Annotated in this window: 85 protein-coding genes and 2 pseudogenes; 39 read left to right on the top strand and 48 right to left on the bottom strand. The window is 44.6% G+C overall.

The annotated features are described in order from the left end of the window. Positions 1–441 precede the first annotated feature (441 nt). From ELS82_RS26305 to ELS82_RS13585, 10 genes are all read left to right on the top strand, one after another. Positions 442–750 carry a hypothetical protein gene (locus tag ELS82_RS26305; RefSeq protein WP_167489313.1) on the top strand — a complete coding sequence of 103 codons (309 nt, stop codon included), beginning with the start codon at positions 442–444 and terminating at the stop codon, positions 748–750. Further along, entirely contained in the window at positions 747–1100 is a 354-nt protein-coding gene (locus ELS82_RS13630; protein WP_167489311.1) for a VOC family protein, read from the top strand. Before ELS82_RS26305 ends, ELS82_RS13630 begins: the two co-directional genes overlap by 4 nt. A gap of 142 nt (positions 1101–1242) precedes the next feature. Continuing rightward, positions 1243–1776 (top strand): DUF6817 domain-containing protein, encoded by a 534-nt coding sequence (locus ELS82_RS13620; RefSeq protein WP_134835952.1) that lies wholly within the window; start codon positions 1243–1245, stop codon positions 1774–1776. 202 nt (positions 1777–1978) lie between these two features. Next, positions 1979–2317, top strand: a complete 339-nt coding sequence (locus ELS82_RS26935; protein WP_081984263.1) for a DUF6404 family protein — start codon at positions 1979–1981, stop codon at positions 2315–2317. 156 nt (positions 2318–2473) lie between these two features. Further along, a complete protein-coding gene (locus tag ELS82_RS13610) occupies positions 2474–2812 on the top strand; it encodes a GFA family protein (protein ID WP_134835951.1) in 339 nt (112 codons plus the stop codon). 143 nt (positions 2813–2955) lie between these two features. Continuing rightward, positions 2956–3360 carry a putative signal transducing protein gene (locus ELS82_RS13605; protein WP_134835950.1) on the top strand — a complete coding sequence of 135 codons (405 nt, stop codon included), beginning with the start codon at positions 2956–2958 and terminating at the stop codon, positions 3358–3360. A 146-nt stretch (positions 3361–3506) separates the two neighbouring features. After that, positions 3507–3923, top strand: coding sequence for a GNAT family N-acetyltransferase (locus ELS82_RS13600; RefSeq protein ID WP_134835949.1), 417 nt, complete (start codon positions 3507–3509; stop codon positions 3921–3923). Positions 3924–4055: 132 nt separating this feature from the next. Next, the gene (locus tag ELS82_RS13595; protein ID WP_134835948.1) at positions 4056–4448 is read left to right on the top strand and encodes a hypothetical protein; all 393 of its coding nucleotides are present in this window, start codon (positions 4056–4058) and stop codon (positions 4446–4448) included. A gap of 203 nt (positions 4449–4651) precedes the next feature. Continuing rightward, a complete protein-coding gene (locus tag ELS82_RS13590; protein WP_134835947.1) occupies positions 4652–5041 on the top strand; it encodes a hypothetical protein in 390 nt (129 codons plus the stop codon). Between the two features lie 145 nt (positions 5042–5186). Beyond that, positions 5187–5585, top strand: coding sequence for a hypothetical protein (locus tag ELS82_RS13585; RefSeq protein WP_134835946.1), 399 nt, complete (start codon positions 5187–5189; stop codon positions 5583–5585). A gap of 57 nt (positions 5586–5642) precedes the next feature. Here ELS82_RS13585 and ELS82_RS13580 read toward each other — a convergent pair whose 3' ends face one another. Then, entirely contained in the window at positions 5643–6005 is a 363-nt protein-coding gene (locus tag ELS82_RS13580; protein WP_134835945.1) for a hypothetical protein, read from the bottom strand. Beyond that, on the bottom strand, positions 6005–7849 hold the full coding sequence (locus ELS82_RS13575; protein ID WP_134835944.1) for a hypothetical protein: 1845 nt from the start codon (positions 7847–7849) through the stop codon (positions 6005–6007). Before ELS82_RS13575 ends, ELS82_RS13580 begins: the two co-directional genes overlap by 1 nt. A 583-nt stretch (positions 7850–8432) precedes the next feature. On the opposite strand from ELS82_RS13575, the gene ELS82_RS13570 reads away from it, so the two are divergent. Further along, the gene (locus ELS82_RS13570) at positions 8433–9008 is read left to right on the top strand and encodes a recombinase family protein (RefSeq protein WP_134835943.1); all 576 of its coding nucleotides are present in this window, start codon (positions 8433–8435) and stop codon (positions 9006–9008) included. Between the two features lie 591 nt (positions 9009–9599). Here the strand turns inward: ELS82_RS13570 and ELS82_RS13565 are convergent. Continuing rightward, positions 9600–9974: a hypothetical protein gene (locus ELS82_RS13565; RefSeq protein ID WP_134835942.1), complete on the bottom strand. Its 375-nt coding sequence runs from the start codon at positions 9972–9974 to the stop codon at positions 9600–9602. Positions 9975–10690: 716 nt separating this feature from the next. Here ELS82_RS13565 and rbsB point away from each other — a divergent pair. The 4 genes and pseudogenes from rbsB to ELS82_RS13545 all read left to right on the top strand — a co-directional run. Then, positions 10691–11458: pseudogene (rbsB, locus tag ELS82_RS13560) on the top strand (ribose ABC transporter substrate-binding protein RbsB); the annotation flags it as partial. Between the two features lie 143 nt (positions 11459–11601). Continuing rightward, positions 11602–12522 (top strand): ribokinase, encoded by a 921-nt coding sequence (rbsK, locus tag ELS82_RS13555; protein WP_134835941.1) that lies wholly within the window; start codon positions 11602–11604, stop codon positions 12520–12522. A 28-nt stretch (positions 12523–12550) separates the two neighbouring features. After that, positions 12551–13555 (top strand): substrate-binding domain-containing protein, encoded by a 1005-nt coding sequence (locus ELS82_RS13550; protein ID WP_134835940.1) that lies wholly within the window; start codon positions 12551–12553, stop codon positions 13553–13555. A 111-nt stretch (positions 13556–13666) separates the two neighbouring features. Continuing rightward, positions 13667–15205 carry a DUF3369 domain-containing protein gene (locus tag ELS82_RS13545; RefSeq protein ID WP_134835939.1) on the top strand — a complete coding sequence of 513 codons (1539 nt, stop codon included), beginning with the start codon at positions 13667–13669 and terminating at the stop codon, positions 15203–15205. Here the strand turns inward: ELS82_RS13545 and ELS82_RS13540 are convergent. Continuing rightward, on the bottom strand, positions 15187–17136 hold the full coding sequence (locus tag ELS82_RS13540; protein WP_134835938.1) for a sensor histidine kinase: 1950 nt from the start codon (positions 17134–17136) through the stop codon (positions 15187–15189). The genes ELS82_RS13545 and ELS82_RS13540 overlap by 19 nt on opposite strands. Before the next feature lie 122 nt (positions 17137–17258). Here ELS82_RS13540 and ELS82_RS13535 point away from each other — a divergent pair, with 122 nt between their 5' ends. Both ELS82_RS13535 and ELS82_RS13530 read left to right on the top strand, forming a co-directional pair. Beyond that, positions 17259–18224, top strand: a complete 966-nt coding sequence (locus ELS82_RS13535) for an ABC transporter substrate-binding protein (RefSeq protein ID WP_134835937.1) — start codon at positions 17259–17261, stop codon at positions 18222–18224. Between the two features lie 121 nt (positions 18225–18345). Continuing rightward, positions 18346–19329: a chemotaxis protein gene (locus tag ELS82_RS13530; protein WP_134835936.1), complete on the top strand. Its 984-nt coding sequence runs from the start codon at positions 18346–18348 to the stop codon at positions 19327–19329. A gap of 68 nt (positions 19330–19397) precedes the next feature. Here the strand turns inward: ELS82_RS13530 and ELS82_RS13525 are convergent, their stop codons facing one another. Further along, complete coding sequence (locus ELS82_RS13525) at positions 19398–21389, bottom strand: DEAD/DEAH box helicase (protein ID WP_134835935.1); 1992 nt, start codon at positions 21387–21389, stop codon at positions 19398–19400. A 443-nt stretch (positions 21390–21832) separates the two neighbouring features. Here ELS82_RS13525 and rnb point away from each other — a divergent pair, with 443 nt between their 5' ends. Beyond that, a complete protein-coding gene (gene rnb / locus ELS82_RS13520) occupies positions 21833–23836 on the top strand; it encodes an exoribonuclease II (protein ID WP_134835934.1) in 2004 nt (667 codons plus the stop codon). Between the two features lie 63 nt (positions 23837–23899). Here rnb and ELS82_RS13515 read toward each other — a convergent pair whose 3' ends face one another. Continuing rightward, a complete protein-coding gene (locus tag ELS82_RS13515) occupies positions 23900–24253 on the bottom strand; it encodes a DUF3024 domain-containing protein (RefSeq protein WP_134835933.1) in 354 nt (117 codons plus the stop codon). Positions 24254–24409: 156 nt separating this feature from the next. Between ELS82_RS13515 and ELS82_RS13510 the strand changes: the two genes are divergently transcribed. After that, a complete protein-coding gene (locus ELS82_RS13510) occupies positions 24410–25231 on the top strand; it encodes a phosphate ABC transporter substrate-binding protein (RefSeq protein ID WP_134835932.1) in 822 nt (273 codons plus the stop codon). A gap of 33 nt (positions 25232–25264) precedes the next feature. On the opposite strand, the gene ELS82_RS13505 is transcribed toward ELS82_RS13510, so the two are convergent. Genes ELS82_RS13505 through ELS82_RS26930 form a run of 3 tightly spaced genes read right to left on the bottom strand, consistent with a single transcriptional unit; the run spans position 25265 to position 27596 of the window. Beyond that, positions 25265–26092 (bottom strand): sensor histidine kinase, encoded by an 828-nt coding sequence (locus ELS82_RS13505; protein WP_134835931.1) that lies wholly within the window; start codon positions 26090–26092, stop codon positions 25265–25267. Continuing rightward, positions 26076–27347 carry an HD domain-containing phosphohydrolase gene (locus ELS82_RS13500; RefSeq protein WP_244230787.1) on the bottom strand — a complete coding sequence of 424 codons (1272 nt, stop codon included), beginning with the start codon at positions 27345–27347 and terminating at the stop codon, positions 26076–26078. The genes ELS82_RS13505 and ELS82_RS13500 overlap by 17 nt, the downstream gene beginning before the upstream one ends. A 12-nt stretch (positions 27348–27359) precedes the next feature. Further along, positions 27360–27596, bottom strand: a complete 237-nt coding sequence (locus tag ELS82_RS26930) for a hypothetical protein (protein WP_244230786.1) — start codon at positions 27594–27596, stop codon at positions 27360–27362. A gap of 191 nt (positions 27597–27787) precedes the next feature. Between ELS82_RS26930 and ELS82_RS13495 the strand changes: the two genes are divergently transcribed. Then, positions 27788–29134: an NfeD family protein gene (locus tag ELS82_RS13495; RefSeq protein ID WP_134835930.1), complete on the top strand. Its 1347-nt coding sequence runs from the start codon at positions 27788–27790 to the stop codon at positions 29132–29134. Between the two features lies 1 nt (position 29135). Then, a complete protein-coding gene (locus ELS82_RS13490; protein ID WP_134835929.1) occupies positions 29136–29930 on the top strand; it encodes a slipin family protein in 795 nt (264 codons plus the stop codon). 61 nt (positions 29931–29991) lie between these two features. Here the strand turns inward: ELS82_RS13490 and ELS82_RS13485 are convergent, their stop codons facing one another. The 3 genes from ELS82_RS13485 to ELS82_RS13475 all read right to left on the bottom strand — a co-directional run bounded on the left by ELS82_RS13485 (position 29992) and on the right by ELS82_RS13475 (position 35159). Continuing rightward, positions 29992–32202 carry an SGBP N-terminal domain-containing protein gene (locus ELS82_RS13485; protein WP_134835928.1) on the bottom strand — a complete coding sequence of 737 codons (2211 nt, stop codon included), beginning with the start codon at positions 32200–32202 and terminating at the stop codon, positions 29992–29994. An 88-nt stretch (positions 32203–32290) separates the two neighbouring features. Continuing rightward, on the bottom strand, positions 32291–33718 hold the full coding sequence (gene melB / locus ELS82_RS13480; RefSeq protein WP_134835927.1) for a melibiose:sodium transporter MelB: 1428 nt from the start codon (positions 33716–33718) through the stop codon (positions 32291–32293). Between the two features lie 82 nt (positions 33719–33800). Further along, positions 33801–35159, bottom strand: a complete 1359-nt coding sequence (locus ELS82_RS13475) for an alpha-glucosidase/alpha-galactosidase (RefSeq protein ID WP_134835926.1) — start codon at positions 35157–35159, stop codon at positions 33801–33803. A 304-nt stretch (positions 35160–35463) separates the two neighbouring features. Here ELS82_RS13475 and melR point away from each other — a divergent pair, with 304 nt between their 5' ends. Beyond that, complete coding sequence (melR, locus tag ELS82_RS13470; protein ID WP_134835925.1) at positions 35464–36480, top strand: transcriptional regulator MelR; 1017 nt, start codon at positions 35464–35466, stop codon at positions 36478–36480. A gap of 44 nt (positions 36481–36524) precedes the next feature. Here melR and malK read toward each other — a convergent pair whose 3' ends face one another. Next, the gene (gene malK, locus ELS82_RS13465; protein WP_134835924.1) at positions 36525–37643 is read right to left on the bottom strand and encodes a maltose/maltodextrin ABC transporter ATP-binding protein MalK; all 1119 of its coding nucleotides are present in this window, start codon (positions 37641–37643) and stop codon (positions 36525–36527) included. 652 nt (positions 37644–38295) lie between these two features. Between malK and malE the strand changes: the two genes are divergently transcribed. The 3 genes from malE to malG all read left to right on the top strand — a co-directional run bounded on the left by malE (position 38296) and on the right by malG (position 42029). Beyond that, a complete protein-coding gene (malE, locus tag ELS82_RS13460) occupies positions 38296–39477 on the top strand; it encodes a maltose/maltodextrin ABC transporter substrate-binding protein MalE (protein WP_134835923.1) in 1182 nt (393 codons plus the stop codon). Positions 39478–39551: 74 nt separating this feature from the next. Continuing rightward, a complete protein-coding gene (gene malF, locus ELS82_RS13455) occupies positions 39552–41126 on the top strand; it encodes a maltose ABC transporter permease MalF (RefSeq protein ID WP_134835922.1) in 1575 nt (524 codons plus the stop codon). Between the two features lie 12 nt (positions 41127–41138). Continuing rightward, positions 41139–42029 (top strand): maltose ABC transporter permease MalG, encoded by an 891-nt coding sequence (gene malG / locus ELS82_RS13450; RefSeq protein WP_134835921.1) that lies wholly within the window; start codon positions 41139–41141, stop codon positions 42027–42029. A gap of 329 nt (positions 42030–42358) precedes the next feature. Here the strand turns inward: malG and ELS82_RS13445 are convergent, their stop codons facing one another. Then, a complete protein-coding gene (locus tag ELS82_RS13445; protein WP_053440814.1) occupies positions 42359–42604 on the bottom strand; it encodes a hypothetical protein in 246 nt (81 codons plus the stop codon). A gap of 142 nt (positions 42605–42746) precedes the next feature. After that, complete coding sequence (locus tag ELS82_RS13440; RefSeq protein ID WP_053440813.1) at positions 42747–43232, bottom strand: acyl-CoA thioesterase; 486 nt, start codon at positions 43230–43232, stop codon at positions 42747–42749. Positions 43233–43529: 297 nt separating this feature from the next. Here ELS82_RS13440 and ELS82_RS13435 point away from each other — a divergent pair, with 297 nt between their 5' ends. Further along, positions 43530–45302 carry an amidohydrolase gene (locus ELS82_RS13435; RefSeq protein WP_208733173.1) on the top strand — a complete coding sequence of 591 codons (1773 nt, stop codon included), beginning with the start codon at positions 43530–43532 and terminating at the stop codon, positions 45300–45302. A 59-nt stretch (positions 45303–45361) separates the two neighbouring features. On the opposite strand, the gene ELS82_RS13430 is transcribed toward ELS82_RS13435, so the two are convergent. From ELS82_RS13430 to ELS82_RS13335, 20 genes are all read right to left on the bottom strand, one after another. Continuing rightward, positions 45362–46528, bottom strand: a complete 1167-nt coding sequence (locus ELS82_RS13430) for an alpha/beta hydrolase (RefSeq protein ID WP_134835920.1) — start codon at positions 46526–46528, stop codon at positions 45362–45364. A gap of 20 nt (positions 46529–46548) precedes the next feature. Next, positions 46549–46761 carry a hypothetical protein gene (locus ELS82_RS13425; protein WP_134835919.1) on the bottom strand — a complete coding sequence of 71 codons (213 nt, stop codon included), beginning with the start codon at positions 46759–46761 and terminating at the stop codon, positions 46549–46551. A gap of 213 nt (positions 46762–46974) precedes the next feature. Further along, positions 46975–48411: a glyceraldehyde-3-phosphate dehydrogenase gene (locus ELS82_RS13420; protein WP_134835918.1), complete on the bottom strand. Its 1437-nt coding sequence runs from the start codon at positions 48409–48411 to the stop codon at positions 46975–46977. Positions 48412–48960: 549 nt separating this feature from the next. After that, on the bottom strand, positions 48961–50385 hold the full coding sequence (locus tag ELS82_RS13415; protein ID WP_134835917.1) for a DUF4832 domain-containing protein: 1425 nt from the start codon (positions 50383–50385) through the stop codon (positions 48961–48963). Between the two features lie 12 nt (positions 50386–50397). Next, positions 50398–50796: a hypothetical protein gene (locus ELS82_RS13410; RefSeq protein ID WP_134835916.1), complete on the bottom strand. Its 399-nt coding sequence runs from the start codon at positions 50794–50796 to the stop codon at positions 50398–50400. An 18-nt stretch (positions 50797–50814) separates the two neighbouring features. Continuing rightward, positions 50815–51921, bottom strand: coding sequence for a glycosyltransferase family 4 protein (locus tag ELS82_RS13405; RefSeq protein ID WP_208733171.1), 1107 nt, complete (start codon positions 51919–51921; stop codon positions 50815–50817). Then, positions 51921–53123 (bottom strand): glycosyltransferase family 4 protein, encoded by a 1203-nt coding sequence (locus ELS82_RS13400; protein ID WP_134835914.1) that lies wholly within the window; start codon positions 53121–53123, stop codon positions 51921–51923. Before ELS82_RS13400 ends, ELS82_RS13405 begins: the two co-directional genes overlap by 1 nt. Positions 53124–53133: 10 nt before the next feature. Beyond that, positions 53134–54120, bottom strand: a complete 987-nt coding sequence (locus tag ELS82_RS13395) for a glycosyltransferase family 2 protein (RefSeq protein ID WP_134835913.1) — start codon at positions 54118–54120, stop codon at positions 53134–53136. After that, a complete protein-coding gene (locus ELS82_RS13390; RefSeq protein WP_134835912.1) occupies positions 54117–55496 on the bottom strand; it encodes a capsular biosynthesis protein in 1380 nt (459 codons plus the stop codon). Before ELS82_RS13390 ends, ELS82_RS13395 begins: the two co-directional genes overlap by 4 nt. Then, positions 55493–56704 (bottom strand): lipopolysaccharide biosynthesis protein, encoded by a 1212-nt coding sequence (locus ELS82_RS13385; RefSeq protein ID WP_134835911.1) that lies wholly within the window; start codon positions 56702–56704, stop codon positions 55493–55495. The genes ELS82_RS13390 and ELS82_RS13385 overlap by 4 nt, the downstream gene beginning before the upstream one ends. Beyond that, positions 56701–58860 carry a GumC family protein gene (locus ELS82_RS13380; protein ID WP_134835910.1) on the bottom strand — a complete coding sequence of 720 codons (2160 nt, stop codon included), beginning with the start codon at positions 58858–58860 and terminating at the stop codon, positions 56701–56703. Before ELS82_RS13380 ends, ELS82_RS13385 begins: the two co-directional genes overlap by 4 nt. Positions 58861–58872: 12 nt before the next feature. Then, on the bottom strand, positions 58873–59442 hold the full coding sequence (locus ELS82_RS13375) for a polysaccharide biosynthesis/export family protein (protein ID WP_134835909.1): 570 nt from the start codon (positions 59440–59442) through the stop codon (positions 58873–58875). Between the two features lie 2 nt (positions 59443–59444). Further along, positions 59445–60746: an outer membrane beta-barrel protein gene (locus ELS82_RS13370; protein WP_134835908.1), complete on the bottom strand. Its 1302-nt coding sequence runs from the start codon at positions 60744–60746 to the stop codon at positions 59445–59447. Then, positions 60730–62145, bottom strand: coding sequence for an undecaprenyl-phosphate glucose phosphotransferase (locus ELS82_RS13365; RefSeq protein ID WP_134835907.1), 1416 nt, complete (start codon positions 62143–62145; stop codon positions 60730–60732). Before ELS82_RS13365 ends, ELS82_RS13370 begins: the two co-directional genes overlap by 17 nt. 225 nt (positions 62146–62370) lie before the next feature. Then, entirely contained in the window at positions 62371–62820 is a 450-nt protein-coding gene (locus ELS82_RS13360) for a dCMP deaminase family protein (RefSeq protein ID WP_004411362.1), read from the bottom strand. 886 nt (positions 62821–63706) lie between these two features. Then, a complete protein-coding gene (locus ELS82_RS13355) occupies positions 63707–64984 on the bottom strand; it encodes a cytosine deaminase (RefSeq protein WP_134835906.1) in 1278 nt (425 codons plus the stop codon). Between the two features lie 9 nt (positions 64985–64993). Beyond that, positions 64994–66232, bottom strand: a complete 1239-nt coding sequence (gene codB / locus ELS82_RS13350) for a cytosine permease (RefSeq protein WP_134835905.1) — start codon at positions 66230–66232, stop codon at positions 64994–64996. A 786-nt stretch (positions 66233–67018) separates the two neighbouring features. Next, positions 67019–68365: a magnesium transporter gene (locus tag ELS82_RS13345; protein ID WP_134835904.1), complete on the bottom strand. Its 1347-nt coding sequence runs from the start codon at positions 68363–68365 to the stop codon at positions 67019–67021. Between the two features lie 118 nt (positions 68366–68483). Beyond that, entirely contained in the window at positions 68484–69707 is a 1224-nt protein-coding gene (locus ELS82_RS13340; protein ID WP_134835903.1) for an HlyD family secretion protein, read from the bottom strand. After that, a complete protein-coding gene (locus ELS82_RS13335; protein WP_134835902.1) occupies positions 69707–70054 on the bottom strand; it encodes an MFS transporter in 348 nt (115 codons plus the stop codon). Before ELS82_RS13335 ends, ELS82_RS13340 begins: the two co-directional genes overlap by 1 nt. 126 nt (positions 70055–70180) lie before the next feature. On the opposite strand from ELS82_RS13335, the gene ELS82_RS13330 reads away from it, so the two are divergent. Continuing rightward, the gene (locus ELS82_RS13330; RefSeq protein ID WP_134835954.1) at positions 70181–71173 is read left to right on the top strand and encodes an AraC family transcriptional regulator; all 993 of its coding nucleotides are present in this window, start codon (positions 70181–70183) and stop codon (positions 71171–71173) included. Positions 71174–71191: 18 nt separating this feature from the next. Here ELS82_RS13330 and ELS82_RS13325 read toward each other — a convergent pair whose 3' ends face one another. Continuing rightward, entirely contained in the window at positions 71192–71851 is a 660-nt protein-coding gene (locus ELS82_RS13325) for a pyridoxamine 5'-phosphate oxidase family protein (protein ID WP_134835901.1), read from the bottom strand. A gap of 161 nt (positions 71852–72012) precedes the next feature. On the opposite strand from ELS82_RS13325, the pseudogene ELS82_RS13320 reads away from it, so the two are divergent. Together ELS82_RS13320 and ELS82_RS13315 are read left to right on the top strand one after the other, a co-directional pair. After that, positions 72013–72654 (top strand): annotated as a pseudogene (locus ELS82_RS13320) (aminotransferase-like domain-containing protein); the annotation flags it as partial. A gap of 41 nt (positions 72655–72695) precedes the next feature. Next, positions 72696–73454 (top strand): class II glutamine amidotransferase, encoded by a 759-nt coding sequence (locus ELS82_RS13315; protein WP_134835900.1) that lies wholly within the window; start codon positions 72696–72698, stop codon positions 73452–73454. Here the strand turns inward: ELS82_RS13315 and yjeH are convergent. Then, a complete protein-coding gene (gene yjeH / locus ELS82_RS13310; RefSeq protein WP_134835899.1) occupies positions 73440–74699 on the bottom strand; it encodes an L-methionine/branched-chain amino acid transporter in 1260 nt (419 codons plus the stop codon). The two genes, ELS82_RS13315 and yjeH, sit on opposite strands and share 15 nt — an antisense overlap. 214 nt (positions 74700–74913) lie before the next feature. On the opposite strand from yjeH, the gene ELS82_RS13305 reads away from it, so the two are divergent. The 6 genes from ELS82_RS13305 (at position 74914) to yddG (ending at position 79437) form a co-directional block, all read left to right on the top strand. Beyond that, a complete protein-coding gene (locus ELS82_RS13305) occupies positions 74914–75366 on the top strand; it encodes an Lrp/AsnC family transcriptional regulator (protein WP_134835898.1) in 453 nt (150 codons plus the stop codon). After that, positions 75356–76276 (top strand): LysR family transcriptional regulator, encoded by a 921-nt coding sequence (locus ELS82_RS13300; RefSeq protein WP_134835897.1) that lies wholly within the window; start codon positions 75356–75358, stop codon positions 76274–76276. The genes ELS82_RS13305 and ELS82_RS13300 overlap by 11 nt, the downstream gene beginning before the upstream one ends. 116 nt (positions 76277–76392) lie before the next feature. Beyond that, complete coding sequence (locus ELS82_RS13295) at positions 76393–77007, top strand: LysE family translocator (RefSeq protein ID WP_134835896.1); 615 nt, start codon at positions 76393–76395, stop codon at positions 77005–77007. 38 nt (positions 77008–77045) lie between these two features. Further along, positions 77046–78041, top strand: a complete 996-nt coding sequence (locus tag ELS82_RS13290) for a Gfo/Idh/MocA family protein (protein WP_134835895.1) — start codon at positions 77046–77048, stop codon at positions 78039–78041. Positions 78042–78054: 13 nt separating this feature from the next. Next, the gene (locus ELS82_RS13285; RefSeq protein ID WP_134835894.1) at positions 78055–78450 is read left to right on the top strand and encodes an OsmC family protein; all 396 of its coding nucleotides are present in this window, start codon (positions 78055–78057) and stop codon (positions 78448–78450) included. A 63-nt stretch (positions 78451–78513) separates the two neighbouring features. After that, positions 78514–79437: an aromatic amino acid DMT transporter YddG gene (gene yddG, locus ELS82_RS13280; RefSeq protein WP_134835893.1), complete on the top strand. Its 924-nt coding sequence runs from the start codon at positions 78514–78516 to the stop codon at positions 79435–79437. On the opposite strand, the gene ELS82_RS13275 is transcribed toward yddG, so the two are convergent. Next, the gene (locus tag ELS82_RS13275; protein WP_244230788.1) at positions 79418–79801 is read right to left on the bottom strand and encodes a L,D-transpeptidase family protein; all 384 of its coding nucleotides are present in this window, start codon (positions 79799–79801) and stop codon (positions 79418–79420) included. The genes yddG and ELS82_RS13275 overlap by 20 nt on opposite strands. A 352-nt stretch (positions 79802–80153) precedes the next feature. Between ELS82_RS13275 and ELS82_RS13270 the strand changes: the two genes are divergently transcribed. Next, positions 80154–82274, top strand: coding sequence for a sensor domain-containing diguanylate cyclase (locus ELS82_RS13270; protein WP_134835891.1), 2121 nt, complete (start codon positions 80154–80156; stop codon positions 82272–82274). 50 nt (positions 82275–82324) lie between these two features. Here the strand turns inward: ELS82_RS13270 and ELS82_RS13265 are convergent, their stop codons facing one another. From ELS82_RS13265 to ELS82_RS13240, 6 genes are read right to left on the bottom strand one after another with little or no spacing between them, the layout of a single operon-like run. Then, complete coding sequence (locus tag ELS82_RS13265) at positions 82325–83971, bottom strand: BatD family protein (RefSeq protein ID WP_134835890.1); 1647 nt, start codon at positions 83969–83971, stop codon at positions 82325–82327. Beyond that, positions 83971–85881: a vWA domain-containing protein gene (locus ELS82_RS13260; RefSeq protein ID WP_134835889.1), complete on the bottom strand. Its 1911-nt coding sequence runs from the start codon at positions 85879–85881 to the stop codon at positions 83971–83973. The genes ELS82_RS13265 and ELS82_RS13260 overlap by 1 nt, the downstream gene beginning before the upstream one ends. Then, positions 85874–86842, bottom strand: coding sequence for a vWA domain-containing protein (locus ELS82_RS13255; protein ID WP_134835888.1), 969 nt, complete (start codon positions 86840–86842; stop codon positions 85874–85876). The genes ELS82_RS13260 and ELS82_RS13255 overlap by 8 nt, the downstream gene beginning before the upstream one ends. Continuing rightward, positions 86835–87308 (bottom strand): DUF4381 domain-containing protein, encoded by a 474-nt coding sequence (locus ELS82_RS13250; protein WP_134835887.1) that lies wholly within the window; start codon positions 87306–87308, stop codon positions 86835–86837. The genes ELS82_RS13255 and ELS82_RS13250 overlap by 8 nt, the downstream gene beginning before the upstream one ends. 2 nt (positions 87309–87310) lie before the next feature. Continuing rightward, the gene (locus ELS82_RS13245; RefSeq protein WP_134835886.1) at positions 87311–88228 is read right to left on the bottom strand and encodes a DUF58 domain-containing protein; all 918 of its coding nucleotides are present in this window, start codon (positions 88226–88228) and stop codon (positions 87311–87313) included. Between the two features lie 11 nt (positions 88229–88239). Continuing rightward, positions 88240–89196, bottom strand: a complete 957-nt coding sequence (locus ELS82_RS13240) for an AAA family ATPase (RefSeq protein ID WP_134835885.1) — start codon at positions 89194–89196, stop codon at positions 88240–88242. A 361-nt stretch (positions 89197–89557) separates the two neighbouring features. On the opposite strand from ELS82_RS13240, the gene ELS82_RS13235 reads away from it, so the two are divergent. Next, a complete protein-coding gene (locus ELS82_RS13235; protein WP_134835884.1) occupies positions 89558–91471 on the top strand; it encodes a methyl-accepting chemotaxis protein in 1914 nt (637 codons plus the stop codon). 75 nt (positions 91472–91546) lie between these two features. Beyond that, positions 91547–91747: a restriction endonuclease subunit S gene (locus ELS82_RS13230; protein WP_134835883.1), complete on the top strand. Its 201-nt coding sequence runs from the start codon at positions 91547–91549 to the stop codon at positions 91745–91747. 284 nt (positions 91748–92031) lie between these two features. Here ELS82_RS13230 and ELS82_RS13225 read toward each other — a convergent pair whose 3' ends face one another. From ELS82_RS13225 to ELS82_RS13215, 3 genes are all read right to left on the bottom strand, one after another. Further along, entirely contained in the window at positions 92032–93189 is a 1158-nt protein-coding gene (locus ELS82_RS13225; protein ID WP_134835882.1) for a GGDEF domain-containing protein, read from the bottom strand. Positions 93190–93301: 112 nt separating this feature from the next. Beyond that, positions 93302–94330: a dihydroorotase gene (pyrC, locus tag ELS82_RS13220; RefSeq protein WP_134835881.1), complete on the bottom strand. Its 1029-nt coding sequence runs from the start codon at positions 94328–94330 to the stop codon at positions 93302–93304. Between the two features lie 169 nt (positions 94331–94499). Further along, a complete protein-coding gene (locus tag ELS82_RS13215) occupies positions 94500–94658 on the bottom strand; it encodes a YqaE/Pmp3 family membrane protein (RefSeq protein ID WP_004411392.1) in 159 nt (52 codons plus the stop codon). Between the two features lie 240 nt (positions 94659–94898). On the opposite strand from ELS82_RS13215, the gene ELS82_RS13210 reads away from it, so the two are divergent. Continuing rightward, positions 94899–96716 (top strand): hybrid-cluster NAD(P)-dependent oxidoreductase, encoded by a 1818-nt coding sequence (locus tag ELS82_RS13210; protein ID WP_134835880.1) that lies wholly within the window; start codon positions 94899–94901, stop codon positions 96714–96716. A gap of 28 nt (positions 96717–96744) precedes the next feature. Here ELS82_RS13210 and ELS82_RS13205 read toward each other — a convergent pair. Then, positions 96745–96880 (bottom strand): transposase (locus ELS82_RS13205; protein ID WP_167489284.1); only part of this gene is annotated, 136 nt, incomplete at its 5' end.

Genomic DNA, 96880 nt, shown 5'->3' with positions numbered 1-96880 from the left:
GTATGTAGCGCGAGTTTGGTTACGCAACTAACAATAAATTTAAGCAGATTCGCAACGCTTGGCATTTTTGGTTTGAATCAACTTTAGTGTTTACGGCAGAATGCTTTAGGTCAGGTGGTGGCGTTGCTCACTACTTAATTTGGCGTTATGTTTACTTTAAAATCAGAGACTTAATGGTCTTGGGCTTTAGTTCTTTGTCCCTCTGGCAATTCGTCCCTAGTAGACTCAGCAAATCCGCATTGTCGGACTAAGTTCTTGAATCTCTCAGCCCGTAAAACATGCCAATGTTCGCGGGTTGCTTCATTATCAGGTCGTGGCGGTCGGCTTCTTGTTTAACTGGCTTAAAGTCGCTTTTAGGTTCTTTGCCAAGTAGCATTTCGGTTTGGCAGTTGTCTCGGCAATTTGCCATTGTTTTGTGCTTTGGTTGGAAAGACAGGGCGCTTGTTGAAAGTTCCTAGCGTTGCCTCATTGGGCAGGGAAGTGGAATTACTTGTTTTGGGTTGGTCGCCTTTGGCGGTCAAGTTGGTTCATACCTTGTGGTTTGCTTCAGAAAACTTGTTAGAAATAGAAGTTCTTTCTCAAGTAAATCATGTATTTGTGGTAAAACATAACAAACAATTCAACAGTGATTCGCAACGCTTGGCGCTCTCACTTCGGGTTGAATTTAGTGTTTACGGCGCAGTTTTTGGGTTCAGTGCTTGCGCTGCTCACACGTTAATTGGGCGTTATGTGGTTGGAGAAAAATTATGAATCCATCAGCGGTTCTTGTTCATGTCCCAGATGTAGCGAAAGGGCTTGAATGGTACAAGAAAGCTTTTCCAGAAGCCGTTCCGATTTACCATCCTGACTTTGACTTCACAGCGCTTGATATAAATGGTTTCTCACTAGAAATAGTCAAAGCAGACAAAAAGGTTGGTGCTGGTAAAAGTGGCGCAGTTGTTTACTGGTCAGTAGATAACTTATGTGTTGCCTTGGCTCATTTTGAAGAACTCGGTGCGTGCCTTTATCGTGGACCAATGGAAATTGAAGATGGTCTTTCAATGTGCCAAATTGAGGACCCATTTGGAAATTTAATAGGACTACGTGGGAAAACCACATAACAAATTGTTCAAGAGGGATTCGCAACGCGTGGCATTTTTACTATGCGTTAGTTTTAGTGTTTAAGGTGATATTCGGCGGCTTTTGTATTGCGTTGCTCACCCCTTAACAGGGCGTTATGCGACCTAAAGGGAATTGAGATTTATGGATAAATTTGGAATGCTTCAAGAACTTGGTGCGGGCGACTTTCAGCACCTCAATGGTTCATTGGAAGCGCACCTAAAAGGCACTGAAAAAGTTCTAATTAACTGGGGTAGTAGCGAGTTACTTCAAATCGCAGGTCTCTTTCATGCCGCTTATGGAACAGCGGGTTTCGATGAAAATATGGTGTCGCTAAGCCAGCGCCAAGAAATAGCACGAATAATTGGTAGTGATGAAGAAGCATTGGTTTACTTGTATTGCTCATGCGACCGAGACTATGTATTCCCCCAATTTGGCAAAGTGCTAGAAATCCAATTTAAAGACAGATTTACTGGTTCAACATTCAAACTCGACAATGCAATGGCGAAATTGTTTTGTGAGTTAACTGTTGCTAATGAATTAGAGCTTGTTTATAGCAGTGAAGAGTTCAAGCTTAAGTATGGTGCTGAACTATTTGAACTCTTCCAAGGCATGGAGAGTTACTTAAGTCCTGAGGCCAGAAAGGCGTACAAATCAGCATTGTCGAATTTCGCATAACAATAAATTTAAGAGTGATTCACAACGCTAGGCGCTTTCACTTCAAGCCAGTTTAGTGTTTATGGCACAATGGTTTAGGTAGGGCGGTTGGCGTTGTTCACACCTTAATTTGGCGTTATGGTCACTTTTGGAAATCTTGAAGTGTTTCCAAGTTAAAGAAGCACTATTTGTGTATCCTTTACCTCAAAATAGGAGGTTGGGAATGAGCTATGAGAACAAGCTTGGGCGTGCCTTTAGAGAGTTGGAAGCCGCAAATATATGGAAATGTAACTACAATCCACCGTTACATAAGTGGCTCAGAAGGGCAGGATTGAAATTACGACCGCCATTTTACGTCTCTTTCGCACGTAATCTACTGATACGATTCTTTGAGTTTTTCATCTTTTACTTTCCAATTCTCTCATTACTCAGAGTCGAGTCGACAATTTCAAACTTGTTATATGAGTCCATAATCACCAGTGTATTTTACTCGCTGGTAATGTGTTCTTACTATCGGTGGACTTTTAGGCGGTGTGAGTTTACTTGCTGGGAAAAGCTTTAGAGAAACCGTGAACATAACAATAAATTTAAGCAGATTCGCAACGCTTGGCACTTTCGGTTTGAATCGGCTTTAGTGTTTACGGCACAATGGTTTAGGTTAGGTGGTAGCGTTGCTCACTACTTAATTTGGCGTTAGGTGAATACGGGGAATTATCGAATGAAATTAAAGTGTCACTGCGGAAACGTTAGCTTGGTGTTGAGTTCGCTTCCTAAAGAAGTGGGAGAGTGTAACTGTTCTATTTGTCGTCGCTATGCTGCGGCTTGGGCGTACTTTTCTCCAGAACAAGTTCAAATCAGCATGAATGAGAAAACGGCTTTCTATTGTTGGGGTGACAAAGAAGTAGAATTTCATCGTTGCAACTCATGTGGTTGTTTAACGCATTACGTAACGACACAAAAATGTTCTGAAGATATCTTAGCTGTAAATATGAGAATGGCTGAATATGAAGTGCTTTCTGGTATCCCAGTTCGGAAGATCAATGGTGCATCGTATTAATCACCTAACAATAAATTTAAGCAGATTCGCAACGCTTGGCATTTTCGGTTTGAATCAACTTTAGTGTTTACGGCACAATGGCTTAGGTCTGGTGGTGGCGTTGCTCACTACTTAATTTGGCGTTATGCCACTGGGAGAAGTTTATGATTGTAGTAGCAAGGTTTTCTTTTCCTCATGAAGCCCATATTGCCAAAGCAAATCTAGAAAGTGCTGGTATTGAAAGCTTCATTGCAGATGAGCATACGGTGAATACACAATGGCTATATTCTAATGCTATTGGAGGTGTTCGCTTAATGGTTTCTGAAGAAGACTTAGAGGAAGCGACCGAGATTCTTACTAGTGATTTTTCTGAAAGCCTAGAAAGCTACTCTCAAGAAATAGGAGAGAAGCTAGACATTTGCCCTCACTGCGGAAGTAGTGACTTATCTGCCTATACAAAGGGCAAGCGGCCAGCGTTTCTAGTGTTCATATTGTTAGGCTTTCCTCTGTTTTTCTATAAACAGGGTTATAAGTGCAATCAGTGTGGTGAGTTCAGCGAAAAACTTTGAGTCGTGGCATAACAATAAATTTAAGCAGATTCGCAACGCTTGGCATTTTCAGTTTGAATCAGCTTTCGTGTTTACGGCACAATGGTTTAGGTGAGTGGTAGCGTTGCTCACTACTTAATTTGGCGTTATGTGATAAGGAGGTCACATTGAATATCGAATACAAAGTTAACCAGCAGATCTCAGCTGACGAGTTTATTGGTTTACTTAAGCGCTCGACGTTGGGAGAGCGTAGACCAATAGAAAATATCGAATGTATCAACGGTATGTTGGACAATAGTAATCTCATCATCACTGCTTGGGATGGTCCTAAACTGGTTGGTATTTCTCGCTCTATTACGGATTTCCATTATTGTTGTTATCTGTCCGACCTAGCGGTTGATGAATCGTACCAAAGGTCGGGAATAGGCAAGCAGTTACAAGTTCAAACTCAAGCTCAAATTCAGCCTACATGTAAACTGTTTTTAATCGCCGCACCGGCAGCCAATGACTATTATGGACAAATTGGCTACACCAAAAACGAGCGTTGTTGGGTGCTGGAGCGTGGTAGTGAAATTATCACATAACAATAAATTTAAGCAGATTCGCAACGCTTGGCACTTTCGGTTTGAATCAGCTTTAGTGTTTACGGCACAATGCTTTAGGTAGGTGGTAGCGTTGCTCACTACTTAATTTGGCGTTATACATATGGAGGTAAAATGGAAACTTTCGGAACAATTTATGCTAAAGCAATTGACGATCTGTCTTCCAAAATATTCATCCCCGTGTTCATTAGTGCTCTATTTTCAGAGCTTTCACCGTTATTGCATCCAAAGATGGGCTTCTGGGAAATTTATGTTCCGCTTTTTGTGGTCGGCATAGTGTTAGCGTCATTGGTCTTGCTGTTTCTTTCCTTTGCTGAGGTCTATGTCAGTGAGTTTCGAACTTACGTGGGAATGTTTTTTATGCCACTTGGGGCTATAGGGTTACTGCCACAGTATTTCGATGCCATATCAGTTCCGTATACACAGGTGACGGGGTTCTCGCTACTAGTGTGGTCATTTGTTTTAGCTAATCCTTTGCGGTTTGTTCAGCAACTATTGGATTATTAGCGCTAAAAATATATGTATAACAAAGCGTTTAAGACGGATTCCCAACGCTTGGCATTTTCGGTTTGATTCTACTTTAGTGTTTACGGCACAATGTTTTAGGTAGGGTGGTAGCGTTGCTCACCACTTAACGCGGCGTTAGCTGGATGTTTGTATTTGGGAGCGGTATAAATATAGTTGTACTTAATTCATCGTGAGACTATTTAATGAAATTACTTAAAGAAGATACAGATAAAAAAATTTATGAGCTTAACAATGGCAAAAAAATTGTACTGTTGGCTCAAGGTGACCTTACTATCAAAGTTGGAATCTTAGGTACCAGTGATCAGATAGGCTCGTTTGATTTTAATTTTATTGATGATGATAATGGTGGCATTTATAAATTGACTCACATGTTCCTGGATGAAATTGACGGGTATTTAGGCCAAGGCATTGGACGTCAATGTTTGCTATTTGCTAAAGAGCATACAGGTAGTGGTATTTTTTGTGGAAGGGATACTGGTGAAGAAGCTGATGATGGTAGTCACTTAACTGGTGACGGAACCGGCTTTGCTATGAAAATGCTTGAAGAAAAGATTCTCTCTGGGCAAATATGAATCCAGCTAACAAGCAATTCAAGCTGATTCGCAACACTCGGCGCTTTCACTTCAAGTCAATTTAGTGTTTAGGGCACAATGGTTTAGGTTTGGGTGGTAGCGTTGTTGACTACTTAATTTAGTGTTATGCATATTGGAGGTAATAATGTTAGCAATGATTGAAAAGTTGATTAATGAACATGGTTCGTCAACGATTTTGAAAGAAAGACTTCAGCTTATAAATGATAAATATGAAGTGTTAGAAAGTAAGCTGGCGTTAGCAGAAAAAGAAAATGAGTCTCTAAAGAAGGAACTCCAGAGGATTAGCTCTCAGCTGGAAGCTCAAGAGAAGTCAAAAGAATTCGTATCATTTAAAGGAGCTAAGTTTAAGCGTAAACCTTCGGGAAGCTTTGAGAACTCTGTTTATTGTCCTAAATGTGAAGGTGCCATGGTTGCATTGGAAAATATGTTTCCTTTCGTTTGTGGGTCTTGTGGCTCAACTGCTGGCTTTAATGGTGGGCAGCTTACAAAGGTTCTGCAAGAAGTTGCTTCAGAATATGCATAACAAGAAGGGATCCGTAGTTTACAGATCCCTAATTTCTCGTCTCTATTTGGTTAGTGATTATCGTCCACCAGCACCAATTATTCTTGCTTCAATCTCTGATAGAGACATTCCACTAGCAGGAGTTTTAACCTGTGCTGATTCATCATATAAACGTCTAACTTCTCTTTGAAGTGGATCACCACCAGACATTCTAGAACCAATCAAAGTACGAACTGTATCAGCCATATCAAACGCATCATTGACCATGTTCGTAGTCTTTTCAGTCTGCTTAAGTCTGTGCTTTCTAATAGCATCCTCTTTCAATCGTCTTTCACGATTGAGTTTATTAACCTCTGTACGATCAGGGAACATATCCAGAGTGACAGCTTGATTAGTTGGTTCTTGCTGTACCTTGTCTGGAAATTGGCTTAAATCAATCATTATCTGTGTGCTCCCATTGCTCTAGGTAGACCATTCTTATCAATGATGTAGTTAACCCCTTGGAATGAAACTTCGTCACCTACTTCATAACCTTTATCAAAGAGACTATTGATAGGAGTAGCAGCCGGAGCAGGTTGAGCATCAATTGATTGTTGGTTAGCTTCATCAATAGCCTGTTGCTGATCTTGAGGTCGAATATCAAAGTTACCATTCTTAAGACGAACAATTCCTAAGTCAGACTCAACCTGCTTCATGAGAATAGATTTCTCACGTTGATTTAGATTACGGTTAATTTCTGCTTCTGCTGCAAGTCTTCTAGTCTTGTACTCAAGCAAAGCAGTAGTTTTAATCACTGTATTCTTGAATGCTTGAGGGTTAGATCTCGATTGTTCGAAACCAGAAACAGACACTTTGAAGTCTTTAGAATCTTGGTTCGATGTACCTGCTGAACCTGCTTCTTTAATCAATTGAACGAATGAACCTGAATCTAGTTGTGTTGATGACGTTCTAACGTTTGCACGTTGTGTAGCTCTCTCATCAATCTGCTGATCTGACTGCAAACCTAACCCCTCTTGTACTGAGTCTGGTAGAGCTTTCACTACTGCATCTGCTGCACCTTCTGCCGTTTGTACATAACTAGCCAGCATATCAGATGCCCAATCACCAGACTTAGCACCATGTTGAGCTACTACACCGGAAGCTGCTTCCATTCCTACCGGATTAGCTAGAATATCCTTAAGGTGTGTAAGTTGTTCACGTACTGGCTCTGACACTTCACTAGCTTTATCAATCTTAGTTTGGTGTGCTTCCTGTTTCTCTTTTGATGCATAACCAGTCACTGGTTTAGCTTGGATCGTACTTAGGAAGTTATCAACTGATTCATTACCAGTGTTAAAGCCAGTAGTAGGAGCAAGATGTGATGTGTCTCTTTGTACTGGAGTAGTCACAGCATCAACTTGATCTAATTGCTCAGTCACACTCGGAACAGTACGTTTAGCAGGAGTGGTAGCAGTAGGAGTAACCGGAGTTCTACCAATGATTCTATTCTCATTGTCAGTAACTTGCTGCTGTTGCTGCTGTGCAGCTCGAACCAATGGATCTACCTGATTTGTCACACCACCAGTTAACTTAGCTTTAGCCTGTTGTGATTGAGTACTTCCACCAGCAATAAGAGCAGCATCTTGAGCTACATTAGGAGTAGTAGAAGTCTGTGAACTGGTCATGCCGGAACCAGATAATAAACTCTGACGGTAAGTTTCTACCTCTTCTGGAGTTCTATAAATCTTGGTTACTTTACCCGTAGCTCTATCGACTGTTTCAGAAACAGGAGAATTAGCATAATCAGTTACCAGTTTAGCTACTTCATGTTGCTGTCTGTCATTTTGCAGACCCAAGTTAAAACCATGCTGTTGCTGATTCTCTTCTAGTCCACGTTTATGCAATAGAGTAGCTGCATCTTGATCAGCTTTGACCTTAGCACCATGTTGCTCGAACCAAGCATTATTAGATCTCTCAGTCTGCATCATGTTGTCATAGTCCTGACCAATAGCGTCCATAAACTTAAGCTTAGTGTCACCACTTAGGACTGTATCACCTGCAAAAGTAGGATTAGATAGGAACTCTCTTTTCTCATCATCAGACATAGCCATGTAACGAGCTTGGTTCTCAGCTAGTGCAGCATTTTGCAGAACATCATAGTTCTGTTGGTTAATCTCATTCTGACGAGTAGCAATAGATTCAAGACCTTTTAAGGCTCTATCGAATGCATCACCTGCTTGCTGCATTCCGTACATTGAAACTCTATGTTCTGGAGCTTCTACCGCTTCCCATTTAATTTGTGACATAATATGCCTACCTTTCGATTGTTCTTTGTTTCTTTAGTTTCATAGAGACACTATCTAGTGTCTCTTGTTTTTCATAAAAGATTATACGGTCATAATGAGGTAATGAATAACAATGTGTTGACCCTTATATGGGAATTTCTACGCTATATTTTGGCAACTCTTATAGATTGTTAAATAATTTAGTAAGTTGTTGGTATTGTGTAAAAAACCTAAATTACCATCAACTACCCCCCCAAATGTTCTAAAACGTTATCACCTGTTCTAAGTACCCATCACCTATAGATCTTTATGTTTATCACTGTCTGCATTGAGCTGGTGGTCATGGTTCATTAGATAGGGAATAGGTACGCTCAAAAGTGAGATCGAGAATAAGCACACCGATGTAGCTTAGAAGTCACAGAGGAAATAAGAGGGGATAACTTAGGCTGCTATTGCTTACACAAAGGTAGTGTTTCGGTGTGTCTTATAAGCATGTCTATGTGAACTAAGATACAAATGTATCTTATAGGTCTATTGACCACCTTAAAGATGCAATGTATCTTATAGGTCTCTTATGAGACATTTCTTACTAACAGGCTATTACATGACACAATTTATCTATGGTCGTACTTCGACTACTAAACAGAACGTAGACCAACAAGCTAAGGTAATGATGGAAGCTTACCCATTAGCAGAAGTACGAACTGAGAAAGCAAGTGGTAAGGATATGGAACGTCCTGTGCTTCAATCTCTGCTATCTGAAATGGTAGAGGGGGATTCACTCATTGTTTATGACTTGTCACGTCTAGGTCGTAATGCAATTGGTGTGTGTACACTTGCTGAGGAACTTAAACAACGTGGGATCACCTTGGTTATTAAGACTCTAGGAATAGACACCAGTACACCAACTGGAACCATGGTTCTCACAACACTAGCGGCGGTAGCACAGATGGAACGTGAAATGATGTTAGAGAAACAAGCTATTGGTATTGAACGAGCTAAAGCAGAAGGAAAATTCAAAGGTAAGCAACAATCTGAAAAGACTATTGCAGCTTGTGAGAAAGCAGTACGACTAATGAATGAGAATGGTCTAGGTAAGGTAGATGCAGCTAAAGCAGCAGGTGTCAGTCGAGCAACACTTTACCGTTATCTAAATGATGTGAACCAGAAAAGAGCATGATCCAACAATCAGATATAACAAAGCCAGCATTGAGCTGGCTTTATCATTTCTTACGGTTTGCTATTGTCGGCTACTACAAGAGCAGAACCATAATACCACTACTGAGTGAATTGTCATTAGTCTATGTCCACCAGCCGAACCAATAAAGAGAATAGCTATAAGGTGGGAATCCCTCATTTAGCATCATCACACTAGCTACACACCTGAATGTGTACAAAAATCCACATTCAACATAATTCAGTCATAATGTGAAATAGCTACGGGACTATAAGAATTAAAATTCTTGTCCCTGTGCTACAACACATTATCAGAATTATATTAAATGCTCATGAAACTACGGGAACAAAGTTCCCTTTCACTAGTGGATAGCCCGAATCCATAACATCCATGTTATGGAGCTTCGAATGAACTACATTTAAATAGAAATTATCCATTGAATGAAATGGAATTAAATCACTATTAGAGAGATAGGATAATTTAAATTTAAAGACGTTCATTCTCGCCAAGGAATAGGAAACTAACGTTTCCTTATAACCAATATCCATAATAGATAATTGAATAGTTTCCTTCGGAAACTGCTGACGAGCAGCACTAGATAAACCTAACATCATTGTTAGTAGCATACTGCTGTTCACTCTTAGTCATAAGCCTAGTGTTTGCAGGGGAATGAACCTCATGACCTCTGATAGATCCAGCAGTACAGTTAAGCACATAGTTATAATTCTTAACCTTTGGATCTATCCCTAAGAGTTCACACTGCTTAATGAACCAAATAGCAAAGATACTAAAGCAATGCCATTCCTTATTAACTAAGTAACCATTGTATAGTTTGTAAGTCTTGTTATATCCCATATTGATCATGGCTTTCCATCTACCATAAATTAATGGATATTCATCGGGATCTACTTCAGTACCTATATAACCAATCCCACAGACACTAGGTTTATTAAAGTCTAACTTTCTCATAAGTAATAGCCTCATTAATTTAAATTCCCTTATAGGATATTTCATAAAATTAATTGTGAATATGCTACTTATGCTATGAAAGTTTCATTTCTATAGCTTATGTCATGTTTCAATTTTTCTAGATCTACTCTAGATGGTTCAATAAGTTATGACTTTGATTGTGTTAGCAATCCCTAATATAACCCTCAGATCCTAACCATATGATCCAACCTATAAAATGACTATTTCAACCCTTAAGGCTAACCCCATATTTAAACCATGGTTCTATAGCCTACTTTTGGTAGTGCCTAAATCGTCACTACCTAACCAAATAGGACAGCAATAAATGTTTATGTCCTAAGTAGTGAACCCTTATCAGTACTGGTTTTGAAACGTTTAAGGAGTGCAAATCTAATGACGTTTCCTAGTTATGAGGTAGTGCCAAATGTGGGATAATGACAATCCAATCTAAAGCAAATCTACCGTTGTGAAATGTGGGATTCCTGTCTATCCATGTAAGGAACTAACGTTCCTTTGAAACCATATCCAATAAGAGCACTGTTATTCGTTCCTTCGGAACGTGTTTTGGTGTGCCTAGTTAATTATTGGCAGATAGATAGAAATGCCTAGAGTAGCTACATAGAATGGAATGCTACTAACAAAGTACCTATAACACTGGTGATCTGATAACCTTAGTCACTTGCTGAAACCCCTGAAGCTATGAACAACCCTAAATATATTTTGTCACCATGAAAGATGGTGCGGAAGCGAAGGCAAAAGAGCTTGGTTACGACCTGATTGTTCTGGATTCGCAGAATGACCCTAGTAAAGAGCTATCAAACATTGAAGACCTTACTATCCGTGGTGTGAAAGCAATTCTGATCAACCCAACGGATTCAGATGCGGTTTCAAATGCGATTCGCATGGCTAACCGTTCTAACATCCCAGTGTTGACACTTGACCGTGGTGCAAGCCGTGGTGAAGTTGTGAGTCACATTGCGTCTGATAACGTAGTTGGCGGCGAGATGGCGGGTAACTACATTGTCGAAAAAGTGGGTATGAAAGCTAAGGTTATCCAGCTAGAAGGTATTGCGGGTACTTCAGCGGCGCGTGAGCGTGGTGAAGGCTTTATGAACGCTGTTAAAGGTAGCGACATGAACGTACTGGCGAGTCAACCTGCTGACTTTGACCGTACTAAAGGTCTAAACGTAATGGAAAACCTACTGGCGGCGAACCCAGATGTACAAGCGGTATTTGCTCAGAATGACGAAATGGCGCTAGGTGCTCTTCGTGCGGTTCAAGCTTCGGGTAAAGACGTGATGATTGTTGGCTTTGATGGCACAGATGATGGTATCGCAGCGGTTAACCGTGGCAAGTTATCAGCAACGATTGCACAGCAGCCGGATCTGATTGGTGCGCTAGGTATCGAAACAGCGGATAAAGTGTTGAAAGGTACAACTGTTGAGCACTACATCCCAGTTCCTCTGAAAGTCATTACTAAGTAGTAATTCTGCCTTCCTTCCCATTTTATCTGTCGTATGGGAGGGAGGGCGAATAAGCTTGCGTTCTTTAGCTCTATTTAAGAACGCAAACTTATTATTCCTGTTCAAATTGTATAAAAGGTTCACAAAGAACCGAGGATAACCGTATGAATAAGTTAGTGGTTTTAGGTAGTGTTAACGCTGACCATGTTCTTCAAGTGCCTTCTTTTCCTCGCCCAGGCGAGACGTTGCATGGTCGAAACTATCAAGTTATTCCTGGTGGTAAAGGGGCAAACCAAGCGGTGGCTGCCGCTCGCCTGAAAGCAGACACGGGCTTTATTGCTTGTGTCGGTGATGACGCGTTTGGTATTAATATTCGTGAAAACTTCAAGATGGATAACATCAACATCACGGGTGTGAAAATGCAGCCAAACTGCCCGACAGGGATTGCGATGATCCAAGTATCAGACAGCGGCGAGAACAGTATTTGTATCTCAGCAGAAGCGAACGCCAAATTAACCGCAGAAGCGATCGAGCCTGATCTTGAACGCATTCGCCAAGCAAACTACTTGCTGATGCAGCTAGAAACCCCTATGTGTGGTATTGAAAAAGCGGCGCAAGTAGCAAAAGAAGCTCGCACTAACGTTATTTTGAACCCAGCGCCAGCGCGAGAATTACCAGATTCACTGCTTGCATGTGTTGATGTGATTACGCCGAATGAGACTGAAGCGGAAGTGCTAACGGGCGTGACAGTAACCGATAACGACAGTGCTCAAGAAGCGGCGAATGCACTTCACCGCAAGGGTATTGAAATTGTGCTGATTACCTTAGGCGCTAAGGGCGTGTGGTTAAGCCAAAATGGCCGTGGTGAGCTCATTGCAGGCTTCAAAGTGGATGCGACAGACACCACAGCGGCGGGAGATACCTTTAATGGGGCATTGGTCACTGGTCTATTAGAAGATTTGCCTTTAGAATCAGCGATTAAGTTTGCTCATGCAGCTGCGGCTATCTCTGTGACTCGATTTGGTGCTCAAACATCCATTCCGACACGTGATGAAGTGAATGCATTTCTAGAACAACGAATCTAACTCAAGACCCACGTATGGAGACAATGACATGGCGACAATGAAGGATATTGCCAAACTAGCCGGAGTATCAACTTCTACGGTTAGCCATGTCATTAACAAGTCTCGATACGTCAGTGAAGAAATCTCAGAGCGCGTCAACAGCGCCGCTAGAGAGCTTAACTACCGTCCTTCCGCGCTTGCTCGCAGCCTTAAAGTGAATCGCACTAAAACCATTGGTATGTTGGTGACGACATCAACTAACCCGTTCTTTGGTGAGGTAGTTAAAGGTGTCGAGCGCAGCTGTTATCACAAAGGCTATAACCTTATTCTGTGCAATACCGAAGGGGATAACGAGCGCATGCGCGGTTCGATTGATACCCTATTGCAAAAGCGTGTCGACGGTCTGATATTGATGTGTTCCTCTCTTGAAGGTGAGCGTATCGATGTCTTTGAGCAGTACCCTGACATTCCTGTTGTGGTGATGGATTGGGGACCAATGTTGTTCACCAGTGACAAGATTCAAGATAACTCCTTACGTGGTGGTTACCTTGCGGCGAAGCACTTAATAGATTGCGGACATAAGCAGATTGGCTGTATCACTGGTCCGTTAGTTAAGCATCAAGCCCAAATGCGTTATGAAGGCTATAAACGCGCCATCAACGAAGCAGGGCTGACATTTAGCGCTGACTGGATTGTAGAAGCTGACTTTGAATGCGAAGGGGGCTATGACGCCTTTAACCGCATCTATGCTAAAGGCAAACTACCAAGCGCTATCTTTGTCTGTAACGATATGATGGCGATGGGGGTGATTAACGCCGCCCATGAAAAAGGCATCCATATTCCTCAAGACCTCTCTATTATTGGCTATGATGACATTCATATCGCCAAGTTCATGACTCCCTCGCTTACCACAATCCATCAACCCAAATATCGCCTTGGTAAGGCAGCCGTTGAAGCTTTGCTTAATAAGGTTGAAGGTGGCTCCACCGATGCTCAGGTGGTTCAGCTAGAACCGACGCTTGTCGAACGCTCAACAGTACTGACGCTTAACTAACTTACCAATAAATAGTGGCGAGTGGCTCTCAAGGGTTGAGCAGCTAATCCCATAAATGGCTAGAACTGTGCTAAACCTAAGTTAGGGCTAATATATTTATTGGATGAGCAAATGGAATTGTTCGCAGACTACAACAAGAACGAGACTGATCCTCCGACTAATCAGCACAAGCAAGCTGAACCTTGGACTGTATTGCTTGTTGATGATGATGAGCAGGTGCACCAAATCACTCGTTTAGCTTTATCAGGATTTTCCTTTGATGGTCGTCCGCTTAATCTCATTTCTGCTTTTTCTGCTCAAGAAGCCAAACAGGTTTATCATCAACATACTGGTATCGCCCTTGCACTGGTTGATGTCGTGATGGAAAGCGATCATGCAGGACTTGAATTGGTAAAATATCTGCGAGATGAGGTTAAAGATAAATTAATTCGTGTTGTTCTGCGTACTGGACAGGCGGGACAAGCGCCGGAAGATGTGGTCATTCGTGAGTATGAAATTGATGACTATAAAGAGAAGACCGAGCTCACTATCCAAAAGCTAAAAACATTGCTTTATTCGATGTTGAGATCTTATCGAGATTTATGCCTTATTGACGCGCAAAAAACAGGCTTGAAGAAAGTTATTGAGTCGTCAGCCAAAGTGCAAAACACCACCACACTCCAAACCTATGCATCGTCAGTACTTGAACAGCTTACCTCTTTACTGCAATTGGAAAAGTCTGCGTTTTACTGTGTGGTAAAACCTCGACCTGATGGTGAGCCTTCGCGTGCCCTTACCTTAGCAGCAACAGGAGACTATGTTGATTGTTACAGTGAATGTGCGATTGAGAAGTTACCTGAAGAGGTCGCGAGTCGCTGTCAAACCGTTCTAGAGGGTCGCCGCTCACAACACTTTGGCGATGCGTTCGTTTTTTACGCCCATGATGAGCAAGGCGTCGATAGCTTACTGTACGTCAACTTTCATCAAGTTTTGTCTGAGCTAGACATTCAATTGCTCGAAATCTATATGCAAAATATTGGACTTACGTTTGAGAATTTAAACTTGATGTTGGATATCCGTGAAACCTCCAAAGAGCTGGTTTATAGCCTAGCAAATGCAGTTGAGGCACGTAGCCGAGAAACTGGCGCTCATGTGCAGCGAGTTTCAATTTACAGTGAGAAGCTTGCTTTGCTTTATGGCCTTAGCCCTGAAGAAGCCAATATGATCAAACATGCTGCACCACTACACGATGTAGGTAAGGTCGCTGTGCCTGATTCCATTCTCCATAAACCAGGGAAGTTGGATGCAGACGAATGGGAAGAGATGAAAAAGCACGTTGATTATGGCGTTGAAATCCTAGACCGCTCTACGCGTCGCTTGATTGTCAAAGCGAAAGAGATCGCGGCTTTCCACCATGAAAAGTGGGACGGTAGTGGCTATCCAAACTCATTGATAGGTGAAGGTATTCCAATTAGCGGCAGGATTGCTGCTCTGGCGGATGTCTTTGATGCGCTGGGCTCTAAGCGCAGCTATAAAGAACCTTGGAGTGATGATCAGATTAGACAAGAGATCATTAGCCAAAAAGGCAAACACTTCGAACCTAAGCTGGTGGATTTACTACTGGATAATTGGGATGAGTTTACCGCGGTACGTCAGTCGTTGCCGGATTGATCGGGTAATTCTAGTGGCAGATCTTTTGGCAGTATTAATTGGAACAACACGCCACTTCCTAATTCTGACTCAAAGGCGAGATCACCTTTTAGCTTTTGCTTGACGAGGTTAAATACCAAGTTCAACCCCAATCCTGAGCCGCCTTTACCGCGTTTAGTGGTATAGAAAGGCTCAAAAATCTTCTGATGGAAGGGCATATCGATGCCCGCGCCATTGTCCCGATATTCTAAAATGATGTTGTTTTGATCTTGCTTAAAGTGAATGCTGATTTTGGCTTCGGCCACGTCGTCAAAGGCGTGGTTGATACTGTTCATGATAAGGTTTGATATTACTTGAGTGAGGACTCCCGGAAGGCTGTTCATTACTAGCGAGGCATCGCCTTCTAGAATCGGTGTCACGGGCACTTTCCGTGTTTCGGGATGAAGGCTAGCCACCAATGCCTCAAGCACTTGCTGGACATTAAATTGACTACGGCTCTCTGATACTTGGTCTACGGCGGTTTGTTTAAAGTCTTTGATGAGTTTAGCGGCTCGATTTAGGTTTTGTTCGAGCATCGTACTACTTTCTGTTAAACACTCTAGTAGCGAACGAAATTGATCCGTTGTTAATGTTTGATCTGTAAAGGCTTGATTTGCTTCGCTGACAATATCTTGAATGACGGAAGTTGCAGTGACCGCGATGCCTAAAGGGGTATTGACCTCGTGGGCGACGCCAGCGACTAAACCGCCAAGAGCAGCGAGTTTTTCCGATTCAATCAGTTGTTCTTGAGTCTTTTTGAGTTGCTGCATACTTTGCTCAAGGTCTTGAGTGCGAACCGCGACGGTTTTTTCAAGATTTTGGTTGAGCTCCTCGATCTCGATCTGAGTCAGTTTAAGCTCGGTAATGTTGATTGCGGTGCCGCGAAAACCAATAAACTCCCCTTTGTCAAAGCGAGCTTTTGCCTTAAACAGCAGGAAAACTTGCTTGTCATTGATAGTTAGGGCTTCCTCGCACATTGATATGTTGTAATGGCTTTTTAGCTTGCTACAGAGCGATTTACAGGGTGCTAATGCAGGTACCTCTTCAAGCATAGGTTTGCTATCCGTAGCGATTTTTAATGCGCTACGCATGCTATCTGAACAGTAAATTAGCGCTCCGCTCGCATCGGTCTCCCATAGCCAATCGGACGATATATGGGCGAATTCTGCTAAACGCTCTTGCTCATTTTTAATGTTCCGATACAGCTTTGTGACGTTATCGGTAATTTTATTGGTTTCGTTCGCCAGCCAGTCGAGTTCATCTTCCTTTTCGGTAATCCACTTGAAGTGCTCTAACTCTATCGGTTTAGCTGGGTGCCTAGGATTGTATTTACGTAGATACTGAGCAATTGAAAATATGCGTCGATTAATGCTTTTGTGGAACACTATTAAAATGACAAAACAGACCAGAAAGGTCTTGGCTGCATTTAAACTTAAGGTATAGATCGCTTGCCATATGAGGTAGTTGTATATCTCTTGTGCGTCGGATTGGATGTGTATCTGGCCAATCTCTTCAAAGCGAGTCGTGTTAGGGTGGTGGTAGACCAAAGGGTAATGTTTCGATATGGAGTTTGTAAGTACTGCCTTACCTGATTGAAAAGAGTAATCACCGCTTGTGATTTTTAAATAATCCACTCTGGGTAAATTCACTAAGCCATCAATTTCTTGTTGAAGCGCAATTAGGTCGAAGTCCCATAGTAGAGTCGCGATTAACGGGGCGTGGACATCGCGTATCTCCAAATGACGTTGATCTATTGAGTCAAACTGTTCTCGATAGTCCCAAGAGAGTTGCAATAAAGTCGTCAGTAACGTCACCGTACCACTTAGCAAAATCATGATCAGAATGATTCGGCGTCCAACTCTGCTGTAAAAAGGATTGTGAATACTGTCTTCAAATTGCTTCGTGCGACTCATATTGACCTACTATTAAAGGACGATGACTTTTAGTATAGCCAGTCCTTAAGAACCATGTCTGAGTAGGTAGGTCATGGAGTGGTTGACTAAATAACGGGAATTAACTCGAAGAGGGAACGATTATGCGATGGGCGATGATGTTATTGCTGTTCTCATTTCCGGTCTGGGGCGCCAAGGTATTGCTCATCGAAAGTTACCATTCAGAATTTGAATGGGATAAGAGTTATGTGCAAGGAATACAAGATACTTTGCAGCAAGGCATAGAGCTTGAAACGTATCAGATGGATACCAAGCGAGTACCACCGTCTGAATACGAAAAAATGGCGGAACTTGCGTTTGTTAAGTACATCGAGCTTAATCCAGATGTTGTTATTCTAGGGGACGACAACGCGCTTAAGTATATGTGGCCGATGATTTTCGATGACCCAATATCTGTTGTGTTCTTAGGGATTAACTCGAATCCCCGAGAGGTATTTAAGGACCATCAGGGCCAGGCAAAGGTGACCGGTGTTTTAGAGCGCCCGCTATTTGTCAAAACTATCGGTGAGCTGAAACATTTTTTATCTGATAAAGAGATGAAAGTTCGCATCATGTTTGATTCTGGGGTGACATCGAACATCGCGCGGCAATACATTGAGCGACAATATTTAATGATCAAACACAATCTTGGCGTGGAGATAGAGATCGTGTCAGCCGGAACTAAGCAAGAGTGGCAAAAAAACATTGTATCCGCTGCGGATGAAAATTTTTCAGTCATCATTGTTGGACTCTATCAGACTCTCATCGACCGTGAAGGGAACAACGTCCCTGCAGACGATGTTATTACATGGACTCATCAAAACTCAGAACTGCCTGTTTTTGCGTTTTGGGATTTCGCCGTTGCGAGTGATAAAGCAGCCGGTGGCGTGGTATTATTTGGCAACAGCCAGGGTGTGATGGCTGGGACCTTGGTCAATAGAATAGTCAATGGTGAATCGGCACGAAGCATTCCGATTCAAATAGGTAATCAGGGTAAAGCGATCTATTCAACGTCGGCAATGGAGCGGTGGAGTATGACTCCCCCGGAACATTGGAAACCGATTGATTAGAGTGATGAGTTGTTGAGTGAATCACAACATCGGGTAACTGATGCAAATGAAATTTACAAATGACCCAATAGCCGTTACAAAGGTGTATACCCCGAAAGTTTAGCGTAGGCAAAAAGAAAATATGAGTGTATCAAGTAGTACGATACTGACCGAAAGTGGCACTAATGAACTAGAAATTATCGAATTTCACCTTGTGAAGCGGATGCCTGATGGTAGTAAAAAGACCTGTTACTACGGTATCAACGTTGCGAAAGTGCGTGAGGTAATTCAAGTACCAGAAACGACGGACTACCCGAATGCTCAACCCCATATGATCGGTGTATTTTCATCACGTGACGTGTTGACACCGCTGGTTGATTTAGCGGGTTGGTTAGGTGTGCCGACCAATAGTGAGCTTGAGCGTAAGTTTGTTATTGTTACTGACTTTAACAATATGACCAATGGCTTTTTGATCGATTCGATTAGTCGTATTCACCGAATTTCTTGGAATGATGTTGAATCACCGAGTCAGTTTTTAGAGGCTGGTGAACAAGATTGTGTGGTTGCTGTGGTTCGTAAAGATGGCAATCTGATCATGATTTTAGACTTTGAGAAGATCATCGCAGATATCAACCCAGAGCTAAGCATGGAAAAATACGATGTGACGCTTGATAGAAGTGTTGACCTGAACCAGCGTATGGTCACTAAGCGTAATGCTAAAACAGTTATGGTCGTCGATGACTCTGCGTTTATCCGCTCTATGATTCAAGACACATTGAGCTCTGCGGGTTACAACATTATTGCTTGTAAAGATGGTGGAGAAGCGCACGAGAAACTGATGAATCTTATCGAGGTAGCGAAGGAAGAGAACTTGCCAGTTAGCGAGCTTATTGATGGCGTAGTAACTGACGTTGAAATGCCACGTATGGATGGTATGCACTTGGTTAAACGCCTACGTGATAGTGAGGCTTATGCCACTATGCCGATCGTGATGTTCTCTTCGTTAATGAGTGAAGATAATAGAGCAAAAGCCTTGGCTCTTGGGGCGAATGATACGATCACCAAACCAGAGATTGGCCGTATGGTCACCTTGATGGACAAGTATATCTTTAGTAATAACGCTTAGATATTACTTTGGAGCTGGCATAAAAAAAGGATACGCATTGCGTATCCTTTTTTGTTTGAGTCGGTTGATTAACCTTCGCTGCGGTTACCGCGACCATGGCCACGTTCACCACGGAAGTTACCACGGTGATCGCCACCACGGTTACGGTCAAAGCGACGCTCGCCATCACGACGGCCGCCTTCACGGTTACCATCACGACCGCCTTCACGGTTACCACGGTAGCCACCTTCGCGGTTGCCGTCACGGTTACCACGGTAGCCACCTTCACGGTTGCCATCGCGGTTACCACGGTAGCCACCTTCGCGGTTGCCGTCACGGTTACCACGGTAACCACCATCGCGACGACCACCGTCACGACGACCGCCATCGCGGCGTGGTTCGCGGAAATCGTTGAAGTCACATACTACAGCGTCAACTTGCTTCTGACGAATACGTAGTTTTTGTAGCTTGCCAGCAGTCTCAGAAGACATTGCTTTTGGTAGCTGAACGTATGTTTCGCCTTGTGCTAGTTTGATTGCACCGATTGAACCTTTTGTTAGGCCTAGTTCGTTTGCAAGTGCACCAACGATGTCTTTAACTTGAACGCCTTGCTCGCGACCCACTTGAAGCTGGTAAGTATCCCAGTCTTGAGTGTTGAAGCTACGACCGCCTTCACGACGACCATCGCGACCGTCACGGCCATTTTCACGACGATCTTTACGACGTTGCTTGTCACGCTCAATTGCTTCAATCATTGGGTCTTCGCCAATGTAGAATAGTGGGCGCTTGCCTTGCTGACGCTTAAGCAGGATAGCTGCTAGTGTCGCTGCGTCTAGCTCTAGAGATTCTTGTAGTTTTTCAACTAGCTCAGAGAACTTCTCTAGTGCTTTGTGTTCTTTTTCAGTTTCTAGTTCAGCACCAAGCTTAGCTAGACGAGCTTCTGCTACTTTGTCACGGTGCGGAAGTTGAATTTCTTCCATCGATGACTTAGTTACACGCTCGATAGTGCGAAGCATACGTAGTTGGTTTGTACGAACTAGAAGAATCGCTTTACCTTTACGTCCAGCACGACCTGTACGGCCGATACGGTGGATGTAAGACTCAACATCGAATGGGATGTCGTAGTTGAATACGTGAGTGATACGCGGAACGTCAAGACCACGAGCCACAACGTCAGTTGCAACTAGGATATCGATAACACCTTGTTTGATGTGATCAACAGTACGCTCACGTAGAGACTGAGGAATGTCACCGTGTAGTGCAGACGCTTTGAAGCCACGTGCAGATAGCCAATCAGCTAGACGCTCAGTGTCTTGACGAGTACGTACGAAGACGATTGACGCATCAGTTTCTTCAGTTTCTAGAAGACGAGACATTGCTTCGTCTTTTTCTACACCCTTAACAACCCAGAACTGCTGTTCTACTTTGTCTACCGTGTGGTTCTTACCTGCAACGTCGATCGTTTCTGGATCACGTAGGAAGCGCTCAACAATGTTCTTAAGCATTGGAGGCATAGTTGCAGAGAATAGTACACGTTGTGCAGAAGAAGGAGCGTGCTCCATGATCTCTGTTACGTCATCAACGAAGCCCATGTTCAACATTTCATCAGCTTCATCAAGCACGAATGTGTGAACTTCATCTAGGTGTAGACGGTCACGGTTGATAAGGTCTTGAACACGGCCAGGAGTACCTACAACAATGTGAGCACCGTTTTTAAGTGCACGCATTTGGTCAACGATTGACGCGCCGCCATAGATTTCAAGAACTTTAAGACCTGCGATGTTTTTACCTAGGTTCTTAACTTCTGCTGCTACCTGAATCGCAAGTTCGCGAGTTGGTGCAAGAACGATCGCTTGAGGCTTACGCTGATCAAGGTCTATTTTGTTAAGAAGAGGTAGAGAGAAAGCTGCAGTTTTACCAGTACCAGTCTGCGCTTTACCTAGTGCGTCTTTACCAGCCAATAGGTGCGGGATAGCAGCAGCCTGAATTGGAGTTGGTGAAACGAAACCCATACCGTCAAGAGCTGAAAGGATAGAGTCGTTAAGCGCTAGATCGCTGAACTGAATTACAGAATCTGTCATTGGGATCCTACTATATATAAGTCAATAAAAGGTCCCACGAGCTCTACCAATTCCAATACAAATCCAGATGAGAGCTGATTCCATTCAGATGCGGAAAAGTCGTAAATCGCATCAAGCCACTAGGGACGTAAAACACATCGAAACCGAAACGTTGAGTTAGAGGCACCGATATAAGGGGGCGGATTATTCCTGAAAAGCATAAAAAAAGCTAGAAAAAATTGAATTTCATCACAATTTTTTCCTCAATTGAGATTGTTTGTTCACATATTCGTCATCTAAAGCCATGCCTCGGATGAATTAACATCAATTCAATTAATTCGCTAACTGATTGAATTCTCCTCTGAACGATAGATTGTCATGCTGAGAAGGTAGCTAGGCTATAGGTGGGGTGATATAGTGTGCGCAATTTTCGGTGTGATACTTAATCGGTTAAAACAAGATAGATGTTTCAAGATAACCCTCTACTGGCTCAACTTAAGCAGCAAATTCAAGAAAACCTTCCTAAGAAAGAAGGCACGATCAAAGCGACTGAAAAAGGCTTTGGTTTTTTAGAAGTCGATAGTAAGACAAGTTACTTTATTCCGCCTCCGTATATGAAGAAATGTATGCATGGCGATAAAGTGAAAGCGATCATTCGTACAGAGAAAGAGCGCGAGCAAGCTGAACCAGAAGAACTGTTGGAGCAAGGTGTTAACCGTTTCATCGGTCGAGTGAAGCTGTTTAAAGGCAAGTTAAACGTTACGCCAGATCATCCACAACTTAAAAAGCTATCTTTGAAAGCAAAGACGCGTAAAGGCATTAAGAGTGATGATCTAAAAGAAGGCGACTGGGTTGTTGCTCACCTTACGCAACACCCATTAAAGGGCGATAACGGCTTCTTTGTTGAGATTAGCGAAAAGATCACAGATACCGATGATAAGATCGCACCTTGGTGGGTAACACTGGCTCAAAATGATTTACCTAACAGCGAACCAGCGGGTATCGATAACTGGGAAATCAAAGATGACGTGGATCTAGAACGTGTTGATATGACGCATGTTCCATTCGTAACCATTGATGGCGCATCAACCAAAGATATGGATGATGCTCTGTACGCTAAGAAAACCGAATCTGGTGATTTTGAGCTGACGATTGCGATTGCCGATCCAACAGCGTACATCACACCAGATAGCGAAATGGATAAAGTTGCTCGTGAACGTGGCTTCACGATTTACCTACCAGGTCGCAACATCCCTATGCTGCCTCGTGACCTAGCGGATGAGCTGTGCTCACTAATGCAAGATGAAGTGCGTCCAGCGCTTTGCTGCACGGTCACAGTAGGTAAAGATGGCGTTATCGCTGATGACATCAAGTTCTTCGCTGCGAACATTAAATCACACGCTCGCCTTGTTTATGATCATGTATCAGATTGGCTAGAAAATGGCGAATCAACGGAGTGGCAACCAAACGAAGAAATCGCGCAAATTGTTCGTGATCTTTACGACTTCTCTTTAGCGCGTGCGGATTGGCGTGAGCAGAATGCTGTGGTATTCCCGGACCGTCCAGACTACCGTTTTGAGCTGAGTGAAGATAACGATGTGATTGCGATTCATTCAGACATGCGTCGCAGTGCAAACCGCCTTGTTGAAGAGTCAATGATCACGGCAAACATTTGTGCCGGTCGTACTCTACAGTCAACGTTTAACTCAGGTGTCTTCAACACGCACCTTGGGTTTAAGCCAGAGAAAATTGCCGATGTACTGGGCTTTGTTAATCCAGAAGGTGAGTTGCCGTTCACTGCTGAATCTGTAGCAACATTGGAAGGCTTTGCTGAGCTACGTCGTTGGTTAGGCAAGCAAGAATCAAGCTACCTAGATAATCGCATTCGTAAATTCCAAGCGTACAGCGAAATTGGTAACCAGCCTCTACCACATTACGCGATGGGTCTCGATATCTACGCAACGTGGACGTCTCCGATTCGTAAATATGGCGATATGATCAACCACCGTATGCTGAAAGCACACATCTTAGGTAAAGAGCCTGTTCAAACGGCTGATGAGACAGTGGGCGAAGAGCTAGCACTGCACCGTAAACACCACAAGATTGCTGAGCGTAACGTTGGTGATTGGTTATACGCGCGTACGCTTGCTGAAGAGCCAGCGAAAGAAACCAAGTTCAACGGTGAAATCTTTGATATTAACCGTGCTGGTATGCGTGTTCGCCTAATTGAAAATGGTGCAGCGGCGTTTATTCCGGGCTCTTTGATTCTAGCTAATAAAGAGCGTCTAGAGTGCAGCGCAGACAATGGTACGGTTTCTATCGATAAAGAAGTAACTTACCGACTTGGTGACGTACTTGAAATCGTACTGACTGAAGTGAACCAAGAGAATCGCAATTTGGTGGCAAAACCAACGCAGATCTTTGAAGATGTCAAAACGGTTGAAGAAGTAGAAAAAGCGGCAGAGTAATCTCCGCTTTCTACTGAGAATAGTGATATAGAAAGGGCGCTCATTGAGCGCCTTTTTTTTAAGTTAATCCAACCAAAACATCGATTTTGGATCTTTGTCGATCTCTCGCATTATTGCGGTAAGGTCACTGCTTTGCGCTAAGAATGGATAAGGAAGCCAGCTATCCACTTCAGAGTGGTGAGGCAAGAAGAGCTGCCATAGATTCAACTCTCCATTCCATGAGACTTTCGCTACTGGGTTCATGTAGTCACAATGGGTGGAATCCAACAGAAAATGTTGCTTGATAAAAATTACGCCATTGTTCATGGATTCATAGCTCGCCTTGCCAAGTTCGGCTGGCGTGCTTTGATTGCGTTGTTTACAGATCAGCTGGGCTCGGCTTTCGAGTTGCCGCTGTAACAAACTCACTAATCCCATATTATCCTCATCCTTGCACGGTTGGCAGAATACACTTGCTTTAAGCATAGTAGGAGTAAGTTATTTGATTGTCTGTATGGGTTTTCACAAAACTGTCATCTAATCGAAATACCATAACGCACATTATTTAATACCTTTTTCGATTAGGAGAGAATTATGGTTCGCGTTGCACTAGCAACACTTTTGTCGACTTCATTGCTAGTGGCTCCCGCTTTAGCAAAGGAAGTGAATGTTTCAGGATCTACTTCGGTAGCTCGTGTAATGGATGTCTTGGCTGAACACTTTAATAGCACCCACTCTGATACGTATGTAGCGGTTCAAGGCATTGGTTCGACGGCAGGTATTACTCTGGTAAAAAAAGGTGTCGCTGACATTGGTATGAGCTCACGCTACCTCACCGACAGTGAGCAAGATGAGTCGTTGTCTGTTTCTCCTATTGCCTTTGATGGTTTAGCGGTTGTGGTTAACCAGTCAAATACCGTTAATAACGTCACTCGTGAGCAGCTGTTTGATATCTATAAAGGTAAGATCACCAACTGGAAGCAGTTAGGCGGAGCGGATCAAAAAATTGCGGTCGTAACGCGCGAGGCGTCATCGGGGTCACGTTATAGCTTCGAAAGCTTAATGGGGCTAACTAAGATTGTGAATGGCCGTCTAGTGTCGGATATCAATCCAGATAACTTGGTCGTCAACAGTAACAGCATGGTGAAAACCATTGTTAATCACAATAAACAAGCGATTGGTTTTATCTCAACGGGCTCTGTTGATCACTCAATCAAAGCGATTCAATTTGAAGGTATCAGCCCTAACAGCCAAACCATTGCTAGCGGTGAGTATGAGCTTTCTCGCCCGTTCTTAGTACTGTACGCCAAAGAAAATATCGACCAAGACTCTAAAGCGTTCTTAGGTTACCTAAAGAGCAAACAGGCGAAAGCTCTGATTGCAGAATATGGCTACACGCCAATGAACGACAAGTAATACTTGAATAAAGGCGGCAGTGAGTCGCCTTTTTCATTCTTCATTTTCAATTAAAACTGCAGGGCCGGGTATCGTAATTGTAAATGTGGTTCCTTGTCCGACTATGCTATGGCACTCGATGGTACTGTTAGCACGGGAGAGCACATTTTTCACTATGGATAATCCAAGGCCAGTACCGCCATTGTCTTTGGCCGTGCTATAGAAATCCTCAAAAATCTTGCTTAATTTCTGCTCTTCAATTCCGATGCCATTATCTTCCACGATGATGACGACTTTATCCTCTTGATAGTCGTCCATGCTAACGACAATCCTTGGTTGAGAGACGTTGTGAAACGCGTGCTTTTTGGCGTTTAAGATCAGATTCGAAATGACGTGGTAGATGAGGCCAGTATCGGTTTTAACTTCTACGTTTTGAATATTTATCATCTTAATCTCAACCCCACGCAAGTTCGGCTCTAACGCTAAGATGGTGTCTTGAATCTTATTGCCGATATTGACCTTATCAATCAAGGACTGAATGTTGTCTGTTGATAAACGTTTCAGTCTTTTGATGATATCGGCAGAGCGGTCGAGGTTACTCATCAATATATGGTTGATATTTGCGGAGGATTCAAAAAAATGGTCTAACTCACTGCGCGTGAGCTTGTTTTCTTTAACGCGGCTTTCGAGTTGTTGAATCAGCTTGAGCAGATGGCTTGCTGTAGTAATACTGTTGCCAATAGGGGTGTTGACCTCATGAGTGATCCCCGCGACCAATTGCCCGATAGACGCCTTCTTTTCTGCTTCTAATAGTTGTTGCTTAGTTGAGTGCAATAACTCTTCGAGTGTGTGAGTCGAGTCGGCATCAGTCGGGGTAGGCATTTCTTATCTCAAGGCATTGGTCGAAGATAGATAAGAACGCGTCGCAGATCTCTGGGTCAAAATGCTTGCCACGTTGTGAGCGAATATAGTCCCTTATCGATTCGGATTCCCAAGGTTCCTTGTAGCTGCGTTTGGACGCTAAGGCATCGAAGACATCTACGATTGCAGTAATTCGGCCCTCGATAGGAATTTTGTCCTCTTTGAGTTGGCGAGGGTAACCTGTACCGTCCCATTTTTCGTGATGATTACCGGCAATTACCGCTGCAATCTGCAAAATCTCTAGGTTCGACCCAGATAAAATCTCCTCGCCGATTTCGGCATGGGTTTGCATGATGGCCCACTCTTCAGAATTCAGTTTACCTGGCTTGTGTAAGATACTGTCGGGAATTGCAATTTTACCAATATCATGTAACGGGGAGGCGAGCTTGATTTTGTTGGCATATTCGTCTGGCAGCCCGATGTGCTTAGCCAGTACTTCTGAGAGAATAGCGAGGCGCTTAACATGGCTCCCAGATTCCTTAGAGCGAGTTTCCACCACTTCACCCAATCGATAAGCGATCTCTTTCTGAGTTTCGACGATGTCTCGCAGAAGGAATGTTTTGTCGTATGCTGCAATTGCACTGTTGATGAAAATGTCGATCAGCTCTCTCTGCTTTTCAATGACCTCTGCGGGTGACTCAATAAATATCAGTCCTTGGCAGTGATTGACGGAGACGGGAAGTACGTAGGTGTTATGATCAAACTCGCTGATTTGCGGGCTACCGAAGTCATACTGCTGTGTACCCAAATCGCAATATTGGGAGAGCTTATTACCGAGTGGGCGCATAGAGGTGTTTGAGGTCGCGACTATGGTCCATTCACCATCGAGAGGGGCGGCGCCAAAATGAACCGCATGGACTTCATCGAGCCTCAGCAAAGCGACCACTTGCACTAAGATTCCTTGCAGCCACTCTGCGCTAGAGTCTTCGGTCAAAATATTCGAGGTCGAGTTAATGATGCATTTGAGCCCAGCGCGCGTTTGCTCAATGGTTCGAATGTCATTGTAGGCGCGTATCGCCGAGAGCGTTGATGTGGTCAGGCGGGTAGAGTTGAGCTCAGTTTTATTTTTATAGTCGTTTATATCGTAGTTAAAAATGATCTCTTCTTCAGGTGCATCACCTGGTTGCCCTGTCCTTAAGATGATTCGACAGTTATGATCATCGTATTCGTCTCTAATCCATCTCACCAGTTCTAAGCCCGCTTGACGTGTTTCCATCACAACATCTAACTAAATCACCGCAAACGGAGTCTCTGCTTGTTCGATAAGTTGGCGTGCTTGTTTCCCCGAATAGGCGTGAGTGAACTTAAGGTCGCGTCCAAGAAACTGAAAGCTATTTAGGACAATACAGGTGATATCGTGGACATCTTGCTCATCATCCACGATTAACACTTCCCAGTGTCGGTCGGGACTTACTTCCTCGTCGGATGGTTCGTCGGCAAAACAAAAGCTATCATTCATATCCATTCAATACACTTGGTCTGATAAAGTGAAAGTGGTAGCTACTACTGTGCAATGTACTTACTAAGTTTTAGGTTACAACTTATCCAATTTCAACTGTAGGTTTTGCAGATACTATAAGTATTGTCCCTATAAATGAACGCTGTGTTGGTTGAGATAGTCTAAACTCAAATCAACAGTATCGGTGGGATAGCGCAATGTACCTGCAGAGAATAAAATCACTCCTATATGCTTTTTTTATCTTGTGGTGGCCGGCCAGTGTTGTTCAAGCAGAAGAGAATAATACGCCTAATCAAACGGTACCAGTCATTTCCATCAGCGGAGCAATTGGCCCTGCTGTGGGTGACTACGTCATCAAGCAAATCCAGTTAGCCAATCAGCAGCCAAATGTGCCTGCTTTGCTCATGACCATTGATACTCCTGGCGGGCTCGTCAGTAGTTTACGCGATATAAATCAGGCCATACTTGCCTCTAACATTCCTATTCTATGCCTTGTTCATCCGCAAGGAGCAAGAGCCGCCAGCGCTGGTACTTTTATTCTCTATGCTTGCCATATTGCTGCCATGGCTCCCGCAACAACCCTCGGTGCAGCCACACCGGTCAGCATTGGCGGTGGTGGTGCACCTAATCAGCCACAAGAAAAGCCAGAGACACCAACTGCAATGGAAAAGAAAGTGCTCAATGATTCTATTGCCTACATACGCTCTCTCGCGCAGTTAAGAGGGCGTAATGCGGAATGGGCAGAGTCTGCGGTACGTGACGCAGCGACCTTGTCTGCCAGTGAGGCGAAAGAGAAAAATGTCATCAATTTGATTGCTGAGTCGCCCGAACAACTGTTGTTATTGTTGGATGGCTTCACTATTAAAGTCGCTGATTCTCAAACCACGCTAGCCCTCTCTTCGGCTAAGTTGGAACATCGGGCACCCGATTGGCGTAATCAATTTATGTCGACCATCACCAATCCTAATATCGCCTATCTACTGCTGATTATTGGTTTTTACGGATTGCTGCTTGAGTTCTATAGCCCAGGTTTTGGTGTCGCGGGAGTGGTGGGGGCGATCTGCTTGCTTGTCGCTACTTATGCTTTTCAAATGTTGCCAGTGAACTATGTCGGGGTTGGCCTGATTGTATTAGGACTCGGTTTACTGGTGGCGGAATCCTTAGTGCCGAGCTTTGGCATTTTGGGCTTTGGTGGCGTGGTGGCTTTCGTGTTGGGCTCAATATTCTTGTTCGATAGTGATATCCCTGAACTGCGAATCTCTATGAGCCTTATCTACTCGATCGCATTTACTTCGGCGGCATTTGTAATGTTTGTTTTGCGCAGGGTACTGCAACTGAGAAAGAGCCAAGTGGTCAGTGGTATTGAAGATCTCATCGGCAGTGACGCAGTGGTTGAGAGGGCATTTGAACAGCAGGGTTATGTGCGGGTAAATGGAGAGCGCTGGGCAGCGCAAGGCAATGAACATTACTCGGCGGGGGAAGTGGTGGTCATTGAAGATATTGAGGGACTGACGCTGACAATTAAAAAACAGCAAGGAGGTTAAGATGTTGGAACAATTACTCATGAGTGGGATGCTCACGCCAGTCATCTTAGTGGGCTTGGTGTTGTTAATTGCGTTTAGCTTGTTTCACGTTTTACGTGAGTATGAACGCGGGGTGATTTTCTTCTTGGGCCGTTTTCAAATGGTCAAAGGGCCGGGGTTAATTGTCGTTATCCCTATGATTCAACAAATTGTTAAAGTCGATATGCGAACCGTGGTGATGGATGTTCCAAGCCAAGATGTGATCAGCCGTGACAACGTTTCTGTTCGCGTGAATGCGGTAATCTATTTTCGAGTGGTCGATGCGCAAAAGGCGATCATTAATGTCGAAGATTATTTAGCGGCCACTTCTCAACTCGCTCAAACCACGCTGCGTTCAGTATTAGGTCAGCATGAGTTAGATGAAATGCTGGCTAATCGTGAAATGCTCAACACAGATATTCAAACCATTTTGGATGCACGTTCTGACGGGTGGGGGATCAAAGTTTCGGATGTAGAGATTAAGCACGTCGACCTGAATGAAAGCATGATTCGGGCGATAGCCAAACAAGCGGAAGCAGAAAGGGCGAGAAGGGCGAAAGTCATTCATGCCTCGGGCGAGATGGAAGCCTCAGAAAAGCTTGTTGAGGCCGCGAGCAAGATGGCCACTCAGCCTAACGCGATGCTACTGCGTTATCTACAAACCTTGACCGAGATTGCTGGAGAGAAAAGTTCGACCATTGTCTTTCCATTACCGATGGAGTTGATGGAGGGGCTGTTTAAAAGGCACGGAACAGGGGACAAAGAGAATAAGCCATAAAGCATGATTGATAGGCTCTCGAATTGGCCGAGAGCCTATATTGGAAGTGAATTTCAAAGGATTACTTAGCAACGATTCTGTTTTGCTCTCCTTCAACAGCAATGACAACGTAGCTCACCAACTGCCCGTTGATTTCCTTTTGACTGGTTGGCATTGCATGTCCATCCACTGTCAGTGAAGCGAAATCACCATAGAACCAAGCTTCCCATTCGAGCGTTGTTTGTGAGTTGTTGGTCAACGTCGTTTGCTCTAATCCGTCATGACGAATGGTTAGTTCATGTTCACCCATCAGTATATGTTTTGCCTCTAGCCATTTGATGTCCGGAGTAAGGTGAGAAGCGGTAATAATGGTTTCTTTAGCCGCATTCGGTTTGATACCCATTAAGCCTTCAATAGTGTTAGCAATGAAGGTAAACGACAGTTCTGGATAGTCGCCGTTAGTACCTTGAGTTGGACGCTCATGGGGCTGGTCTTTAGTATCCATAATGTACTGCATCCACTTCCAAGCTTCTTCGTTGCGGTTGTACGGGAAGTAGGTTTCTGGGATGTAGGTATAAGCTTCAATGTTATTTGGCGCTTCAGGCGTAGAACCGATACCATCACCTAGATTGGCGGCGATAAAGTCGAGGTATTTATCATTACGCGCATCTGGGTTGGTGATGCGTTTCATCGGCATAAACCAACTGTTTTCCTTACCAAAGTCGTTAAGGCGTAAGCCATCTTTTTGTACGATGTTGACATAGTTGCCCAGTGGCTCGCTAGGGTCGGCGATACTCCATTCTTGATTAAAGTAATCTTTCAGTTGTTGCGCTTTCTCGCTCCAAACGGCAGCTTGGCTATATTCTTGGCGCGCTTCGAGCATCTTTGAGTAAGCTAATGTTGCTTGATACTGTGAACCGATGGCATCACCAGCTTCGATCGGGAATTCTCCACGCTCGTTGTAGGTCGCAGAGCCTTCGAAAATCCCACCGTAACCTTCGGCAATCCCATTCGGGTCTTGATCGTCATGGAGTGCGATATAGTCGGTCAGAACCTTGGTGTAGAAACGCCACAGATCCTCGTCTTCAATATAACGCTCATCTCCAGTCCACAGATATTGCTGCCACGCTTTCTCTACAAACTCGAACTGTGCTGGGACTTCGCGTACAAACCAAGAATCGTCGACATAATCAATGGTATGAGGGGTTCCATCAAAATTGACGGCCCACAGCGTGTACCATTTTCTCGACTCCGTTGAATGCTGGGCAAAGGTCTTAAACATCGAGAAGTTTTCTACTGCTAGTCCGGCTAATTGTGCGCCGCTGGCTTGGTGTAAAAAGTCACGAGAATAAAAAGCTGTGCGATCAAAGTACCCCGCCCAATAAGAAGGGATGTAGTCAGCCGTACCAGTGCCGTCGTTGTTATTCTCATCACGGTTAACCAAGTCGTGTTTTCCTGTCATCACAAAACGCTTCGTTTTATCCACCGCCCAAGCGAAAGAGTCCTCAAGCATGGCATTGGATGATGTAACTGTGATCTGTTTAGGCTGCTCTGTGGCGCTAATCGTCCACTGCTCTGGCTGATGGTCATTGGAGCTAAGCGTGATGACCATTGGCTGAGTGAGATCAAGCACATCTCCTTGGCTAATCGTAGTGCCACTGCCATTCGATACGATTAAGTTGTCGACAGTTACTTGAGTTAATTCAGTGCCAAACGGAACATCGATTTCGACTCGTTTATGGTTACGATTGATGTTGCTGGCACCGGACTGGTCTTTGACGTTGAACTGAATAATCTGATTAAAGCTGAGAGGTTTGTTTTTGTTGCTTTTGGTTAAGCTAATATTGTCGACGCTGACACCGCCTTCATTTGACCCTGTGATAGAGACTTTGAGCTGCTCGCCTTGCTCTAATGCGATGTGCTTAAGGGTGTTTTTTTTGTAGCTTTGGCTTGGTTTAACGGACTTGCTGACGAGTACTTCATCGTAAAGGTTAGTGACCGCAATCGTCGCATCATTGGCTGGACTAATGACATAGGCAGAGAGATCGTAAAAGCCAGTTTCAGGAACGGTGATGATCTGATTGATGCTGTGGGTAGTACCAGTGGCAATTCGGCCTCGATATTCTCCTTCATAAGCGGAGTCATTTTTGATGTTGGCAAACCAATAGCTCCAGCCAAGCCCTTTGTCTTCAAAGCTTGGGTTAGAGAGTAAGTTATCATGTTGTTTGGCGTGTGCCACTCCGGATATCGCAAGTGCACAAGATAGTGCGCAGGTAATTAGGTTGTGCTTCATAGTGTTCTCGTTATTGAATTTTGTAGGAATGCTAAGCAGCGTCTCGGTAATTTTTATAAAAAGCTACGGGCGAGATGCCCGTAGTTGATTAAGTTGCTTGTGCTGCGCTTGCAGGTTTTGGCTCGCTGCTCACAGGGGAGTTGCTATCGCCAATGTGTTGATACTTTTCTGTCAGATGATCTTGAATATTTTGATGGAACTGGCCGTTTAGCTTGTAGAAGCGGAAGTAAACCACTAATGCAATTGCGAAGAAGATAGCCGGTAGGCCGACCATAATGCATTGCATGCCGAACACGGTGTCAGGGCTTTGCTCGACATTCGGTACGTAGTCGACTGCTGTTAAGGCAATGCCAATGAAGAATGCAGCGAAGGCAGAGCCCGCTTTCACCACCAGAGTTTGAACAGAATAGGCGATACTTTCGCAGCGTTGACCGAGTTTGAATTCGCCGTAGTCCACCGTGTCCGCCACCATAATGACGTTCAGTACCCAGAACAGCGCGGTACCGATTTGCAGTAACACACCCGCTGTTGAAATAAGCAGAATACTTTGTTTGTCATACATGCCGACATAGATAAGTACTGCGCTGCCCAGAATCGGTAAGCTTGATGCACATGCCCACAACACGCGGCGAGAGAACATTTGTGCCAGTTTGGGGAACAGTACAAGAGTGATTAGGTTAGCAATACCAGCATAGGCCATGTAGTAAGGGAACAAGTCTTCATTGCCAACGACGTAAGTAAAGTAATAAACAGCAAAAGCAGTAATGATATTGGTAGCGAGGTTGTAAGACAGAGCCATGCAAAGGACGCTGGTCAGTTGGTCATTCTTGTAGATAAGCTTGAGTAGTGATTTCAGCGAGACGCGCTCTTCTGGTTGGCTGGTATCAAGCTGGTTGGTTGAGTAACGCTCTTTGACGTTTCTTAATGTGATGTAGGTAGAGACAACAAAGCAGGCGATAAGCAGTAATGTGAAGACTTGGAAGCCGTAGCCTTTGTCATCACCTCCGACGTAGTTAACGAACGGCATGGCGATGGCCGCCGTAACAAGCCAGGCGAGGCTCGCGAAGAATCTAGGGTAGGGAACAAGGTCTTCACGTTCACGTTTATCTAACGTTAACGTCGGGACTAAAGACCAGAAAGGGATATCCATTAAGGTGTAAGTCATTCCCCATAAGATGTAAGTGACCGCGGCGTATGCGATAAGCCAAGGGCCTTCGATATGGTGAGCGCTAAATAGCATGAAGAGGACAACAGAGTTGGCAATCGTACCAATCAGAATCCAAGGCTTAAACTTACCCCAACGACTGCGCGTGTTATTGACAATCCAGCCCATTATCGGGTCGTTCACTGCATCCCAGATACGTGCGACGAGGAAAATAGTACCGACAGTGGCGGCTGAAATGCCAACCACGTCCGTGTAGTAAAACATCAAATACATATAGACAATGGTAATCGCAAAATCTTTACCAAATGCCCCAAAGCCGTAACTCAGCTTGGTGTTCATTGAAATGCTCATGGGTGCTCCTTACGCCCCCTAATTAAGGAGGCGTATATTGTTCACGTTATATTGTTATTAGAAAGCTTGTTGTTATTTGAAATTAAGCTTGTTGATAAACCCAGTCTGGTAACCAACCTTGGTGCGCTTGGATCAAATCGTCGACCAGAGCGTAAATCTCCTCTATTCCCAACACGGCTGCCGTGTGTGGATCTAACATGGCTGCGTGGTAAATACGCTCTCGATTTTCAGTCAGGATGGCTTCTGTCAGTAGCGTTTGTACATTGATGTTGGTTTGCATCAGAGCGGCTAGATGATTAGGTAGTCGGCCCGCTTTAACCGGTTGAATGCCGTTAGCATCAACAAGACAAGCAACTTCAACACAGCACCCATGTGGAAGGTTATCGATCAGAGCTTCATTTTTGACGTTACCGTAGATAACACTCGGCGTTCCTGTCCAAATCGAGTTCATAATGGTACTGGCGTATTCGTGGGACTCTTTGACCGTGATTTGATCTGCATCCTTAAACGCTTCTAAATCTTGTTTCCAATCAGCGATTTGCTCTACGCAGCGCTTTGGATACTCATCCAACGGTACTTTATACCGTTCAATTAAATCTGGGCGATTTGGCTTAATAAAATATGGGGTGTATTCCGAGAAATGTTCAGAAGATTCAGTGACGAAATAGCCGAGCTTCTTAAACATTTCGTATCTGACTAGGTTGGTACAACGGCCATTGTGGTGCAGGCCGGGTTTAGGCGCTTGACCGCTTTCAAATGCCGCGAGGAGATCAGGATAAATATCGACATACTCGCCTTGGCCATTTTTCTTCTCTAGGGTCAGGTAGTAGGCCATATGGTTGATGCCAGCGCAGGTATAGCGTAAGTCTTGGTAGTCGAGATCAAGATCGCGAGCCAGTTCTTCGGCAGTCCCTTGAACAGAATGGCACAAACCGACTTGTTTGATATTTGGGTACTTCTCATACATCGCCCAAGTGTTCATCGCCATTGGGTTTACGTAGTTGAGCATGGTCGCATTTGGGCACACTTCACTCATATCTTCACAAACCTGCCACAGGTGAGGAATAGTGCGTAGGGAGCGCATAATGCCACCTGGTCCGAGCGTATCAGCAATGGTTTGTTCTAAGCCGTGTTTCTTACACACATCAAAATCGGTGACGGTACAAGGTTCATAGCCGCCAATTTGGAAGGCGATAACCACAAAGTCGGCATTCTTCAGGGCTTCTTTTTGCTCTAAGTGGCAACTAATGGTTCCTGTCGCGCCAGAAGATTGCATCAGCTTGCTGACCACAAGATGGGACTCTTCAAGTCGAGTTCCATCAATGTCCATTAAGGCGATATGCGCGTTTTTTAGAGCTGGCTTGTGAAACACATCGCCAAGGATGTTTTTGACAAAAATGGTTGAGCCTGCACCGATAAAAGTGATCTTAGGGCTGTTCATTGGTTGGTTCCTCATCTATCACGTATTTGCTTGGATGAGTACACATTACCTGTGTGACCAGTACCGATTCGTCTCACTTCAAAACGGCAATCTCCTATTTCCTAATATTTCTATTTGGTGTTGGAAAAATCTTAGTTTTTGGGATTCATTGATGATAAAACGGGAGGGATAGGTAACTCATTGATAAGCAAAATGATTGGGTGGAATTGGCGTTGTAATCAGTATGGATTGATATGATCAGCCTCTGCGTATTATCAGGAAAGATTTGTTACAAGTACTTTATTGGCTCGGGATGGAACAGATAATGACAAACAGCGCAACGGATACCACTTATATCGTGACTCGCAATGAGTACTCAGATGAAAACGTATTAGTCAGTCCACTCTCTTTGTATTCATCCTATGAAAAGATTGATGTAGAGATTCGAGCGCCCCATTCCATGCCGGGTTACCATTGGCATGGGCAAGTGGAGGTAAACATCCCATTTGGCGATGACGTTGAATACATAATCAACGGCTCGCCTGTGGTGATCGAAAGTGGCGCGATTGGTCTTTTTTGGGCTTCAGTGCCGCATCGTCTAACTAACCCTGGCACGAGTCATAATATGGGCATCATTAATATTCCCATTCACCAATTTATGTCTTGGCCTTTAAGTCGAGAACTCGTTAATCAAATCACCCATGGCTGTGTTCTTCAGTCAAAATCTAAGGCGTTGGTGAGTGAATTTGAGCTGGCAAGGTGGGCGAAGGAAATCAATGACAATATCGATGGCCGCCAGCAACTCGCAGTAGACGAAATTGGTTTAATGCTGCGACGAGTTTGCCTCGACGGTTGGAAACAATTGGTCGCCGCACGGGCGGATAAAACCACCAAAAAGGGCGTATCCAAACATTCTCAGTTTTACGTCAGTCAAATGCTTGAGTACATCGCGACACATCACAATATGCCGCTGACTACAAAAGCGATAGCAGAGTATGTTGGTCTGCATGCCAACTATGCGATGAACGTGTTTCAGCGCACCATGCAGATGACCATCAAGCAGTACATTACCGCGATGAGGATCAACCACGCCAGAGCGTTGCTCAGTGATACTGATAGAACCATTTTAGATATCGCACTTACCGTTGGCTTTAACTCTAGCAGTCGCTTCTACGAGACGTTTCAGACCTATATTGGTGTTACACCGTCGCAGTATCGTAAGTTGGCCAGAGAAGATCACCGCTGGAGCTTGCATGGAAGTAGCCCGCTGTATGATTTAGAAAAAGGGGCCTGTGACGGCAAGCGCCCGGTAGGGGTGACACGTCATTTTGATGAGAAATAAAAAAAGCCCCGTTGAAAGGGGCTTTTTTGTAATGGGATATCAGGTTACTCGCTATCGAGACCTGCTTCTTTAAACAGTCTACGACATGCTTTGCCGTCACTGTGGAAGAGGTGACAACGGTGAGCCGGGATGCCAACAGATAGCTTGTCACCCGCTTCAACCGCGAGCGTATCAGGTTGGCGGTAAATCATGTCTGCATCAGCGGCATCAATGTGCATGTAAACTTGAGTTTCGTTACCTAGCTTCTCAACGATGTTCACTTCACCTTCAATGGTTGCATCGCCTTCGTTCGCTGGCAGCAGGTGCTCAGGGCGAACACCAAGAGACATACGCTCACCTGCGGTAACCGTAGTACCATCCACTGGAATCCAGAAAGTCGTGCCATTGGCTAACTGAACCATTACGCGTTCTTTTTCGACAGCTTCAATGAAGACGCTCATAAAGTTCATCTTTGGCGAACCAATAAAGCCAGCCACAAAGCGGTTTTGTGGGTAGTGGTAAAGCTCAAGCGGCTTGCCCACTTGTGAAACGAAACCAGCATCTAGAACCACAATTTTATCGGCCATGGTCATCGCTTCGACCTGATCGTGGGTTACGTAGATCATGGTGCAGCCAAGTTTGCGTTGCAGCTTAGTGATCTCAGAGCGCATTTGTACACGAAGCGCTGCATCTAGGTTAGAAAGCGGCTCATCGAGTAGGAATACATTTGGTTGTGATACCAGTGTACGACCGATCGCAACACGTTGACGCTGACCACCAGACAAGGCTTTAGGCTGACGCTCTAAAAGGTGGCTTAATTGAAGAATTTCAGCGGCATGTTCGACGCGTTGATCGACCTCTTTCTTGTCAGCTTTCGCCAGTTTAAGGCCAAATGACATGTTGTCGTATAGGTTTAGGTGTGGGTATAGCGCGTACGATTGGAATACCATGCCAACCCCGCGTTTAGAAGGCTCAACATCATTCATGCGCTCATTGCCGATGTATAGCTCGCCCGAAGTAATATCTTCTAAACCTGCAATACAGCGCAATAGGGTAGACTTACCACAACCTGATGGACCGACGAAGACAACAAACTCACCTTCCTGGATATCTAAATCTACATTTTTAGAAATTAGTACGTCGCCATATGCTTTACATACATTTTTTAACGTGACACTCGCCATCTAGCTCGCCCTCGATCGATGTTATTTTACTGCCCTTCATTATATGAATTGTATTGGCGGCAATAATAGTAGGAATTTGATAAGAGATTGGATTCTACCAAACAGTAAGAAAATATGGGTGAAGAACTGTTTCAAAACCCACCAAGCCAAATTCAGGTTTGCTTTCCCCCGTGTCCATTGAGCTTCTCCCCCGAAAGAATCAGTCACCTAATTACCTACGTCGCTCAATGTCTCTGTGCAAACCCTGCGGCATTGTAACCAGTTACCTTAAAACGGGTAATACTGGAAAGGGTTCTTACCATCCACTCTTGGATAGCTGTATTTTGCTCATATAGGCGTTGCGCGACATCCTCCTAGCTAAATTATTTAAAGGGGGAGTAGTTAGGGAGGAGCAGAACGGAGGAGTAGATAGAGTAGAGAGACTCAGCTCAAAAAAAATCACGCAATCTAAGTGAAGTTAATCACATTCGGGGTCGGTTTTGTGACTCCAATCGCTAACCCGTCACGATGAGGATCACGAAAATAGTACATAATAGCTAGGGCGTAGGGAGTAGGAGGATGAGTCATTTGTCAGTTTGGCTGAAAATAAGCGATGAAATAAGGCGAAACCACCGGTTGAACCCTACAACACAAATATAAAAAGGATATGAACATGAAAAACGCCCTAAGCACAGTCGCGCTCGGAACACTTGTTGCTCTTGGCTCATTTGGTGCAAATGCTGCTATCGAAGAAGGTCAACTTACGATCTGGATTAATGGCGATAAAGGCTACAACGGACTTGCAGAAGTAGGTAAACAATTTGAAGAAGACACAGGTATTAAAGTGACAGTTGCTCACCCTGATGCGCTTCAAGACAAATTCCCACAAACAGCGGCTACGGGTGATGGTCCTGATATTGTTTTCTGGGCACACGACCGTTTCGGTGGTTACGCAGAAGCGGGTCTACTTGCTGAAGTTAACCCTTCACAAGAGCTAAAAGAAGGCATTGTTGATTTTGCTTGGGATGCAGTGAAATACAATGGTAAGACGATTGGTTACCCAATTGCGGTTGAATCTCTATCACTTATCTACAACAAAGATCTTGTTCCTAACCCACCGAAAAGCTGGGAAGAAGTTGCAGCGATGGATGCCAAGCTAAAAGCGGATGGCAAGTCTGCAATCATGTGGAACCTGAAAGAACCGTACTTCACATGGCCTCTAATGGCTGCTGACGGTGGTTATGCATTTAAATATGGCTCAGCTGGCTATGACGTAAAAGACGCTGGCATCGCAGCTGACGGCGTTAAAGACGCAATGAACTTTGTAAAAGGTTTGGTTGATAAAGGCGTAATCTCTTCAGATATGGACTACTCAGTATCTGAGTCTGCGTTTAACCAAGGTAAGACAGCGATGACGATCAACGGTCCTTGGGCATGGGGCAACATCGAGAAGTCTGGCATCAACTACGGCGTAACGACACTGCCTAAGTTTAATGGTCAATCTTCTAAGCCTTTCGTTGGCGTACTGACAGCGGGTATCAGCACAGCATCACCAAACAAAGATCTAGCGGTTGAGTTCATTGAGAACTACCTACTGACTAATGACGGCCTACGTAAAGTAAACAACGACAAGCCTCTAGGTGCGGTAGCGCTTAACTCATTCCAACGTGAGCTAGATGCGGACAAACGCATTGCAGCGACAATGGATAACGCAATGAACGGCGAAATCATGCCAAACATCCCTCAGATGAACGCTTTCTGGGGTAGCGCGAAAAATGCAATCATCAACATCGTTGATGGTCGCCAAACAGTGGATGCTGCTCTAGCTGACGCTGAAAAACAGATGACTAAATAATTTTTTCCTCACTTTTAAGGAGGGGGCAACCCCTCCTTCGTTTCTAAGTACTATCATCGTTAGCAGGTTCTTTTATGCAGTCAGTTCAAGGTACAGATGTTATGACATCTCAAACAGCGAGCTTGCCATCTAGTAAGAAAGTGTTCATTAAGTGGGGGCTGCTCGGCTCTATCGGTATTCTTAATGGTTACGCGACTATTCTAATGTATTCTCGTGGTGAGTTGGCATTTGCCCTACTTACCCTGATTTTAACCGCACTCGCATTATTCATTTTCGGTAGTAAAAAGACTTACGCCCACCGTTATATTTATCCAGGTATTGCAGGTATGATCCTGTTTATCCTGTTCCCTTTGGCGTATACCGTTGGTCTTGCCTTCACAAACTACAGTGCGAAAAACCAACTTTCTTATGAGCGCGCGCAAACCGTCTTAATGGATCGCACTTATCAAAGTGGCGACAGCTACCCGTTTACCCTTTACAAAACTGACGATGGTCACCGTTTAGCAATTAAAAAAGGCGATCAACTGTTTGCGACTCAAGCCTTTGATCTTGAATCGACCACGGCAACGGATATGGACTTGAACCAAGTAGACTCTGTTGCTGGTGATAAAGAAAAAATCAAAACCATCATCAAAAACAAAGTCGCACTGGGGGCTATTGATCTGCACTTGCCATCGGGTGAAGACATCCGTATGAGTGGCCTACGTAAATTTGCCGCAGTGGTTCCACTGTATACTTTGCAAGAAGATGGCATATCACTTCACAACAACCGTACCGGTGAACTGCTGAAGCCAAATATGGATGTGGGCTTCTATCAACCAGTTGATGACAATGGTCAGTTTACAGGGTCTACGGTTTCACCAGGTTTTATTGTCGATATCGGCACGCATAACTTTGAACGTGTGTGGAAAGATGAAGGTATCAAAGAACCGTTTGTAAGTATCTTTATTTGGACGGTGGTTTTCTCTGCTCTGACCGTGGGCTTAACGGTTGTGATTGGCTTGGTACTCGCAAGTGTCGTGCAGTGGGAAGAGCTGAAAGGTCGTGCGATCTACCGCGTACTACTGATTCTTCCTTATGCGGTTCCTGCGTTCATTTCCATTTTGATCTTTAAAGGTTTGTTCAACCAAAGCTTTGGTGAGATCAATATGGTGCTAGAGTCACTGTTTGGCATTAGCCCAGCTTGGTTCTCTGAGCCTATCCTGGCTAAAACCATGGTGCTTATCGTTAACGTTTGGCTTGGTTTCCCTTACATGATGATTCTATGTATGGGCTTACTAAAAGCGATTCCTGAAGACTTGTATGAAGCGTCAGCGATTGATGGGGCAAACTTTATAGATAATTTCCGCAAGATCACTATGCCGCTGATGATCAAACCGCTAACGCCATTATTGATTGCTGCCTTCGCATTTAACTTCAACAACTTCGTACTGATTCAGCTATTGACCCAAGGTGGTCCAAATATGATTGGGACGTCTGAGCCGGCAGGTTACACCGACCTATTGGTAAGCTACACCTACCGCATTGCGTTTGAAGGTGCTGGCGGCCAAGACTTCGGCTTGGCAAGTGCGATTGCGACACTTATCTTCCTGCTTGTTGGTGCGCTTGCGCTTATCAACCTACGTTTCACCAAGTTGTCTCAGGATTAAGGAGAGTTTCCAATGGCAATGGTACAAGGTAAATCACTTAAATACCGTGTATGGGCAACGCATATTGTGATGTGGTTGTTCCTAGCGTCAATCATCTTCCCATTATTGATGATTATCGCGATCTCATTCCGTGAGGGTAACTTCGCAACGGGCAGTATTATCCCAGACAATCCATCACTGGAGCACTGGAAGCTAGCTCTTGGCTTCTCGGTCACAAATGCGGATGGTTCGGTAACGCCACCACCGTTCCCAGTGCTTACATGGTTGTGGAACTCAGTCAAAGTGGCAGGTATCACGTCGATTTTGATTGTTGCTCTGTCGACGACTTCAGCTTATGCGTTTGCTCGTATGCGCTTCAAAGGTAAGAACACCATCCTAAAAGCGATGATGATCTTCCAGATGTTCCCTGCAGTATTGGCGTTAGTGGCACTTTATGCCCTATTTGATAAGTTGGGACAGTACATTCCATTCCTAGGTTTGAATACGCATGGCGGCTTAATTTTCTCTTACCTAGGAGGCATCGCTTTGCATGTTTGGACAATTAAAGGCTACTTTGAAACTATCGATAGTTCGTTAGAAGAAGCGGCGGCTCTGGATGGCGCAACCCCTTGGCAGGCCTTTAAATTAGTACTGTTACCCCTGTCCGTACCTATCCTAGCGGTAGTGTTCATTCTGTCATTCATCGGTGTGGTGGGTGAAGTTCCAGTGGCATCTCTACTACTTTCTGATGTAAACTCATATACATTAGCAGTAGGTATGCAGCAGTATCTATATCCTCAGAATTATCTTTGGGGTGATTTTGCAGCAGCAGCAGTTCTTTCTGCATTGCCTATTACAGTTGTATTCTTACTTGCACAGCGCTGGTTAGTCGGAGGATTGACGGCTGGTGGTGTGAAAGGCTAATAAGAACAATAAGGGCGACCTTATGGCCGCCCACATGTACTTTACTTAACACTCTTGGTTTGGCCGCCGATCAGTTAAGAAAAGTGCAGTTCTGGCGTTACGCATAGCTGGCTGTTAGCTAGATTCCTTACTATTTCACTACTAACAGTTTTTGTAACCAAAACCCGGTTTGTCCCGGGTTTTTTTATGCCTGTAGCCAGTTGTTTGAGTATAAGAAGTGAGACAAACAGCACCACTGTCTGTCTAAATTGGTGCGACACGCATACGGTTACTTATTGAAATGATGCAACCTTTTGCACTAAGTTGCGGTGCTGTGCACGTTGTCTAAGTTAAAGCTCGCGGCTAGACGGGGCGCAACCTAGGTGGCGAAGCAGAACGTAGATACTTTCTTGAGAGAGTGCGACTTTACGAAACAGATCGGCAAATACGGCGTCGCCTCCAAAGCAGGTTTGGATGTAGTGGTTGATCTCTTGATCGGCATACCCTTCGACATACATGGTTCTTACCCATTGGTACTCGACGGCTTTCAGGTTTGAGAGAGTTGATTCACTGAGGGTAGTTTCACCAAGGCTCAAGCAATATTCCTTCATTTTTATGACTTTGCCGGCGAATTTAAGCAAACGAAGATGAAAGAAAGATGACAGAGAGGTGGCTTTGCAGAATGCTGACAAAAATAGAGGGGAGGCCCCTCTATTTTGCAAGATTAATGTAGCGAAGCTATTTTAGATATTTCACATGCGCTTCCATCTCTTCGCCAATCTGTTTACGCATGTTCATTAGACGAATAGCAGAATCACGAAGCTCAATATCTTCTTGTGTTTCAGGTACCCATTCAGGGACTTCAGTAGGTTTACCATTCTCATCGACCGCAACCATAATCACAATACAGTGAGTAGTTAGGCGGTTTTTAAGCTCTTTAGGATCGCTCGCTTGAACATCAATCGCGATGTGCATTGAGCTTTTACCTGTGTAGATGACTTTGGCACTTACTTCGACCAAGTTACCCACATGGATCGGTTGCACAAATCGAATACCACCTGCATACGCGGTAATACAATATTTGCCACTCCAAGCGGCTGCATTGGCATAAGCGGCTAAATCGATCCATTTCATTACGGCGCCGCCGTGGACCTTACCGCCAAAGTTTACATCTCCGGGCTCAGCTAGAAAGCGAAGGGTTATATCTCGTTGACCATTACTCATCTGTCAATCCTTTGTTGTTATAGGTGTTATGTTTACATTTAACTAAATAACAAAGCGTTTAAGTATCTGCAACATATATTCACTCATTACTTAAATAAGCCTTTTCAGCTGGGGTCACGTTAGCCTGTTCCTAAAGTAAGTATTCTCATATTTGATACAAAGTAAGGTTGAAGAAATGTCCTACATTAATTGCATATCAATTATGGGGTAATAGTAGTTTGATTCGCCTAGCAGAGGTTATTTAAGGCGCTTTATTGGAGCAAGGCAGTTTAATGCCTGAAGACGAAGAGAGAACAAATGAAACAGTTTAAGATGAAAAAGACGTTAGTAGCGGCATCGATGATTGGCATATCGACATTACTTGCGGCGTGTGGCCAAGCTGAAAAAGTCGACCCGACTACCCAAGCTGAGCCAGCGGCAGGGACGCTTTATGTCAGTTCGACAATGATTACTATGAATGACGAACAGCCAAGAGCTGAAGCAGTGTTCGCCGATGAAAACGGTACCATTGAGTTTGTCGGCAATAAAGATAAGGCTAAGCAGTTATACCCTAATGTAGAGGTGGTCGATCTTGGTGATCGCGTTGTTATGCCGGGCTTTATTGAGCAGCATCTGCACCCGTTTTTAGGGGCGTTGACACTAAGCATGCCAGTAATTGCACCAGAAGAGTGGCAACTACCTAGTCGCACTTGGCCAGCCGTAACGGGTCATGAAGCGTACTTGAGCGCATTAAAAGCGGTTGAAGCAGAGATGCCTAATGACAATGAGGTGCTTTGGACGTGGGGCTACAATAACTTTTTCCACGGTGAGTTAAACCGAGCGATCTTAGATACCATCTCAGAGACGCGTCCAATCGCGGTTTGGCATCGCTCTGCGCACGAATTTTACGTCAACAGTGCGTTTGTAGATAAATACGGGCTGAATCAAGCGGATATCGATAAACAAGGCGAAGAAGTTAAAGCTCAATCGGATCTGGCTGGGGGTCACTTCTGGGAAGGTGGCGCACTGATTTATCTCTTACCTCGTATTTATACTGACTTGGGTAATAAGGAACGTTTTGAGTTTGGTTTGAATCAGATGGTTGAGATGCTACATCAGAAAGGTGTAACGGCTTACAATGAGCCGGGCGCATTTATCCCACCTGAAATGATCGATACTTATTTGCGAATTTTGGGCGCTGATTCGACACCGATGTACTCGTTCTTTACTCCGGAAAGTAAAACTCCGTTCTTGATGAAAGGTAAAGAGGGCGTGGTTAAAGCGGTTGAAGAAGTGACTAAGACACTGCCTGAAGAGGGTAAGGTGCGTTACTTTGATAAGCAAATAAAAATCCTATTTGATGGCGCAATCATCTCTCAGTTGATGAAAATGAAAGATGGCTACCTAGATGGTCACCATGGCGAATGGATTCAAACTCCAGAAGACGTCGAAGCGATCACTAAGGCATTCTGGGAAAAAGATTACCAAATACTAGTGCATGTAAATGGTGATAAAGGCGTTGAAGAGCTGATTGAGATTATGAAGCGTCGCCAAGCTGAGTATCCAAGAGAAGATCATCGCTTTACTATTGTTCACTTTGCTAACTCGACTGATGAGCAAGTCAAACAGTTGAAAGAGCTGGGCGCAATCATCAGTGTGAATCCATACTACGTTACCGGATTTGGTCAGCGTTTCGGCGAAGTAGGTCTTGGTGAAGAGCGAGCGCATGCTATGGTTCGCTTAGCAACGATTGAGAAAGAAGGTATCCCAGTATCACTACACTCAGATATGCCAATGGCACCATCTGATCCGCTACTTCTTGCTTGGAGCGCGGTGACTCGCCAAACCAACGAAGGCAAAGTTCTACGACCTGACTTAGCTTTATCTCTTGACGCTGCGTTACGCGGTATTACGATTGAAGCAGCTTACTCATGGGGTATGGAAGATACGCTAGGCAGTATTGAGGTAGGTAAAAAAGCCAACTTTACCATCCTTGAGCAAGACCCGTATAAAGTGGATATCAATAAACTTAAAGACATTCCGATTTACGCGACGGTGTTTGAAAGTAAGCTTTTCCCAATCGATAAATAAAACAAAAACGCCCAGCAATGCTGGGCGTTTTACTATTTGGAGTCTATAAGAGATTTGGGTTAAGAGTTCGGTTTCATGACTTTATCCATCAATGCCATGCTTTGTTGAAAGTAGGGGTTGTAGGTCAATCGAGCATGAACTTTATTGGGCTCGATGTAGCCCCAAGCTGAGAACCAAAGATCGTCTCGATTGGTGCACTGAGCCTCTGCTGCTTGGCCGTTACTGCAAATCAAGTTTGTACCATGAACACCATAGTTTGGGTTGTTTGGCGAGAACAGCAATCCCATATGCGAACCGTTAGAGATGCGTTGCTCTGGCAGTTTCATGGTGAATTGAGTTGAGCGCGCATCACTTAACTTATGTTCGCCCTGCCAGACCAGATGGCTATTTGGGTTCATCATAGTATGAGAGAAGGTATCAATCGCATATTGTGTGCTGATGACTTTGTCACCTTCGCTCAATAACATAAACACCGGTTTGTCATACTTAGCATGCTCAAGTTGCTGTTGGACCACTTCCGACGTCTGGTAATAGACGGCGGCAGCACTCATTGGTAATGAGTTATAGCGTAGCGGGTTATCTTCAGGATCTTGATCTGCCCAAGTGACAAAGTGGCTCGCTAAGCCAGCGAATTGAACGGCACTTGAATTTGGTTGCAGTGCTGGAGAGAACAGCAGTAGACCATTGATCGAATCATCGTCCAGAGCTTCTGAAGTTACAAGGTTTGCTCCGGTCGAATAACCGCCTAGCCACACCGAATCAGTATCTTTTTTCAGTAGCTCAATATGGTGATGTACTACGTTTTGCCAGTCTTCAAGCGTTGGAAGTTGGAGATCGCCGACTTTACTTGCGTGACCGGGTAGCAATATCGTTCTGACTAAATACCCCTGCTCAGATAAATGAGTGGCAATGTCGGTGAACGAATAGGGTGAGTCCCCCAATCCATGCACGAGCAACACGCCCTGACCATTAGGCTTTGCTGGTCGATACTCTTTCGGAGCGACAAGCTCTAACTCAGCGGCCTTATTATTGGTGATAAATAGTCGGTTTTGCGCGAGCCATTGCTTAGTGTCATTGATGTATTGGGCAAAACTACTTTGAGAGTGATTTGGCAGTTGTTGCGCTTTTTCGAACGCTGGATCTTGTGTTTTTGCTGTACAGCCAACAACTATCAAAGCGGTGGCTGCGGCAGCGAGATAAAAAGCAAAAGCGGTGTTCTTACGCATTATATAGTCGATTTTTCTTCTTATTTTGATACGTCTTCATATTCACCCTCAAGCACAGAAGCTTTAGATGACTGCTGAGCTGAAAAAGGTGAACGATTCATCTTTAGAGATTTCTCAATCTTTTTACCTGTGATGAGTGCTGCGATGGTCAATGGAATCGCAAGTATCAAGGTAAATACCAAGGTAAACATACCAATGAAAAGGGCGAAAATACCTGAAATTACTCTATTCATAATCAATACCTCTTAGTTATGTAGTTAGAATACCCGCTAGTAAATGAATCGAACATGAACGAGATATCAAAGCGAGGGAAATTGTTTATTGATGACGGATACGCGATCAAAAAAGCCACTTTCAGCGAGTGAAAGTGGCAAACAAAGGGGGATTATAATAAGTATAGGTGTTGTGGAGCTTTGCTCCCGACCGAAGTCAGGAGCGATATTCGGTTATTTAGTTGGGTACGTTTTGAAGCGAACGCCCATCATCTGTTCCATACAATGTACCACTTGGCAGCTGTAACCAAATTCATTGTCATACCAGATGTAAAGAACACAGCGATTGTCTTGAGCGATAGTTGCAGCGCCATCAACAACACCAGCGAAGCGAGAGCCTACTAGGTCAGTAGAAACAATCTCAGTCGATTCTGTGTAGTCAATTTGTGCAGACAGCTCTGACGTTAGCGCCATTTCGCGTAGGTAAGCATTTAGTTCGTCTTTATCGGTACCGTTTTCTAAGTTCAAGTTAGCGATTGCCATTGAAACGTTAGGAGTTGGAACTCGAATCGCGTTACCTGTTAGCTTTCCAGCCAGTTCAGGAAGCGCTTTCGCTACTGCTTTAGCTGCACCTGTTTCAGTCAGAACCATGTTCAACGATGCACTACGGCCACGACGCTCGCCTGAATGGAAGTTATCAATCAGGTTTTGGTCGTTAGTGAAAGAGTGAACGGTTTCGATATGACCAGAGATAACACCGAACTTATCGTTAACCGCTTTCAGTACAGGAGTGATGGCATTGGTCGTACAGCTTGCTGCTGACACGATGCGATCTTCTGCTTCAATAACGTTGTCATTCACGCCAAATACCACGTTCTTAATGTCACCTTTACCAGGTGCAGTCAGTAGAACTTTCTCTGCGCCTTTACATTCAAGGTGCTGAGCAAGGCCGTCAGCATCACGCCAAACGCCAGTGTTATCGACAACCAGAGCGTTGTTGATACCAAAGCTTGTGTAATCCACTTCTTCTGGCTTGTTCGCGTAGATGAACTGGATGTAGTTACCGTTCGCAATGATTGCTTTGCGCTCTTCATCGACAATGATGCTGCCGTTGAATTGGCCATGCACAGAGTCACGGCGTAGTAGGCTTGCGCGTTTTTCTAAGTCACCTTTTTTGCCGCCGCGTACAACAACCGCACGTAAGCGTAGTGGGTAACCTGGGCCTGATTTCTCAACTAATAGGCGCGTGAGTAGACGACCGATACGACCGAAGCCGTAAAGGACAACATCGCGTGGTTCAGAGACGGTTTCACCGTTCATCGCACCCATTAGAGAAGTGTGTAAAAAGTCTTTCACACCGTGGTCGTCATCGCGACCTTGCCAGAACTGGTGAGCTAATTGACCGATGTCGATACGACATGGAGAAAGTTCCATTTCAGCCAGAGCTTTAATTAGAGGAAGAGTTTGTTCTGGAGTAAGTGCAGTGCCAGTGTAACGGCGAGCTAAACGGTGAGTTTTGATGATATCGATAGTTGCTGCGTTGACCAGCGTTTTACCAAAAAGTAATACTTCGACGCCTTTATGACGGTACAGTTGACCAAGAAGTGGAGAGATAGTTTCCGCAATCGTTTGGCTCGTTTGCCAATCTAAGAGGTGTTTCTCTGGGCTCATTGTATTCGGGGACCTTTCACGTTTTTGAGGGCTGACTCTACTTTACTTTACTTGTAGGGAGTGAGTAGAGGTTGTATTAATTTTGTAATTTTTATGCGGCAGGATTGTAAGGGCTAATATCTTATTCTGCTAGTAAAATTAATAAGGGCTAAATTTGCTGTGAAAGGGAGGCTTTCTGGCGTAATAAACTGGTTTTTGTTGGGCGAGGATCGTATTGACTTTAAGAAATCATCAAGCTTAATTCGCGAAAGAAAATACTTGAAGCACGTTATTTGTGTAAGCTCATTGGTTAGGTTTCATTGTCAAGGTGACAAAGATCGATTTAGCTACCAAAAAAGTGAACATAAAGGCTGTGGTATGAGGCTAGAGGTTAGGATTAGGCAATGTCCCGCCTTTATTTTAAGAAATGAATCGATTTTTGATCACGTTTTGAGGATCTTCTTTTGGTTATAGAGAGGAATGAGGTGCTGTGTGGAGTGATTCCCCTATACCTATTCAGATAAAATTGCGTAATAAGATATAGGGGAGAGCGCTTAATTCGCGGTTTGATTAGTTTGCACTGCGGACTTCAATCTCAGACAGTCGGTACCAACCGTCTTGTTGTTGTCCTTCATTCGCAAGTGTTAGACCTTCTTCGCCACAATCATTAAGCAAGGTAATTTCAATAGAATAAGTGCCTGCTTGAAGCTCGCTTGGAAGAAGTTTGCTGATCTTAGAAACATGTGTACCTGGTAGCCACTTTTCCGTATTTTGTGAGTCTTTGCCAAGCGGGATGACTACGCCTTTGCTAGAGACAAGTCGATAGTGTACAAAGTATGGTTGATAAGTTGGCGAGACGCCCTCATTAATAAATTCGCTTTCAATCACCAAGGTTTCATTTTGATTGATTGAGTATGGGTGCTGAATCTTATTCACTCGAAAGCGGAAGCCAAGTTTTTTCATCGCATTATCAACGATGTCACGGTACTCAGCAGGAACCTCCAATGACTTTAAGTTAATGCTACTAGCGTGGTTCTCGAGTGCCCAGTCAAAGGTTGCTTTGACTTCTTCACGTGTATATTTTTGATCGTTTAACCACCCTTGCATATTGCCGCATATTTCAAAGCTTACGGGCGCGTGTTTCCAAGCGTTGTCGAAGTTTGTCGCTGTTCGTTCAGCTTGACCGATTCTATATGGGTAGTCATCATCCATATGACTCCACGTGTTTGAAAAATGATGCCAATCACCGAGACAATCTGCTCGCCAGCCAGCCCCTTTTCCTACCGCGTAAGCCAAGGGTTCACCAGCATTGATAAGCATGATCTTTTGGGTTTTAGGGAAGGCTTGGAAATGCAAGTCGACGATGTAATTTAATTGCTCATCAGAGTAGCGCTCATTGAGCGGAGGTAGCTCTGAGAAGTTGCTGTTGTGCCACTCACCCCACGAACCAGCCATACCGATGTCAACGTGGGCGAGATGCTTGTTGCTGTCATAACGCTGCCCCAGTGCATTTAGGAGCGTCTTTACATAATGGAGATAGGTTGGGTCGTCGAGATCAGGGACGAATGTTTTGCCATTTGAAACCCATTTACCTTTTATGCCTTTATCAACCAGCCAATTAGGAATTTTAGTGCCAGAATAAGGCTCATCCATAGTCATGAAACGTAAGGCGATGTGGCGAGGTTCTGGTAGGGATTGGTTCATCTTAAATAGCGAATCAATCATCTCGAAATTGAACTGACCTTCTTGCGGTTCTATCTCATTCCAATAGAAGCGATAGTAGTCAATGCCGGTCTCTGGGTATTGCTCTGAAGTGAGTTGGCTGCCCCAGCCATTATGGAAGGCTTCAATCCCGACACCGGGGTTAACGATAATAGAGTCAATTTCTTTGGGGTATTGGACATTAAGGTCTTGATTTGCCATTGCAAACGGAGCAATGGATACTCCGCTAACAAGGCAAGTCAGCACGAGTGTGCTGAGGCGCTTTTTCTTCATAAATTTCTTTACCTACAAACTTTTAAACCAGTCCCATATGCCGAAGGAGAAATCTTGGAATATGTCGATTCCGACGGCGGACTTTAATAAATAGAGTGCAAGAACAGAAAGCGAAGCCATGGACAATATGAGTAGCACTACCATAACAAGCACCAAGTACTCTGAGAGAGAGAACTTGTCTCTAGGTAGGCGACGTCGGTCTTTACCAGCAAGGAACACAAAGAAGTAACGTTTACCAAAAAACGGAAAGCTCTTACGAATATCAACAGGCTGCCTGTTGACAAGGCTGACCGTATTTAACGCTTGCTCAATCGCTTCTTTCTGCTCTTGAGTAAGGTTATCTTGGGTATCTTTATCGAGCAACGTATAAAACTGCTGTACTGCTCTACTTTGTTTTTCCTGCTTAGACATCTTTACTGAGGACTTCTATTATTTGGTACGAAGTATTCGATTATAGGTGTCGACGGTTTGCGACGCAATTTTATGCCAATCGTACTTCGCTAAATATTCGCTGTAATCTTGCGAATCCAGTCTACAACGCTTATTGATAGCTTTAGTAATAGCGGCAACACTTTTGACCGGGAAATAACAGTTGTCATTCAGTTGCACCTCCTTGTTTGGAGCAATGTCACTAACTACGACAGGCAGGCTGTAGGAAAGGGCCTCAAGTAGCGCAATGGGTAATCCTTCATGGTAAGAAGGCATAACAAATAAACTGGTTTGAGAGAATAAAATCTGCAGCTCATCCCCTTTAACAAAACCGGTCAAAATGACGTTTGGCGTCTCTTTAGCAAGCTTTTTCAACTTTGCGCTGTATGGCGTTTCGTGGTCGGTATCGCCAACCAAAACTAGTGGCATCTCTACATCACTCGCTTTGTATGCTTCAATCAGATCGTGAAAGCCTTTCTCCTCAACAAAGCGGCCGACACCGACGATGTAGTTACCTGCGGTTAACCCATGTTGAGATAAAGTTTGAGTGATAGTGGAGTCATCATATTTATTGGCAGGCAGCACGCCGTTGTAGATAAGGTTAGCATCGTAACGCTGATACTTTTCCTTAATCAAATCGTTGATCACTTCAGAGATAACAATTACTTCATTAGACCAGCGAACCGCGAAACGCTCACCTAGCTTGAGGATTGTTTTAGCGAGCTTGCCCCATTTTTCACGCTCATAGTCTGGCCCATGATGAGTAAAGACCACTTTTTTACCCAGTAGGCGCAGCAGTGGCGCGACCAAACCAGGGCCAATCGCGTGGACATGGACAATGTCAGAGCCATCAAATAGAGTCGAAAAAGAAGCTAGGGTAGAATGGATGATTGCTTCAAGTGATTTCTTTTTTGGTGCCCAAATAGAGCGTGTAGCCACACCTTTGTACTCAGACTTCTTGTAATCAACATATGGCGAGCGAGCAGTGACACAAACATCAACACCCTGTTCAACAATCAATGGGTATAAGTGCTGACAATGAGTCTCTACGCCACCTAATACGTCTGGGATACCTCGTGTGCCAATAACGGTTACTTTCATGTTCATTACCCCAGTAATTCTTTATAAAGTGAAATCAGTTTTTGGTGGTGAGACGTTAAAGAGTAGGTGTCAACTAAGCGCTTACGAGCAAATTTACCTAGCGCCTCTCTTTCGGTGCTTGATTGAGACATCTCATCCATCACTTGCGCCAATGACTCTGAGTTGCCTGCTTCAAACAACCGCCCTTCAACATTGTCTCGAACCTGCTCTGGAATACCGCCGATATTAGCGCCAATGATCGGTTTGCCATAAGCCATCGCTTCTAGCACCGACATTGAGCAGTTTTCATAGCACTCAGAAGGCACAATAATGGCGCTAGCCTCACGAATTAATTTGTGTAGTGCTTCACCGCTTTGAAAACCTAGTAGTTCTACATTCGGGTAATTTTCAGTGAGCTCTTCAGTCAGAGGGCCGACACCGGCGACTTTTAAAGGCATTGATTGCGAACAAAGCTGGTGGGCCTTTGCCATTGTTTCAACACCTTTTTCTTTGCTCAGTCGACCCAGGTATAAGAAGTACCCTTCATCGTTGATGTTTGTCATATCGACGTTTTCATCGATGCCGTTAACAATGACTTCAATTCGGTTATTAGGCAGTTTCTGCTTGATGATATTGGCTAAAAACTGGCTCGGGGAAACAATCACGTCGAGTGCTTGATAGTTTTTCGCCAGTGATTGATAAATCGCTTCCGCCGTCAGTAGCCCACTTTTGAATAGTGAACCGTCATAACAGCGGTTTTTAAATGCATTGAAAACGCTACCCTGCAAGCAGTCTTCACACGTATGGCCATCACGGTACATGGTGTAGCTAGGGCAGGCGATTTTTGTATCGTGCGCGGTTAATACGGTTTTACACCCGGCCGCTTTAGCCACCTTGATGATAGAAGGTGTTAACTGGTGATAGATATTGTGGAAATGAACAATATCTGGTTTTTCTTGTGAGATAAGAGCCGCAAGCTTTTTACACGCCTCATTATTATGAATAAAGCGAAACGCGGTCTTCAATGCATCAAGTGCGCTGGGTTTTGAGTGATAGTCAATGTTGTCGACAAAGAACGCTTCGTATTGGGATACGAAGTTTTTCTCGTGCGCCATAGAGAAATCAATAACGCTGATACCAATGTCTTGCAGCATTTCTCGTTCTTGGAAAAAGACAGTCTCAGCACCGCCTTTGAGAAAGAAGAATTTATTAACAACCAGTACTTTCATGTGATGAATCTCACTCAATTAGACGATTTTTAGGAGGTACCGTTGGGTTCTTGGTCGGCGAGAAAAGCCCACGAACTAGGCCAGCAGCAAAAACAGATAGGTTAATGACACTTAAGCAGGCATCTTTCACAGAACGGTTCTTGATTGCTTTAAGGGTAAAGAATGCACCTAATGGAGCAAGACTCAGTAGAAAAACAATCGCGGGTGCAAAAAGACCCATAGAGATAACGCCGAGTAAGTAGCATGCAAAGATCAGTTCGTTTCGCACTGTCGCCAACGCATCTTTGAAATGAGCTTTACCAAATGCACTTTTTAATAACTCCCCAGGAGCGAATAAGTATCTGCTTTTCCAGCGATATTTAAGTAATTGCAACGTTGGCATATCGTAAGAAGTGTGTAAAAAGAATGGCGTATCAAGACGATGTAGCATATAGCCTGCATGTTTTAGTCGCATACCTAACTCTGCTTCTTCATAGGCGTGAAGCGTACGGTGCGTTAAATAGCCGATTTCATCGATGGCACTTTTTCGATACATGCCACCACCGCCAAGGTGACTGCAATCACCAAGCGGGTAAATTTTGTGTAGACGCTGTTTGCGTGATTTAAATTCGTAGCTCGACGCCTCATCCATTTCAACCGTACCTGCGACTCCAGCATAGTTAGGGTTGGACTCTAGGAATGCTACCGCTTTATCGATAAAACCGTCGCCTAAGGTCATATCGCCGTCCATCAGTAGCAGGTAATCACCTTCACTATGTAAGTAACCTAGCTGGTGCCCAACGCCACAGCAACGGTCTTGCTCTTCAATCAATGAAACCACTTTTGCGCCATTGTCTAAGGCGATCTGCTGAGTGTTATCCGTTGATAAACTGTCAGCGACAATCACACTGTGTACATAGCCAGATAGTTGCTTCTTAATACTTTGAATTGTGGCGGCAATACCCGCTTGCTCATTAAATGTCTTAATGATGACGGTGATGCTCGGTAGGGTATTCATACTTTTGCCTCTTCCATATTTAACACTGATTTTCGAAGAACTAAGCTTGCGCCTAAAGATAGATAAAATTGGAACTGCAACATGGGTACTAACATCAAAATCTGGCTGTATGGAAGACTGAGTAGCCCAGCGACAGAAAACGCGATAAACGCGGGTTGCCAAGAAAGTAGTTGAACATCCTGAGGCGATAATTGTTCGAGTGATAAGCGTTCTTTCGGCATGGCGATTTTCAAAACATACAAGATCACCACTAAGAACAGCACTGAGCCGATAATACCCATCTCCCACAGCATCATACTTAGGGAGGTTGAGTCAATTAAGACATTGAACACCGTATTTAAGAAACCAGGGGCAACGGAACTGCCATGGTTGGTTGCATTGAGTCCGTAGCCAAATAGCACACTCGGCCAGCCATACAGATCGCTGTTTTCTAGCCAGAAGAAAATGGTCGTCATACGTCCTAGCTCGCCGGTCGGTAGGATGTAATGCGCATCAAAAATATAGTCGAGCGAGTCAAAAAAAACCTTAAACGCGCTTTGGTTTGGATCCGAATCGAAAGCCGAGGCATATGAAGCGGCCAGGACAAGAATCGCGAGGAAAATCAGCAGCGCCATTGACCCCAGTATCAGCAGTACTTTCTTAATATCGTTTTGCCTTACGCCATGAATATAACTAGGAGAAAGCCAAACAAAGATCATTAGGATGGGTGAAATGAGAATAACGAACTTGATTTCACCAAGGACACACAAAATGAAGGCGGCACAAATATGTAGCCCAGCATTCAGCTTACCAATCACGCCGTGGCGAAACTCAGAGAGCTTTAACAGCATGATCAGTAAACAAAATAGCCCGAGAGCCGCACTGTTGCCCCCGCCCATCGGGTTACCACCAAAGGTGCCGACAACCGAATCCCATTTTTCGAATTCACCATGAGCGGCGACGCGTTTTGGTACCACTATCAGGATTTGGTAAAGAATCACGGGTAGCTGTGCGTAGAAGACCCAGTATAAGACCTTAACTGTTCTATAGAGCTGGGACTCTCGAATAAACCCAAGCAGTAAGCAAAAGAACACCAGAGAGAGTGCGAGCTCATTTTTGAAGCCGACAATGACAACCTTTGCGCCACTTTGCAGAAAAGTGGAGGCGAGCACTAAAGCGCACATACCGATATAAAGCACCGCAATGCACACTTCGTGGACATCATACTCAGGTGATTCATAGTTGTTTTGCAAAAACAGCAGCATGACCATCGCCATGGCGGCTAGGAATGGAAGCCATAAGATTGCTCCTATCCCTAATAAATATTGTACTAAGCCACAAATCGCTAGGGTGAGAACAACATAAGCTTGTAAGTATAAGCCGTTGTTGATTCTCATACCGCTTCCAACCTTTGACTCACTTCGTTAGCACGTGAGTTGACCCTGATGAAGATAAACGCATATCGAAGCGCAGATAAAAGAGCAAACGCGATAACCGAGTAAGCGTAATCTGGAGATATATATGGCATTAGAGCGAAGGCGATAAGTACAACAGCTAACTGTTCAATTTGAATTCGCAAAAAATACTTCGGTGAGCCGTAGACCAATTCAATCACGGTAAGCGGACAAATCGCTAACGCTGTAAACAAGTAGGGCAGTAGGTAACGTGAAGTCGGTATTGATGCAATCCACTCGTCGTTAAACCCAAGATTCATGACAATTGGATAGAAGATGAATACGCCAGCTGTCGCGATGATGCCAAGTGACATCAGTAATTTGCGTACTTTTACGAACTCCGCGTAGTTAAAACGATTGTTGCGAAAATCGATCGACCAGTTTGAGAAGATGGAGTTACGAACCGCGTTGCCGACAATGATGACAGGAGATAAGCAAAAGCGGCTGACAACGGCAAAGTAACCAGCAACAACCGGGGTAAACCAAATATTGATCAGGATAACGGGTAGGTTGCCGTTGAGCATGGCGAGAATCTCTGCGCTGCCCACTTTAGTAATGTGCTGACTGTTGCTTTTGAAAAAGCGAATATTTGATGACAGTGATAGCTGGCTCCATTTCAACGATTTAGCTGGAACAGAGTAGACGATGAACATTGAAACATAAGCGAGTAGTGCACCTCCCCATGCCCAGTAGAAGGTGTTCATATCATGCATGGTGTAGATCAGCGCAAGTACCAGCCCGGATATGGTTGTGCGTTGTAGCGCTAACACCTTCATTTTCGAGTCACGTAGTAACAAGTTCTCTGAAATTAAGATCCAAGAGTGGCCAAGTATCAGTAAGAAAAGCTGCTCATAACTGCGTTCGAAGAAAAAGCCTGTCGCTAAGGCGACGAACACTGAGAGAAACAAGCTAAACAGTAAGCAAAAGACAATGTTCTGGCCTAATGCCTCGTCAGCCTGTTTCGGGATAAGTAACTGGGAGGCAAAGGTACACACCTGGGCACCTATAAGAGCGATGCTGTACGTCATCGCATAGTAGCCAACATCGGCCATGCCATAGCTGGTGGATATCAACCATATCGAAATTGCCCCAATCACTTGAGACAGCATCGAAGAGCTAGCTATGGTTGAGATCTTTTTGAGCAAACTCATAGCAGCTCCTCACTTTCGAATAGCTCGGTGCTGTTATGGGCTGCAAAGCGCTTGGCTTCTTCACTGGTTAACATGTCTTCTTTGGTCATGTTAAGCACGCCATAAACGTCGCCATCAATCAGTGCAGTGACTTTGTTCAGCTGTGGCACGATTTCAGGAGACGTATAGTTATCAGCTTTAACCGTCACTATGATCGCATCCAAAGCTGAAACTAACATTTGGGTATCTTTGTTTTCGCTAAGCTGCGGTAAGTTAACCACCACTTTGTCGAACTCAGTACACAAACCTTGATACGCTTCTAAGCAGTGACTGTTGGCAAAGAAACTCAGCGGGGACTCAGTGAGCTCACCCAACGGCATAAAGGTCAGGTTATTGGCAATGCTTACTGTAACCTCGCTCAGCGCGCGATTTTGGCTGACAAATTCACTAAAACCAGAGGTCTTGTCATCTTGTTGATGCTCATTAGGCAGCGCGTTCATCACATTGCGAGTCATGCTGTTTTTGCTGCGATAGTCTAAGTCGATCAATAACGTTCGATGATTATTATTTAGAGCTGACGCTAATATGTAGCTAATCGCTGACGCGCCTTCATGAGGAAACGCGGCAACGACACCGATTGATTTACTATCAGGTACCTTTAACGACAATGCGGTAGACAGACCATGGGCGATTTCGTTTGAGTACGGGTTTTGCGTAATACGTCGGCACAGCTCTAGTGTTGTGATCTGTTCTTTTTTACCCGCGAAGTTAGGTAAGTCGATGAGAGGTGTTAAACCTAAACGAGTTTGTAATTGTTCTAAATGGGTAATCGTTCGTTTCAGTGCCGCTTGGACGATAATTAATAGCACGCCAATTATGAATGTCATCATCGCGATCATGACGATCATCAAGCGTTTATTTGGTTTAGCAGGGCGATCACTCACCGTAGCTGGATCGTAAATTAGAGCATCAGGTTCACGATATTCGGCGTTAACGGATTGCTCAGCACTACGTTGGTATAGCTGTTTGTAAAGCTCTTCGGTTTTGTTGAGATCAGTCATTAAGCTATCGTAGTGATCTCTTTTATCGATCAATTTCGCGTAGCTAGCTTTATCTTGATCAAGTAGCTTTTTGTAGTGGTTTTCTTTAATTAGTTCAGCTTGATACTTCTTATGTAAGCCGACTTTTAGTTCTTCTAATAACTTATGCGTCTGTTTGTTTATCGCCTCTAGCTGAGCGTTAGCTTCCAAAATCTTTCTATGTTTTGGGCCATAAACTCTTTGTAAGTCAGCTAAGTTTCTTGTGGCTTGAATCAGAGCGATACGTAAGTCTTGCAATTGAGGGTGTGAAGACACTTCAGGCACCGCTGAAAGATCTTCAATGTTGCCTTGCATGTATTTAGCGACGAGTTCGTAAGTTGCTTGAGCTGCAAGACGGCGTTCTTTTGCATCAGCGTATTTGTTGGTGAGAATGCCTAGCTGCTCCGTCTCGATACCATCGATGCCTCGGAACATGATAAGGCCTTCCTTATCGAGAAAACGTTCTATCTCGCGTTTCTTCTCGGCAACTTGATCTTTCAATGTCGCCATTTGTTGCTCGTTCCACTCTTGAGCTTGACGAGTTTTGGCAATTTTTTGTTCAACGGTATAGGTAATGAAGGCCTGAGCAACACCGTTGGCAATTTCTGAAGCGCGGTAAGCGTCAGGTGATTCATAAGAAACGTACACCAACTGAGTTTGACGCACAGCCGTGAATTTCAGATTCTTTGATAAGGTTTTCAATGCATTGGCGATACGAGTTTCTTCAGGAAGATCCCACATCCCTTCATTACCTAGAACCGCATCGTTAAAGGATTCGTCTTGCTCAAGCTTCATACTCAGCACGGCGCTTTTTAGCACCACACGTGACTGCATAAGGTTGAGCTGAGTTTCGTAATAAGGACCGCGAGTTGAGTCGTAACCGTCTACCTGGTCGAGAGGTGACGCGTTGTCTGACTGAGCCTTGATAAGTACCGTCGCGGTTGAAACATACTTAGGCGTCATTGTTTGAATCAATGGGATACTTAAGCCGGTAATAATGGCGGTAACCACTACCAGCTTTAAAGCGTACTTCTTCATCGCTTTGATCAAAGGGTCAAAGTTAACTTGGCTTTCTAGCGATTTGCCACGTTCTATCATTACTGCTCTCTTTTAGAAAAAACTTTGTTCAACAATGACGACATCGCCGGGGTATACGGCATCAGTCAAATTGACATTTTCCTGTAGCTCGGTAGAGCCAGATGGGCGAATGTTTATATCATCGCGATCAGCGCGGTCGGTGAACCCGCCGGCAAGGGCAATCGCTTTCTCTACAGTAAGCTGAGGTTCATATTCATAACCATCAGGGTCTTCAACTTCACCAGTGATAAAGAACTTACGAAAGCTATTCATTTGTACAGTGACCATAGGGTCGAGCATATAGTCTGCTTTCAATCGAGCTTCCATATCCAACTCAATTTCTTCAGTTGTGCGACCAGTTAACTGTACATAGCCGATATAAGGAAAGTTTACGCCACCGCGTTTATCGATGGTAAATTTCATGGTCAGCTCTTCGTCACCATAGACCTCAATATTCACTCTATCGCCTGGGCCAAGCAAGTATTCACGTTGCTGCGATACGCGGGTGTCGGCATTTTCTTCGGTCGCTGAAGAATTAGCCAAAGCGGTTTGGTTGACTAAAATAAGTAGTGCCCCAACGAGGTGTAAGATAAATTTTTTCATGATTAAATTTGCACCTTAAGCATCAAATCAAAGCGGCTTTTGTTGTAGCCGAGTTGTCGAATCTCGGGAATATCGGCGTTTTCGCCAATATAAAATGTCGTTGTTTCGTGGTTTGAAGTCTTACTAGTATATTGGTAATTAAACTCCAAGCGTACTGACGGCCGAAAATCGTAGCCCAACGTGAATGAAGCTATGTTTGAGCTATCTTCTCGGTCACTATCTTGTGACTTATAGTCTTCAAATTCTTGACCAACATCGAATTTGGTATTCAAACGGTCAACAAACCATTTGTGGTTCCATGAAAGTCCATACTTGGTTTTCAAAATATACCCACCAACTTCGGTTGGGTCTTCTACCCTACGTGAGCCGTATAGCTGAAATTCGGAATGCTTCACAGGTTTCCAATTCAGCGCTGCCTGCCAGTTAAAGCCGTCAAAAGCTTGTGCTTGTGGGTTATTCTTTAAGTCTTTGTGTAGCCAAGCAATATCACCTTCTACGCTGGTTTTACCTGAGCGCTTAGATTTAATACCAAACACCAAGTAATGCTCGTCAGAATCACGAATAGGTGAAGACGCATAGTGCCGATAGTTATTGATCGAGCTGTAGCGAAAACGTGTGTCTTTAGAGTACTGATCGAAGAGTTCTATGGTGACAGTTTTCTCTTGCCATTGTTGATCTTCAATATAGGCATAAAAGTCGGCACTGGTTTGCTCTACTGTATCGGTATCTGTAAAGGAGAGATCCTTAACCTGTAGTGCAAGGTTAAAGTGACCTCGCCCTTCCGGTCGGCCGTAGATGTAACGGAGTTCGCTATTTAATAATTCACTGCTTAAAGGTTGGTTAATACCGTACTGGCGAAATTGCTCGTTAGTAAAACCTTCCGTGAGACCCGTGCCTCTATCTTCGTGCCCCCACGTCTGCTCGATAAACCAGTTGAGTTCGTGTTTGTCACCAAAACGCCATTTAGGCAAGAATAAAAAATAGTGGTCACTATAGTCGCCTACCGTACTAGTTTGGTCTTGATACTGTAAGTATTTACCTGAGTAGACTAACAAGTAGCGGTCTTCACCACGTTCACCAACGGCCTGCAAATAGGGTTCGAGCATAACGTAATCAGACTCGACCGAGTCATTCGATTGAGTCTGATAAGTGACGTTGGAGTCTCGGCCATATTTCATACCGAGCTGAGACTGAAAGTCGATTCCAGCGATACCTATATGAGGTTTTGGGGTCAAGTTCGCCTGAGAATAGCTAGCAAACATCAACCCTAAACCACCAACAAGCAGCTTAGTATGCTGTTTCACTTACAAAGCCTTTAAAGACCGTCATAAATATAATTTTTAAATCCCAAGTTAATGACCAGTGTTGTAAGTAGGCGATATCATATTCGACACGCTTTTCCATTTTATCGATGGTGTCGGTTTCGCCTCGATAACCGTTGATTTGTGCCCAGCCGGTGATTCCTGGTTTAATTTTATGTCGAATCATGTAGTTATCAACGATAACGCGATACTCTTCATTATGAGCGACAGCATGTGGTCTTGGGCCAACGATCGACATCGAACCCTGTAGAACGTTAAAAAACTGCGGTAGTTCATCCAGTGATGTACGACGAATAAAAGCACCAAACTTGGTGACACGTGGGTCCGACTTGGTGGCTTGTTTTACTTCATCGTCATTTTCCATCACGCTCATCGAGCGGAACTTCCATACTTTGATTTTCTTACCACCGAGGCCGTAACGATCTTGCTTGAATAGCACAGGGCCGGGTGAACTCAGTTTTACCCCGGCCGCAATGACAAGCAGGATAGGGGAGATCAAAATGGTAATGATCCCACCAATGATAATATCTTCTATGCGCTTAACTAACGCGCCAAATCCGTCAAAAGGTGTTCCAAATACAGATAATGCTTGCATGTGGCCAACAGACTGAAAACGAGAAGAAGACAAATTGTAACTATGTAAATCTGGCACGACAAATGTATCGACAGTGGTATTAGATAACTTAGCTAAGTATTTAGTTATCTTATCTTTCTCGACCATTGGTAGCGTAATGTAGACTTCATCAACTTCATTTTTCTTAGCTTTTTCTAGTAGCTGATCAAATTTGCCTTTGTAGCTAGATTTAGTGATATAACCAAATTCATCTTCATTTTTTTCGGCATAAAGCTCCAACTCTAGATATTGTCGTTGGTGAAGGCTGAGTATTTGTTGCTCTATCGCTATAGCTGTTGGCGTATAGCCAAAGATAGCGACTGTTTTTACTTTTTTGTATCGACGGTAAACGGCACGAGAAACAGTTAAGATTAAAATGCGGACCGCAATAATCGATGTAATAGCAAAAGCAAACAGATAGTAGTACCAACCTTTACTTAGGTGGTTAATGGACGCGCCTTCATGAGACCCGTAAAAATACTTGATGAGTTCAACAGTTAAAAAGGTAAAAAATGCAGCGACTAGGATTCTGGCGATAGATGAACCGATGCGCTTTCTTACATTTACCGAGTATACGTTACAGTACTCAGAGAATAATAAAAAACAGGTTGCGATAATGAAAGTGACGGCAAAGTCAATTGCTGTCTCTTGACCATAAGCGACATCTATTACTGCTTGGATTGAATAGTTAATTATCAAAAAATCCAATACTTTTAACAGTGGCGCGTAGCCATCTTCAGCAAATTTTACAACTCGCTTACCATCCATTTACCAATCTCCATGTTTGATGCTGAATAGTCATTAATCACCTTACATAATTTCTCATTTCCTTACATTATGCATGGTGAAATTGTTAGTTTTGTTAAGATGTCGTCAGATGCCCTACAGTACGTAAGACGATTCTGACAGATCGGGTAGAAAATTTGGTTTCTGCTGGTAACTCAAACTAAGGGGATGCCATCCCCTTATTTAATCAAGAGAACTGAACAGTCTTTATGAGTCAGATAAGTCTTCTAGCGGCAGCCAGTTCACTTTCACTCCAGCTTGTAAAAACATTTCTTGGCTTACTTTGATTTTGTCACCCCAGCGGGATAAGAAATCAGGCGTTTGTTCTGGGCAATGCACCGCTGAAATACCTGTTTGAATGATTTTTGCTGCGCAATTTGGACAAGGGAAGTGTGTTACCCAAATTTCGCATCCATCAAGATCACGCTTAGCAAAAAGTATTGCGTTCTCTTCAGCGTGCAACGTCTTTAAATACTTCATTTCACGGTCATCGGTCATCGCACTGTCTGAAATACCGTGAGGGTAACCATTAAAACCGACAGAAACGATACGGTTTTGTTTTGTAATGACAGCACCAACCTGAGTGGAAGGGTCTTTACTCCAAGACCCAACTAATTCTGCCATTTGGTAAAAGCGTTGTGCCCACTTTGAAATCATTCAGCTTTCCTCTAGGAAATGTCGCCTAGCTCTAGTCAGAACTAAGCCAAATAAGTTGTGTGATAGAGATCTCCTAATAATACCCTAATTTAACGCGAGATAGACCAGTAAAAGCGTATAAAGATACGGATTAAATGGGTTACTCAGAAATGAGTGATGGTTGTCACAGGGCATATTCACTGCCAAATGACGACTATTGAGCCTTCGGCTACGAGTTTTGTGCGAGATCTCTCACAGGCTCGTGAGCTAACGTAGTCATATTAGTTAGGATATGACTTTTGTATATTTGTAAGCTTTTGATTTAATTGGTTATGTGTGATTTTTGAACTGCTCTAGGAAAGGAGATTAGCGATATTTACCATTGTGAAAAACCACCGATCGCATAATCTTAAGTTGTCAGCAGGGAGCAGACACGGAACAGGAAAGACCCAGGGATAGGTCATCTTCAGGACGAAGATTCGATTATTCAGGATGAATGGTCGGCATGGAAAGCGAAGGACATTGGCTGGACGCTAGTAACTAGGATGGTTACACAAGGAAAGACAATGGACACTTAACGGACTAAGGCAATTTCTATCAGGATGATAGAGTCAGGGACACCGCTTAAGGATTAAGTGATGAGAGTTAGCGAGGATTGCTAACGGGCTGGATTGCCAAGGACACCGCTAGGATGGCGATGATAAGGAAAGTGCTGAAGGATTCAGCGTACTATCAAGGAATAGATGCAGGGAGCACCTATTAGTAGCCGGATTGCTGCGAGTAAGAATAGAACCCCACTAGGCGAGAGCTTAGTGGGGTTTTTCTTTTGCCCTGAGATAACTCACCAAGTTATTGGGAATAAAAAATGGGAGGCTAGAGCCTCCCATTTTTGATTAACGTTGCGTGTTTAGCGCTTAAACGTTACTTCTTCTTGCTCACCAAGGTGAATCTGCGTGGTTGCTGGTTGTGTTTCAGCAATCACTTTACCGTTGCGAACAGAGTAGCGCACTGGCACTTGGCGGCGAACGGCATCAAAGCCATTTTCTGCCGGTAGGATAAGTAAGCTACCTAGCTTACCTTCTTCAATACCATGCTTATCTTGAATATTCAGCGTACGAGCTGAGTTATCGCTAATTAGATCTAGGCCATTGTTGATTTGGTCATAACCCATTACTTGGCTAACATGTAGTCCCATGTGTAGTACTTGCAGCATGTTAGCTGTGCCGAGTGGGTACCATGGGTCGAACACATCATCGTGACCAAAACAAACATTGATACCGGCGTTAAGCATCTCTTTAACGCGCGTCATACCACGACGTTTCGGGTAGTCGTCAAAGCGGCCTTGCAGATGGATGTTAACCAGCGGGTTAGCAACAAAGCTAATACCGGACATCTTTAACAGACGGAACAGACGCGACGCGTAAGCACCGTTGTAAGAGCCCATTGCTGTAGTGTGGCTAGCCGTTACCTTATGACCCATTTCGTATTTATGTGCCAATGCAGCCAGCGTCTCAACGAAGCGAGATTGCTCGTCGTCGATTTCGTCACAGTGAACATCGATTAGGCGATCGTACTTACGCGCCAGTTCGAATACATAGTGCAGAGATTCCACGCCGTATTCACGAGTGAACTCAAAGTGAGGGATTGCGCCGATAACATCCGCGCCAAGCTTCACTGCTTCTTCCAGCAACTCTTTACCGTTCGGGTAAGAAAGGATGCCTTCTTGAGGAAACGCGACGATCTGGATATCGACCCACTCTTTCATCTCTTCGCGCACTTCGATCATTGCTTTAAGTGCGACCAGTGTTGGATCAGAAACGTCAACGTGAGTACGAACGTGCTGAATACCATTGGCGATTTGCCATTTCAGAGTTTGCTTTGCGCGAGTCTTTACATCTTCAATCGAGAGTAACTCTTTACGCTCAGCCCAACGCTCAATACCTTCAAATAACGTACCTGAGATGTTCCAGTTTGGTTCGCCTGCTGTTTGAGTTGTATCTAAGTGAATATGAGGCTCGCAGAAAGGCGCAACCGCAAGGCCGCCCTCTGCATCTAGAATGTTACCTTGGTAAGCAACATCCGCATCGTTATCGAGAATTTGCTTAAATTGACCGTCTTCAATCAAGATTTGTTTTAATCCTTCTTGATTGCGAAGTGTCGCGTTTTTGATCAATAGCGTTGTCATGGTGCTTCCTTACGCAGCTTGTGTTTTCAGCGCGCGTTTGTTTAGTAGTGAATTAAGTACAACATAGCTTAGTGCACCGCCTAGAACAGCGTTTAGTGGTACAACACCTGGAATGAATTTACCTGCCGCAACACCTATAGCTACCGCTAGGATGCCTGCCCAGTTAATGGTCTGGAATTCAGCTTTGTCAAAGTTCTGGTAGCGTTTACGGTTAATTAGGAAGTCAGCAATGATTACGCCGCCAATTGGTGGAATTGCTGTCGAAAGGAAGGTTAACCAACCAACGAAGTTATTGTACAACCACAGAGCGAAGATTGTGCCTACGATACCGTTGACGATAGACATTACTGTGCTTGAACGCCCAGTGATGTTTGAGAAACCAAGGCCCGAAGCGTAAAGCGCGTTTTCATTGGTCGTCCAAATGTTTAAGCCAAGCACGATGATAGCAGGGAGTAGAAGACCTTGCGCAATCATTACGTCAGAAATATCCGCTTGACCAGTTGCTGCCGCGCCTGCCGCGCCGAAAATGAACATCAGTGAGTTACCGATAAAGAAGGCAACCATTGTGACTAATACTGCACTTGCTGGTTTCTTACCAAAACGGACGAAGTCAGCAGTGAGTGTACCGGCACTAACGAACGAACCTACCACCATTGCCAGTGCAACTGAAAAGTCCATTGGCGTTTCTGGTTGAATCAATTGAAGTTGCTCTAAGCCACCAATGCTATCTACTGCCATTGAAACTGAGTAGCTACCTAAGATTGCAATCGCTGGTACAGCAATCGCCGATAGAATCATTAGCGCTTTGATACCGAAGTAAACCGTTGCAGTCATTAGCAGGCCAGAAACAATAATAAGTGTGTTGGTATCAATGCCTGTCGCTTTCTGGACTGGGATTGCGAACATCGCTACGCCAACACCAAACCAGCCAACTTGAGTCCCGCCTAATAAAGCAGAAGGAAGCCAAGAGCCTTTAGTACCAAAAGAGAATCGAGCGAGAAGGTGAGTAGAGAGACCAGTAGAAGCGCCAATGTAACCGAGGAAAGAGGTGTAGATACCGAGGATGAGGTTACCAATAAGAACAGCGAGGAAGAAATCATTGAAAGAAAGACCAGTACCAAGGGAACCACCGGTCCACATACTTGCAGAGAAGAAAGTGAGTCCAAGCATTACCATGGTAAGTGAAGCGACTCCTTTCCTTGCCGTTGTCGGCACGGGTCCCAGACTGTAGTTATTGTCCGCAGCCATTTATAACCTCCGCAAATAGATTATCAATACAAATTGTGTGAGTTTCGGGTAAACGGCGCGTATTATGATGATATAAAAATCTGTGTCAATGATAATTTTATTGCCAGTGCTTATTAATCTTGCCTTTTCTGATGTAACTCACTGATAGTATTGGTTAATTATTTGAATGAAATCGTTTTTTTAATCTCATTTTAACCTTTGCTTTTGATTCTAAAGTGATTGTTTTATGAGGCTTGGTGTCTAGGTTTTCTTTATGTCTTATGAACTGTGTTCTATATAGTTTGTTGTCGATTTGTACAATGATATTACGACGATGCAAACGTTATCTTGATGTATTTATTAAAGTAAACAGCAGAGCCACTTTCCCGTGAATAAGAAAAGTTGCATTTATGGTATTTTGGCTCGTTTATCTAAGTGGAGTGCTTATTTTTGGTTGTTATATTTGCGTGTTATGGATGCAATATAACCAAATTTTGGCTTTTACGAATTTTACTACAAAAAGTAGGGCGTGGTGAGCAGGTAAAGAAAAGGCCAATCTCAATAAGGGAGATTGGCCGCTATACTTGTGAACAAAATTTGAGTTCACTAACAACGTCAGTTGGCTAGGTGACCCTCGGCTTAAGAAGGGTCATTTATATAACTGCAGTATATGTGCCAACTTTAATAGCACTGAATTGCTATGAAATTGGTTATATTTTGTACTTTTATGCTGATGCCTTTGCATATTGAAAATGCAAATTGCAAATGACCATGCATTTGCTAATGACATAATTGATATCAATTGCGTTACAACATGACCAAACTAGCCGTACCTAGGAAGGCAAAGAAGCCAACGACATCCGTTACTGTCGTCAATATAACTGAGCCCGCTAATGCAGGATCGAGTTTGAGCTTATCGAGTGCGATCGGGATCAGTACACCAAATAGCGCAGCGGTGATGATATTGACAATAATCGCCAACGCGATCGTTCCTCCCAGTACCACAGACTGAAACCATAAGCCTGCAAGACCACCGATAATGAGTGCCCAAAGTAGGCCGTTAATCGAGCCAATACCAATTTCATTTTTCAATAAGGCCCAGCGGTTACCTGAGGTGATTTGGTTTAATGCCATGGCACGAATCATCAGTGTCAGAGTCTGGCTACCCGCGATACCACCCATGGAGGCAACAATCGGCATCAGTACAGCTAACGCGACGACTTGGGCAATGACGTCTTCAAATAATCCGATGGTGACCGAGGCCAGAATCGCTGTCATTAAGTTGATTCCAAGCCACACACCACGCTTTTGCGAGCTTTTGATCACCGGCGCAAAAAGGTCATCGCCTTCGTCCATACCGGTACCCGCCATTAAGCGCGTCTCGTAAATTTCACGTTGAGTGCTTAGGGCAAATTGCCAATCGACTTCACCAATCAATAATTGCTCGTCGTCGGTGACAGGCATGGTGGAAAGCGAGGAGTGCTCAAGAGCCTCGATACTTTCCGCCAGAGTTAGCGTTGCGTTCAGCGTAACCACATTGTCTATAGCAAGGTGACGCAGTCGTTCTGCTGGTTCGGCTCTTAATAGATCGATATAGCTGACGACACCACGGAACTGCTTGCGTTTGTTAATTAGATATATCTGTTGCGGGGCGTCATAACTGTAACGCTCCATCAACCCTTTGGCTTTTTCTACAGAGATATTAAAAGGCAGCGTCACCACCTTTCTTTCAGCCCAGCGGCCTAATTCATCATCTTGATATTCGTTGGCTTGATCGTAGAGCTCTAACTCATCTTTCTCGATCAGCTGTAGCGCTTCGTTGATGATCTCTTCAGGTAGAGAGTCGGCCCACTCTATCAGTGATAGGTTATCAAGCTTGGCTAGGGTGAGCTTTAATTCAATCTCAGACAGCTCATCAATGATTGAGCGGCGTACTTCAGCACGCGCTTCAGTCAGTACATCAATGTGAAGTTCTAATGGCAGTCCACGCCACAATTGTACACGCTCATCGATTGGGAATGCTTCTAGGATTAAGGCGATCGAGCCCGCTTCCAACCCTTCCTCGATGAGTTGGTTGAGGATGTTGCTCTGCTGTTCTGGCTCAGCTTGGGCGATGGTTTCAATTTGGAAAGATAAGTCTTGAAATTCGCTCATTAAGAAGGCTCCGTATTGTTACGGTTTAAATCTAGATGAGCGATATAGTATCAGAAAGGGGAGGTTGGAGAAGGTTAAAAATAGGCAAAAAGCCCAGTAAAACTGGGCTGTTAGCTAATTAGATTGAGTAGAAGTAGTACAACTGCGACTTCATTCTAATAATTATCCCTCTGATTACGTCTAAGAAGGCCATAAAGCTGATTGGTTTATCACCACTTACCCATGCTAAACCAACCGACCCGACAGGAATGTCGTATCCTTCGGTCTCTTCAATCTTAAGGCGAACAAAGTGATGTTTGTTTTGTAGGTTTTGGCCAGTCGTTGCTCTTACCGATGGATCCAAGCCTAGCAAGTTTCCTTGAGCTTCCCCTGTCGCCTCAACAATCCCCTCTACGTGCGCTGAAAAGACTTTGCCTGGATACACGGATGATGCAAACTCTGCCACGTGGCCTGGTTTTACATTACGAATCGCTTGATGGTTTACGCGCATCAGCACATATTTTTCATCGGTGTACATCTGCAAGCGCGGCATCATAGAAACGCGTTGGCCTTCACGTAAAATAAAGTTAGTCACAAAGCCGTCAGTAGGGGCATATACTTTAGTGCTATCGAGATCCCACTGAGCTTTCGCCCGTTGCTCTTGACTCTTCTTCCAATCCGCTCGCTTACTCTTCACACTTAGTTTCGCTTTGCTAATGTTTAGCTCTGCTTTATCGGCTTCAACAACTTTGGTGCTCAGCTCTGATTTGATCGTTGATACATTGTGCTTCGCTTTTTCGACGGTTGTTTGCTGCTTATCGATGTCACTAGCGGTTATGGTATTTTTAACCACTCGGTTTTGCTCTTGATAGCGTTTTAACATTTTGACTTGTAAGTCATAGTCCGCTTTTGCCGTCGCTAGACGACTCTTGGTCGTTTCCACATCAAGCAGCATCGACTGGTGCTCGGCTTTCGCGATTTCAATGTCTTCTTGTGCGACATCGTATGCAACTTGCGCAGCTTCCTGCGTGACTTGAGCTTGATTGAACGCAATTTGATATTGAGTTGGATCGATCTCATAGATCAGCTGGCCTTTGGTCACTTCTTGGTTCGGCTCAATGTAGATCTTGTCTACTTTACCGGTGACATTGGGTGAGTCTGGACGCAGCTGAATATGCGGAGACTGAACCACAGAGCCGCCGGATAGATCCATTGGCGTATAGTTGAGCAGTCCGACCCAAACAAACATCAACCAAGAGACACCACCTAAATAGGCAAAGGATTTAGTGGCTTTGTTCCACGGCATTCCGACCATTCGAAGGAGATAGATGAAAAGCGCCCATACGGCTAAGCCTTCTAACATTATGCGTCCTCCTGAATCGTCACTTGGTCGTTATTTGTTGGCTGGCTACTTTTGGGGGCATGACGCCATGTATCGCGAAGATTGATGATCGCTTTTTCCATATCGACAAAGGCCAGAATGACGGCTACCACCCATACCCAATGCCAGATAAAACCTATCCACGTCAACGCGGTGATTAGCCCTATTTGATGATGATTTTTACTGTGGGCCTTATTGATCGGCAATTCATGGAATTTCCAGAAACCATAGACAGCAGCAGCTACGGTGGCGACAAGGACGACGGTAGCGACAGCGTGCAAAACTGTATCGGCAGTTGTCCCAACGAAAGGGACACTTAATAAGCTCATTCAGCTCTCCAGATTAATTAGACCCGCAGATTGTGATCTAGATTTGAAAAGTTGATTTTTATGTGACAGATTGAGTCATATGAGATTTAAAATTGACTTGATCTGTAAATGAATAAAGTTAGATTCATGCGGGCTATTGGTATTTACAAAATCCACCAAAGCGTTCGTAATCAGTACCAGTTGCCCGATGATGCGCTTGGCATTCCGGAAGCGGTGTTTAACAACCCGATGACCTTAGTCCCTGTTTCTGAAGTCAATAACTGGTATCGAAAGCTTGAGCAGCAGACGAGAAATCCAGACATCATTCTTGATTCTATGATCGATCAAGATGTCGCCAGTATCGGTGCTATTAGCCATTGGCTGCTTTCTGGACACGATTTCGCGTCAACCATACGACGACTAAATTACGGTTTGAACAGCTTGCAAAACGGTGCTTTCTTATCGGCGGCCATCAGCGGCCCCATCATTAAGTGGACCTATAGAAACCCTCGTTTTAGTGCCGAGTGCAAAGTACATGACAGTGTCCGTATTGCGATAACCTTAGTCAAAGTCATGCGACTTTACTTGGGTAAGGATTTTGCGCCACTGCGAATACGATTATCCGGTTCGCGCAAAAATGTCGAAAAGTATCGAGCCTTTTTTGGTTGTGATATCGACTGGAGCCATTCATGCACCGAAATTTGGTTTCACTCAGAGCTAAGGCTTGCGACCAAGCAGCAGGGAAGTATTAAAAAAGGGCGCTTAGCGATGAACTTTTCCGATTTGGATGAGCTGCTGAACATGCCGGATCCGGAAGATGAAGTAAAAGTGATTTACGAAGTACTAAACTACAGCCGTTACTTTGGTTTGCCTACTCTAGAACATGTGAGTGATTTATTGGGCATGTCTACCCAGCAATTACAACGCGCTCTACGTAAATTGGGTATGAACTTTTCCACCGTCTGCGGTTACGTGATGAGTAATATTGCAGTGTCGATGTTTATGTCTGGGGTCAATATCGATGAGGTCGCGCGTCGATTGGGTTACCAAAATACCGCAAGTTTTAATCGTATGTTTAAGAAGAATCGAGGTATGACGCCCACCCAATATATACAGCATTTTAGTTTGGATGAGCGTTAACAAGAGTACACAGAGCTGTTAGCTGCGGTGATGCCAGCGTTGGGGGTAGGCATTGCTATAGTCAGGCGTTGATGAGTGAATCGAATCCTCCTCTGCAACTAACGGCCCAACAACGGTGCGATAAGGTAGATACCCTGCAAAAACCGGCTGCTGCATATCGCTCAAATCATCTTTGACCTTGCCGTTACTGACTTTTACTGAGGCCTCAGTTAAGGGGATTTCGAGTAGCATGGTGGCATCGAGCTCTTTTTGATTGCTTAGACGGACTTCATCGGTTCTTCCCGGTGCGATTTGTTCGATAAAGTGATTAAGCAGGCGGTCTTTTTCACCGCTGTCCTCAATCGCCGTAAAATGGCCAAGTACCACGGCACTACGATAGTGCGCGCTATGATGAAAAGCGCTTCTCGCCAATACCCAACCGTCAAACAGGGTGAAGGTAAGGCAAGTACTGACTCCTTTTTTTAAATTCCTCATTAAACGACTGTTATTCGCGCCATGGATATACACCTTGTCCGCTACACGCCATGCCAACATCGGGATGACAAAGGGTTGTTCGTTGTCTCCGATGGCAATATGCGCGACCAGTGACTCATCAATAATGTCGTAAAGTGTTTGAGTTTCAGTGACCGCCTTATGTGCGCCTTTTCTAATTTCTGTCCTTTGAGTAGTAGATAGCATATAGAGTCCCTCTTAACCGTTTGATTTATCGCTAAGGTACTCTTAAATTGGTTCTTTATTTAGGGCCAGTTTTAGATAATGGATGGATCCACTTATGGCGTTGATTGATATTGGTGATTTACAACTGGGTCGTGACAGTCGCACTAAGCAAGATGCGCTGTTTGCGGCTAATCGAATGGGCTAAAACGCGCGGTGGCTGGATTATTGAAGATGACTATGACAGTGAGTTTCAATTTGCTCATCGCCCTTATCCAAGTTTACAGGGACTGGCGGCAAAAACGGGGCACGACCAACATGTCATTTATGTCGGCTCATTGAGTAAGGTGATGTTCAACGGTTTGCGAATGGGTTATTTGGTTCTACCTCAATCTATGGTGACTGAAGCTTTGACGCTTAAGGATGCGTTAAGTGGTGATTCTCCTACCCATACCCAAGCGGCGCTGGCGGATTTTATTGTCGAGGGCGATTTAGTTCGGCACATCCGAAAGATGCGTCGTTTATATAAACAAAAGCACCAGTTAATGGTAACCATGATTGAGCGTTATTTCTCGGATTCGGTAGAGGTAATAAGCCAAGCGGCAGGGCTGCACGTAACATTAAGGTGGTATGGGTATCTCTCAGAGCAGGAATGGGCGGAGCGAGCCAACGCTTGCGGTATTGTTATTCGCCCGTTTAATTACTACGAGCAGTTTGATGGAGTGGGGCAGCGCGATTGGTCTGGTGCGGTATTGGGGTTTGGTAATGTCCCTATGGATGAGATTGAACCTAAGATTCGTACACTTGCTGAAATGTTCAAATCGTGATGTTATTGACAAAGATGTAATTAGCTAAGGAAAGGAATCGTATGTGCCGATGGTTAGCCTACCAAGGAGAGTCCATTTATTTGGATAAGTTAGTTTATGAACCAGAGCACTCATTGGTGCACCAGAGTTTAGAAGCGCGTAAAGCGGTCACGCGAGTGAATGCTGATGGTTTTGGTCTTGGTTGGTACACTGAGCGAGATACTCCCGGTCAATTTCACGAAGTACTTCCGGCTTGGGGGGATGAAAACCTTCGCTCATTGACCCACCATATTCGCTCTCATCGTTTTATGGCCCATGTGCGTTCCTCTACAGGCACACAAGTCTCTCGCTCCAATTGCCACCCCTTTATAAGTGAAAACTGGATGTTCCTCCATAATGGTCAGATTGGCGGGTTTGAACAGGTTAAATTTGAGCTTGAGCGTCAATTATGTGAGTCGTTATTTCTGAAACGAATGGGGACTACAGACAGTGAATTGATCTTTTTACTGATGCTGCAAAATGGGTTAAAGGATAACCCAGTTGAAGCGATTAAAATGACCTTGTCTATGATTGAAAAGGTGATGGAGAGTAAGCAGATAGAGGATCCGTTAAAAGCCTCAATCTGCATCTCAGACGGGGAGCAGTTTTGGGTAGTTCGATATAGCTCTGATCAAGAAGCGCCAACGGTGTTTATCAAACAAGGTGGTGCAAATGTTGTGTTGGCTTCAGAGCCATTGGAAAAGAGTCCACAGTGGAAGCAGGTGAGCCAGCACAGCATCCTCGCTATCCACCTAGACAAGATAACGTCATACGTTATTTGATGCTTTCACTGCTCGCCACTTTTGCCAAGGCAGGTTTAGCAGCGCAAAGACACTTACTGCGTAGAGCATTGACCAGCCTAGGCAAATAAACACTGCGGTACACAGTACTAACGACACCACAGCTAAATGACGGCTAATCCCTGTCAGCAGTTTATAGGCGGCAAGCATGGCGAGAAGATAGATAAGCACAAAAATGCCATTGGCGAGCTTCAAAAAGAACTCGAGATCCAACCCTGACAGTTCACCAATAATACATGAGACAAGTACTACCGCGCCGACCGCTAACGTCGCATTGGCAGGTACACCGCGAATGGATAAACGGGCTAACGAGCTATTTGGGCTATATTCTCTCGCTTGAGCCCACAACATGCGTGATAGGCTTTGTGTGTATAGGTTTACGCTGGCAAAACAGGCAGCGAAACCGATGATACTGATAAGAGTCTTAAACTCTGCACCAAACAGTTGATTGGCGACCCAAGGGATAGAGCCACTGTCGAACATAGGTGTGCCGTAAGCTTGCATCTTAAGAATGATCACCGAGCATACCCAGTATGTGGCGCCAGCAACAAAGCAGCCAATAATGATGGCAATCGGAAAATCTCGTTGAGGGTTTTTAAACTCTTCACCCATATGGGCAAAGGCTTCGATGCCGACAAAGCACCAAAACATGACGCCGAGCGCTAGACCAATCGGCAAAATGCTTTCAGTGGTGAGCTCAGGCAATATCAAGTCGTTACTACTGAAATCTCCCTGCCACCAAAACGCCGCAATTAAAGCAAAAATGGCCAGTGCGATAACGGTTTGTAGTCGGCCTGACGATTTAGCGCCAGCTAAGTTAACCCCAATAAGCAGAGCAACCGTAAGGATTTGAGCAAAGATGGATGAGTTTAATCCACTAGGCAGTAGCTGTTGCAAAAAACCAGCGGCTAGTGCAATCGCAGCAGGAACGCCGACAGGGATGACACTTAAAAACAGCCAAGCGACACTTTTTTCTAACTTAGAGTTAAACGCTTTACGCACGAAATAGGCGGTGCCACCCGCACTTGGAAATCGCTTACCTAGCTGAGCAAAGGTTAAAGCGATAGGGCAAATAGCGACAAATAGTACTATCCATGCCCATAAAGAGAATTGCCCAGCAATACCCGCAGCGATGGCTGGAACCATGAATAACCCAGTTCCAAGTAAGGTGGTCGATAGCTGACCGATACCAGAGAGTAAGGTGATCTCTTTTTTTAATTGGCTCATCATGCTCTCCTTGCTGATAGTATTCGACAGATGAATGCGTCAAATTAGGTTAACGTATGCGGCTTAGTTGTGCATTAGTCATTTCGTCGCAGATTGCCGTCACATTGTCGGAAGCGGTTTATATTTCTGTCATTTTGTCAGCTTTCATCTGGGTAAGTTTTATGTCACATTGCCAAAACCAACGGAATAAGTTGGAGGGAAAGGAAGCACTTATATGGATAAATTCGACGCTCAAATCGTCTCAATATTAAAAAATAACGCTAGGGAAAGTGTCAGTGACATTGCGCGGCAGGTTAACTTATCGCGCTCTGCGGTTACCGCTCGGATTCAAAAGCTTGAGCAAGAGAATATTATCCTTGGTTATCATGCTGATATCGCGTTGGCTAATCCTAAAGATCTGATTAAAGCCTATTTGGCGCTGAAGTTTGATATGTCGAGATCGACTCATTACTGTGAAGCTTACGCAGAGATGATCTATCAGATCGACGGAGTCAAATGGTGTCATGCTATCAGTGGTGAGACTGACATGATGTTGTATGTGGAAGTTGAGACTATGACGCGTTTAAATGAGATTCGTGATGAATTGCAGCGAATTCCTGAACTACGCCATTTGATGACACATACTGTATTAACCGAATTCTTCAACACCATGCAAAATGTTAAGTAATCTAAATTTAAATCTCCTTCGCTCTCTTCACGCCTTGCTCGAAGAGTGCCACGTGAGCAATGCAGCGCATCGGCTTCATATCACACAGTCAGCGGTGAGTCGTCAATTGGCTCAACTGCGTGAAATTTGCGATGACCCCTTGTTAGTTAGAGATGGCAACCAACTCGTTCCTACGCCGCGAGCTTTGGCGATGCAAGACAAGCTTAGAAGCCTATTGGAAGAGTTTGATGCTCTATTGGCTGAGAAAGCATTTGATCCTCAAACATGGCAACAAGAATTTGTGCTGTCGTCGAGTGACTACGTTGCGCAGTACATTGTGCCTGATGTGGTTTCAATTGTGTCGGAGCACGCGCCTAAGGTGAACCTCGCTTATCGATTATGGCAACCAGACTTTCTTAATGAGTTTGAGCAATCAGGTATTCATTTAGCATCGACAATGTTGGATGAGCCACCTGAACAGTTGAGCAGTGTAAAAATAGGGCAGGATAAGTCGGTTTGCTTGATGAGAAAGGGCCACCCGCTACAGACTGAAACTCACTTAAGCTGTGACGATTTGGTTACTTTTCCTCACTTGAAGGTGACAGGAGGGGGCGATAAAGATTCTAAGGTTGATATCGCATTAAAAAAATTGGGATTTGAAAGGCGCATTGCACTCAAAATACCGTTCTTCTCTGCGGCGATTAATGCACTCAAAAATAGTGATTACCTCATGGTGGTTCCAGAGCATATTGCTCGTAATCTTTCACAAGAGGCGGGGCTTGAGTATTGTTCGTTGCCATTCGAGACGGAGCTTCATCACTATTGGTTGATGTGGCATCCAAAATATGACAACGACAAAGCACATCAATGGATACGTGAGAAAGTTCTCGATGTGATGCTGGTGTCTCCTTACTCTATTGGTATGAGTTAAAATCATGATGGCTATGATTAACTTTGATTTCAAATCATTCCAGGTCTCATTTAACGTTAGACCTATCCTCATTGCCCATTGGTGGGCTTTGTTATTCAAATTAAGGATCTAGCATTATGACGTTCACTGTTTGGTTATCTCTTCTTACCATTTCGATATTGGGGGCAATGTCTCCTGGACCTAGCTTGGCCATGGTAGCCAAGCATAGCTTAGCTGGCGGGCGCATCAATGGTTTAGCAACGGCATGGGCTCATGCCGTTGGTATTGGTATTTATGCCTTCATTACCTTGATCGGTCTAGCGGTTGTACTACAGCAATCTCCTTTGTTGTTTAAGGCGATCAGTTATGCTGGTGCGGCTTATCTTGTCTATCTAGGCTACAACGCGCTGCGCTCAAAAGGTGGTGTTGCTGAAAGGTTGGAATCTGGGCAGCAAACTAGCGTTTGGCAGTCAGCAAAAGAAGGCTTTTTGATCTCATTGCTGAGCCCTAAAATTGCGCTATTCTTTATCGCTCTATTTAGTCAGTTTGTGGCGGTGGGTGACAGCGTGACGGCTAAGAGTGTCATCGTTATGACTCCACTCATTGTTGATGGTCTGTGGTATACCTTGATTACGTTTTTACTTTCGAGCCCTCGACTGATTGATAAGATTCGTTCTAAAGCACAATTGATTGACAGATTGTCCGGCGCGGTACTTATTCTGCTGGCAATACGTGTTGTAATGACGGTGTAAATGTAGTTTTTAGTTTTCGGGCTGGTTAAGGAATAATAATGATAAAACTTGCTGTTATTGGTACTAATTGGATTACCGACCAGTTTATTGAAGCTTCGTTAAAAACGGGTGAGTATGAGCTGACGGCCATCTATTCTCGCTCACTAGAGAGCGCGGAGCAGTTTGGGCAAAAATACTCATCGCCCGCCTTATTCAATGACTTAACAACCTTGGCTGAATCACCCTTGGTTGATGTGGTTTACATTGCGAGTCCGAACAGTTTGCATGGCCCTCAGGCGATTCAAATGATGCAAGCGGGCAAACATGTCATTGTCGAAAAGCCAATGGCCGCAAGTTTTGCTTTGGCAACAGAGATGTTCGATGTTGCACAACAGAATAATGTCTTGTTGTTTGAGGCGTTTATGTCGCCTCATCTGCCTAATTTTAAATGCTTGAAAGAAGAGCTATCAGGGATAGGGAAAATTCGTAAAGCGCTGATCACTTACTGTCAGTATTCGTCTCGCTATCCGAAATACCTTGCGGGCGAAAACCCCAATACCTTCAATCCAGAGTTTGCTAATGGCTCGATTATGGATATTGGCTTTTACTGTTTAAGCTCTGCCATTGAACTATTTGGTGAGCCTAATACGGTGAAAGCACACGCTCAGTTACTGGATTCGGGCGTGGATGGCAGCGGAAGTGTCATTCTTGGCTATCAAGGCTTTGAAGTGGTGTTACAGCACTCGAAAATGAGTGACTCTTATTTGCCAAGTGAAATCCAAGGTGAAGAAGGGGCTTTGTTGGTCGAGATGATCTCTACCGCTAAAAAGCTGACCAAGTTTACTCGTGGGAGTGATATTGGGGTCGATCTCAGCGTTAAGCAAGATGCTAACCCTATGTATTACGAGGCGCTTGAGTTTGCTCATCAGTTTAATAACAAAATGAGTAATGAAAGTTGCACCCAACGTTCGTTGATTGTGGCAAAATTGCTAGAGGAAATTCGTCATCAGACTGGCGTTAAGTTTCCATCCGATAAGACATGCTCAAATAAGTAGAAGAGAGAAGCAGATGCAAGCAGAAGTAAAATGGATTGAAGATTTAAAGTTTGTCGGTAAAACTGATAAAAATCAAGAAATTACAATGGCGAGTGGCGACAGCACTTATTTCTCACCAATGGAAATGGTGCTGATGGCGGCAGGTGGCTGTAGTTCAGTGGACGTGGTTGATGGTCTAAAAGAAGCAGGTCAAGCTGTGACTGCTTGTAACGCGAAGCTAACCACAGAGCGCCGTGAAACTGCTCCACGTATATTTACTCAGGTTAACATTCACTTTGAAGTGTCTGGCGACAATTTAGACCCTGAGATCGTGGCAAAGGTGGCGGCAGATTCACTAGAGAAATACTGCTCAGTATGTCTGATGCTAGGTAAAGGTATTGAGATGACACATAGTTGGGAAATCATCTAATACGTCATAACCGTTAAGAGCCGAGCACTCTGCTCGGCTTTTTTGTTTTAAGTTTGGAATAACATGAACAATAGCCATAAATTTACCTTAGCGGGCGTGGCCGCCATTTTCCTGTGGAGCAGTGTCATGGGCCTTGCTCGCGCCGTGACTGAAATGCTTGGACCTATCGGAGGAGCGGCGGCTATCTATACTGTAGCGTCGATCTTCTTGGTGCTTGTAATGGGAGTACCTAAGGTACGTTCGTACTCACCTCGCTATGTGTTGCTCGGTGGTAGTTTGTTTGTTGCCTATGAGATATGTCTAGCGCTGGCTTTGGCAATGGCAAATACGCGTCAGCAAGCGATAGAAATGTTGGTGATTAATTACTTATGGCCTGCATTAACCGTTCTGTTGGCGGTCTTAACCAGTGGCAAGAAAACCAGTGTGTTGGTTTACCCAAGTATTGCGTTAGCGTTTTTTGGCGTAGCTTGGAGCATCACTGGCGAACAAGGGTTATCAGTGGCGCAAATTGCTGCCAACGTTGCAACCAACCCAGTGACTTATGCGATGGCTTTTACTGGCGCATTCTTATGGGCGATTTACTGCAATCTGACCAAACGTATCGCTAATGGACAAAATGCCATTACACTATTTTTTATCATGACGGCAATTACGCTATGGATCAAATATGCACTAAGCAGTGAAACGGGGATGAGCATAAACCTTGAGTCAGGGGGATTACTGTTGATTGCCGGTATCGCAATGGGCAGTGGTTACGCGTTGTGGAATTACGCCATCATCGGTGGAAACATGGTGCTATTGGCAACGTTGTCCTACTTTACCCCTGTACTGTCGACGATTATCTCATCGGTAATCTTAGGTCTAGTGTTGACGCAGAGCTTTATTCAAGGGGTGGTGATGGTTACTATCGGTTCATTAATGTGCTGGTGGGTAACTAGAGAAAAGGCCAGTGATAAGGCCAATCTGACTACCAACGAATCTCAATAGGTGTTCCAATCTTAACCAGTTTGAGCAACTCATCCATCTCTTGGTTAGTTATTGCAATACAGCCATCCGTCCAGTCGAAGCTTTGAATGTACTTAGCTGGACGGGTTTCACCATTCTTGAGCCCATGGATTTTGATGTTTCCACCCGGACTGACGTTAAGTTTATCTGCATAGGCGACGTCATTTGGGTTCGGGTAGCTGATATGAATTGAGCGGTAAAAATCCGAGCTATCCATAACGAAATCCAAATAATAGCGTCCTTCTGGGGTACGCTGATCACCTTCATAGACCTTATGGCCTTTCGGACGCTTACCGAGCGCGATTCTAAACTCTTTGATGACTTGATCGTTATCGATGAGATACATACGACGTTTCGATTTATCGACTTCGATCAAATCGACACTTGCCCATGTGGGCAGAGTGAAAAAGAGACTAAATAGGCATAACCAACGCGTCAAACTACATATCCTTTAAATCTTGGGGGCGGTATCGACTCAACTAATGAGTGATTCTTATCTTAGTTATTATAGCGATAGTTACTACGATGCAAAATATGGAAACAACATCAACAAAATGTAGCGAGTATCATATCTGCACATATTGCTTTTGGTGATTTGCGAGTCAGTTAACAAGCGATTGCAAATACATTTGATTGCATATTTCTAGCTGTTACTTTTTTAATCGAACTACAATAATAACTCGATTCAGGCTAGGGCTATGTTTCCAAGGGTACTACTAAAAGATATTCTCTCAGCTAGAAATCATCGCTTTCTGGCAAATGCGCTATTTCAGTATTTAGATGAACTTCTGGAACCACAGAATATTGGTATCTTTCTGGAACCTAAAAGTGGCTCAGAGCTAAACTTTTTGTTTAGTCACGGCAACCCTGCTTCACTACTAAACTACCCTAATACCTTCTGGACTTGGGTTTCCCAGTTCGATTCTTCAGATGGCCTTATCCCTTTGGTGCTTAACACCTGCCAGTGGCGCTATTCAGAAATCATGGCAGAAGACAGCTATGTATTTATGCTCGATAATCACCCCAAAAGACGCGCTTATTTAGTGATTGAAAATGCGTCTGCGGCAAAGATAAGCGAGTTAAACCAGTTCAACCAACTTGATGCGCTGCAAATTATCGCCTCTCGTTGGCAATGTGTTCGAGCTGAGACCGAAGCGGCGAAAGAGTTTAAACAGCGAGATATCAAAGAAGCCAAGTATCTTGATGTGATCAAGCAGCGTGAGCTGTTTATTGACAACATGAAACTTGTCCAAGAAGTCTCGGCAGAGATCTCTAATCCGAAAAATCTTGATGAATTGTATCGAATGGCGGTAGAGGTGATCCGTGAAAAGCTGGGCTTTGATCGCGCAGTATTCATGTTACTTGATATTAAAAAACGCTGCTTTAGCGGTACATACGGTACTGATGAGCAGGGTAATACCGTCAGTGAACATCATACCCAGTACGATCTTCACCAGTTGGAAGAAACCTATATTGATGCGCTGTTTGAAGGCAAAGCGAATCTTGTCGTCGTCGAAGAAGCGCCTCTGTATACGGCAGGAAGTGTTATCGGCCAAGGTTGGAATGGCATGCTTATTTTGCGTGATGGTGACGAGATCATCGGCTGGATAGCCATGGACAACTATATCCACCGCACGCCTATTACTTCATACCAACGCCAAATGCTTGAGTCGTTTGGCTCACTACTGTCACAGATCTATATTCGCAAGCGCCAAGAGCAAAACGTTCGCATGTTACACGCTAGCATGGTTGAGTTATCCCGTTGCATGACCATTAGTGAAGTGTGTAAATCCGCAGTGACCTTTGCGATCAATCGCTTGGGTATTGATCGTTTTGCCGTTTTTCTTACTGATGAATCATGTACCTATATGCAAGGCACTTGGGGAACCGACATTCAGGGTAATGTGGTCGATGAGTCCTACTACCGCTCTGAAACCATTGACCGCTCCATCGTTAATGCTGCGCGTGCTAATCCCAATGAGGTGGTGTTTGAAGAGTCAGTACCGATTTACCATGACTTCAATATTGTTGGCTTTGGTTGGACTGCCATGACCATGTTGGTCAGTAATAATGGTGAACCAATTGCATTTATCGCGGCCGACAACTTAATTAAACGTTCACCGTTGACTCACCAACTGCGTGAAGTGATCCGTATGTTTGCTTCGAACCTGACTGAAGTCCTGCTTAAAACGCGAGCGCAAGAAGCGATTCATGAGCTGAACAATAACCTTGAGAAAGAGGTTAAGACCCGAACTCGAGAGCTTCAAAGTGCCAATGAGCAACTTGAGACGATGTCAAAGCTCGATCCTCTGACACGTCTAGGTAACCGGAGAATGCTTGAGGCATTGTTAGAAGATATCTGTCGTAACACGAATTCCGGCTCTCAATGTTATGGGTTGATTATCGTCGACATTGACTACTTTGGCCTTTATAACAACCAATATGGTCATATGCAGGGCGACATTGCCTTGATGCGAGTTGGCAGCATATTACAGCAGCACACTAAGTCGGATAGTGAAGTCTTTTGCCGTATTGGTGGAGAAGAGTTTGCGCTGCTGATGACGACTCAGAACGCAGAAAAAGTGGCCCAGCTAGCCGAGAGTATTCGACGTAGCATTGAGCTTGAATTGATTCCTCATGAACAGAGTTCGGTGAAAGAGACGCTTACGGTGTCTGTGGGTTATTCGGTCATGGAGCTAAAGCAAAGTGAATTTAGCTTCGACAAACTGTATAGCGCCGCTGACCAAGCTCTTTATCAAGCGAAAAATAACGGACGAAATAGTGTTGTCGGCTCGACGCTAATGTTGGTTAACGCCTAATAAAAAAGCCTTGGGATGAAACATCGCAAGGCTTTTTTACTGCATACTATTTATAGAGGAGGTAAGGGCTCTTTAGCCGTTTTTGCTGAACCTTGGCTCTTGTTCGCTTTCTTAATCAGCTTGATAAGTTTTGCTGCCTTCCAAGGGTTACCTTCACTGCCATATTGGCTCTGGTTCATGGCCGCTTGTTCTGCGCGAACTTCTAACACCAAATTTGGTTCCATCCCTATATTGCTGTCTAACCAATGTTTGATTAGATAGTTTGCTTTGACTTTGTCATCTTGCTTCAGCGCCGTGAGGATCTGTTCGACTTCACTCGTTGTAGGTGTCGAGGTGACTTTTGTCGTTTTACGGCTACGCGAGAGAATTAACATGACTAGAGTCGCTAGCCATAATAGCGCAAACAGTGCGGTCAGGTATGGCCATATTCCTCGCTCGTATACCGTCACCGTTCTAGGCTTGCTGATGTTAGCGGCTGGTGCAGCTAAAGGCTCATTACTTAACCCGCTGCCCGCTGCGATCTGGATATCTAACCCTGGCAAAGTCGCTGTCTTAGCGACACTGTTGCTTGTGTCCCACCAGTTAAGCGATACATCGCTCAGGTGTACCTCGCCTTGTTGCTGAGCAATCAACACTTGCTTGACCGTCATTCTTGTTTTGCCGTTACCTAGATCTTGAAACTGAGGTTTTTCTTGGTAAACGCGGATGCTCGCTGGATAGTTCACTTTTAAATTAGGGATATGCTCAGAGGCAAGCCCTTCGACATCTAAGGTAATCTCGCGAGTTAGAGACTCTCCTACGGTAGTCTGATAGCTATCTGTCGAAATGGTGTTACCTGCAGAGTCGCCCCAGCGCTGCGTCAAACTTAGACTTGCTGCGGGTAGCCACTCACCTTGATATTGGCTTGGAATCGGAGAGACGTGAATCTTGAATTGTTTCGCTGGTGTATTGGCCGAGACTAGCTTAGTAGTACCGCTACGGTTATCGCCATAAATAACGCTGCCTTTGAAGCCAATACCATTAAGGGTGTAATCACCCGCAGTATTGGCCGTTACACGGTAGTTTTGGTCGACCACAGTGACTTCAACCCCATCTAACACACTTTGGTACTGATTAGGTTCACCGAGAGCTTCGAGAGATAGCCCAGACTGACTGTCGCCGATAATCGCAGGCGGTTGGATATTCGGGTTTTGCAGTCGGCGCGGGTCTGCTTTTACGATTAGGCGAGTGGTAAGCGTGGCGCTCTCTTTCGGGTAAAGTTCATCTTTGCTCAGTGCGCTTTGTAGCTCGACCAAATCGGTAACTTTAGGCTGGTCGGTGTCGGCAGAGACTTGAATCGTAATCGGCTGTGATGATGTGCCATCTACTGTGAATGCTGGGATCGACGTTAGGCCTAATCGTTGAGCGGCTAATGAAATATTCCATTCACTACGCGTCGTACGGTCACCATTGATGATGTTTATCGATGAGCCAAAGCTTGGCCTACCGAAATAAAAGTCTTGGCTTAGCGCTGAAAAATCAATCGCGTCCGATGAGACCTTTTTGTCCACCACGACTCTGAGTTGGAAAACTTCGTTCTTAACGACTTTATTTTTGCTCACCGTCACCTGAATGTTAGTCGCGAAGGCGGCTGGACTGATTAAGACAAACAGTAGTGCGCATAGGCTGGCGAAAAAGAGTTTAGCTTGTTTCTTCATTACCATTTTTTACCTGTATCTTGTGGTGGTTGTTTTTGCTGAGCCTGCAAGATCATCTGTGCTTGCAGTAATCGACTCGGGTCACGGGCATTTTCTACTTGCTGCAGCTTTCTTAGTTCAGGGTCGATAGCCTGTTGGTTATCTTGTTGCTGCGCTTGCTGCATCTGTTGCTGGGAATCGGTTTCATCTTTTTGCTCACTATTCGGCTCTTGCTCAGCATTTGCGCTCGGTTGTTGATCAGACTGAGATTGTTGATCTTTGGACTGCTCTTCTTCAGTCTTCGACTGATTTTCCTGCTCGCTTTGAGAGGGTTTATTCTCTTGCGACTGACTTGACTCAGGATTTGAGCTCTTATCATTTTGAGAGTCCTGAGAGTCCTGAGAGTCCTGAGAGTCCTGAGAGTCCTGAGAGTCCTGAGAGTCCTGAGAGTCCTGAGAGTCCTGAGAGTCCTGAGAGTCCTGAGAGTCCTGAGAGTCCTGAGAGTCCTGAGAGTCTTGCGACTTGCTATCGCTTTGGTCTTGATTAGACTCGTCTTGCTGTTGCTGTTGCTGTTGCTGTTGCTGTTGCTGTTGCTGTTGCTGTTGGGCTTGGTTCACTACCTCTAAGTTGTGCTTTGCGTCTTGATGCTGCGGGTCTTGTTTGAGTATCTCTTGGTAGATCTTCGCAGCGTCATCCAACTGACCATTTTGGGCATAGGCATTGGCTAAGTTGTATCGTCCATCAACACTTTGTTCGTTCTTAAGCGTTTCAATCGCACCTGAGTAGTTCTGACTTTGATACTGAGAAACCCCTTTCCATTGCTGGTCAGTAAACTGCTCGGCGGCATCAGCGAACTTGCCTTGATCAAACAGTTGTTTGGCTTGTTGATCATTGTTTATCCAAGGACTAGCCATGGCAGGTTCAGGGCTAACTAATGGCAGTCCTAGTAACAACACACTCAAAAATAACCCGCGTCTAAATAGCAGCAAGGCAGGGAGGATCAGTAAAGGCAGCAACCAAAAGCCTTGATTGATGCGTTCTGCGACCTTATGGCTGCTATTTTGCGCATTGGTATCATCTAGGTGAGAGGTGATTTGAGTGATTCGTTCCACGTCGCTGTTGGTGACTTGGACAGGGATAAACTCACCATTTAAAGTCGATGTAAGCGTGCGCATATTATCGAAGTTAGATTTCGCGACCACAGGCTGACCATTGCTATGTGTCATTAAGGTCCCATCATTGAGTTGGATTGGCGCGCCTGAACGGGTACCAACCCCTAAAAAAGACAGTCGCCAGTCAGTGCCTTTTAACAGCTTCTCAATCGCTGAGCGCTCCATATCGTCGATATCATCTGTGATTAACACGATGTCGCCAGTTGCAAGGCCAGTATTGGTCATCATATTGATGGCCAGCTCAATCCCTTTACTTGCATCCGCGCCAGGGTAGGGCATGAGCTCAGGGGAGAGATTGGGCAACAAATTGATAATGGTCTGGCTGTCGCTTGTCATTGGGCTAATTTGGTAGGCATCACCCGCGTAAGCGACCAGTCCAGTCGAACCTTCTTTCCAGTTTGCCAGTAAATCTATCGCCTTGTAACGCGCTTGGGTTAGGCGATTAGGCTTGATGTCGTTGGCGTACATCGACATCGACATATCCATCACCAGCACTCTGGCACTGCTGTTGGCATAACTTGGCAGCTCTTGGGTTTTAAAGCTTGGCCCTGCAAGTGCAACAATCGCAATCAAGCCACTTAATGCCATGACTGACAGCCAGCCTGAGTGGCTTCTTTTGGCTTGTACCCCCATTACTTTCGCTAGGTGCGGAGCGATTAAGGTATGTGAACTCGCCCGTTTTGATAGCCAGATAATAAAGGCGAACCAAGGCAAGCTGGCAATTAACCAGTAAGGGGAGAGGAAAACAAAATCAGACATAATTCCTCCGGACAATCAGTAGTAAAGAAAAACACAGCAGCGAAAGAGTCAGTGGCAGTGGGAACCATTCGGTTTGAGGTCGCCACGTTTGCGTTGCTTGGCTAATTGGCTCTAGGCTGTTGATGGTGTCGTAGATGGTTGCCAGTTCATCAGCATTACGAGCGCGGAAGTATTGTCCACCAGTGAGTTCGGCAATCTGCTTCAGAGTCTTTTCATCAAGATCTTTGGCGGTGTTTACTTTGCGAGTCATGAAAAACTCTTTGACCAACATTTCGCCCGCGCCAACACCGATGGTGTAAATCGTCGCATTGTACTTTTTAGCGATTTTAGCGGCTTCAAGTGGCTCCAAAACACCAGAGGTATTACTACCGTCACTGAGCAGTACCATCACTCTTTGGGGAGCCTCGCTATCAACAAAGGTTTTTGTCGCAAGGCCAATACCTTCACCAATGGCGGTTTTATCACCAATAAGGCGCAGTACCAGAGAGTTAACTTGGTCAGAGACGGTTTCTCTATCTAGGGTTAATGGCGTTTGCAGATAAGCGTGGTCGGCAAATAGAACCAGACCTAATCGGTCGCCTTCACGCTGCTGAACGAAATCACTGACGACGTTTTTTACCGCAGAGAGTCGATCGATATATTGATCGCCGTCTTGCATATCTTCTTGGCTCATTGAATAGGAGAGATCGAGCACTAACATTAAGTCACGGTGTTTAGGTTGAGTTGTCACCGGATCGCCATACCAAACAGGGCGTGCGAGCGCAGCGACGAGTGCAATCCAAGTTATTGCAACCAACACCCGTGCAAGCGTATTGGTTGGCGCAACTGCAGTACCTGATTCAGGTAAGTAGGGAAGACGAACAGGAGCGGCTTGTTTTAAGGGGGGAGCGAAGTAGTAAACGAGCAAGGGCAGTGGAAGTAATAGCCACATCCACCACCACACGAAGCTGATATTAGCCACGAGAAACTTTTCCTTTTTTGGGAGGCAGAGCCTGCTCAACCCATTCATTACAATGTTGAATAAGTTGCTCTGCATTTGGTACTGCCTGATTAGTGTATAGCGCTTGCTGCCACAGGTCGTAGTTGTCACTAAAGCGAGGCGTCGCTAGTTGGCTATCAAGAAATGAATACCACTCTTTACCTGTGAGTTGAGCAATTTGCTCTCTTGGGAAATAGCACAGCGCCGCTTGTCTCACTAGTTCAATGGCTTCAGAAGGTCGGTTGCCGTTAGCAAGTAATCGTAGTGCGGTTCGTTTTGGAGCCAAGCGCTTTTTACGCCAGCGAGTAAACATAAAGATGATAAGGCTAGTCAGCAAAATACTCGCAATCACTGCCCACCAACCCCAAGAGAGTGGTAACCATGACGGAGGCTCAGGTAGGTGCATTGGGTTTAAGGGAAGCGGTGATGTTTGAGTTTCATTACTCATGTTTATAGTCCGTGTAGCTGTTGAGTAAGAGCTTGTTCACTAGAGAGTGAAGAAAAGCTGATGCCCATCTTTTGAGTGAGTTGTATTAGGTGCTGTTGCTGCTCTGAGAACGCGCGCTCAATACCTTGGCGTGTTTTGCGTGACGAAAAGTCTAACCAACGAGTGTCGTTTTGATTTGAGACTTGTTCTGTGCCACGAAAACCTGTTTGCCCGCGCTCTAGAGGGTCGCTGATTTGCACCATACGAACGCGATTGTGTTGGCAAAGGCGGCTGAGTTTAGGCTCATGTTGGGTTGTTAGGCGAGAAAAATCACTCAATAAAATGATCTCGCTCCCTTTTGGACATAAACGCGCCAGAGCCTGAAGCGCATGGCCAATATCTTGGTCGTTGCGAGATGGCTGGTTAATCAAGCTTTGGTGACAAGTGACCAAGGTCTGTAATAGCGCCAGAGCCCCACGGTTTCTTGATGTTGGCTTTAACTCAATCAGCTCGTTTCCGGTATCAATCACCGCACCAATACGATCTTGTTGCGTGACACTTAACCAAGAAATCAAGCTTGCCATATGGGCCATTTGTACAGACTTCAACAGCAACTGAGAGCCAAACGCCATGCTGGATGAAAAGTCGAGGTAAAGCACAACAGGCTTCTCTCGCTCTTCTGAAAACAGCTTGGTATGAGGCTTGCCGGTACGAGCGGTGACGCGCCAATCAATCGCCCGAATATCATCACCGGGTTGGTATTGGCGCACTTCACTAAAATCCATACCGCGGCCTAGCTGACGACTTTGGTGTTGGCCAAGCATTTGCGACCAAAGACTTTTGGCTGGTGGCAACCACTTAACGCATTGCTGTTTGTAATACAGCAGCTCGTCTAGGCAAAGATTGACCCCGTCACTATATGCAGGCAGCGTTTGTTCCATATCATTTAACCTTAAGCGCTACCTACTAAAGAAAGAAGCTTGTTGATGACTTGATTTGGATGAATACCTTCCGCTTGCGCTTGGTAACTCAGCAGTAAACGGTGTCTCAGTACAGGAAATGCCATCGCTTGAACATCTTCAGGTGAAACAAAGTCTCGACCATTTAACCAAGCATGAGCGCGAGCACAACGGTCAAGGGCGATAGTGGCACGAGGACTTACCCCCATCTCTAACCATTGAGCAAGTGTGTCATCATAGTTGCTAGGATTGCGAGTCGCGATGATCAGTCGAATGATGTATTGCTCGATAGTGTCAGCCATGTGGACATTGAGAACAGACTGGCGCGCGGCAAAAATATCGGCTTGAGTCAGAGTTGGTGGCGTCGGGGCAGTGTCGCCTTTCGCCTCGCCACGGTTAAGGCGTAAAATCTCAAGTTCACTTTGTGCGTCTGGGTAGTTTACATCAAGGTGAATTAAGAAGCGGTCCAACTGCGCTTCTGGCAGAGGATAGGTCCCTTCTTGTTCAATCGGGTTTTGCGTCGCCATCACTAAGAAAAGCTCTGGTAGCGCATAAGTGTTGCGGCCCGCGGTGATCTGTTTTTCTGCCATGGCTTCGAGCATCGCTGCTTGTACCTTAGCCGGCGCACGGTTGATCTCATCGGCTAGTACCAATGAATTGAAAATAGGTCCAGATTGGAAGGTGAATTCGCCTGTTTCAGGACGGAATATATCAGTGCCGGTTAAGTCCGCTGGCAGTAAGTCTGGGGTAAATTGAATACGGTGAAAATCACCTTCAATGCAATCAGCCAATGATTTTACTGCGCGAGTTTTGGCAAGTCCCGGAGGCCCTTCAACCAAAATGTGGCCATCGGCAAGCAGTGCGATGAGCAATTGGTTCACCAGTTCGCTCTGGCCAATAACTTGGCTGTTTAAGTATTCGCGTAGGTGTTTTAGAGCGTCAGAATTCATGATCGTGTTTCTCCCTATTTTTCACTTAGTATCTGGTGAACGAAAAAAGTTCCACGTTTGAACTGAGCGGTTAACTGATTGATGGAAAAATCAACAGCGACTAGAAGGATGCCGATGATAAATTCCATAGATTCAATTGTTTATGAATTATGAATAAAAAATCAAGCACGAAATTTAACGGTAAGAGAAATCTTACTTTTCAGTTAATCAATTTGTTATCGATATATTTAGTAAAGAAATGTTTGTTTTGTCCGATATACTATATTGGCTGGAAGGTCTATCAAAAGGACGGCACTACTCTTATGTGTCACTGACCACTTATTACCCTTTACGAAACCTAATGCTTTGAAAGGCAGCAGACATGAAACTAACTTCAATTAGCATAAAACAAAAGGTCGTTGCAGGTATCACCTTTGCGGTACTGGCTTCAACGATTATTGTTGGTGTGATGGCTCAACGACAAGCGCGATCGGTATTAGAGCACCGTCTCATCGATATCGAGCTTCCACTGATGCTGGAGCAAATTAATAGTCAAATCGACCGCGATGTTAGCCAACTTTTATCGGCAGCTCACCAGCTTGCCAACAACGAATTTATTAAACAAGCGGTAGATACAACAGAAATTAGTCCTGAGACAGAACGCCTGCTTATCAAGCAGCTTAATAATGTTCGCAACCAATATCAGCTGAACGATGCATCAGTAGCAAACCGCGATACCGCATACTACTGGAACCAGAACGGTTTCTTGCGCCAGCTTAATCAACAGCAAGATGGTTGGTTCTTTGGTTTTACTCAATCAGGTAAAGACACCTCAGTGAGTATTTTCCAAGAAGCCAATGGTGATGTGAAAATGTTCACTAACTATCAACAGCTGAATGGCCACGCGATGGCAGGTTTGTCTAAGTCGATGGACGATATGGTTTCGTTACTGAACAGCTTCCGCATTCAAGACACTGGTTTTGTATTCCTAGCGGATGCTAAAGGTGATATTCAAATCCACCGCGAATCGAACAAAGCGAAATCGTCACTATCGAATTTATATGGTTCGGAGTCTTCTGAGTTACTTGGAAAATCGGGCTTTAACCTAATCCAAGCGGACTATGAAGGGAAACAAGTATTTGTCGCAAGTACTTATATTCCGACGATGGACTGGTTTGTGGTGGGTGTAGTGCCAGTTGATGAAGTCTTTGCTGATCTGAATGCCGTGGCCAAACAGATGATGGTGACAACCGTTGTTGTCGCAGGCCTGTTCATTCTGATGGGGATCTTCTTGGCGAATAGTATCGCCCGCCCAATTCGTGCTATTTCAGTTCGCTTTGCTGACTTAGGCAAAGGTGATGGCGATTTATCTCAGCGTATTGAAGTAAAAGGCAATGATGAGATTGGTCAGCTATCCGAAGGCTTTAATGGCTTCATTGAAAAGATCCACCAATCGATGAAAGAAGTCGCCGAAACAAGTAGCGCGCTTCAGTCTGCGGCTGATGGCGTTTCAAATAAAGCGCATATCACTCATGACAATAGTCAGGCTCAGCGTGATCAAACCATCCAAGTCGTGACTGCGATTAACCAAATGGGTGCAACCATTAGTGAAATCGCCAGCAATGCTGCAACGGCTGCAGAAACAGCTTCAGAAGCATCAAGCAACACCCAAGTGGGACAAGACGTTGTTAACCAAGCGAAAGATGCAATTAGCCGTTTAGCGGCGGACATCGAGAGCACAGGTCAGGTTGTTGGGCAGCTTGCTTCAACGACGCAAGATATTGGTTCAATCCTTGGTGTTATTCGTGATATTTCAGAGCAGACTAACTTGCTGGCACTCAACGCGGCGATTGAAGCTGCGCGTGCGGGTGAGCAAGGGCGTGGCTTTGCTGTGGTAGCGGACGAAGTACGTAACTTAGCAAGTCGTACTGCGGACTCGACCGAAGAGATCCAGAAGATGATCAATCAACTACAAAGCGATGCTAAAGATGCGGTAACCGCGATGGATGCGGGTAAAGCGGTGACAGGTGAGGGTGTGTCTGCGTCTGATGAAGCGGTGCAAGTACTGATCAGTATTTCTGAGCGTATTCACGATATCTCAGATAGAAACACTCAAGTCGCGACAGCAACGGAAGAGCAGTCGACCGTGGTACATACCATCAATCAAAACATTGAAGAGATTAATGCGGTCAACGAAGTCACGACAGGTACAGCTGAAGAGCTTGCAGAAGCAAGTGCAGAGCTTAAGGAACTGTCGGTTCGTCTAGACCGAATGGTAGGCAGCTTTAAGCTATAGTCTGTAGTGACTAGAATAACTGAGGCTAAATCGGTAGACTTAGCCTCAGTTATTATTTTAAAGGTAAGTGGGATCATGAGTGATTTCGAAAAAGAGCTAGAGCAAATGTCTCAAGAGATGGGTGATGAGCCAGAAGTGGCGTTGCCATCTTTAGAAGAGCAGCAAGCTATCGCAGCAGAGCTTAAAAAGCTAGAAGCTGAAGGCAAGCTGACACCGGAAGTTCTAGAGCAGTATTTTGGTCAGTTCTACGCAAAGACAGATACGCCAATTCATTAATACTCAAATTGAATTTTAAAAAGCCGCCTTGTGCGGCTTTTTTACTTTTATCTATTTAACTAAGGGCTTGAGAAGCTTACCACTTGATTGAAATCGAGAGTTAAGTCATTCTGACGGCCACTTTGTAAACTTGATGTCTTACTATGCTTATTCTTTTTCGACTGTTAAAGCTTGCGATTATCTGTGTGCTGTTTTTTACCATTTATGATTTGATTGCTTTTGGCGAGCTAACTTGGCCACTGCGTCTGATGAATGCGATCGGCCTGTAACCAAGCTTGGTACAATCAGTCACTCACGACGACTCGGTTTTTACCGCTGCGTTTCGCGCTGTACAGAGCTTTGTCAGCCCTCTCGATGAGTGACTCCCAATGTTCTCCATCTCTTAAGGCACTGACGCCAAAGCTGGCAGTGCAGCGCTCACGATGGCTAGGTAACAGCGGAGTTCTAGCAATCACTTCTCTGATTCTTTCTGCGATGACTTCTGCTTGTTGTTCGGTGGTTTCTGGCAATAAGACTAGGAACTCTTCACCACCATATCGAAACGAAAACTCGTTGTTGAATGTTTCTACTTTTAAGATCCTGCCTATTTCCCTCAGCACTTGATCACCGGTCTGGTGACCATATATGTCATTGATTTGTTTGAAATTATCGATGTCAATCAGCAGTATTGAAAGTTGGTGTTCGAAGCGAAACGCGCGGGTGACTTCTTTGGGAACTAACTCCTCTAATGCTCGACGGTTGTATAGCTTGGTGAGTCCGTCTTTTAAAGATGTATCATAAATGGTGGCGACTAGTCGCCCTGCTAACATCCAAGTTACCGATAGGCCGATGAAAATGATCATTATGACTAGGCTGATAAATGCATATTGGTGAACCCAGCTGGCGACCATAAAGTCTTTGATGGTGTGCTCAAAAGGAAGATAAACCATACGAAACAGCGCATACCCTGCATAAATCAGCATACCGCTTGAGAGCAGAACCTTAGATGGCGCAATGTCTTCGGCTACACCTTTATGGTTAGCGTAAAAGGTTAAAATACTCATGTATGACGTATATATGGCGACAATCGCGATTCGGGCATGGGTCGAAATGGAAAAATAGGTGAAGTAGGTTAAGCCGATAATGACCAGCGGTAGTGCGTAATAGCCATGGTTGGTAATCGAGGTAGGGTACCCGCGAAGCTGACATACACCGTGAAGTATGAGAGTGAAACTAAACATGATGAAGGAGTTGGCCAATATCTTGGTTAGCCACAAAGTCGCGTTGTTGCCATAGCTGAGGAGCAAGAAGCCAACGCCCAGCGTGAATAAAGCGAGGGAAATAAGGTTAATCCCTTTAATCTGGGGCTGGAGTTTTTGTATCAGCGCTAAACTAATACTGTAAGTGAACGCGAGTAATACACAAACTACAGACAGGGTAGGTATATCGAGGTTAATTCCCATAAATGCCTTTACCGATAGCTATAGCGTTAGTTTAGGTCAAATATGTCTAATGGTTAAAAATGAAAGAGCCACCCTAAGGTGGCTCTTTACAATATTGACTACAAGGAAGTGATTATTTCACTTTCCATGCGATAGTTTCACCAGCACGAATTGGCACAACAATGTCGTTGCCAAATGGCATGCTTTCAGCAACTGGCCACTCTTCTTTCACTAGCGTTACTGTATCTGCGTTGCGCGGTACACCGTAGAAGTCAGGGCCATTATGGCTTGCGAACGCTTCTAGATTGTCTAGTTTACCTTCTTGGTCGAACACTTCAGCGTATAACTCTAGAGCTGCGTGTGCAGTATACGAACCCGCACAGCCACAAGCCGCTTCTTTCATGCCTTTCGCGTGTGGCGCAGAGTCAGTCCCTAAGAAGAACTTCTTGCTGCCGCTTGTTGCCGCTTCGATTAGCGCAGTTTGGTGGGTGTTGCGCTTCAAAATTGGTAGGCAGTAGAAGTGTGGTTTAATTCCGCCAACTAACATGTGGTTGCGGTTGTATAGTAGGTGGTGCGCAGTAATTGTTGCTGCTACGTTCTCGTTAGCGTTCTTCACAAAGTTAGCTGCATCGGCAGTCGTGATGTGCTCAAGAACAATCTTTAGGTTCGGGAAGTCATTCACGATTGGCGCTAACACTGTGTCTAAGAACTGTTTCTCGCGGTCGAAGATATCGACATCGTGGTGAGTCACTTCACCGTGTACCAAGAGCAACATACCCACTTCTTGCATTGCTTCAAGAACGTGATAGATATTCTTTGCCGATGTTACGCCTGAATCAGAGTTGGTTGTTGCGCCTGCTGGGTATAGCTTAGCGGCTACCGCTGCACCAGACTCTTTTGCTTTACGAATTTCTTCTGGAGTGGTGTTGTCTGTCAGGTATAACGCCATCAGCGGCTCGAATTGCTCGCTTGGCTTTTCTGCCATGATACGCTCGCGGTAAGCAAGAGCCATTTCAGTGTTAGTTACAGGTGGGATGGTATTTGGCATGATTAGCGCGCGACCGTTGTAGCGGCTAATGTCTCGCACGGTATCCTTTAGCACTTCGCCATCGCGTAGGTGAACGTGCCAGTCGTCAGGACGTGTGATCGTAAGTGTTGTCATTTTTGCTCCCACCATATTTTAGGTTGTCTGATTGGAGCCTAAACGCAGCGAAAACTGTCAAAGCAAACGCTTACGCTTAGGCGACAGGATGATAGAGCAATCTGCTCAGTATTTCATCCTCTTTTTCAGTGAGAGGCTTTAGTTGCCTAAATCATAGGCAATCTTTCACTTACTTTAGTGTCAACCAAAGTGCGTGAATTGATCCTGGTAGGAAGAAGAAGAAAGTCAAAATAAGGTTGATAACAAAGTCTTTGTTTAAACCTTTATCGATAAATACTGCTAATGGTGGAAGAAAGATACATAGCAGGATCATTACTAACTTATTCATATGAACTCCTTTGTGTTAGTTCCCTAATTACAACGATTTTGTGATATCCATTATCTAGAGCTCGCATCGAAAGTCCAACGCGATAACGCCTAAAGCTTTGATGTTTGCGGAATTCTGACATTTGTCATGTTTCTGAGATAGAACCCTGACATTTACAATACGTTGTTTCAAATTCAAGTCAAGACAGCGTAATGCAGTTGGGTATAATAACTGCACAATATACCTAGCTTAGGATAAGCAATGTCAGCTCCAGTTCTTTCTCAAATCAACGTGTTTCCTGTTAAATCTGTCGGCGGCCTTTCTGTTTCTACTTCTTGGGTAGAAAAGCAGGGGTTGATGTTTGACCGACGTTTTATGCTAGCGCTTTCTGACGGCTCAATGGTCACTGCTCGAAAGTATCCGCAGATGGTAAAGGTGAAGTCTTGCTTAACTCAGGATGGTCTTATTTTTACCGCGCAAGGGCATTCAGCTTTAAGAGTTCGTTATAGCGAATTCAAAATGCAAGAAGCCCCAGCTCAGGTTTGGAAAGATAACTTTGTTGCTTATACCACCACGGATGAAGCGGATGATTGGTTTAGCCAAGTACTAGGTCAGCGAGTCGAACTGCTTTTTACTGGTGAGCAATCCAACCGCATTCGTGAAAAGCTTGGGCACAATGTCAGTTTTGCGGATGGCTACCCACTATTGGTCATCAGCGATGCCTCGCTGGCGGAGCTTAACCGTCGTAGCCCTGAAAAGCACTCAATGGAACAGTTTCGAACTAACCTAGTGGTGTCTGGTACTGAGCCATTTGCGGAAGATAGCTGGAAACGAATTCGAATAGGCGAAGTGGAATTTGAAGCCGTTAAGCCGTGCGAGCGCTGTATTTTGACGACAGTAGACGTCGAGAAAGGGGCGTTTCGTGGTAGCAAAGAGCCACTCAATACTCTATCTCAGTTCCGCGCTAATGAACGTGGCGGCGTCTTCTTTGGCCAAAACCTTGTCGCTCTGAACGAAGGGGTGATTAATAAACACGACACGATCGAAGTCCTAGAGTACAAAGAGAAAGAATTTTACCCAGATAACAGCAAGAAAACACTAACCATGACTTGTGTTGAGCGTGAAGAAATAGCGCGTGATTTTGTCACTTTCTGGTTGGAACCTCCTCATGGTGAGCTACCGGTTTATCAGCCGGGCCAACATTTACCAATTACCGTCCCTATCGATTATGAATCTGTGGGCCGTCGCTATACCTTGTCCTCTAGCCCTTCACGTCCTGGTCGTTTGGCGATTTCCGTTAAGCGTATTGATGGTGGCCGAGTGTCGAACTGGTTAATCGATCATCTTAATATCGGTGATGAGCTAGTGTGCGAAGAGCCTGACGGCAGTTTCCACTTGGGTGATAAACACGATCATCCAATATTGCTGCTGTCAGCGGGCAGCGGCGTCACTCCTATGTTATCAATGCTGCGCTATTTAGCGGATCATAATCAAATGGGTGATGTTGTTTTCTATCATCAGTGCCGAAGTGTTGAAGATATTCCGTGCAAAGCTGAATTGGATGCTCTGCGTAGTCAACACGATGGGCTTACCGTGCTTATCTCATTGTCACAAGCACCTACAGACTGGTTCGGCTTAAAGGGGCGTTTAACTCTGTCGCACTTGAAACAGATTCAAGATGTTGAGCAGCGTCAGGTGTTTGTGTGTGGACCAGATGGCTTCATGCAAAAAGCGAAAAATTTATTACTGAAGAAAGGCTTGCCAGAAGAGCACTATCACCAAGAAGCGTTTGGCGTGAGTCAAGTTTCAGCTCAACCACTGAAAGAGCTGACTTTGAGTGTTAATGGCCATGTGTTTGTTGGTGACAATCAAAAAACGCTTTTAGAGCAGGCTGAAGATGCTGGAGCACCAATCGCCAATAGTTGCCGTGCTGGCTTATGTGGGGCCTGCAAGGTGACGGTAGAGTCAGGTAAGGTACACCAACCGGATGTTCCAGCCCTGCAAGATCATGAACGAAACATGGGCATTGTTCTCGCGTGCTGTAGTACACCTGAGACCGATGTTGAAGTCGTGAGTTAAACATTAAACAGCGCCAAATAAAAAAGGTTCATCGTGGCTTTCCGGGGAAAGCCGCTTTTATCTTTAAGAAGAAGTAATCGGTATCTCTATAGCCATATCCCATCCGCTTGATTAATTTTATCTTGTTGTTTATTCCTTCGAGGGTGCAAGTATTCAGCGGATAA

This window comes from Vibrio ouci (genome assembly GCF_004551525.1).
Classification (GTDB): domain Bacteria; phylum Pseudomonadota; class Gammaproteobacteria; order Enterobacterales; family Vibrionaceae; genus Vibrio; species Vibrio ouci.
This window is presented reverse-complemented; position numbering and strand designations above follow the sequence as displayed.

What these genes read in the sequence shown, in the direction of transcription:
- ELS82_RS13335 (WP_134835902.1), bottom strand. Translation starts at nt 70,054, where the DNA reads ATGAGCTTATTAAGTGTCCCTTTCGTTGGGACAACTGCCGATACAGTT.
- ELS82_RS13605 (WP_134835950.1), top strand. Translation starts at nt 2,956, where the DNA reads ATGATTGTAGTAGCAAGGTTTTCTTTTCCTCATGAAGCCCATATTGCC.
- malK (WP_134835924.1), bottom strand. Translation starts at nt 37,643, where the DNA reads ATGGCGAGTGTCACGTTAAAAAATGTATGTAAAGCATATGGCGACGTA.
- ELS82_RS13330 (WP_134835954.1), top strand. Translation starts at nt 70,181, where the DNA reads ATGCGGGCTATTGGTATTTACAAAATCCACCAAAGCGTTCGTAATCAG.
- ELS82_RS13595 (WP_134835948.1), top strand. Translation starts at nt 4,056, where the DNA reads ATGGAAACTTTCGGAACAATTTATGCTAAAGCAATTGACGATCTGTCT.
- ELS82_RS13490 (WP_134835929.1), top strand. Translation starts at nt 29,136, where the DNA reads ATGTTGGAACAATTACTCATGAGTGGGATGCTCACGCCAGTCATCTTA.
- ELS82_RS13360 (WP_004411362.1), bottom strand. Translation starts at nt 62,820, where the DNA reads ATGATTTCAAAGTGGGCACAACGCTTTTACCAAATGGCAGAATTAGTT.
- ELS82_RS13425 (WP_134835919.1), bottom strand. Translation starts at nt 46,761, where the DNA reads ATGAATAGAGTAATTTCAGGTATTTTCGCCCTTTTCATTGGTATGTTT.
- ELS82_RS13495 (WP_134835930.1), top strand. Translation starts at nt 27,788, where the DNA reads ATGTACCTGCAGAGAATAAAATCACTCCTATATGCTTTTTTTATCTTG.
- ELS82_RS13540 (WP_134835938.1), bottom strand. Translation starts at nt 17,136, where the DNA reads ATGAGTCGCACGAAGCAATTTGAAGACAGTATTCACAATCCTTTTTAC.
- ELS82_RS13315 (WP_134835900.1), top strand. Translation starts at nt 72,696, where the DNA reads ATGTGCCGATGGTTAGCCTACCAAGGAGAGTCCATTTATTTGGATAAG.
- ELS82_RS13295 (WP_134835896.1), top strand. Translation starts at nt 76,393, where the DNA reads ATGACGTTCACTGTTTGGTTATCTCTTCTTACCATTTCGATATTGGGG.
- ELS82_RS13345 (WP_134835904.1), bottom strand. Translation starts at nt 68,365, where the DNA reads ATGAGCGAATTTCAAGACTTATCTTTCCAAATTGAAACCATCGCCCAA.
- ELS82_RS26935 (WP_081984263.1), top strand. Translation starts at nt 1,979, where the DNA reads ATGAGCTATGAGAACAAGCTTGGGCGTGCCTTTAGAGAGTTGGAAGCC.
- ELS82_RS13385 (WP_134835911.1), bottom strand. Translation starts at nt 56,704, where the DNA reads ATGAGTTTGCTCAAAAAGATCTCAACCATAGCTAGCTCTTCGATGCTG.
- ELS82_RS13225 (WP_134835882.1), bottom strand. Translation starts at nt 93,189, where the DNA reads ATGGGAATTAACCTCGATATACCTACCCTGTCTGTAGTTTGTGTATTA.
- ELS82_RS13325 (WP_134835901.1), bottom strand. Translation starts at nt 71,851, where the DNA reads ATGCTATCTACTACTCAAAGGACAGAAATTAGAAAAGGCGCACATAAG.
- ELS82_RS13565 (WP_134835942.1), bottom strand. Translation starts at nt 9,974, where the DNA reads ATGAGAAAGTTAGACTTTAATAAACCTAGTGTCTGTGGGATTGGTTAT.
- ELS82_RS13380 (WP_134835910.1), bottom strand. Translation starts at nt 58,860, where the DNA reads ATGATAGAACGTGGCAAATCGCTAGAAAGCCAAGTTAACTTTGACCCT.
- ELS82_RS13275 (WP_244230788.1), bottom strand. Translation starts at nt 79,801, where the DNA reads ATGTATCTCATCGATAACGATCAAGTCATCAAAGAGTTTAGAATCGCG.
- ELS82_RS13410 (WP_134835916.1), bottom strand. Translation starts at nt 50,796, where the DNA reads ATGTCTAAGCAGGAAAAACAAAGTAGAGCAGTACAGCAGTTTTATACG.
- ELS82_RS26930 (WP_244230786.1), bottom strand. Translation starts at nt 27,596, where the DNA reads ATGGATATGAATGATAGCTTTTGTTTTGCCGACGAACCATCCGACGAG.
- codB (WP_134835905.1), bottom strand. Translation starts at nt 66,232, where the DNA reads ATGGCTGCGGACAATAACTACAGTCTGGGACCCGTGCCGACAACGGCA.
- ELS82_RS13285 (WP_134835894.1), top strand. Translation starts at nt 78,055, where the DNA reads ATGCAAGCAGAAGTAAAATGGATTGAAGATTTAAAGTTTGTCGGTAAA.
- ELS82_RS13210 (WP_134835880.1), top strand. Translation starts at nt 94,899, where the DNA reads ATGTCAGCTCCAGTTCTTTCTCAAATCAACGTGTTTCCTGTTAAATCT.
- ELS82_RS13240 (WP_134835885.1), bottom strand. Translation starts at nt 89,196, where the DNA reads ATGAATTCTGACGCTCTAAAACACCTACGCGAATACTTAAACAGCCAA.
- ELS82_RS13435 (WP_208733173.1), top strand. Translation starts at nt 43,530, where the DNA reads ATGAAACAGTTTAAGATGAAAAAGACGTTAGTAGCGGCATCGATGATT.
- malF (WP_134835922.1), top strand. Translation starts at nt 39,552, where the DNA reads ATGCAGTCAGTTCAAGGTACAGATGTTATGACATCTCAAACAGCGAGC.
- ELS82_RS13475 (WP_134835926.1), bottom strand. Translation starts at nt 35,159, where the DNA reads ATGAACAGCCCTAAGATCACTTTTATCGGTGCAGGCTCAACCATTTTT.
- ELS82_RS13610 (WP_134835951.1), top strand. Translation starts at nt 2,474, where the DNA reads ATGAAATTAAAGTGTCACTGCGGAAACGTTAGCTTGGTGTTGAGTTCG.
- ELS82_RS13290 (WP_134835895.1), top strand. Translation starts at nt 77,046, where the DNA reads ATGATAAAACTTGCTGTTATTGGTACTAATTGGATTACCGACCAGTTT.
- ELS82_RS13235 (WP_134835884.1), top strand. Translation starts at nt 89,558, where the DNA reads ATGAAACTAACTTCAATTAGCATAAAACAAAAGGTCGTTGCAGGTATC.
- ELS82_RS13420 (WP_134835918.1), bottom strand. Translation starts at nt 48,411, where the DNA reads ATGAGCCCAGAGAAACACCTCTTAGATTGGCAAACGAGCCAAACGATT.
- ELS82_RS13230 (WP_134835883.1), top strand. Translation starts at nt 91,547, where the DNA reads ATGAGTGATTTCGAAAAAGAGCTAGAGCAAATGTCTCAAGAGATGGGT.
- rnb (WP_134835934.1), top strand. Translation starts at nt 21,833, where the DNA reads ATGTTTCAAGATAACCCTCTACTGGCTCAACTTAAGCAGCAAATTCAA.
- ELS82_RS13405 (WP_208733171.1), bottom strand. Translation starts at nt 51,921, where the DNA reads ATGAACATGAAAGTAACCGTTATTGGCACACGAGGTATCCCAGACGTA.
- ELS82_RS13400 (WP_134835914.1), bottom strand. Translation starts at nt 53,123, where the DNA reads ATGAAAGTACTGGTTGTTAATAAATTCTTCTTTCTCAAAGGCGGTGCT.
- ELS82_RS13530 (WP_134835936.1), top strand. Translation starts at nt 18,346, where the DNA reads ATGAGTGTATCAAGTAGTACGATACTGACCGAAAGTGGCACTAATGAA.
- ELS82_RS13510 (WP_134835932.1), top strand. Translation starts at nt 24,410, where the DNA reads ATGGTTCGCGTTGCACTAGCAACACTTTTGTCGACTTCATTGCTAGTG.
- rbsK (WP_134835941.1), top strand. Translation starts at nt 11,602, where the DNA reads ATGAATAAGTTAGTGGTTTTAGGTAGTGTTAACGCTGACCATGTTCTT.
- ELS82_RS13505 (WP_134835931.1), bottom strand. Translation starts at nt 26,092, where the DNA reads ATGCCTACCCCGACTGATGCCGACTCGACTCACACACTCGAAGAGTTA.
- malG (WP_134835921.1), top strand. Translation starts at nt 41,139, where the DNA reads ATGGCAATGGTACAAGGTAAATCACTTAAATACCGTGTATGGGCAACG.
- ELS82_RS13525 (WP_134835935.1), bottom strand. Translation starts at nt 21,389, where the DNA reads ATGACAGATTCTGTAATTCAGTTCAGCGATCTAGCGCTTAACGACTCT.
- ELS82_RS13570 (WP_134835943.1), top strand. Translation starts at nt 8,433, where the DNA reads ATGACACAATTTATCTATGGTCGTACTTCGACTACTAAACAGAACGTA.
- ELS82_RS13340 (WP_134835903.1), bottom strand. Translation starts at nt 69,707, where the DNA reads ATGTTAGAAGGCTTAGCCGTATGGGCGCTTTTCATCTATCTCCTTCGA.
- malE (WP_134835923.1), top strand. Translation starts at nt 38,296, where the DNA reads ATGAAAAACGCCCTAAGCACAGTCGCGCTCGGAACACTTGTTGCTCTT.
- ELS82_RS13440 (WP_053440813.1), bottom strand. Translation starts at nt 43,232, where the DNA reads ATGAGTAATGGTCAACGAGATATAACCCTTCGCTTTCTAGCTGAGCCC.
- ELS82_RS13395 (WP_134835913.1), bottom strand. Translation starts at nt 54,120, where the DNA reads ATGAATACCCTACCGAGCATCACCGTCATCATTAAGACATTTAATGAG.
- ELS82_RS13580 (WP_134835945.1), bottom strand. Translation starts at nt 6,005, where the DNA reads ATGATTGATTTAAGCCAATTTCCAGACAAGGTACAGCAAGAACCAACT.
- ELS82_RS13575 (WP_134835944.1), bottom strand. Translation starts at nt 7,849, where the DNA reads ATGTCACAAATTAAATGGGAAGCGGTAGAAGCTCCAGAACATAGAGTT.
- ELS82_RS13260 (WP_134835889.1), bottom strand. Translation starts at nt 85,881, where the DNA reads ATGTCTGATTTTGTTTTCCTCTCCCCTTACTGGTTAATTGCCAGCTTG.
- ELS82_RS13355 (WP_134835906.1), bottom strand. Translation starts at nt 64,984, where the DNA reads ATGACAACGCTATTGATCAAAAACGCGACACTTCGCAATCAAGAAGGA.
- ELS82_RS13590 (WP_134835947.1), top strand. Translation starts at nt 4,652, where the DNA reads ATGAAATTACTTAAAGAAGATACAGATAAAAAAATTTATGAGCTTAAC.
- ELS82_RS13585 (WP_134835946.1), top strand. Translation starts at nt 5,187, where the DNA reads ATGTTAGCAATGATTGAAAAGTTGATTAATGAACATGGTTCGTCAACG.
- ELS82_RS13305 (WP_134835898.1), top strand. Translation starts at nt 74,914, where the DNA reads ATGGATAAATTCGACGCTCAAATCGTCTCAATATTAAAAAATAACGCT.
- ELS82_RS13550 (WP_134835940.1), top strand. Translation starts at nt 12,551, where the DNA reads ATGGCGACAATGAAGGATATTGCCAAACTAGCCGGAGTATCAACTTCT.
- ELS82_RS13250 (WP_134835887.1), bottom strand. Translation starts at nt 87,308, where the DNA reads ATGAGTAATGAAACTCAAACATCACCGCTTCCCTTAAACCCAATGCAC.
- ELS82_RS13620 (WP_134835952.1), top strand. Translation starts at nt 1,243, where the DNA reads ATGGATAAATTTGGAATGCTTCAAGAACTTGGTGCGGGCGACTTTCAG.
- ELS82_RS13415 (WP_134835917.1), bottom strand. Translation starts at nt 50,385, where the DNA reads ATGAAGAAAAAGCGCCTCAGCACACTCGTGCTGACTTGCCTTGTTAGC.
- ELS82_RS13430 (WP_134835920.1), bottom strand. Translation starts at nt 46,528, where the DNA reads ATGCGTAAGAACACCGCTTTTGCTTTTTATCTCGCTGCCGCAGCCACC.
- ELS82_RS13545 (WP_134835939.1), top strand. Translation starts at nt 13,667, where the DNA reads ATGGAATTGTTCGCAGACTACAACAAGAACGAGACTGATCCTCCGACT.
- ELS82_RS13300 (WP_134835897.1), top strand. Translation starts at nt 75,356, where the DNA reads ATGTTAAGTAATCTAAATTTAAATCTCCTTCGCTCTCTTCACGCCTTG.
- ELS82_RS13365 (WP_134835907.1), bottom strand. Translation starts at nt 62,145, where the DNA reads ATGGATGGTAAGCGAGTTGTAAAATTTGCTGAAGATGGCTACGCGCCA.
- yddG (WP_134835893.1), top strand. Translation starts at nt 78,514, where the DNA reads ATGAACAATAGCCATAAATTTACCTTAGCGGGCGTGGCCGCCATTTTC.
- melB (WP_134835927.1), bottom strand. Translation starts at nt 33,718, where the DNA reads ATGAGCATTTCAATGAACACCAAGCTGAGTTACGGCTTTGGGGCATTT.
- ELS82_RS13485 (WP_134835928.1), bottom strand. Translation starts at nt 32,202, where the DNA reads ATGAAGCACAACCTAATTACCTGCGCACTATCTTGTGCACTTGCGATA.
- ELS82_RS13215 (WP_004411392.1), bottom strand. Translation starts at nt 94,658, where the DNA reads ATGAATAAGTTAGTAATGATCCTGCTATGTATCTTTCTTCCACCATTA.
- melR (WP_134835925.1), top strand. Translation starts at nt 35,464, where the DNA reads ATGACAAACAGCGCAACGGATACCACTTATATCGTGACTCGCAATGAG.
- ELS82_RS13375 (WP_134835909.1), bottom strand. Translation starts at nt 59,442, where the DNA reads ATGAAAAAATTTATCTTACACCTCGTTGGGGCACTACTTATTTTAGTC.
- ELS82_RS13515 (WP_134835933.1), bottom strand. Translation starts at nt 24,253, where the DNA reads ATGGGATTAGTGAGTTTGTTACAGCGGCAACTCGAAAGCCGAGCCCAG.
- yjeH (WP_134835899.1), bottom strand. Translation starts at nt 74,699, where the DNA reads ATGAGCCAATTAAAAAAAGAGATCACCTTACTCTCTGGTATCGGTCAG.
- ELS82_RS13630 (WP_167489311.1), top strand. Translation starts at nt 747, where the DNA reads ATGAATCCATCAGCGGTTCTTGTTCATGTCCCAGATGTAGCGAAAGGG.
- ELS82_RS13265 (WP_134835890.1), bottom strand. Translation starts at nt 83,971, where the DNA reads ATGAAGAAACAAGCTAAACTCTTTTTCGCCAGCCTATGCGCACTACTG.
- ELS82_RS13500 (WP_244230787.1), bottom strand. Translation starts at nt 27,347, where the DNA reads ATGGAAACACGTCAAGCGGGCTTAGAACTGGTGAGATGGATTAGAGAC.
- ELS82_RS13390 (WP_134835912.1), bottom strand. Translation starts at nt 55,496, where the DNA reads ATGAGAATCAACAACGGCTTATACTTACAAGCTTATGTTGTTCTCACC.
- pyrC (WP_134835881.1), bottom strand. Translation starts at nt 94,330, where the DNA reads ATGACAACACTTACGATCACACGTCCTGACGACTGGCACGTTCACCTA.
- ELS82_RS13535 (WP_134835937.1), top strand. Translation starts at nt 17,259, where the DNA reads ATGCGATGGGCGATGATGTTATTGCTGTTCTCATTTCCGGTCTGGGGC.
- ELS82_RS13245 (WP_134835886.1), bottom strand. Translation starts at nt 88,228, where the DNA reads ATGGAACAAACGCTGCCTGCATATAGTGACGGGGTCAATCTTTGCCTA.
- ELS82_RS13270 (WP_134835891.1), top strand. Translation starts at nt 80,154, where the DNA reads ATGTTTCCAAGGGTACTACTAAAAGATATTCTCTCAGCTAGAAATCAT.